The sequence below is a fragment of the Crossiella sp. NPDC003009 genome, from assembly GCF_053591555.1.
The window spans coordinates 1-111,142 of the sequence record NZ_JBSFUA010000019.1; the positions used below are offsets into that span (position 1 = coordinate 1).

Sequence of the window (111,142 nt, forward strand, 5' to 3'; positions counted from 1 at the left end):
TGGAGTTGACGGGTACTAATAGGCCGAGGGCTTGCTCACAAAGTTGCTACGCGTCCACTGTGTGGTTCTGAGGGAACCAATCTGGCGTCCACTGTTTGATGGTTGGATGTTGATGGTTTTTTCATAGTGTTTCGGTGGTTATGGCGGAGGGGAAACGCCCGGTCCCATTCCGAACCCGGAAGCTAAGTCCTCCAGCGCCGATGGTACTGCATGCGTGAGTGTGTGGGAGAGTAGGACGCCGCCGAACTAAATGTGCGTGTAGCCCGGAGATTCGTTTCCGGGCTACACGCTTTTTTGCGTTCGAAGAGGCCGTGGGTGTGCGGGTGGGGGTTTGTTCGGCCGGTGTGTGGTGGGGCAGCTGTTGCCAGGCGCGGGGAATCGTGACTGGTGGGGCGGTTGGCTGGGGGACGCTGGGGGTTCGGTGTGTCGATTTTGTTTGGGGCAGGGCGGCCATACGCTGGAAGGCGATCGGGCAGGCCTGCCCGTTCCAGCCCAAATGGCCGCCCCAGGGGCCCCCAAACCACATCGCCCACATCGCCCACGGAGGGTGGGGTTGCCGCTGGTGATGTTGATACGCACAGACCAGCATTGCCACGGGCGATGTTGTTCACGACATCGCCGATCCGAAGCCGGTGCGGGTGGGTACGGACCTGCGGGGTGAGCCGCGCTCATCAGTCTCCGTCTTACCTGCCTTCCGCGCTTCCCCGCCGTCGCCCCAAGAGCGGCGATGGCTCACTCATGCTTCGCCGGCGCGCCTCGTCCCGCTGCCTCACTCCGCCCGTCCTTTCACCCCGCATGCCCGCTGTGCTCTCCTGCAGCGCATTCCTGCGCCGTTCTTCCACCATTCACTCTTGCCCGACCCCCGACCCCCGACCCCCGACCCCGACCCCGACCCCCGACCTTCGGCTCCGGCCCGGCCCGGCCCTCGGCCTCGACCCCCGGCTCCGGCTCTCAGCCCTCAGCCCTCGGTCTTCGGTCCCCGACCTTCCGCCTCAGTCTTCGGCCCCCAGCCCCCAGCCCCAGCCCCAGGCCCGCCCCTGCTGCCCGGCTCGGCCCCCAACCGCCGCGTGCCGTATCCGTTCTCGCACCTAGCCCCGCGCCTCGTTCTTTGTCGTCGCGCTGCGTCGCTGCGGTCCTCGAGCCATGCCCTCGCCCACCCGGCCTGCGGGGCCGTTCCCACCCGGGGCACCAGCCCATGCGCCGCCTCGCCCCGCGGTGTCCTGCTCATCCCTCGCCTCCCCCTCTCCTTTCCCGCCTCCCCTCCCCTCCCCTCCCTGCCCTCCCCTCCCCGCCTCCCCTTCCTCCTCCTTTCCTGTCTCCGCCCCCTCCCCTTCCCGCCTTCCCTCCCCCTCTCTCGGGGCCGTCGGTGCGTTTCGTGTGCGAAGTTCTCTCTGCCGTTGTGACCTGGGCCGGATTCCGTTGTGCCGCAGCCTTCCCGCCCTCTCCGTAACCTCGCCGCTCCACCTTCCGCACCGTCCCGCTTGCCCAATTCCCCTCCACCGCTTCCGCTGCTTGCTCGTTCTCTCTCTCCCCCCCCGGCCGCTCCCCGGTTGGCTGCGCATGTGGCAGCGCGCCGCGGCCCCGGTCGGGGTGCGGCGCGCTGGGGTCAGGCCGGGACGGTGGGTCTTCTTCTTGGGGGTGTGCCGGAGTCGCGGCGGGCCATGCGGCGGAGGATGAGCGGTGCCAGGAGCAGGCCCAGGGCGGCCCAGGTGCTGAGGGCGAGGGTGGTTTCCAGGGGGCGCCAGGATTCGGTTAGTTCTGCTGTGGCTAGGGATTCGGGGAGTAGGGCGGAGCGGAGGGCCAGGCCCAGCCAGTACAGGGGGAAGAGTTGGGCTAGGGCTTGGAGCCAGTCGGGGAGGGCGGTGATGGGGTAGAAGATTCCGGAGATGGCCAGGAGAAGCATCATCGGGAGGGTTACCAGGCTCAGGGACTGGGGGTTGGTGATCAGGGAGCCGGTGATGACGCCGAGGGGGAGGACTGCCAGGAGGGCGAGGGTCAGGTAGGCGATCAGGGCCAGCCAGGTGGTGGGGGTGGTGAGGGTCAGGCCGGGGAACAGGAAGGGCGCGGGGAGCAAGGGGAGCAGGGCGCCCAGGGTGGTCATGCCGGCTCGGCTGAGGATGCGGCCGGTGAGGTAGCCGAGCATTCCGTGCGGGGTGGCCTTGGCGCGGAGCAGGGTGTTGTCGGCTCGGTCGGTGGTCAGGGTCATGGCCAGGCCGGTGAAGCCGGTGAGCATCACGTTCATGGCGAGGATGCCGGGCAGGGACTGGGTGCCGAGGGAGAACGTGGTGCCGGGGACCGTGGTGTCGCGCAGGATGAACATCACCAGCAGTGCGATCACCGGGAAGAACAGCACGCCCCAGATTTCCTGGGCGCTGGTGGCCTGGTGGCGGAACTCGATGCGGGCGCGTTCCAGGCCGGTGCGCAGGGCGTTGAGGGTCGGGGTCATGCGGGCACCTCCTGCGGGGCCAGGTTGGTCAGCTGGCCGGACTCGTGTTCGCGGACCAGGGACAGGTAGACCTCTTCCAGGGAGACCCGGCGGACTTCCAGGTCGGTGATGTCCTCGTTGCCGGGCTTGGTCAGCAGGTCGCGGACGAAGCTGGTGGCGTCGGGGACCGAATGGGACTCCCTGGTGCCTGCTCGGGTGAAGCGGACCTCGGGCCGGCCTGCCATGCGGTGGGCCAGCTGCTGGGCGGTGCCGTTGGCGACCACCTTGCCGCCGGCCAGGATCAGGATTCGGGTGGCCAGCTTCTCGGCCTCGGCCAGGTCGTGGGTGGTGAGCAGGATGGTGGTGTCGCCGCGGGCGGCCAGGCTGCTGATCAGGTCGTGGAAGTCCTGGCGGGCCTGGGGGTCGAAGCCGACCGTCGGTTCGTCCAGGAACAGCAGCTCCGGGTTGCCGACCAGGCCGATCGCCACGTCCAGGCGGCGGCGCTGGCCGCCGGAGAGGGTGTCGGCCCTGGCGTTGGCGTGGGTGGTCAGGCCGACCAGGGTGAGGAGCTCGTCGGTGTCGAAGGGGCGGCGGCGGGCCGGGGTGCTGAACGGGGTGTAGTAGCGGCCGAGGTGGCGGAGCAGTTCGCGGACCTGCCAGCGGCCGTGGTCGCGCCAGGACTGCAGCACGATGCCGAGGCGGGCGCGCCAGGACTCGTCGCCGGTGATCGGGTCCACGCCCAGCACTCGCACTTCGCCGCTGGAACGCTTTCGGAAACCCTCCAGGATTTCGATCGTGGTCGTCTTTCCCGCGCCGTTGGGGCCGAGCAGGGCCAGCACCTCGCCGCGGCGGGCGTGCAGGGTGACGCCGTGCAGCACTTCGGTCGGGCCGTAGCTCATGCGCAGGTCACGGGCTTGGATCACCGGTTCAGTCGATGCCGGGGTTCGTGGTGTGGTCCGGAAATGCATACCTTCAAGTGTTTCATTGAAGTGCTTCTTGGGACTTTTCCCGGAATTGTGGAGGCGGATTTGTAGAATGGGTCTTTAACCCTCAAGTCCGGAGTTCAGAGTGGGTGTGGTGGGCGGGCGGTTGCGGTCGGTTGATCTGGCGCGGGTGGCAGGGGTGTCGACGCAGCAGATCCGCAACTACGAGGATGCCGGGGTGTTGCCGAGGGCGGAGCGCTCGCCCGCGGGCTACCGGTGGTTCACTGAGCGGCATCGCCGGGCGCTGGGCACCTTCTACGAGGTGCGGAAGGGGTTCGGCACCCCGGTGGCGCAGGCGATCATGCGGGCCGTGCACGAGGACGACCTGCCCGAGGCGTTGAACCTGGTCAGCGCCAGTCATGCGGCACTGCACGAGCAGCGGTTGAACCTGAAGTCGGTGGGGGAGGCGCTGGAGCTCATCGCGCGGCAGGACCGGGCCGCGCCCGCGCTGCCCAGGACCGAGCTGCGGATCGGCGAGGTGGCGGCGCACCTGGGCGTGCGGCCCTCGGCGTTGCGGGTGTGGGAGTCGGCGGGGCTGCTCACGCCGCAGCGGGTGCCGGGCAGCAAGTACCGGACCTACCGGCCTGCCGATGTCCGGGACGCGCGGATGATCAGCATGCTGCGGCAGGCGCGGTACCCGCTGCCGCACATCCGGCCGATCCTGGACGGGCTGCGGGAGAGCGGCAGCAGTGACGCGTTGCGGGCGGCGGTCGCCGACCGGCTGGCCGCGTTGACCCGGCGCGCTACCGCGATGCTGGCCGGGGCCAGCCACCTGCACCGGTACGTGACGGGGGAGGGTGCGGGGCCGGTCACCGGCGACTGATGTCCAGCAGCACCTCGGCGAACTTCGCCGGCTGGGACAGGAACGGGTGGTGGTCGCTGTCGAGCTCGACCACCTCGGTCGCGAGTTCCGCTTGTGCGCGCTGGACTTCCGGCAGGGTGCCGCGGTCCCGCGCGCAGACGACGTAGGTCGAGGGCTTGGTCTGCCAGGCGGCGTGGCGGGGTGGCTGGGTCAGGGCGAGCTGGGACTGGCGGGTCAGGCGGGCGAGGGCGCCCTGGTACGCCTGCTCGTCGCAGTCCTGGGCGAAGCGGTGGCGGAGGTCCTCGCGGCGCAGGCTGACCGTGCCGTCGGGGTGGAACTGCACGTGCGGCGCGGGTTCCGGGCCGAAGCTCGCCAGCGGCTGGGTGGTCTCGGCCAGGAACGAGGTGACGTAGACCAGGTGGCGGACGTTGGGCGCGCCGCCCGCGTCGGTGACGACCATGCCGCCATAGGAGTGGCCGACCAGGATCACCTGGTCAGAAGTGTTGGCCAGCAAGGCTTTCAGCGCGTCGGCGTCGGTGTGCAAGCCGCCCTGTCCGGCGCAGCTCGGGAGTTCGAGGGCGGTGCTGGCGAGGCCGTGCGCGGCCAGCAGCGGAGCCGTCCGGCTCCACCACCACGCGCCGTCGCGGACCAGGGCGCCGTGCACGAAGACCACCTGCATGCCGGTCACGCTGGCACGCCTGGGGGCCGTGCCGCGCCGGATTTCGCTGGTGGCGCAAGACTTGAGGGTATGAGCGGACGACTGGCGCGCATCCACGACCGGGCGAAGACCGCCGAGGTGACCTACGCCGAAGTCGGCGTGACCAGGGCGGCGGCCTGTCCGCCCGGGTACCGGCGGGTCAGCCGGAGCCTGGCGCTGGGGCGCGGGGAGGCGGAGTTCGCGCGGGCGAAGCGGGCGTTGCGGGAGTGGGCGACGCACCGCGGGTTCGGGCGCGGGATCTACCCGGAGCGGGCCGGGCAGGAGGTCGGGGACACCGTGGTCGCGGTGCTCGGGTTCGGGCCGGTCGCGGTGACCGGGCCGTGCCGGGTGGTGTGGCGGGTGGACGAGCAGCGGCGCAGCGGGTTCGGCTACGGGACGCTGCCGGGCCACCCGGTCACCGGTGAGGAGAGCTTCGTGCTGGTCATGGACCCGGACGGGCTGGTCGAGTTCACCATCACCGCGGTCTCCCGGCCCGGCGGCGCGCTGGCGCGGGTGGCCGGGCCGATCGGCCGGCTGGCCCAGCGGGTGGCCATGGCGGCCTACCTGGGGGCGCTGCGCTAGCCGTTCACACCCTTGACACCGCCTACATGGTCTAGTCCAATTCCAGGACACCTGGTGGGCCTGTTCAGGTCTTTTCGCCGCCCGGACCCGCTCCGGCCTGCCAGCCGACGCTCCACGCCGGAACTGGTGGGAGGAAACGATGTCACGCAAGGTCTTAGCTCGGGTGGCGGCAGTGCTCACGGTGGTGTTCGGCATCGCCCTGGCCGGGTTCGTGCCCGCGCACGCGGCCTCGGTCACCGCCACATTCGTCAAACAGCAGTCCTGGGACAGCGGCTACACCGGCCAGATCACGGTCAAGAATGACACCGGCGCCCAGGTCACCGGGTGGAAGGTGGAGTTCGACCTGCCGGCAGGCACCTCGGTCGGCGCCTACTGGGACGCCCTGCAAGCCAACGCGGGCGGCCACTACGTCTTCACCAACCGCGAGTACAACGGCACCCTGGCCCCGGGCGCGAGCGCGGCCTTCGGCTTCAACGTCAGCGGCACCGCGGCCCCGGCCAACTGCAAGATCAACGGCAGCCCCTGTGACGGCGGGTCCACCAACCCGACCACCACCACGACCACGAGCAAGACAACCACGTCGACCTCGACCACTGCGCCGACCACCACCAGCGGCCCGCCGCCCGCCGGGAACAAGCTGCTGGTCGGCTACCTGCACTCGAGCTTCGCCAACGGCTCCGGCTACATCCGGATGGCCGACGTGCCCGACGAGTGGGACATCATCCAGCTCGCCTTCGCCGAGCCGACCTCGGTGACCTCCGGCGACCTGCGTTTCCGGCTCTGCCCGGCGGCCGAGTGCCCGAACGTGGAGTCCGAGGCCGAGTTCATCGCCGCGATCAAGGCCAAGCAGGCCAAGGGCAAGAAGGTGCTGATCTCCATCGGCGGCCAGAACGGCCAGGTCCAGCTGACCACCACCGCGGCGCGGGATGCCTTCGTCAGCTCGGTCAGCGCGATCATCGACCGGTACGGCCTCAACGGCCTGGATATCGACTTCGAGGGCCACTCGCTCTACCTGGACTCCGGTGACACCGACTTCAAGGCGCCGAAGACCTCGGTGGTGGTCAACCTGATCTCCGCGCTGAAGACGCTGAAAGCCAAGTACGGCAGCGGTTTCCAGCTGACCATGGCGCCGGAGACCTTCTTCGTGCAGCTCGGCTACCAGTTCTACGGCGGCAGCGGCGGCGCGGACAACCGGGCGGGCTCCTACCTGCCGGTGATCTACGCGATGCGGAACGACCTCACCCTGCTGCACGTCCAGCAGTACAACTCCGGGCCGATCATGGGCCTGGACAACCAGTGGAAGCAGATGCCCAGCGTGGACTTCCACGTGGCCATGGGCGACATGGTGCTCGGCGGCTTCCCGGTCAAGGGCGATCCGAACAACTACTTCCCCGCCCTGCGCCAGGACCAGGTCGCGCTCGGCCTGCCGGCCAGCCCCAACGCGGGCAACGGGCACACCTCGGTGGCCGCGGTGCACAAGGTGCTGGACTGCCTGATGAAGGGCGCCGGCTGCGAGTCCTACAAACCCAGGGCGAAGTACCCCAGCTTGCGCGGCCTGATGACCTGGTCGATCAACTGGGACCGGTTCAACAACGCCGAGTTCAGCAAGAACCACCGGGCCTATCTGGACCGCTAGCCCGCGTCGAAGGCGGCCAGCAGGCGCTTGGGCGCGGTCGTCCGCCAGGCCTCGGTGAGCAGTTCGCGCAGCTCATCGGGCTCGACGGTGGCCAACTGGATCACCACCATGCTCCAGTTCCGGTAGTGCGGCGGCACGCTGAAGGTGTCCGGATCCCCGGCCACCAAGGCGTGCCGCTCGTCCTCGGCCACCTTGACCGCCACTTCCACCCCATCGGGCGACATGGAGGCGAAGATCTTGTCCTTCACCCGGAAACAGGCGCGCCCCCAGGCCGGTCGCTCGTGCGCCTCGGGCAGCGCCAGTGCCAGGGCGTGCAGCTCCTCCGGTGTGACCATGCGCCGAACCTAACCCGCCGCACCGACAGTGTCCGGAGTCACCGCCCTGCACGCCATCCGGCGGTGGCCGAGGATGGGCCTGATCTGGTTGAAATGAGTATCGCCCCGTCACCGCGCACAGCCGACTGGAGTGATGACGCATGGCGACGTTCGTGCTGGTCCCGGACACCGGATCCAAGCCGGGCGACTGGTCCGAGCTGGTGGCGGCCCTGGAGGGCCGGGGCGATGTCTGCCTGCTGGTCGACCTGGCCGCCGACCGCGACCAGCCCCAGCTCTGCGCGGACCGGATCGCCTGGGCCGCCCAGCGCTCCCGCACCACACCGGTCCTGGTCGTCCACGGCGACGCCGCGGCCCACGTGCCTGCCGCGCTGACCAGGTTCCGCTTCGCCCACGTGGTGCACCTGAGCGAAGACCCGAAGCCGGACCTGGCCGCACACCTAGCCCGCCAAGCCCGAAAAGCACACGCGACAAGACACGCGGCAAGGCACGCGGAGCCTGTGGGGGTTCGGGGGCCAGCCCCCGAGTGGGGCCTGGGGGCTCCGCCCCCAGTGTGATGGCGAAGCAAAAGGCGAGTGCTCCACGAGCACTCGCCTTCGATTGCTGAGCGGATGACGAGACTCGAACTCGCGACCCTCACCTTGGCAAGGTGATGCGCTACCAACTGCGCTACATCCGCACGCTCTCCGGACCATGGTCCCGATCGCTGGGAAGAACATTACATGGACGGCCAAGCGGGTTTCGCAGGGGGGTCGGTCTGGTGAACAGGCTGGTCACTGGCTGCGCTGGGTCTCACCCGGGTGGACCACAACGATCATGACCCGGCAGAATCTCCAGGGTGACAGCCAGGGGTCGGGTGCGACCGAGCGGTAGCTTCCAGACATTGATTTTCACCCTCGAGGCCCATCGTCGAACCGGTACCGTGGACCCACGCTCAGTGAGCGGTCGTGGCGTCCGTGTGACCGACGCCCGCGGCTGAGGAGGAACGGATGACGCGGTTGGTACGGGGTGCGGACGGCCGGAAGTGGACCGTGCGCACCAACGTCGAGTGGTCCAGCCCGGCGGGCATGGACGAGTTCGAGCACGACGTGAGCGGTGGCCACGGCGCCGCGGTGCTGATGGCCACGCTGATGGTGGTGCTCACCGCGGTATTGATCATCTGGACCCCGGCCGCGGTGATCATTCCGCCCTGGCTGATCCTGGCCCTCGCGCTGGTCTTCCTGTTCTTCCCGCTGCGCTGGGTGGTGCGCCGGCCGTGGACGGTGGTCGCGGAGACCCCCGGTGAGCTGGACGACGCCGGGCCGGAGCGCTGGGTCGGCAACGTGCGCGGCTACCTGAGCATGCGCCAGGAGGCGATCAAGGTGGCCAGGGACATCGAGGTCTACTCCTCGCCTGCCTTCGACGGCCCGCTGCAGCCGGTGGACTGACGTAGTCTGGCCGGGTGCCCGAACTGCCCGAGGTGGAGGCGCTGGCCCACCACCTGCGTGAGCACGCCGTCGGACGCACGGTGACCAGGATCGACCTGGCCTCGATGACCGTGCTGAAGACGGTCGCGCCGCAGCCGACCGACCTCTACGGCCGGGCGGTGACCGGCGCGTCCCGCTTCGGCAAGTTTCTCTCCCTCGACTGCGGTGACCTGCACCTGGTCACCCACCTGTCCAGGGCGGGCTGGCTGCGCTGGTCCGATGAGCTCAGCGCCATCCCGCCCAGGCCGGGCAAGGGGCCGCTCGCGCTGCGGGTGCACCTGGGGCCGCCGGGCAAGTCCCCCGGTTTCGACCTCACCGAGGCGGGCACGCAGAAGCGGCTCGCCGTCTACGTGGTGGCCGATCCCGCGCAGGTGCCCGGCATCGCCAGGCTCGGGCCGGACGCGCTCGCGCTGAGCCGTCCCGAACTGGCCGAGCTGCTGGCCGGGCGGGGCGAGCGGATCAAGACCACGCTGACCGACCAGACCGTGCTCGCCGGAATCGGCAACGCCTACTCCGACGAGGTGCTGCACGCGGCCAGGCTCTCCCCGTACGCCACCACCGGGCGGCTCGATGAGGAGGCGGTGGACCGGCTGTTCGCCGCGATGCGGGAGATCCTCACCGAGGCGGTGCAGCGCTCGGTCGGCCAGGCCGCGGCCCGGCTCAAGGGCGAGAAGCGGGCCGGGCTGCGGGTGCACGCGCGCACCGGACTGCCCTGCCCGGTGTGCGGGGACACCGTGCGCGAGGTGTCCTTCGCGGACAAGTCCATGCAGTACTGCCCGACCTGCCAGACCGGCGGCAAGCCGCTGGCCGACCGGCGGATGTCCCGGCTGCTGAAGTAGCTCAGCCCGAGACGATCAGGACCTCCAGGGTGCGCGGGCCGTGCACGCCCTCCACCCGGTCCAGCTCGATGTCGCTGGTCGCGGACGGGCCGCTGATGAAGGTCAGCGGGCGCACCGGGTCCAGCCTGGCCAGCGCCTCCGGCACGGTGGCCGCGACCTGGTCGGCCCGCACCACGCACAGGTGGTAGTCCGGCAGCAGGGTCAGCGCCCGCCTGCCCTGGGCCACGCCGGCGTCCAGCACGATGGTGCCGGTCTCCGCGATGGCCACCGCGCAGCCGGTGAGCACGCCGTCGCAGCCGTCCAGGGTCTCGATGGACAGCGGCGGGTGGTCCACCAGCCAGGTCAGGTCCTCGTTGAGCCAGTCCGCGGGCACGTCGGCGGGCACCGCGATCCGCTGCGCGCCGCGGGCGTCCAGCAGCGCGTCGATCCACACGCCCAGCCGGTCCTCGGTCACCCGGTGCACCACGGCCCGGTAGTCCGCGACCCGCTCGGCCAGCACCTCCACCACGTCACCGAGGTCCCTGGCGCGGTCGTAGTCGCGCGGCACCGGCGCCGGGCTGGGCCTGCCACTGAGCGCGGTGCGGATGCGGGTCAGCATCACCGCGCGGGCCTCACTGCTCACCGCGGTTCCTCCTCCACCAGCTGCGGAACGACTCGGCAGGCGGCACCGGCACGTCGCGGACCTCGGTCCACTTCGAGCCCGGCCAGGGCAGCCGGGTGATCCGGCCGTCGCGGCCGAGGAACCGGGCCAGCGTGCCCGCCCGCTGCGCCCGCTCGAAGCGTTTGGCGTCGGCCATCACCCAGGCCAGCGCGCGCATGGCCAGCGCCTCGGGGGCCAGCTTGCCCTTGTCCTCGACCACCCGGGCCCGCAGGTGGGTGAGCACCTCCGGGATGTTGATCGACACCGGGCAGACCTCGTAGCAGGCCCCGCACAGCGAGGAGGCGAACGGCAGCGAGGCGGCCTGCTTGTCCGCCGGGTTGTTGACCAGCTGCGGGGTCAGGATCGCGCCGATCGGGCCGGGGTAGACCGAGCCGTAGGCCTCGCCGCCGGTGCGCTCGTACACCGGGCACACGTTCAGGCAGGCCGAGCAGCGGATGCAGCGCAGCGACTGGCGGCCCACCTCGTCGGCCAGGGTCGCGGTGCGGCCGTTGTCCAGCAGGATCAGGTGGAACGCCTGCGGCCCGTCGCCGGGGGTCACGCCGGTCCACACCGAGGTGTAGGGGTTCATCCGCTCCGCGGTAGAGGAGCGCGGCAGCAGCTGGAGGAAGACCTCCAGGTCCGGCCAGCTGGGCACCAGCTTCTCGATGCCCATCACGGTGATCAGGGTCTCCGGCAGGGTCAGGCACATCCGGCCGTTGCCCTCGGACTCCACCACCACGATCGACCCGGTCTCGGCCACGCCGAAGTTGGCGCCGGAGATCGCCACCTTGGCGGAGAGGAACTTCCGCCGCAGGTGCCGCCGGGCCGCCTCGGCCAGCGCGCGCGGCTCACTGGTCAGGTCGGCTGGCACGTCCGGCATCGCGCGCTGGAAGATCTCCTTGATCTCCGCGCGGTTGCGGTGGATCGCGGGCACCAGGATGTGCGAGGGCCGGTCCTCGCCGAGCTGCACGATGAGCTCGGCCAGGTCGGTCTCGATCGCGGTGACCCCGCCCTCGGCCAGCGCCTCGTTCAGGCCGATCTCCGCGGTGGCCATGGACTTCACCTTGACCACCTCGGTCTCACCGGTGGCGCGGATCAGCCGCAGCGCGATCGCGTTGGCCTCGGCGGCGTCCCTGGCCCAGTGCACGGTGCCGCCGCGGGCGGTGACCGCCGCCTCCAGCTGGACCAGGTAGGTGTCCAGGTTGGCCAGCACCTCGTCCTTGATCGCGGCGCCCGCGGCGCGCAGCTGCTCCCAGTCCGGCAGCTCGGCCACCGCGGCGGCCCGCTTGCCGCGGATGGTGCTGGTGGCGTTGCGCAGGTTGCGGCGCAGCTGGGTGTTGCCGAGCGCCGCTTTGGCCGCCTTGGGGAAGGCCGGGGTGCCCAGCCAGGTCACCGGGTTGCGGACGACCATGGTTCCTCCTCCGTGCTCGCCAGGATCTCCGCAAGGTGCATCGGGCGCACCCCGCTGCGCAGCCGGGACAACCCGCCGCCGATGTGCATCAGGCAGGAGTTGTCGCCCGCGCACAGCACCTCGGCCGAGGTGCCGATGACGTGGTGCATCTTGTCCGCCAGCATCGCGGTGGAGGTCTCGGCGTTCTTCACCGCGAAGGTGCCGCCGAACCCGCAGCAGGAGCTGGCCTCCGGCAGCTCGACCAGGTCCAGCCCGCGCACCGCGCGCAGCAGCCGCAGCGGTTTCTCGCCGACGCCGAGCATCCGCAGCGAGTGGCAGGTCGGGTGGTAGGTGACCCGGTGCGGGAAGTACGCGCCCACCTCGGTCACGCCGAGCACGTCGACCAGGAACTCGGAGAGCTCGTAGGTGCGCGCGGAGACCGGGGACTCGGTCAGGCCGGGATGGATGTCGCGGACCATGCCGGTGCAGGAGCCGGAGGGAGCGACCACCGCGTCGTAGTCGCCGAAGACCTCGGCGTAGCCGACCGCCATCGGCCGGGCCTGCTTGGCGTAGCCGGTGTTGAAGTGCATCTGGCCGCAGCAGGTCTGCGCCAGCGGGAACTCCACCCGGCAGCCCAGTCTCTCCAGCAGCCGCACGGTCGCCTTGGCGGTCTCCGGGAAGAACGTGTCGGTCAGGCAGGTCGCGAACAACCCGACCCGCATGGCCTCTCCACCTGCTGTGCGCACAGCGGACACCCTGCCCCGGAAAACCTCCGATGTCTACGGTTCATCCTTTTGGTGCCATCTCCGAGAGACAGGATGGTTGCAGATTCAGCGTGTGGGTCCCAGCATGGACGCCGTGGGTGAACTGCTCACTGAGCGATCGGCCATGGCGGTCCTGGCGGGTATCGCCGTTCTCGCCGCCTTTGTCCTGCTGTGCCGGGCACGGCGGGTCAGCACCTCGATGGAGGACGCGACGCTGACCGCCCTGCACCGGGTGACCGATGCTGCCCCGACGCTGCGCGAAGGCCTGTCGGTGCGGTCGGCTGATGAGCTGACCCCGCACCTGAAGGAGATGCTCGGCTGTGTGGCGGTCGCGCTCACCGACGGGGACGGCGAGGTGCTGTCCTGGGCCGGTGAGGCGAACTACCACTACGAGGACCTCCGCCCCACCGTGGAGAAGGCGATCATCCATCGCACCACCGAGACCACCAGTCACGGGATGATGGACTGCGACGTCAACAAGTGCGCGCTGCGGCACGCGATCGTGGCCCCGCTGGAAGTCGACGGGATCATGGTCGGCTCGCTGCTGGTGGCCTCCGCGGTCGGCGGCCGCAGGCTGTCGCGGGCGGCCGAGGTGGGTTCGCGCTACATCACCACGCACCTGGAGCTGGCCGAGCTGGAGGAGTCCCGCTCCCGGCTGGCCATCGCCGAGGTCCGCGCCCTGCGTGCGCAGATCTCCCCGCACTTCCTGTACAACGCGCTGACCACGATCTCCTCGCTGGTCCGCACCGACCAGGAACAGGCGCGGGACCTGCTGCTCGACTTCGCCGACTTCACCCGCTACTCCTTCCGCACGGCCGGGGAGTTCACCACCCTCGGCGAGGAGCTGCACAACGTCGAGCGCTACCTGACCCTGGAGCGGGCCCGCTACGGCGACGCGCTCAACGCGCAGGTGCGCATCGCGCCCGAGGTGCTCTCCGTCGCGGTGCCGTTCCTGACCCTGCAACCGCTGGTGGAGAACGCGGTCCGGCACGGCCTGGCGAACAAGCCGGGCGGCGGCACGGTCACCGTGGTGGCCGCGGACAACGGGGCCGAGGCCACCATCAGCGTGGAGGACGACGGGGTCGGCATGGACCCCGAGCGGCTGTCCCAGGACCTGAACTCGCACTTCACCGGCGCGCACGTGGGCATCAACAACATCGACCACCGGCTGCGCTCCTTCTTCGGCAACGACTACGGCCTGGTGGTGGAGACCAACCTGGGCGCGGGCACGAAGATCAGCATGCGGGTCCCGAAGTTCACCGCTGGCGTGCACGCGCCGCCGCCGACCTGGCCGGATGCGGTGGGGCGCAAGCAGGAGGAAGCGCACCAGCCCACCGGCTGAGCGGGCAGCGGCGCGGAATTTCCGTACCCTCGCAGGCATGAACGTCGCCGAGCGGTTGGCCAAGAAACTGCCCATGATCGGCGAGCGTGTCGACCGCTCGCCCGTCGTCGCCGTGGTCCGGCTGCACGGCGTGATCAGCCCGACGCCGTCGCCACTGGCCAGGAACACGATCAACATCAACACCATGGAGTCCGCGCTCAGCCGCGCCTTCGGCCACGACCGGCTAGTCGCGGTGGCGCTGGCGATCAACTCACCCGGCGGCGCGCCCACCCAGTCCGCGCTGGTGGCCGACCGGATCCGGGAGCTGGCCGCGACCAAGAAGGTGCCGGTGCTGGCCTTCTGCGAGGACGTGGCGGCCTCCGGCGGCTACTGGCTGGTCTGCGCGGGCGATGAGATCTACGCGCACAGCACCTCGCTGGTCGGCTCGATCGGCGTGGTCAGCTCCAGCTTCGGCCTCAACGGGCTGCTGGAGCGCATCGGCGTGGAGCGCCGGGTGCACACCGCGGGTGAGAACAAGGTCCGCCTTGACCCGTTCCGCCCGGAGAAGCCGGAGGACGTGGTCTGGCTCAAGGGTTTGCAGTCCCGGCTGCACGAGCGCTTCGGCGAGTGGGTCACCCAGCGGCGCGGGGCGAAGCTGACCGGCGGCCCGGAGGAGCTGTTCACCGGCGAGATCTGGCTCGGCGACCAGGCCGCCGAGCTCGGCCTGGTGGACGGCATCGGCACCCTGCGCGGGGTGGTCAAGAAGCGCTGGCCGGATGCGGAGATCGTGGTCTCCGAACCGCGCCGCCCGCTGCTGGCCAGGCTGGGCCTCGGCGGCGCGGCCATCGAGGCGCTGGAACACCGGGCGATGTGGTCGCGCTTCGGACTGTGAGCCGCGTTGTGCAGTCCTGCCGATTCAACGCACACAATGCCGCACAACATCATTCCCGCTGATTTTCCGTAGCCTGCGAAAAGCAGGACAACTGGGGAGAGCGGGGACGATGAATACTGCGCTGAAGAGGAAACTGTCCAGGTCACGGGTTCACCTGACCGATAGGGAGTTCTATTTCCCGACCGTCTACGCGGGTGCGGCCGGCGAGACGGTGATGCGGAACGGGGCAATGGCCGCGCCGGCCCGCTGCCACAACTTCACCTCGTCGAACTACCTCGGCCTCGGCCAGCGCCCCGAGGTCGCGGCGGCGGTGACCGAGGCGGTGGGCCGGTACGGGCTGGGGGCGAACAGCTCGCCCGCGCTGGCCGGGCACTTCGACGTGCACGAGGAGCTGAGCCAGGAGCTGGCCGAGCTGCACGGCACCGAGGCCGCGATGCTCTACAACAGCGGGTTCGCCGCCAACCTCGGCGCGCTGGCCGCGCTGGCGGGCAAGGGCGACCTGATCGTGCTGGACGCGGCCGCGCACGGCAGCCTGGTCTTCGGCGCCAAGTCCTCCGGCGCCGAGCTGCGCTACTACCCGCACCGGGACCACGCGGCGCTGGCCGCGCTGCTGGCCGAGCACGCCAAGCCCGGCCGGACCACGCTGGTGGGCATCGTCGGGGTCTACAGCATGGCCGGTGAGGTGGAGGACGTCGCCGCGGTGGCCAGGATCGCCCGCGAGCACGGCGCGGTCACCCTGCTCGACGACGCGCACGGCCTCGGCGTGATCGGCGCGCGCGGCACCGGCAGCATGGAGCACCACGGCCTGCCGCACGACGCGGTGGACATCCACATGGGCACGCTGAGCAAGTCGCTGGCCGCCGCGGGCGGCTACCTGGCCGGCTCGCACGAGCTGATCGACTACCTGCGCTTCCACGCGATGTCGCACCTGCTGACCGCGAGCATCCCGCCCGCGGTGGCGGCGGGCTGCCTGGCCGCGTTGCGCATCCTGCGCGCCGAGGGGCACGTGCTGAGCCCCCGGCTGCGGGACCGGGCGCGGTTCTTCCGCGAGCGGCTGCGGGAGCACGGGCTGGACGCGCGCGGCGCGACCGCGGTGGTGCCGGTGCACCTGCGCACCGAGAACCTGGTGATCCCGGTCAACGAGCTGGTGCTCTCCCGGGGAGTTTTCCTGAGTCCGGTGATGTTCCCGGGGGTGCCGATCGGCCAAGGCAGGTTGCGGTTCACCATTTCCGCGGTGCACGAGGAAGAAACTCTGGCGCGGGTGGCGAAAATCCTCACCGAGTCCGTGCGGGAGATCGAGGCGACCGCGCGACAGGCGGGCTGAGGTCAATGGGGACCGCCCGGACCGCGGCCACTCCGGTCCGGGCGGCGACGGTCCGGCCTGCGGCGTTGAAGTCGGAGTTTGATCACTGTGGGTGATAGTGTCGGCCCGAACAGATGACCTGAGTGGGTCGATCTTTCCCACGAGGCGTCACCACGCATTGACTCGGTCGTTCAAGCCAAGTAATAGCTGAGCGATCAACAGCGTCACCCCGTTGGCGGGTGGCTCGCTCGTGGACAGTCGGCACCACGTATCGGCAGGATTGACCTCATCGTGAGTACGAACGGCAGCCCCCCCGGGCTCATCGTCATGGCGGTCGACGATGAGCCCAAGAACCTGGACGAGTTGTGTTACCTGCTGCGGCAGAACCCCAGGGTGCGGCGCGTCCTGGAGGCCTCGGACGCGCTGGAAGCGCTGCGGATCATCCGCGGCCAGGATCCGGAGCTCCAGCAGCGGATCGCCGCCGGGCTGCCCGCGGTGGACGCGGTCTTCGCCGACATCCAGATGCCCGGCCTGTCCGGGGTGGAGATGGCCACCGTGATCACCGGGCTGAAGGACGCGCCCGCGCTGGTCTTCGTCACCGGCCACGGTGACCACGCGCTGGCCGCCTACAACCTCGGCGCGCTGGACTACATCAGCAAACCGCCCAACCCGGAGCGGCTGGAGCGGGTGCTGCGGCTGATCGAGCGCACCTCGATGGCCACCGTGGCCGCGCCCGCGGAGGAGCCGGTCGACGAGGAGGTCATCCCGGTCGAGCTGGCGGGCACCACCAAGCTGATCCCGCGCGCCGCGGTGCGCTACGTGGAGGCCCAGGGCGACTATGCCCGCCTGCACACCGCGGAGGGCAGCCACCTGGTGCGGATTCCGCTGGCACAGCTGGAGGAACGCTGGGGTGACGCAGGCTTCGTCCGCATCCACCGCTCCTACCTGGTGGCGATGGGGCTGATCACCGAGCTGAAGATGGCCACCTCCGGCTACACCGTGCGGGTGGGCAGCGGCGAGGACGCGGTCGAGCTGCCGGTCAGCCGCAGGCACACCAGGGAGCTCAAGGACCGGCTGGTGCGCTCGCCGAAGAACAACTGGGGCCACCGGTGAGCCAGCCCGGCCCGCCGGAGGACTCGGCCGCCGAACAGGAGGCCGAGCGCAGGCGGCGCCGGGTCAAGGTGGTGCTGGCCGAGCGGCGGGGCGCGCGCAAGGTGGTGCGCACCATGGTGCACATCGAGCAGCAGACCCAGATCGGCGAGCAGGTGGTGCGGGTGCTGATCCGCAAGCAGCTGGTCGTCGCGGTCACCCTCGCGGTGATCACCGCGGTGGTGCTGGGTAGCCTGCCGGTGCTCTTCGCGCTGTTCCCGGAGGTGGCCGCGGCCACCCTGTTCGGCGTCCGGCTGCCCTGGCTGCTGCTCGGCGCGGCCGCCTATCCGCTGCTGATCGGTGTGGGCGCGCTGTACAACCGCGTGGTCGAGCGCAACGAGAAGGACTTCATCGACATGGTCGAGAACTAGGAGCCCCGGGAGTTGGGGCTCAACGAGTGGTCGCTCGTCGGCGTGGTGCTGGCCGTGCTGGCCACCCTCGCCCTGGGCTTCGTCGCCTCCTGGCGCTCCAAGACCACCTCGGACTTCCTCGTCGCCTCCCGGGGGGTCAAGGCCAGCAACAACGCGGCCGCGATCTCCGGTGAGTACCTCTCCGCCGCCTCCTTCCTCGGCGTGGCCAGCCTGGTGTTCCGGGACGGTCCGGACGCGCTCTGGTACCCGGTGGGCTTCACCGCCGGTTATCTCTCCCTGCTGCTGTTCGTAGCCGCCCCGCTGCGCCGTTCGGGCGCCTACACCGTGCCCGACTTCGCCGAGGCCCGGCTGGGCTCGACGCACCTGCGCAGGCTGTCCACCTGGGTGGTGATGCTGATCGGCTGGCTCTACCTGGTGCCGCAGTTCCAGGGCGCCGGGCTGACCTTCTCCACGGTGACCCACCTGCCTGCCTGGATCGGCGTGGCCGGGGTGGCCGTGGTGGTGGTGGTCAACGTGGTCGGCGGCGGCATGCGCGCGATCACCATGGTGCAGGCATTCCAGTACTACCTGAAGCTGGTCGCCATCTCGCTGCCGGCGTTCCTGCTGGTCATCGTGTTCATCAACGACCAGCGGCCGCAGCGGGCGCTGAACGAGCCGCTGCCGCCGGCCTTTCCCAGCGACACCACGGTCACCGTGGAGACGCCGGTGCGGATCCAGGTGGGCGAGACGATCAAGTTGAACGCCTTCGGCCGGGTCGACGGCCAGCCCGTCAACGGCGAGGCGCTGTGGGCGGCGGGCACCAGCTACGACATCGGCGCGAAGACCAGGCTGGAGTTTCGGGCGGGCACCGCGGTGCCGGTGGTCAAGGGCTCGCCGGTGCGCAACGAGGACTGGCTGCGGCCGCAGCAGGCCGACGGCAACGGGATGAGCCTGTTCAAGATCTACTCGCTGATCTTCGCGACCTTCCTCGGCACCATGGGCCTGCCGCACATCCTGGTCCGCTTCTACACCAACCCCGATGGCAGGGCGGCCCGCCGGACCACGCTGTACGTGCTGATCCTGCTCGGCCTGTTCTACCTGTTCCCGACCATCCTGGGCGCGCTGTCCCGGCTGTACGTGCCGCAGCTGCTGGTCACCGGCAAGACCGACGCGGCGATCCTGTTGCTGCCCACCGCGATGCTGGACAACTGGCTGGGCAAGGTGCTGGCCGCGCTGGTCGCGGCAGGCGCCTTCGCCGCGTTCCTGTCCACCGCCTCCGGGCTGGTGGTCAGCGTGGCCGGGGTGCTGTTCACCGACGTGATGACCGGGCGGTTCAAGGACTTCCGGCTGGCCGCGCTGCTGGCCGGGGCGCTGCCGCTGGGCATGGCGCTGATGGCCGCCTCGCTGGATGTCTCGCAGGCGGTGAGCCTGGCGCTGGCCACCGCCGCGTCCACCTTCTGCCCGCTGCTGGTGCTCGGCATCTGGTGGCGCGGGCTGACCTCGGTCGGCGCGGCCGCCGGCATGATCGCCGGGGGCGGGCTGACCCTGCTGACCACGATCCTGAACTTCGTCAGCGCCAGCACCGGCGGCTGGGCCGCGGTGCCGCTGCTGCAACAGCCTGCCGCGGTGACCGTGCCGGTGGCGTTCGTGACCATGGTGGTGGTCAGCAAGCTGTCCAGGCGGCGGATACCGCCGGACGTCTCGCAGATCATGCTGCGGCTGCACGCGCCCGACCGGCTGGGCTTCACCAAGGACCGGGAAGTCCAGAAGTACGGGACGCCGGAGGAGAAGGCCCGCGAGTCGACTGGTCGTCACCGAGGTTGAAACCCCCGCCACGGAGGAGTGACAGCCTGTCACCTGTTCGGATGACATCCCACCGTCGAGCCACTTAACGTGCAATCACTACCGCTTATCGCCTAACCCGACTGTTGGTCGCAGTTCCTCGTTCGAGCCTTGGTCGAGTGACCTGGGTCTCTACTAACGTCCCGAGCCAACACCCTCAGCGAGGAGGCCGGATCGTGAGCATCACCGAGCGGCCGCAGACGGGCGGAGCGCCAGACCCGGAAGTCTGGAGCGCTGTCCAGTCCGGCCCTGAATTCACCGAACTGCGCAGGCGGCTACGCAGGTTCGTGTTCCCGATGACCGTGCTGTTCCTCAGCTGGTACCTGGTGTACGTGCTGCTGGCCGACTACGCGCACGGGTTCATGAGCACCAAGCTGGCCGGCAACATCACCGTCGGCCTCGTGCTGGGCCTGCTCCAGTTCGTGTCCACCTTCCTGATCACCACCCTCTACGTCCGGCACGCCAACAAGCACCTGGACCCGGCGGCCGAGCGGATCAGGGAACAGATCGAAGGGGGCGACAAGTGAGCGCGCCGACAGCGGTACTGGCCCAGAGCCTGGCCACGGGCTCGCCCGTGCTCAACATCAGCATCTTCGCCGGGTTCGTGGTGATCACGCTGATCGTGGTGTTCCGGGCGAGCAAGAACACCAAGTCCGCCGCGGACTACTACGCCGCGGGGCGGGCCTTCACCGGGCCGCAGAACGGCATCGCGATCGCCGGTGACTACCTCTCCGCCGCCTCCTTCCTCGGCATCGCGGGCGCCATCGCGATCTACGGCTACGACGGCTTCCTGTACTCCATCGGCTTCCTGGTGGCCTGGCTGGTGGCGCTGCTGCTGGTCGCCGAGCTGCTGCGCAACACCGGCAAGTACACGATGGCCGACGTGCTCAGCTTCCGGATGAAGCAGAAACCGGTGCGCACCGCGGCCGCGCTGTCCACGCTGGCGGTGTCCTTCTTCTACCTGCTGGCGCAGATGGCCGGCGCGGGCGGACTGGTCGCGCTGCTGCTGGGCATCAGCGACAGCTGGGGCCAGGCCATCGTGATCGCCATCGTGGGCGCGCTGATGATCCTGTACGTGCTGATCGGCGGCATGAAGGGCACCACCTGGGTGCAGATCATCAAGGCGGTGCTGCTGATCGTCGGCGCCGGCGTGATGACCCTGTGGGTGCTGGGCATGTACGGCTTCAACCTCTCCGCGCTGCTCGGCGCGGCGGTGGAGAACAGCCCCAAGGTCGGCGAGAAGCTGCTCGGCCCCGGCCTGCAGTACGGCAAGAGCGGGCTGACCCAGCTCGACTTCGTCTCCCTCGGCCTGGCCCTGGTGCTGGGCACTGCGGGCCTGCCGCACATCCTGATGCGCTTCTACACCGTGCCCACGGCCAAGGAGGCCCGCCGCTCGGTGGTCTGGTCGATCTGGCTGATCGGCATCTTCTACCTGTTCACCCTGGTGCTGGGCTACGGCGCGGCCGCGCTGGTCGGACCGGACCGGATTCTGGCGGCGCCGGGCAAGGCGAACTCGGCGGCCCCGCTGCTGGCCTTCGAGATCGGCGGCACGCTGCTGCTCGGCTTCATCGCCGCGGTCGCCTTCGCCACCATCCTGGCGGTGGTGGCCGGGCTGACCATCACGGCCTCGGCCTCCTTCGCGCACGACATCTACGCGAACGTGATCAAGAACGGCCAGGTGGACGACAAGAACGCCGAGGTCAAGGTGGCCAGGCGGACCGCGGTGGTGATCGGCATCGTGTCGATCCTCGGCGGCATCCTGGCCAACGGGCAGAACATCGCCTTCCTGGTCGCGCTGGCCTTCGCGGTGGCGGCCTCGGCGAACCTGCCGACCATCCTGTACTCGCTGTTCTGGAAGCGGTTCAACACCACCGGCGCGCTGTGGAGCATCTACGGCGGCCTCGGCAGCACGGTGTTGCTGATCGCGTTCTCGCCGGTGGTCTCCGGCCGGTCCAACTCGATGATCACCGGGGTGGACTTCCACCTGTTCCCGTTGGACAACCCCGGCATCGTCTCCATCCCGCTGGCGTTCCTGCTCGGCTACCTGGGCACGGTCCTCAGCAAGGACCCCGGCAACGACGCCAAGTACGCCGAGATGGAGGTCCGCGCGCTCACCGGCGCGGGCGCCGAGAAGGCCACCCAGCACTGAGAAGTCGATCTACAAGAAAGCGGTCTCCCCAGGTGGGAGGCCGCTTTTCTTGTGTCACAGACTTTGTGACATTTCGTGACAGGAACTGCACAGACTTCCAGCGGGTCGCGGTGCAACCCTTGGTTCCTCCCCGGCGTATTAGGCAGCAGACCGGGTAGTTCACGAGGAGGCAGGAGCTTGGCGCGACGCGATGACGGCTTCGCCGAGTTCTTCGCCGCTCGGTTCGACGCGGCGCGGCGGATCGGGTACGCGCTGTGCGCGAACTGGTCGGAGGCCGAGGAACTGGCGCAGACCGCGTTCGTGCGGGTCTACGCCCGCTGGCCCAAGGTGCACCGGGAAACCGCGGACGCCTACCTGCGCACCGTGCTCACCAGGGCCTTCCTGGACACCAAGCGGCGGGGCAGGGCGCGCGAGCACGCGGTGGCCGAGGTGCCGGACCAGCCGGTGGAGGCCGACCACGGCGCGGCCGAGGAGCGCGCGGCGCTCACCGCCGCCCTGCAACAGGTGCCGCCCCGCCAGCGCGCGGTGCTGGTGCTCCGGTTCATCCAGGACCTCTCGGTCGAGCAGGTGGCCGAGGCGCTGGGCTGCACCACCGGCACCGTGAAGAGCCAGACCGCACGTGGACTGCAGACGCTGCGGGCCGCCTACCATGCCGCCAACGGCACGGACGGGGCGCCCGGATCAGGCCAGACCCCGCCGCCATTGTTGTCGGCAGGGCGCTGAATGGGAGGTACGGAGGCGGTGAACGAGATGTGGCACGACGAGCAGGACGTGCGCAACGCACTCCAGCGGGTCGTGGACACACCCGCGCCCGCGGTACGCACGGACTTGGCCGAGGTCGTCCGCCGCGGCCGGCGCCGCGTGCTGGTCACCCGGATCAGCGCGGTGGCCGCCTCGGTGGCCGCCGTCGGCGTCATCGGCCTCGGCGCCACCGCGATCTCCGGCAACCTGTTCACCGGCGACCCCACCGCGCTGCCGCCCGCGGCCACCAGCGCCCCGGTCACCACCAGCAAGCAGTCCGAGCTCGACCTGCCGGGCTGGACCCAGCTGGAGGCCCCGGTCCGGACCAGCCTGCCGGAGGCGAGCAGCACCACCGCGCTCAAGCCGCCGGTGCAGTTCTGCCCGTCACCGCAGCTGCCGGACCCGGTCGGGCGGGCGATCCTGCCGGAGCAGCGCTACCTGCCTGCCTTCGTCGACGCGGTCAGCGGGGCCAGCGGCGAGCGGGCCGCGGTCGCGTTCAAGAACTACGTCAACGCCAACCGGGGCCACCTGGTGGTCAACGTGGGCGGCAAGAAGGTCCCCGGCACCGTGCGGCTGGAGGCGGGGCGCTTCGGCGGCTCGGCCGAGCTGGCCGCGGAGTCCTACCGGTACAGCAGCGGGCTCGGCTGCCAGGAGCCGCTGCGGCGGGTCCGGCCGGACGGCGCGATCCTGCAGCTGTACCCGGACACGGACTACGGCGGCAAGCACCCCACCCGCCGGATCGGTGTGTACACCCCGAGCGGCCGCTTCTACAACGTCACCGCCACCACCGGCACCACCACCGACGACGGCAGCCCGATCCCGCCGGCCGGGCCCGCCGGTTTCGAGGAGCTGCCGCTGAGCCAGGAGCAGCTGGCCAAGGTCGCCGAGGCCATGGCCGACCTCGGCTGAGTTCACGCTGCCGCCACACCGGGACATGGGAGTATCGCGGGGTGAACCCGTCTCAGGTGCCGGCCGTGGCAGCGCACGAGGTCCCGCAGGACGCCTACCTGCTCGACGTCCGCGAGGACGACGAGTGGAGCGCAGGGCACGCCGAGGGCGCCAAGCACATCCCCATGGGTCAGCTGGTGGAACGACTCGACGAGCTGCCCAATGACGGGCTGGTGCACGTGGTCTGCCGCAGCGGCGGCCGCTCCGCCAGGGTTACCGCCTACCTCAACCAGAACGGCTGGGACGCGGTCAACGTCGACGGCGGCATGCAGCACTGGCAGGCCGCCGGCCGTCCGCTGGTCGGCGAGTCCGGCGCCGAGCCGACGGTGATCTGAGGCCATGCAGCCGATGCAGCCGATGCGGGTGGACTGGGTCGCCAGTCCACCGGTTCCGCTGCGCCCGTACCGCCCGCGCAGGCCGGAGCCGCACTACTCCGGCCCGCCCGCCTACCCGGCCCCGCCACGCTGGGGCTTCCCCGCGCTGACCTGGCGCTGGCCGACCGCGGTGCCCGGCGCGGACAAGCCGGTGGCCCAGCCGGTGGACCGGATGCGCGCGCTGGCCGGCAGCGCGTTGCCGCTGCTCTGGATCACCGGCGCGGCCGCCGCGCTCACCGCCTTGGCCGAGCTGCTGCGCTACATCCTGCTGCTGGTAAGCCGGAACGCGGTGCTGCCAGCCGGCCTGCTGCACACCTCGGACGCGCTGGTGGTCACCGGCGGCGTGATCACCCCGGTCAGCGCCGCGCTGGCCGCACTGGTCGGCATCCTGTGGCTGTTGCGCGCCCGCCAGGTAGCCGGCGAGCTCACCGGCACCCGCCCGGACCGGCCGAACTGGCAGGTCGTGGCCGGCCTGCTGATCCCGGGCGTCAACCTGCTGCTGCCCGGCGCCACCCTGGCCGAGCTCGAGCACACCATCCTGGACAAGCCGCCCGCCGAGCGGCCCAAGCCCTCCCGCGAGCTGTCCCAGTGGTGGCTCATCTGGGCGGCCAGCCTGCTGGTCTCCGGCACCACCCTGCTCTGGTCGCTGCGCACCGGCGTGCAGGCCCAGGCCGACGGCGTGCTCTGGCACCTGGCGGCCGACGCCCTGCTCGCGCTGGTGGCCATCCGCTCGGCCCGGCTGCTCAAGCGCTACAACGCGCTGCTGGCTCCGGTGAACCCGGCGACGGTGCAGCGCTTCGAGCTGATCAGCGTGCGTGGCGCTGAACTCCCGCAGCTGCCCCGCAAAGAACGCCCCAAGGACGCGGCCCGCTAGGCCGTCACCGGCAGGGTGCGCAGGCCGCGGATCACGAACTCCGCGCGGCGTTCCGGTTCGGCTGCCAGCTTCAAGTTGGGCAGTCGTCTGCGCAGCGCGTCCAAGATCGCGGTGACCTCCACCCTGGCCAGTGGCGCGCCCAGGCAGTAGTGGATGCCTGCGCCGAAGCCCAGGTGCGGGTTGGGGGAGCGGCCCAGGTCGAGGCGGTCCGGGTCGGTGAAGACCTCGGGGTCGCGGGCGGCGGCGCCGAGCAGGGCGGCGATCTTGTCGCCGGGCTGGAGGCGGTAGCCGGCGATCTCCACCTCGGCGGTGGCGGTGCGCTCGAACAGCTGCAGCGGGGAGTCGTAGCGGATGAGCTCCTCGGCCGCGCTGGGCAGCAGCTCGGGTTCGGCGACCAGGCGGTCCCACTGGTCCCGGTGGCGCATCAGGGCCAGCACGCCGTTGCCGACCACGTTCACGGTGGCCTCGTGCCCGGCCATCAGCAGCAGCACCGCGGTGGCCACCAGCTCGTCGGAGGTCAGCCGCTCGCCGTCGGTGTCGGCCACCGAGACCAGGTCGCTGACCAGGTCCTCGCCCGGGTTGGCCCGGCGGTGCCCGATCAGCTCGCGCAGGTAGCCGACGAACTCCGCCGACGCCTGCTCCGCGGCCTGACGGCGATCCTCGGCCAGGCCGTACTCGTACATCTTCACGATCGTGTGCGACCAGGGCAGCAGCAGGTGCCGGTCCGGCGCGGGCACGCCGAGCAGCTCGGCGATCACCTCCACCGGCAGCGGCTCGGCCACCGTCTTGAGCAGGTCGGCCTGCTCGTCCACCGCGATCCGCGAAGCCAGGGTGTCCACCAGCTGGTCGGCCAGCGTGTTCACCCACGGGCGCAGTCGCTCGGTGTGACCGCGGGCGAAGGCGGTGGCCACCAGCCTGCGCAGCCTGGTGTGCTTGGGCGGTTCGTTCTCCAGCAGCGAGTTGCGGTGCAGCAGGTTGAACGCGGCGAAGCTGTCCACCGGGCAGGCGTCCTGCCACACCCGGCCCAGCGCGCGGTGCCGCAGCAGCGCGGAGCAGGCCGAGTGCGAGACCGCGACCGCCAGACCCAGCTCAGGGTGCCAGTGCACCTCTCCCTCCGCCCGCAGCTGCGCGAACCGCGGGTACGGGTCGGCGATGAACGCCGGATCGTTCGGAGCAAAGGGAGACACGATCACCGACGGTAAGTCCTGGGCGTGTCACTCGTCCATCCGAGTGGCGAGTCCTGGGTAGAAATACGTGCTCGCGCCCCTGCTACGGTCCGGCAGATCACCAGTTTCCCTAGGAGGACCGGATGGCCAAGCGCACCGCGGCCAAACGCAAGAACCAAGCCGCCGAGGGTGGCATCGGGCCGCGTCAGCCCTGTCCGTGCGGCTCCGGCAAGCGGTACAAGGCCTGCCACGGCGGTTCGGCCGCCGATGTGATGGTCATCCGGCCGTTCGAGGGCCTGGCCGCCGAGCCGGACCTGATCGCGCTGCGCGAGTTCGTGCCATCGGCCACCGCGGCGCTGCCGCTGGCCGAGGCCGGCGCCCGCCCGGTCACCGTGGCCACTGTGCTGCCGATGGCCGCCGCCGCGCTGGTCCGCACTGACGGCGCCGCCTTCATCGGCCTCCAGGTGCAGACCCGCACCGGCGACATCAGCGGCGACCTGGCCCGCGCGCTGCGCTGGGCGCAGACCGCCGAACCGGGCAACGCGCTGTCGGTGGCCCCGGCCGCGGCCGAGGGCGAGACCCTGCGCCTGCAGGACCTGCTGGTGCCGGACGCGCGCCTCGAGGTCGAGCTGCACGCCGACTTCTCCTGGTGGATCCCGGCCGACGCCGAGCAGACCGGCGACGTGGCGCTGTCCCTGGAGCGGGCCAACGCGGCGATCATGCCCACCGAGCCGGTGGTGGCCGAGGGCGTGCACGCGGCCTACTGGGTGGACGCCGGGGACAAGGCGCACGTGCGCTGGGTCCGGCCGGAGCAGGAGGAGCGGCTGCTGGCCGCGCTGGCCCGGCTGGCCGTGCGCGGCGAGCACGACCTGGGCGAGGGCTCCCGCTACGCCGGCTCCTTCCGCGCGCACGGCCTGCTGGTGCCGGTGTGGGACGTGGACCGCGAGCAGCACTCCAAGGAGTGGGCGCAGCCGGCTTCCGCCCTCGGCGAGCGGCTGACCAGCGCACTCGCCTCCCTGGACAGTGAGCCGCTGTCCGAGGCCGAGCGCCGTTCCCGCGACGGCCTGCGCGGTCGTCAGGTAACGCTCCGGTAACGGTCCGATTGGTATGGGCGCCAGGGCAACCCTGGCGCACCACCAGACGTGAACCTCATGTCGGCGGCCCGCGGTCGGGTCGCATGGAGGGGAGCGTCAGCGGTGGCGGCACCGGGCTGGGTCTTCGGTACGGGAGTGGGGCTGGCGCCCGCCGTGCCGGGTGTGGGGGAGATCGAGAACAGCGCGGCTGGGGGAGCCACGGTGCGGGAAGACTTCGGTGAGTTCGTCCGCATGTCCCTGCCGGGGCTGCTGCGCTACGGGCACGCGCTCACCGGCAACCCGCACGACGCGGCCGACCTGGTGCAGTCGGTGCTGGAGAAGATCGGCTCGCGGTGGCACACCGTGCTGCGGCAGTCGGACAACCCGGCCGCCTACGTGCGGCGGGCGATGGCGAACACGCACATCAGCTTCTGGCGCAGGGTGCGCAAGGAGAGCCTGGTCGCCGACCTGCCGGACGTGCGGTCCTACGTGCAGGCCGACCGGCTGGAGAACGAACCGCTGTGGCAGGCCCTGCGGGACCTGCCGCCGCGGCAGCGCGCGGTGATCGTGCTGCGGTACTACGAAGGGCTTTCCGAAGCCGAGATCGCGGAGGCGCTCGGAGTGAGCAAGGGCACGGTCAAGAGTCAGACGAGCAAGGCCATGGTGACGCTTCGCGGCAAACTGGGCTCACTGGTCGGAGGAGGGGATCAACGATGAACGTCGACGACGAGCTGCGCAGGCTCTTCTCCGACGATCGGCTGGAGCTACGTCCCCTGCCGGATGCCGAGCACGCGGTGCTCACCGGGGTCAAGCGCAGGCAGCGGCGCCGCAGGGCGGCCGTGGCCGCGACCGGTGCGCTGAGCGCGCTGGCCGTGGTGGCCGGCACGCTGGCCGTGCTGCAGCCGGAGCAGACCAACACGGTGCAGCCGGCGGACACCACGTCGCTGACCTTCACCACCACGCCCGCGCCGACCTCGGCGCCCAGCAGCTCGGCCGGGGACCAGTCCAGCGCCACGACCACCACGCCCAGTCGTGGCGGCAGCGGTGTCGGCTCCGGCCAGGGCACTGCGCCCAGCTCCTCCAGCAAGACGCCCACCTCGACCATCCCGCCCAAGACCTTCGGCACCGAGCTGATGGGGCCGGTGTCCTACCGGGGCCTGCGGCTGGGCATGCCCCAGGAGCAGGCGGTGGCCACCGGGCTGATCAAGCCCAACGCCAAGCCCGAGTCCAACACCGGCTGCTTCGGCTACGACTACGCGGGCAGCCCCAGGGCCGCGGGCTTCTACAGCGTGGTGATCTCCAAGGCCAAGGGCGTGGTGCGGATCAACGGCCGCGGCGATGAGCGCACCTCGGAGGGCATCGGCGTGGGCGCGCCGGTCGCCGACTTCGACCGGGTCTACCCGAAGTACGGCACCGATCACGGCGCGGTCGGCGAGCGCGTGGTCGCGGTTCCCGGCAATGCGGCGGCCAACTACTGGTTCATCATGCAGAACAACTCGGTCAAAGAGATTCGACTCGAGTTGAAAGAGCAGGACTGTTACCCATGACCCCTGGGCCCACCTCCTATCCTTAGGCGGGGATGGGTGACATGGGGGCTTGGTGGACGAGGATTTTGGCGAGTTCGTGCGGATGTCGCTGCCCGCGCTACTGCGGTACGGGCACGCGCTGACCGGTAATCCGCACGATGCCGCCGACCTGGTGCAGTCGGTGCTGGAGAAGGTCGGCACCCGCTGGCGCAAACTGCTTCGCCAGGAGGTCAACCCGCAGGCCTACGTGCGGCGGGCGATGGCCAACACGCACGTCAGCCGCTGGCGCCGGGTGCGCAAGGAGAGCCTGGTCGCCGACCTGCCGGAGGACAGCCAGAGCTACGAGCAAGCCGACCGGCTGGAGAACGAGCCGCTCTGGCAGGCCCTGCGCGAGCTGCCGCCGCGCCAGCGCGCGGTGATCGTGCTCCGCTACTACGACAACCTGACCGAGGCCGAGATCGCCGAGTCCCTCGGCGTCACCAAGGGCACGGTGAAGAGCCAGGCCAGCAAGGCGATGGCGGCCCTGCGGCTCAAGCTCGGCGAGGACACCGGCGAGGACTGACCCGGCGGCGCCCGTGGACCGGGTCGCGGTCCACGGGCGCCGGCCTGTGGTGGGAGCGGTGCTGGCTCAGAGGCTGCCGCCGGCCACCCGCGGCGCGGTCGGGTCTTCGCTGCCCTCGTCGCCGACGTGCTCGCGGGTCAGGAAGTCCTCGATGTTGAACAGGTTGTCGCCTGCCCGGTCCACGATGGTGAGCAGGGTCGACATGGCGGCGACCTCCTCGACCTGCTCCTTGAGGAACCACTGCATGAACTGCTCACCGAGGTAGTCGCCCTCGTCCCGCGCGGACTTGGCCAGCGCGGTGATCTCGTCGGTGACGTGCCGCTCCTGGTTGAGGGCCAGTTCGACCGGCTCGCGCACGGAGCTGAAGTCGTTGCGCACCTCGTCCACGCCGGGGATGGACACCGGGAGACCGTTGTCCAGCAGGTACTGGACGATCATCATGGCGTGGTTGCGCTCCTCCAGCGCCTGGCGGTAGAAGTGCGCGGCCAGGCGGGGGAGGTCCTTGGCGTCGAACCAGACCGCGACGGCGAGGTACTGCTGCGACGCGGTGAGCTCATTCCGGACCTGGGTCTGCAACAGCTGCTGGAACTTGGTGGTCGTGGTCATGCCCAAAAGAATACAACCGAATTCGCGTTTCTGCAGCTTAAGCCAGGTTTGCCTAACTTAGCCAAGCCTTTGCGAAACTCTCGTTAGGCTGGCTTGACCAATTCCATTCCGTAATTGCTCGAGTCGTTTCCGCTGAATTCACCCGAGCGTGTCTCGCGCAATCGGGCAGGACATGCACCGAGGGCCACCACGGCCGGAGCCCAGTTCGCTGCCCGCGATCCGCAGCACCTCCACCCCGGCGTCCTCCAGCCGGGAGTTGGTCTCCACGTTGCGCTCGTAGGCCACCACCACGCCCGGCGCCACGGCCAGCGTGTTGTTGCCGTCGTCCCACTGCTCGCGCTCGGCGGTCACCGCGTCCAGGCCGGTGTCGATCACTCGCAGCCGGTCGATGCCCATCGCCTCGGCGGCCGCGCCCAGAAACGGCAGCGGGCCGTCCACCAGCACGCCGCCGGAGCCGTCCGGGCGCAGCGGGTAGGCGGAGAGGGTCTCGCGCACCGCCGGGTACATCACCACCGCGTCCCGGTCGACCATGGTGCACACGGTGTCCAGGTGCATGGTGGCCCGCTCCTGCTCGATCGGCACCGCGAGCACGGTGTGCGCGAGGCCGTCGGCGAAGGCGGAGCGGGCGAAGGACTCCGCGCCCGCCGGGGTGGTGCGCTCGCCGACGCCGATGGCCAGCACGCCGGGGGACAGCAGCAGCACGTCGCCACCCTCCAGTGGCGCGGAGTGCGCCCCGTAGGCGCGGCCGGTGCGGCTGAACCTGGGGTGGTAGGCGTAGATCAGGTCGGTCAGCGCGGTCTCCCGGCTGCGCGCGGGCAGCGCGAGCGAGGTGATGGCCACCCTGTCCGCCACCCACACCGAGGAGTCCCTGGTGAACAGCAGGTTGGGCAGCGGGTTGACCGCGAAGTCGGTGGGCAGGTGCATCTGGCGCACCAGGGAGGCGCCCTCGGCGGCGGGCAGCTCCTCGAAGGTCATGCCCGCCATCAGCACTCCGGCCAGGTCCTTGGCCTTCATCCCGGTCAGGTGCGAGCGCAGCGCGTCGGCCAGGTCCAGGCCCAGCTGACGCTCGTCCACCGCGGAGTGCACCGCGCCGAAGCGGGCCCGCGGGTCGGCCAGCGCCTCCACCAGCACCTCGCCCAGCAGCAGCACCTCCACCCCGCGCGAGCGCAACGTCTCGGCGAACGCGTCGTGCTCCAGCTGGGCCCGGCCGAGCCAGGGCACCCCGTCGAACAACAGCTGGTCGTTGTTACGCGGGGTGAGTCGTTTCAGCTCCGCGCCGGGCCGGTGCAGCAGCACGGTGCGCAGCGGGCCGACCTCGCTGTCCACCCGGTGGATCGGCTCGGCGGCAGGGGTCTCGCTTGCGATCTGGTGGGCGCTCACGCAGCGGAGCGTAATGCTCTTGAAAGCTCCTGGCAGCGCGCTGATCAGAGGATTTCGGCTTGGATGTAAGGAGTCGAACCTCAGGAGGCGGATTGTGAACCAGGACACGGCCCCGAAGCGCGGTTTGTTGCGTCGTCCGGTCGTTTTGGTTGCGATTGTGATTGTCGCAACGGTTCTGGGCGTCGGTTTGTACCTGTTCCAGCCCTGGAAGCTGTTCACCAGCAGCACGGTGGACGAGGCCCTGCCCACCGGCGCGGCGGCGGAGGCCCCGCTCAGCCCGTCCGCCGGGACCCCGGCCACCAGCGCGCCGGGCACGGAAGCGCCGGGCACGGGGGCACCGGGCACGGAAGCGCCGGGCGCGGGAACGCCGGGCACGGGAACGCCGGGCGCGGGCGGCCCTGGCACCGGAGCGCCGGGCGCCACCGCGCCACCGGCCCAGCCCGGCACCCTGGCTGCCGGCGACTTCGTCTCCCAGGAGCACCCGACCAAGGGCAAGGCCGCCGTGCTGCGCCTGGCTGACGGCTCCCGGGTGCTCCGCCTCACCGGCCTGGCCAGCAGCGACGGTCCCGACCTGCACGTGTGGCTGACCGATCAGTCAGCAGGCGGCGAATGGGGCAAGTACGACGACGGGCGCTTTGTGAAGCTGGGCAAGCTCAAGGCCACCCACGGCAACCAGAACTACGCCATTCCGGCCGAGGCGAAGCTGGACGGCCTGCGCAGTGTGGTCATCTGGTGCGACCGGTTCAACGTCGCATTCGGTTCCGCCCCGCTCACGCTGTGACGCTCACCCGTTCGGGTAGCCTCCCCCGGAGTCGACCGGGTCCGGAGGGAACGACGGAATGCGTCAGGTTCGTGCGCTGTGGCACGTGTGCACCGCGGTTGTCGCGGTGGGAGCTCTCACGAGCTGTGGCATCTTCGGTTCCCCGGCTGAGCCGGTGGACGCCCCGCCGCCGGGTGGCCCCAAGCTCACCGTCGGCATCAAGTTCGACCAGCCGGGGCTCGGCCAGAAGACCGGGGACAACAGCTTCGCCGGGTTCGACGTGGACGTGGCCCGCTACGTGGCCAAGGAGCTCGGCGTGCACCCGGGCAACATCACCTTCGTCGAGGCCAAGAGCGCCGAGCGGGAGACCCTGCTGGAGCAGGGCAAGGTCGACCTGGTCGCGGCCACCTACTCGATCAGCGACACGCGCAAGAAGAAGGTCGACTTCGCCGGGCCGTACTTCGTGGCCGGGCAGGCCCTGCTGGTCCGCAAGACCACCTCGGACATCACCGGGCCGGAGTCGCTGAACCAGAGCGACTGGAAGCTGTGCTCGGTGCAGGGCTCCACCCCGGCGGAGAAGGTCAAGCAGGCCTACGCCAAGAACGTGACCCTGCGGGTGTTCCCGTCCTACCCCGAGTGCCTGGTGGCGCTGGAGGACCCGGAGGACCCGGTGGACGCGGTCACCACCGACGACGTGATCCTGGCCGGGTACGCCGCCGCGCAGCCGGAGAAGTTCAAGCTGGTCGGCAAGCCGTTCTCCCAGGAGCGCTACGGCATCGGGCTGCGCAAGGGCGACGAGCGCACGGCCAAGGTGACCGCCGCGCTGCGCAAGATGGTTTCCGACGGCAGCTGGAAACGAGCCGTCGAAGCGAACATCGGAAAATCTGGCTATAAGATTCCTGAACCACCCGACGTTCTCGACTCGCCATGACCTATAAGGGCCGGCAAAGCCCGACTGGTCCGCTGGAGTGATCCAGACCAACGATAGTCGGATGCAGTATCCGACCTTGGTTTGATCGGTACTCCCTCCCTGGGTTGAACTAATGTCCGAGGGCTTGGAATTGGCTCTTTTACCCCTATCGTGTCGGCCATGGACTTAATCCCGGTCTGACACCGCCCGGTCAGACCGTGCGAAGCCGTAGGGGATAGCTGCCCGCCCCCTCCGGCACCCGGACGGGCGGGGCCTGCTCCGTGCCCCCCACCCTGGAGATGCCCCGCCCGTCCGTCAGTTCCCCGCCTCACGGCAGCCAGGACACCGAACCCCGCAGCAGCGCGTAGCCGACGAAGGCGACGATGTCGATCACCGCGTGTCCCACCACCAGCGCGGTGAGCCGGTTGGTGCGCTGCCAGACCCGGCCGTAGACCAGCCCCATCACGATGTTGCCCGCGAACCCGCCGAAGCCCTGGTACAGGTGGTACGAGCCGCGCAGCACCGCGGAGACCGCCAGCGACCGGTTCTCCGACCAGCCGAGCATGCGCAGCCTGGTGATCAGGTAGCCGACCACCAGCACCTCCTCGGCCCAGGAGTTGCCGATCGCGGACAGGATCAGCGCCGGGGTGCGCCACCAGGTGTCATCCAGTGCCGAGGGCACCACGGTCAGGTTCAGCCCCATCGCCCTGGTGATGAGGTAGAAGGCGATGCCGGGCAGGCCGATCAGCGCGGCGAGGCCCAGTCCGCGCAGCGTGTCAGAGCCCAGCCGCCGCCGGTCCAGACCGACCTCGGCGAGCTTCTTGCCCGCCTTCCACAGCAGGTAGGCCCCGAGCGCGCCCCAGGCGAGCAGTTGCAGCACGCCGAGCAGCTGGTGCGCGAGGTCGAGCAGGCTGAGCGTGGAGCGGGAGACGTTGAGCGCCACCGACTGCTGGCTCAGCGGCTTGGGCTGCAACAGCGAACCGATGAGGGAGAGCAGGCTGCGCAGGCCGGAGAGGCCCAGCGTCGCGGCGAACACGATCGCCAGCTCGATCCACACCGCCCGCCGCTGCACCGGGTCGGTGATCACCTCGATCTCCGGCCGCGCCGGGTTCAGCCACCTGCCGATCACGCTCGCCATGCTGGCAGCGTGTCAGTCGGTCCCGTGTGAGCGGCGCGCGACCCAGGCGGCGAGCTGGGTGCGGCGCTCCATGCCGAGCTTGGCCAGCACCGAGGTCACGTAGTTCTTCACCGTCTTCTCGGCCAGGAACAGCCGCTCGGCGATCTGCCGGTTGGTCAGGCCCTCGCCGATCAGGCCGAGCACCTTGCGCTCCTGGTCGGTGAGCGCGGCCAGCTCGTCCGGCGGCTCCGGATCGCCGCGGCGCAACCGGTCCAGCACCCTGGCCGTGGTGACCGGGTCGAGCAGCGAGCGCCCGGCCGCCACCTCGCGCACCGCGGTCACCAGGTCCTGGCCGCGCACCTGCTTGAGCAGGTAGCCGGAGGCCCCGGCCATGATCGCGCCGACCAGCGCGGCCTCGTCGTCGAAGGCGGTCAGCACCAGGCAGCGCGGCGCGTCCGGGCCCTGGGCGCGCAGGGTGCGGCACAGCGCCACCCCGTCGCCGTCGGGCAGCCGCATGTCCACCACCGCGACCTGGGGGCGGTGCGCGAGCGCGACCACTTCGGCCTCGGCCACGCTGCCCGCCTCGGCCACCACCTGGATGTCGTCCTCGGTGTCCAGCAGGTCGCGCAGGCCGCGGCGGACCACCTCGTGGTCGTCGACGAGCAGGACCCGGATCGGCACCAGATCAGGTTACGGGGGCGGGAACATCTCCGGGCGGCCGGTCGTTAGCACTCATGACCGGCGAGTGCTAAAGCCGCCGGTGAGGAACCTGGAAAGGGTGAAATGAACATGGCTCTTGCAGTCCGTTCCACGTGGGACCCGTTCACCGCGCTGGTCCGTCAGTTCGACCGTGACGTCTTCGAGGGTCTGACCCGTTCAGCGCCCTCCGCCCAGGGCTTTGTTCCCGCCGCCGACGTCCGCAAGGACGGCGCCGACGTCGTGCTCACGCTGGAGCTGCCCGGCGTCGACGTGGCCAAGGACGTCGAGGTCGAGGTGGCCGAGCGCCGCCTGACCATCAGCGGCCGCAGGCACGACGAGCACTCCGAGGAGCAGGGCGGCCTGATCCGCAAGGAGATCCGGCACGGCGAGTTCCGGCGCGAGTTCTCCCTGCCGGCCGGTGTCACCGCCGAGCAGATCGAGGCCGACTACGACCGCGGCCTGCTCAAGGTCCGCATCCGCGAGGTGGTGAAGGTGCCGGCCGCTCCGGCGAAGATCGCCATCCGCGGCGGCGAGACCACCGAGCGCCCGGCCGTCGAGGCAGGCTGACCAGCAGCGAACAAAAGGGGCATTCCCGTGCTTGCACCACGGGAATGCCCCTTTCGCGTTCAGCGTACGCGCAGATCAGGGGTCTTCGACCGCGGAAACCCGGTAGCGGGCCACCGAGGCGTCCCTGATCTGCGCGGTCTGCGCCGAGTCCGGGCCGTCGCCGCGGAAGCGGGCCAGGTCCTCGTCGCACTCCCAGCGCTCGAACACGGTGATCCGGCCGGGCAGCAGCGGGTCGGGGGCGAGGACGAAGGCGTGGCAGCCGTGCGCGGCCCTGGCCAGCTCGATCGCGGGCAGGCAGTCCCGCAGGTAGGCGTCCCTGGTCTCCGGATCGACGTCCAGCCAGCCCGCGATGATGATCATGGGTCCAGACTGTCAGTTCCGGGAGCCGAAGACCTCATCCCACGCCGCGGTGACCTGGCGGCCGCAGGTCGAGGGATCCACTCCGCCGACCCCGGTGCCCAGTCCCGGCAGCGCGATCGAGCGGACCGCCTGGCGCACCGGGGTGCCGTCCTCCAGCCTGCCCTCCCGCCAGAGCCGGAACACCGCGCGGGCGGCCAGGTACGGGTGCACGGTGTCCTTGGGCAGCAGCTCGCCGGGCACCCGCATGGTGGGCGCGCTGATCAGCCACTGCGGGGCCGCTTCGCCGGTGGGCACGATCAGCGCCTCGCCGACCGGCAGCTCACCGCCGTGCAGGGCCAGCACCGCGCTGCGCACGTACTGCTCGACCTGGGGGAAGGCGGTGGCGTAGACCGCGTCGATACCGCCGCGCATCCAGCCGTAGGAGTTGGCCGGGCTGACCACCGCGTCCACGTCGAGGTCCAGCACCGAACCCTGGTGCACCTCGACCCCGGCGCGGCCGGCCGCCGCGCGTTCCCACTCCCAGCCGAGCGGCCCGGCCACGGCGCACAGCACCAGGCGGGGCACTGCCGCCTGTGGTTGCACTTTCCCGGTCACGCCCCAAGCATCGCCGGTCACGGGGAAAGCATTGCAGCAAACCAACACGGCCGGTCACCGGGTCTTCCACCAGTCGGGTGGGTGTTCTCACGGTTGAGAGCAAGGACACAGCGGCCTCCCGCTACCGGGTTAGGGTGAGGTATGCCGCGCATCGCCTACTTGGGGCCGGAACGAACCTTCACCGAACAGGCGACCCGGCGCCTGTTCGACCCGGCTGCCCACGAGCTGGTCCCGGCCACCACGGTCGCCGCGGCACTGGAGAGCGTCCGGCTGGACAAGGTCGAGGCCGCGGTGGTGCCGGTGGAGAACTCGGTGGAGGGCTCGGTGCCGCCCACCCTGGACGGCCTGGCCCTGGGCAGCCCGCTGGTCGCGGTGGCCGAGACGGTGCTGCCGGTGCGCTTCAGCGTGCTGGTCCGGCCCGGCACCACGGCCGCCGACATCCGCACCGTGACCAGCCACCCGCACGCACTGGCCCAGGTCAGGGAGTGGCTGGCGGCCAACCTGCCGGGCGCGGCCGAGCTGGCCACCACCTCCACCGCGGCCGCCGCGGTCGCGGTCGCGCAGGGCAGCGCGGACGCGGCGATCACCGCGCCGATCGCGGCCGAGGGCTCCGCGCTGACCGCGCTGGCCACCGACATCGGCGACGTGGCCGACGCGGTGACCCGGTTCCTGCTGGTCCGCAAGCCCGGCCCGCTGCCGGAGCCGACCGGCAACGACCGCACCTCGATCGTGGTGGTCACCGAGAACCGGCCGGGCTCGCTGTCGGCGGTGCTGGTCGAGCTGGCCCTGCGCGGGATCGACCTGTGCCGGATCGAGTCCCGGCCGACCAGGGAGAAGCTGGGCGTCTACCGGTTCTTCCTCGACTTCGCCGGGCACATCGCCGAGCCCCGGGTCGGCGACGCGCTGGCCGCCCTGCACCGGACCTGCTCCGACGTGCGCTTCCTCGGCTCCTTCCCGCGCGCCGACGGCCAGTCGCCGCCCCCGGCGCCGGGCACCGGCGCGGCCGAGTTCACCGAGGCCGGCCAGTGGCTGGCCCAGGTGCGCGCGGGCGAGCAGGCATGAGCTCGTTACGACTGATGCTGGTTCGGCACGGCCAGACCCCGGCCAACGTCCGGCACGCACTGGACTCCAAGCCGCCCGGCCCGCCGCTGACCGCCGAGGGCCGCCGCCAGGCCGACAAGCTGGCCGAGGAGCTGGCCACCGAGCCGGTGACCGCGGTCTACGCCAGCGTCGCGGTGCGCGCCCAGATGACCGCGGCCCCGGTCGCACTCCGGCACGGGGTGCCGGTGCGGGTGATCGAGGGCGTGCACGAGACCCAGGTCGGCCCCGAGCTGGAGGGCCGCAACGACGACGCGGCGATCAGGGAGTTCAGCCGGGTGGTGGACCGCTGGCTGGACGGCGACCTGGCCGGCTCCGCGCCCGGCGGCGAGACCGGGTTCCAGGTGGTCGAGCGGTTCAGCGCGGCGGTGCGCCAGATCGCCGCCGAGCACAGCGACGGAGTGGTGGTGCTGGTCAGCCACGGCGCGGCGATCCGGCTGATGGCGGTGCACCTGCTCGACGGCAGCACCGACGTGCTCGCGGGGCACCCGTACCTGCCCAACACCGGCCGGGTGGTGCTGGAGGCCGACCCGGACAGCTCAGGTGGCTGGCGGTTCGTGGAGTGGCTGGGGATCGAGCGGTTCTAGCCCCAGCCCAGTTCGTGCAGCTTGGCGTCGTCGATGCCGAAGTGGTGCGCGATCTCGTGCACCACGGTGATCGCCACCTCCTCGACCACGTCGTCCTCGGTCTCGCAGATGTCCAGGATGGCGTCCCGGTAGATGGTGATCCGGTCCGGCAGCACGCCGCCGTAGTCGGTGTTGCGCTCGGTCAGCGCGATGCCCTCGTACAGCCCCAGCAGCCCGGGCTCCTCCGGGTGCCGGGGCTCGACGAAGACGGCCACGTTGTCCATCGCCCTGGCCAGCTCGGGCGGCACCTCGTCCAGCGCCTCGCCGACCAGCTCGTCGAACCGGCCAGGGGTCATGTCCACCGGCACGGCTAGCCGCCGGTGGAGGTGGGGGTGGCCGGCGCTTCGCCGCCGGGTGTGCCGCCGGGGTGCTCGGAGTTGGCGTTGGTGGGCACCACGGTGTCCTCCGCCTTCACCTCGGTGCCAGGGCTGCCCGCAGGGGCCGGGGCGCCCGGCGGCAGCTTGGACAGCAGCACCGGCGCCTGCTCCTTGCCGACCAGCACATCGCCCTTGACGCTGCCGTGCACCGGGGCCAGCCCGCTCTTGTCCGGCAGCCGCGCGCCGACCTTGCACTCCACCCTGCGCGCGCCGGCCAGCCAGCTCTCCTGCTTGAGGGTGTCCCAGAACACGATCAGGCCCTTGCGGCTGACCACGTCCTGGCCGCCAGCGAACTCCGCCGCGGTCCTCGGGCACTCCGCGGCCAGCAGCTCGTCCTGCTTGGCCTCGGCCGGGAACTCCTGCGGGAACCGGGCGCCCAGGTTGACCACGCCGACCACCTCGTAGGCGTGCGGCCGGTCGCACTGCACCGGGTCGTAGACCTGCTTGCCGCTGATGCCAAGGCACATGCCCTGCGGGTGCACGTTGGACGGGTCGGCGGTCTTCGCGCTGCCCGCCGTCGGGTACAGCAGCCCGGACGGGCCTGCGTCCTGCATGCCGCACCAGACCTTGCGCTCCCCGGAGTTCCAGCTCTTCTCACCGGAGCGCAGCAGGTTCACCCCGAGCTTGCCGTTGGGGTCGAACCGGCCGTCCAGGTACTGCACGGACATCTCGGTGCAGCGGTCGGCGGCGATGCCCTCCCAGCGGATCGCGTCCGGGAACGGCGACCCCGGCGGGAAGTCCGCGGAAAGGTCGACCGAGCCGGTGATCTCGAACAGGTGCGGCTTGTCGCATTCCACCCGGCGCGCGTCGCCCGCGTCCTGGCGGGTCCAGGTCAGGCAGGTGCCGGGCGGCGCGTCCCGGACCGCGCTGGCCGGCCCGTCGGTCTCCCCTGCGACCTCGGGACCGACGTGCCACCCTAGGACGGTGCTCAGCACCAGGACCATCAGCGCACCGGCGAACGCCCCTGCCATGACGCGGCGGGTGCTTGCCGTGTTGTTCATGAGGCGAATCCGATCAGCGGTCGACGTCTGGGGCCCTGGCATCCTCTCCATCATGCCGTGAGGCCCCCATTCATACGGCCATCCGGGTGACGTGTATTGCTATTCAGCCTTCTTGCTCCGTCACAGGGACGACGTAGGTACGGTGCCGCCGGGAGTGGTCGATGACTGAGAACGTGAATCCGGGTAACCAGCAGCCTCCTGTGCCTCCCAGGCGAGGACAGGTTAGCCACCAGGACCCGAGTACGACGAGGGCCCGTCCGCCGACCCTGGCCGAGCAACGTGCTCGCCAGGAGGCCGAACAGGCGGAGCTGGCACACCGGCAGGCGGCGATCGCCGAGGCCGAGCGCAAGGCCAAGCTGCGCAAACGGCTGCTCATCGGCGGCGGGGTGACCGTGGGCGTGGTCGCGCTGGTGGCCATCTGGTACGCCGCGCAGCAGCCCGACGACGTCACCGCGCGCTGCGTCGACCAGAACGGGGTGGTGGTCGACGACGACTACTGCGACGACGACTACGCGCGCTCGCACGGCGCCTCCGGCCACAGCGGCGGGGTGTTCATCTACAGCGGCGGCCGCCAGTACAGCTACAACTACGGCGGCACCGGCAGCTACGGGCAGAAGATCACCGGCGGCAGCTCGGTGCGCCCCAAGGACGCCAACATCAGCACCGCCAGCGGCAAGTCCATCCAGCGCGGCGGCTTCGGCATCCGCGGCGGCGGCTCCAGCGGAGGCAGCTGACCGTGCGTCGCGAGACCTCAGCGCCGCGCCCCGACTGGGAGTCGCGGATCGCCGGGCAGGGCCTGGTCTACGGCTCCCCGGCCACCTACGCCGACGGCAGCCGCCGACCGTACTGGGACGAGTCGGTGCACTACGTCTTCGAGCTCGACGAGGTGCTGGCCATGGAGGCCGACGTCGAGCTGCTGCACTCGATGTGCCTGGACGCGGTGGACAACGTGGTGACCACCGAGCGGTTCAAGGACTTCGGCATCCCGGAGTGGGTGTGGCCGGCCATCGCCGAGTCCTGGCGGCGGCACGACCCGCACCTCTACGGCCGCTTCGACCTGCGCTACGACGGCTCCGGCCCGGCCAAGCTGCTGGAGTACAACGCGGACACCCCGACCTCCCTGCTGGAGGCCGCGGTGGTGCAGTGGAACTGGCTGCAGGAGACGCACGAGGGCCACGACCAGTGGAACTCCATCCACGAGAAGCTGGTGGAGCGCTGGGGCGAGCTGGCCGACAAGCTGCCCTCGCCGCTGGTGCACTTCACCTTCTCCGGCGCGGACGCCAGCGGCGAGGACCACATCACCGCGGCCTACCTGCAGGAGACCGCGGCCGAGGCCGGGCTGGACACCGTGGGCCTGGCCATCGAGGAGATCGGCTGGGACCCGGTGCTGCACCGGTTCGTCGACCTCCGCGAGGACCCGATGGGCACGGTGGCCAAGCTCTACCCGTGGGAGTGGCTGGTCGACGACCCGTTCGGCAGGCACGCGGTGGAGACGCTGCCGGGCACGCTGTGGATCGAGCCGCTGTGGAAGATGCTGCTGTCCAACAAGGCGCTGCTCGCGGTGCTGTGGGAGATGTACCCGGGGCACCCGAACCTGCTGCCCGCCTACCTCAACGAACCCGGCTTCCTCACCGAGTACGTGAAGAAGCCGCTGCTCGGCCGGGAAGGCGCCAACATCGACATCGTGGCGCCCGGCATGGAGCAGCGCACCGGCGGCGTGTACGGCGCCGAGGGGTTCGTCTACCAGTTGTTCTCGCCGCTGCCGGAGTTCGACGGGATGCGGCCGGTGCTCGGCGCCTGGGTGGTCGGCGACCACGCCGCGGGGCTGGGCATCAGGGAGACGGTCGGTCTGGTGACCGACGACGGCGCGGCGTTCGTGCCGCACCGGATTCCGCAGTCGTCGTAGTCCACACTGGACCGTCCAACGCAGACGGTCGGGTAACTAGGAGGAACCCCAAGTGTCCAACCTGATGACCGTGTCCAGCCTCGCGCTGGAGCCCGGCTTCGGCGCCAACGTCGTCCGCGGCATCGGGGCCATCGCGCTGTACGCGGTGGTTGGCCTGCTGCTCATGCTGGTCGGCTTCTACGCCATCGACCTGACCACCCCCGGCAAGCTCAACCAGATGGTGCGGGCCGGCTCGCCGAACGCGGTGGTGATCACCGCCTCCGGGCTGCTCAGCATGGCCTTCATCGTGGTGGTGGCCATCTACAACGCGGCGGGCAAGCTCACCGAGGGCCTGCTGCTGGCGCTGATCTTCGGCCTGGTCGGCATCATCGTGCAGGTGCTCGCGGTGCGGCTGCTGGAGTGGGCCACCCGGATCGACATCGGCGCCATCCTGCGCGCGGACCAGTTCACCCCGGCCAGCCTGGTCGTCGCCTCGGCGCACCTGGGCCTCGGCCTGGTGGTCGCGGTCGCCATCAGCTGATCTCCACCGGCGCGGTGGGCGGGGTCCGGCTGGACCCGCCCGCCGCGTTGATCACCCTGGTCAGGCGCTAGGCTGACCGACTGTGATCGACCTCAAGACCCTCCGCGAGAACCCGGACCTGGTGCGCGCCTCGCAGCGTGCCAGGGGAGAAGACCCGGCGCTGGTGGACGCGCTGCTGAGTGCGGACGAGCGGCGGCGGTCCGTGGTCTCCAGGGCCGACACCCTGCGCGGTGAGCAGAAGGCCTTCGGCAAGCAGGTCGGCAGGGCCCAGGGCGAGGAGCGCGCGGCGCTGCTGGCCAAGGGCAAGGAGCTGGCCGCCGAGGTGAAGGCGGCCGAGGCCGAGCAGCACGAGGCGGAGGCCGAGTTCGTCGCCGCCCAGCGCCGGATCTCCAACATCATCGTGGACGGCATCCCGCACGGCGGCGAGGACGACTACGTCGTGCTCAAGCACGTGGGCCAGCCGCGCGAGTTCGACTTCACGCCCAAGGACCACCTGGAGCTGGCCGAGGGCCTCGGCGCGATCGACATGGAGCGCGGGGCCAAGGTCTCCGGCTCGCGGTTCTACTTCCTCACCGGGGTCGGCGCGCAGCTCCAGCTGGCGCTGCTCAACCTGGGTGCGCAGCAGGCCGTCGCGGCCGGTTTCAGCCTGATGATCCCGCCGGTGCTGGTGCGCCCGGAGATCATGGAGGGCACCGGTTTCCTGGGCGCGCACGCCAGCGAGGTCTACCGGCTGCGCGATGACGACCTGTACCTGGTGGGCACCTCCGAGGTGCCGATGGCCGGGTACCACTCGGACGAGATCATCGACCTCACCCACGGGCCCAAGCGGTACGCGGGCTGGTCGTCCTGCTTCCGCCGCGAGGCAGGCTCCTACGGCAAGGACACCCGCGGCATCATCCGGGTGCACCAGTTCGACAAGATCGAGATGTTCTCCTACTGCCAGCCGCAGGACGCCGAGGCCGAGCACCAGCGCCTGCTGGCCTGGGAAGAGGAGATGCTGGCCAAGGTCGAGCTGCCGTACCGGGTGATCGACACCGCCGCGGGCGACCTGGGCGCCAGCGCGGCCCGCAAGTTCGACTGCGAGGCCTGGCTGCCCACCCAGCAGACCTACCGGGAGGTCACCTCGACCTCCAACTGCACCACCTTCCAGGCCCGCCGCCTCGGCGCCCGCTACCGGGACGCCGACGGCAAGCCGCAGGTCGCGGCCACGCTCAACGGCACGCTGGCCACCACCAGGTGGATCGTGTCCATCCTGGAGAACCACCAGCAGGAGGACGGTTCGGTGCGCCTGCCCGAGGCACTGCGGCCGTTCTTCGGCGGAGCGGACGCGCTGAAGCCGGTCAGTCGCTAACAGTTTCGGGTTAGTCTCGGAATGAGACAGTGCTGTCTCACCGGTGGTAGCGTCGTCTCATGGTGGCAGACCGAGAACGGGTCCTGCGCGCGGCTGCCGCGCTGCTGGTGCGGCGGCCCAACGCGGCGATGGCCGAGGTCGCGCAGGCGGCGGGGATAAGCAGGGCGACACTGCACCGGCTGGTGCCCAGCCGGGACGCGCTGGTGGTCGAACTGGCCAAGCTGGCGCTGACCGAGGGCGAGGCCGCGCTGGAGGCGGCCAAGCCGGAGGACGGTGACGCGGCCGAGGCGGTGCGCCGGGTGGTGCGCGAGCTGATGCCCATCGCCGACCTGTACGCCTTCCTCACCGGCGAGCACCTGCTGATCACCCGCCCCGAGCTGGACGCCGGGTACGACCTGCTCGACCGCAGGCTCACCGCGCTGATCCGGCGCGGCCAGGAGTCCGGCCAGTTCCGGGTGGACCTGAGCGCGGAGTGGCTGGTCGAGGCGCTGGTCGCGCTGCTCACCGGCGCCGGGTTCGCGGTGCTGGACGGCAAGCTGGCGCCTAGGGACGCGCCGCGCGCGGTGGCCGAGCTGCTCATCGGCGGCATGCTCAGGGGTGGGGTGCAGTGAGCGAGACCGCCGCAAGCCAGAGCACCGAGGTGCCCTCGAGGGCCCGCTGGATCGCGTTATCCGCGCTGGTGCTGGCGGTGCTGCTGATCGCGGTGGACGGCACCGTGCTGCACCTGGCACTGCCCATGATCACCGAGGAGCTCAAGCCCACCAGCCAGGAGCTGCTGTGGATCGGTGACATCTACTCCTTCGTGCTGGCCGGCCTGCTGGTCACCATGGGCACCCTCGGCGACCGGATCGGCCGGAAGAAGCTGCTGCTCATCGGCGCGGTGGCGTTCGGCCTGATCTCGGTGCTGGCCGCGTTTGCCACCACCTCTGCCATGCTCATCGCCGCCCGCGCGCTGCTCGGCCTGGCCGGCGCGACGATCATGCCCTCCACCCTGTCGATCATCCGGAACCTGTTCACCGACCCCAAAGAGCGGGTCATGGCGATCGGTATCTGGGGTGCCATGACCTCGGCTGGCGCGGCGGTCGGCCCGGTGGTCGGCGGCGTGCTGCTGCAGAACTTCCACTGGGGCTCGGTCTTCCTGATCAACGTGCCGGTGATGATCGTGCTGCTGATCGTCGGCTGGAAGGTGCTGCCGGAGTCCAAGGACCCCAAGCCGGGCGCCTGGGACCTGCCCAGTGCGGTCGCCTCACTGGTCGGCATGATCGCGCTGGTCTACGGCATCAAGGAGATCGCCGCGGTCGGCTTCGGCCTGCCCGCCGCGATCGGCCTCGGCGTCGGCGTGGTGGTGCTGGCCTGGTTCGCCCGCCGTCAGCTGAAGCTGCCGGTGCCGCTGGTCGACGTCCGGCTGTTCCGCACCGGCAAGTTCAGCGGCGCGGTCTTCGCCGACCTGCTCGCGGTGCTCGCGCTCTCCGGCGTGGTGTTCTTCGGTGCCCAGTTCCTCCAGCTGGTGCAGGGCTACCAGCCCTTCGACGCCGGTATCCGGGAGCTGCCGGTCACCGTCGGCGCGGTCATCTCCGGCCTGCTGGCAGGCGCCTTCGCCGCCCGGTACTCGGCAAGGGCGGTCTGCGCCAGCGGCCTCGGCCTGACCGCGTTCGCGCTGGGCGCGATCGTGTTCATCGAGGGCGACACCCCGTACCTGTACTTCGGCCTGATCCTGCTGTTGGTCGGCTTCGGCTGCGGCGCCTCGTTCACCATCTCGGCGAACGTGGTGCTCTCCGCGGTGCCCAAGGAGAAGGCAGGCGCCGCGGCGGCGGTCGCGGAGACCGCCTACGAGCTCGGCACCGCACTGGGCATCGCGCTGATCGGCTCGATCATGACCGCGGTCTACCGCGCCAACGTGATCCCGCCGCCCGGCCTGCCCGCCGAGGCGGTGGCCGTGGCCAAGGACTCCCTCGGCGGCGCCACCGACGTCGCCAGGAGCCTCGGCGAGCTCGGCCAGCAGCTGGTCACCGTGGCCCAGCATGCCTTCGTCGACGGCATGCACTGGGCCAGCGTCGCCTCCGCGGTGGTGATCGGCGCCGCCGCGGTGTCCGCCTGGTTCATGCTCAAGGGCGTCTCCGCCGACTCCACCGTCCAGCACTAAAGGTCAGCCAGCTCGGCCCGGACCAGGGCGGCCGCGAGCCGCGCCTGGTCCGGGCCACTGACCAGCTCACCCAGCTTCGCCGGATCCCCCGGCAGCCCGGCTTTTTCCGCGCCCTGCAACGCTTTCCGGTCGAAGTACGGCCGCAGCTCCGGCCACACCGCCTGCGCCTCGCGGCAGAAGATGTCCGCGCCCACCGGCCCGATCCGGGGGAACTCGGTGAGCAGCCCGGTCAGCTTCCCGGTGTCCCCGTCCGCCTCGGCGCGCAGCTCGCGCAGGTCGCCGTGCCAGCGCGCCAGCAGCAGCTGGGCGCCCTCGCCGAGCGCGGTCGCGGTGCTCTCGTCGTAGCGGACGTAGTGCGCGCGGCCCAGCGCGTCCACCCGCTCCTGCCAGCTCGCGGCCAGCATCTTCTCCGGGGTGCCGAAGACCTTCAGCTCACGGGCGGCGTCCACGGCGATGTCCGCGCGGATCCGGGTGGAGAGCAGGGTGGCCAGCACCAGCAGCCGGTACAGCGGGGCGGGCTTGTCCGCCAGCGTGATCCCCGCCTGCTCGGCATAGGTCCGGCCGCCCCGCTTGAGCAGGTCGCGCACGGTGTCCTGGGCACTCATGCGCTTCGGGTGCCCGGCGTCACCGGGTTCAAGCCCGCGGCGTGAGGAACTTCCCGGCGACCTCGAACAGCGTCTCCTCCCGGCCCGCGTACCAGTCATCCGGCCGCGGCCAGTGCGTCACCAGATCGGTGAAGCCCAGCTCAGCGGCCCGCCCCACCGCGTCCGCGAAGGCTTCGGGACTGGAGAGGGAGAACACCGGCCCCGCGTCCAGCTGGAGGTAGCGGTCGATCGAGGCGGGATCCCGGTCGCTGGCGGCCAGCGTCTCGTTGAACTTCTCGGTCACCACCCGCAGGTTCCGCCACCACTCGTCCAAGGTCTCCCCGCCGGTGCCCGTGGTCGACCAGCCCGCCCCGTGCTCGATCGCCAGCCCCATCGCCTTCGGCCCGTTGCCCGCCACCAGGAACGGCAGTCGCGCGGACCCCAGGCAGCCCGGCAACGTCCGCGCGTCCACCGCGGTGAAGAACTCGCCCCGGTAGGTCACGTGGTCCTCGGTCAGCAGCAGGTCGAGCAGCTCCACGAACTCCTTGAACCGCCGGAACCGCGCCATCGGCGGCAACACCGCACCCCCGAGCACGGTCGCGTCGAACCCGATCCCGCCCGCCCCCAGCCCCAGCGTGAACCGCCCACCGGAGATGTCGTCGAGGGACAGCAGCTCCCGGACGAAGCTGGCCGGGTGCCGGAAGTTCGGCGAGGCCACGAAGGTGCCCAGCCGGGCCTCGGTGGTCACGGTCGCGGCCGCGGTCAGCGTGGGCACGGTGCCGAACCACGGCCCGTCCGCCAGCGACCGCCAGGCCAGGTGGTCATAGGTCCACAGGTGGTCGAAGCCGAGCTCCTCCGCCGTCCGCCACCGCCGGGCCGCTTCGGACCAGCGGAGTTCGGGCAGGATCACAATGCCGAAGCGCATATCCGCCGAGCCTAGTCAGCTGGCACCTCTGTTGTCGGTAGTCATCGCTACTGTCGCGGGGATCGCTGGATCGGATGTGGGGAGTGGCCACTGTGGGCGGGTTTTTGCGCGTCGGCGAGGTGTACCGCTACGCGAGCAGCAGGGACCAGAACTCTCCCATGTTGGACGGCTGCCCCAACTACCACTACGTGACGCACTCGCCAGGGGAGAAGTTGGCTCTCCTGGAGGCGGGCATCAACGGGATGGCCAAGGTCGGTGAACGGCGCCCGGCGATTCTCATCCGTTCGAGTCCACGGAAGGCAGGCACGGAAGACACGCCGTGGCACGACGTTTTCGACTTGGACCACGGCCACGTCCGCTATTTCGGTGACCACAAGGTGACCTCGACCAAGCCGGTGGGTCGAACGACCGGAAATGCCGCGCTCCTGGAAGCGTTCGTCGGCCATCAGGGACGGACTCCGGAAGCGCGGGTCGCGGCTGTCCCCTTGCTGCTGTTTCGTTCGGTGTCGCACAACGGCAAACACAAGGGGTATCTGGAGTTCTGCGGACTGGGCATCATCGAGCGGGCCGAGCGGCTGGTGCAGCGGAGCGGAGGCGAACACACGTCTTTCGTCAACTACGTCTACGACATCGCGCTGATCGACCTGTGTGAGGAAGAGGACCAGGTCTCCTGGGACTGGGTGGCCGCGCGCAGGGACGAGAACGTCACCGACCAGGAGGCGCTCGCTCGTGCGCCACGGGCCTGGCAGGAGTGGGTGCGGCGCGGCAACTCCGCGTTGCCGAGGCTCCGGCGCCAGGTGGCGCGCGCCAAGGTCGTCAAGGTCCGCGACCAGCGCCCGAAGACCAGCATCGACAAGGCTGAGCTGGACTGGGTCTACCAGCGCTTCGACGGCCACAAGCACGCGTTTGAGGCATTGGCCTCCGCTGTGGCGGCCCGGGTGTTGGGAGCCGGTGGGCAGAATTACCGCGAAGGCTGGTTGACGAGCAGATCCGGCGACGGCGGAACCGACTTCGTCGGCAGGCTCGATATCGGCAGCGGTCTGGCCGGCACCAGTCTGGTCGTGCTCGGACAGGCCAAGTGCGTCAAACCCACCTCGTTGATCAGCGCGGAGCAAATCGCTCGGGTGGTGGCTCGGTTGCGTCGTGGCTGGATCGGTGTCTACGTGACCACCGCGGCCTACTCGGAGAAGGCACAGCAGGAAATCGTGGAGGACCAGTATCCGATCGTGCTGATCAGCGGGATGGAGCTGCTGCGCGAACTCCGGCGGATGGCGCGGGACGATTTTGGCGACGACCTGCCCGCCTGCGTCGAGCACCAGTTGTCCGAGCGGGAAATGGCGGTCACCCATCGCCGCCCGGAAGAGATCTTGCTCCAGTGACGGCGGGACAACTTCGGCGCAGGATCACAGCGCCGAACCGGCTGCGACCGTGCCCTGGTCAGGCAGGATGAACGGCGTGCGCAAACCGTTGCTGGTGGCATCTGACGTGGACGGAACCCTGATCGACCCGCTGGACCGCATCAGTGATCGCACCCGGCGGGCGGTGGCCGCGGTGCGCGCGGACGGGGTGCCGTTCGTGCTGGCCACCGGCAGGCCGCCGCGGTGGGTGCACCTGATCAGCGATGAGCTGGAGCTGGACGGGTACGCGGTGACCGCCAACGGCGCCCTGGTCTACGACGTGGGGGAGCGGCGGGTGGTGCGGAGCTGGTTGCTCGAGCCGCCGCTGCTCGGGGATGTGGCTTCGGCGTTGCTCAAGGCGATCCCGGGTTGTGCGTTCGCGGTGGAGCGGGCGCCGGATGGGGCGGCGCCGACCTTTGTGCCCGACCAGCCCTACGGGGCCTTCCTGGCCGAGAACGGGTACACGCACGCGTGGCCGGAGTCGCGGTCGGTGGAGGTCAGCCGGGCCGAGGTGCTCGGGCACCCGGCGATCAAGCTGCTGGTCCGGCACGAGGGGATGACCAGCGAGGAGATGAGCGCGGCGGCCGAGGCGGTGCTGGCCGGGGCGGTGGGGATCACCTTCTCCACCTCGGCCGGGCTGATCGAGCTGGCCTCGCCCGGCATCACCAAGGCGACCGGGCTGGCCTGGGTGGCCGAGCAGCTCGGGGTGGCGCAGGCCGATGTGCTCGCCTTCGGCGACATGGCCAACGACCTGGAGATGATCAAGTGGGCCGGTTGCGGGGTGGCCATGGGCAACGGGTTGCCCGAGCTGGTGGCGCTGGCCGACGAGGTGACCGCGAGCAACTCCGAGGACGGGGTGGCCGCGGTGCTGGAACGCTGGTTCTGACCGAGCCGGGCTTACCACTAGCATCTGCCCGGTGATGGCGCTCGACGTTCTCATTCCGTACTACGGCGATCCGGACTACCTGATGAGGGCGGTGCACAGCGTCCGCGCGCTGGTGGACACCGACTGGCGGCTGGTCATCGTCGAGGACTGCTACCCCGACGGGCCCGCGGTGGAGAAGCGGATCGCCGAGCTCGGCGACGACCGCATCGTCTACCACCGCAACGAGACCAACCTGGGCACCGCGGGCAACCACTTCCGCTGTGTGCAGCTGGCCGAGCGCGAGCGGTTCGTGGTGATGGGCGCGGACGACCTGCTGCTGCCCAACTACGGCACCCAGCTCGCCGAGCTGCTGCAGCGGTATCCGGACGCCGCGCTGGTGCAGCCGGGCGTGCAAGTGATCGACGAGGCCGACCAGCCGTTCCTGCCGCTGCCGGACCGGGTCAAGGCGCTGGCCGGTCCGGGCAAGAAGGAGACCGAGCTGCTCGGCGAGGCGGCCGCGGTCAGCCTGCTGCGCGGTAACTGGCTCTACACCCCGGCCATCGCCTACCACCGCGACCTCACCGCGCACCTGCCGTTCCGGGAGGGCACCGACGCGGTGCACGACCTGGGACTGGTCATCGACGTGCTGCTGCAGGGCGGTTCCCTGGTCGTCGGCGAGGAGCCCGCGTTCCAGTACCGGCGGCACCGGGCCGGGCACTCCAGTTCCGCGGCCAAGACCGGGCAGCGGTTCGAGCAGGAGCGGGACTACTTCGCCCAGATCGAGGCCGAGCTGCGCGAGCGCGGCTGGCACCAGGCGGCCAAGGCCGCGAAGCGCCGGTTGTTCTCCCGGCTGAACGCGCTCACCCAGCTGCCCGGCGCGGTGGCTTCGGGGCAGGGGGCGGCAGTCCGGACCCTCCTCGGGCACGCCCTGCGCTGACCCTAGGGTTGGGGCGTGGCTAACTCCTCCGCGCGCACCGCGGTGCTCATGGGACTCGGGCTCGCGGTGCTCGGCGCGTCCGGGTTCGGTTTCCTCGCCGTGGTCGGCGCGACCCTGACCCCGAGCGACCAGGCCGGGGTGCTCGGCCTCTACCTGATCATCAACATCATCGGGCCGGGCCTGTTCGTGGCGCTGGAGCAGGAGACCAACCGGGTGCTCAGCAGCGGGACTGCCGCCGGCGTGGACCCGAGGCCGGGGATCCGGCGGGCCGCGCTGCTCGGCGCCGGGCTGGCCGGGGTGACGGTGCTGGTGGTGCTGGCCATCTCGCCGATCCTGGTGGAGCGCAACCTCGGCGGGCACTCCTCGCTGCTGCTGTGGATCGTGCTGGGCACGCTGGCCTCGGCCGCCATCTTCTTCGCCCGCGGGCTGCTGGCCGCCGGTCAGCAGTTCACCGGCTACGCGGCCAGCCTGGCCACCGAGGGGCTCACCCGGTTGCTGCCCTGTCTGGCGCTGGCCCTGCTCGGTTACGCCACGGTCGACGGCTACGGGCTGATCTTCGCCCTCGGTGGCGCCTTCGCGCTGCTGGTCGCGCTGCCCTGGCTGCGCCGGGCGCTGGCCGCGACCAAGATCACCGCCGAACCCGCCGAACCCGCCGACCCGGCCAACGCGGCCGCCGTGCTCGCCGGGCACAGCACCCGGACCATCGCGCACGGGCTGGCGCTGCTCGGCCTGGCCACCCTGCTCGCCCAGCTGGTGGCCAACCTGGCCCCGCTGGTGGTCACCGGCCGGATGCCGGAGGCGCCCGCGGTGGCCGTCGCCTTCGGCTACGCCTTCGTGCTCACCCGGGTGCCGTTGCTGCTGTTCGGGCCGGTGCAGGCGATGATGCTGCCCGGGCTGACCGCGGCCGCGGTGCGCGGCGACCTGGCCGAGGTGCGCCGCCGGGTCGGGCTCATCCTGCTCGCCGTGGCCGGGGTCGGGCTGCCCGGCGCGCTGCTGTCCGCGCTGGTCGGGCCTTGGCTGGTGGTCGCCTTCTTCCAGGCGAAAGTGCCGCCGTCCGCGCTGGTCATGGGCCTGCTCGGGCTCTCGACCGTACTGCTGATGATCGCCCAGGTGCTCCAGCCGGCACTGGTGGCCGTCGGCAGGCACCGGGTGGTCACGATCGGCTGGGTGATCGGCACCGCGGTGCTGGTCGCGATCATGCTGCTGCCGGGCGAGCCGATCGGCACCGCGGTGGTCGCCCAGCTGGCCGGGCCGCTGCTGGTGGCGCTGGTGACCGCGGGCGGGCTGTGGCGCGCGGTCCGGGACCGCGCGCCGGTCGGGGTCAGCTGAGTCCGGCCCGTTCCCGCGCCCAGGCCACCACGTTGGCCACGCCGGTGGCCAGGTCGGTGGCCGGCTTCCAGCCCAGCTCGGCGTGCGCGGCCGAGGAGTCCAGCACCATCGCGGCCAGGTCGCCCGGCCGGGCCGGGGCGAACTCCGGCTCGCGGTCCACGCCGGCGGCCCTGGCCACCACGCGGTGCAGCTCCAGGTCGGAGGTCTCCACCCCGGTGCCCAGGTTGAACCGGCGGCCGCCGCCTGCCTCGCCACTGGCCTTGACCAGCGCGTCCACGATGTCGCCGACGTAGATGTAGTCGCGGGTGTTGTCGCCCTTGCCGAAGACCTTGGTGGGCCCGCCGCTGGTCAGCGCGCCCGCGAAGATCGCCACCACGCCCGCCTCGCCGTGCGGGTCCTGGCGCGGGCCGTAGACGTTGCCGAAGGCCAGCGCGGTGTAGTCCAGGCCGTGCAGCTGCCGGTACTGGCGCAGGTAGGTCTCGCCGGTGAGCTTGCTGCTGGCGTAGGGCGAGAGCGGGTTGGTCGGCGCGGTCTCGGCCACCGGCAGGTCGGTGGTCGGCCCGTAGATGGCCACCGAGGAGGCGAAGAGCACCTTGCGGGTGCCTGCCGCGCGGGCGGCCTCCAGCACGGCGACCGTGCCCAGCACGTTGACCTTGGCGTCGTGCAGCGGGTCGGCCACGCTGGCCCGCACGTCCACCTGGGCGGCCAGGTGGAAGATCACCTCGGGCGCCGCCTCGGCGACGGCCGCGGCCAGATCGGGGCCGGTCACGTCCAGCTCGACGAACCGGAACCGCTCGTTGCCCATGGCCCCGTCCAGGTTGGCCAGGCGGCCGTTGGACAGGTCGTCGAACACGGTCACCTGGTGACCCTCGGTCAGCAGCCGATCGCTCAGATTGGAGCCGATGAAACCGGCGCCCCCCGTGACCAGAACTCGCATAGAACGCCCCTTGTGAACCGTGTCAAGCTGGTTGAACTACCATAGCCCGGTCGTGTCGTCCGCCTGATTTGGAGCCTTACGGCAATGTCTGACCACGACGACGTCTGGGTGGTCGTACCCGTCTACAACGAAGACAAGGTCATCGCCGAGGTAGTCGAGAACACCAGGAAGACCTTTCCCAACATCGTCTGCGTGGACGACGGGAGCGCCGACCGGTCCGCCGAGGAGATCGCCCGCACGGGTGCGCACCTCGTCCGGCACCCGGTGAACCTCGGGCAGGGCGCTGCCCTGCAGACCGGGCTGTCGTACGCGCTGGGCAGGCCGGGGGCGAAGTACTTCATCACCTTCGACGCCGACGGTCAGCACCGCGTGGAAGACGCGCTGGCCATGATCGCCGAGGTCAAGTCGGGCAGCTGCGATGTCGCGCTCGGTTCCCGCTTCCTCAACAAGGCGGTCACCGTCCCGTGGATCAAGCGGGTGGTGCTGCGCACGGTGGTCGCGCTGAGCCCGAAGGCACGCAAGCTGCAGCTCACCGACGCGCACAACGGCCTGCGGGTGTTCAGCCGCCCGGTGGTCGAGCGCCTGCGCATCTCCATGAACGGCATGGCGCACGCCTCGGAGATCGTCTCGTTCCTCTCCGTGGCCAACGTCCGGGTCAAGGAGGTGCCGGTGACGATCCTCTACACCGAGTACTCCATGTCCAAGGGACAGTCCCTGGTCAATGGGGTCAACATCCTGTTCGACCTCTCGGTCAAGCAGCGGGGGAACTAGGCAATGCTCATCATCCAGCTCGTCCTCCTCTTCTCCGTGGTCATCCTGCTGTTCTTCTTCACCCGGCGCAGGCACAGCGTGCGGATGCAGGCGGGCAAGCGGATCGCGTTCTTCGGCTTCATCGCCTTCTGCGTGTACGCGGTGGCCCGGCCGGACGACCTCACCGTGGCCGCCAAGCTGGTCGGGGTCGGCCGGGGCGCCGACCTGCTGCTGTACCTGCTGGCGGTGGCGTTCATCTTCCTGGCGTTCAACACCTACCTGCGTTTCCGCGGGATCGACCAGCGCTTCACCGACCTGGCCCGCGCCATCGCCATCCGCGAGGCCGAGCTGGTCAACCGGGAGCGCGGGCTGAACGTGTTCACCGCCGCGGTCGCCCCGCAGCCGGCGCACGAGCCGGAGGACACCGACCCGACGGTCGCCGAGGCCGAGGCCGCCGAGGCCACCGCCGTGGAGAAGCCCGCCGCGTCCACGACGGCCAAGTCCGAAGCCAAGATCAGCTCGGTCACCGCTTAACTCACGGGAGCACGGCCGCCACCTCGTCCGCGACGTGGCGGCCGATCTCCAGCGCGCTGGTCGCGGCCGGGGACGGCGCGTTCAGCACGTGCACCTGCCGGGGCGCGCGGTCGATCAGGAAGTCCTCGACCAGCCCGCCGTCCGGGCGCAGCGCCTGCGCGCGCACCCCGGCCTCGGCTGGCACCAGGTCGGCGGCGGTCACCCCGGGCACCAGCCGAGCCAGGCTGGCCGCGAACAGGCGCTTGGAGAACGAGCGCAGCATCTCCTGCGCGCCGGTGCGGGTGTGCTTGCGGGCCAGCCGCCAGAAGCCGGGAAATCGCAGCGTGTCGGCCAGGTCCCTGGGTGAGAGGTCCCGCCACCGGTAACCCTCCCGGCGCAGCGCGAGCACCGCGTTGGGGCCCGCGTGCACGCCGCCGTCGAGCATCCGGGTCAGGTGCACGCCCAGGAACGGGAACCGGGGGTCGGGCACCGGGTAGATCAGGCCGCGCACCAGGTGCCGGGCCTGCGGCCGCAGCTCGTGGTACTCGCCGCGGAAGGGCACGATCCGGGCCGACGGACGCCGTCCGGCCAGCCGGGCGATCCGGTCGCTGTGCAGGCCGGCGCAGTTGACCACCGCGTCCGCCCGTACCTCGCCGCCGCCGGTCACCAGCAGCACGCCCGCCGGCCTCGGGTACACCGCGCGCACCTCGGCCCCGGTGCGCAGGTCGGCCCCGCGCTCGCCGAGCAGCCGGACCAGCGCCGCGCACACCCCCGGGTAGTCGATGATCCCGGTGGACTCCACCCGCAGCGCGGCCACGCAGCGCGCCGCCGGCTCGTACTCCGCGGCCTCGGCCGGACTCAGCAGCCGGGCGGGCACCCCGTTCGCGGCCGCCCGCTCGTGCAGCACGCGCAACCGGGGCAGCTCCGCCTGCTCGGTGGCCAGCACCAGCTTGCCGCACACCTGCACGGCCACCCCGTGCTCCTTGGCGAAGGCGACCATAGATGTGTTGCCCGCCACGCACATCCGGGCCTTGAAGCTGCCAGGGGCGTAGTACAGCCCGGCGTGGATCACTCCGCTGTTGTGCCCGGTCTGGTGCCGGGCGAAGCCGTTCTCCTTCTCCAGCAAGGTGATCCGCTGCCCTCGGCCGGCCAGCTCGTGCGCCACGGCCAGCCCCACGATGCCACCGCCGACCACCGCGATGTGTGCCATACCGGACACCGTACGGCCCCGGTCCGGCCTGGTGCGCGGGCCGAACAGGCGGATCCGTAGGCTCAGGGGTGACTGTGGCCAGGGGGACGAGACCGGGGACCAAAGGTGCTTTCACTGACAGGCGCGGACATCGCGCTGGTGCTTGGCTACGCGCTGTTGCTGTTCGGGCCCGGCCTGGCCATCGCGGCGGCCGGTGGGCTGCGCGGCTGGCGGCTGGTGGCGGTGGCGCCGCTGCTGACCTACGGCATCGGCGGCGCGGTCGGCCCGATCGCCAAGCAGTTCGGGTTGTCCTGGGGGCCGATGACCCTGCTCGGCGCCGCGCTCGTGGTGTTCGTGCTGGTGCTGGTGATCCAGCTGGTGACGGCCTGGCTGCGCGGCCGCCGCCCGCAGCGGCCGGAGACGGACCCGCTGCCGGTCTGGTCCCGGCGCGCGCAGTGGGGCGTGATCGGCGCGACCGCGTTCGCGGTGCTGCTCGGCGGGGCCGTGATCCTGCTCGGCCTGCGGAACCTGCAGGCCATCCACCAGGACTGGGACGCGGTCTTCCACGGCGCGGCGGTCCGGTTCATCGCCGACTCCGGCGACGGCACCCCGGCCGCGCTCAAGGCGATCAACAACTACAACCTGGACAGCTTCTTCTACCCCAACGGCTACCACCTGATCGCCGCGGCGGTCTACCAGCTCACCGGCGCGACCGTGCCCGCGGTGCTCAACGCCCAGCTGTTCCTGGTGCCGCTGTTCCTGACCACCGGCCTGGTCGCGCTGCTGCGCTCGATGCGCGCGCCCGCGCTGCTCACCGCGGTGACCGCGGCGCTGAGCGCGGCGTTCTCCGCGGTGCCGTGGGACATCCTGTGGCGCGGTCCGCTGCTGCCCTACGCCACCGGCCTGGTGCTGGTGCCCGCCTTCCTGGTGCTGCTCGGCCAGGTGCTGGCCACCCGGCGGATCTGCCTGCTGCTGCTCACCGCGATCGCCGCGGTCGGCCTGGTGGCCCTGCACCCCAGCGCGGCCTTCATCGCGATCGGCTTCGCCGTCTTCCAGGTCGCCCAGTTCTGGTACCGGCACCGCAGGGAGGTCGTGCCCGGCCTGGTCGCGCTGGCCGGGGTCGGCGTGCTGGCCGCGGTGATCGGCCTGCCGCACCTGCTCGGCGCGCTCGGCGCGGCCGGCGCGGACGAGCCGGTGAACTGGGCTTCGGTCGGCTCGCCGCCCGCCGCGATCGCCGAGCTGATCACGCTCAACCACGGATCGCCGTTCCCGCAGTGGTTCCTGGTGCCGTTCGTGCTGATCGGCCTGGCCGGGATCAAGCGGCTGCGCCGGTTCACCTGGTTCCTGCTGGGCTGTGCGTTCTTCGGCTTCCTGACCATGCTGGCCTACTCCTACGACCACCCGATCGTCTCCGCGCTGACCAGGCCCTGGTGGGACGACCGGTTCCGGCTGGCCGCGATCGCCACCATCGGCCTGATCCTCATCGCCGCGAACGGCGTGCTGATCAGCCGGGACTGGCTGCTGCACCAGCTGCGCACCAGGGACCGGCTGACCAGGCTGCGGGTGCTGGCCAAGCCGGTGGTGCTGCTGCTGGTGATCCTGAGCGTGGTGGGCGTGGCCAGCCGCGGTTTCTACCTCACCCGCAACGCCACCCGGATGAGCTGGGGCTGGTACAACGGCAAGACGGTGACCCCGGGCGAGGTGGTCGCGCTGCAACGGATCAAGCCGATCGTCGGCCCTGGGCACGTGGTGATGAACGACCCGTTCGACGGCTCGGCCTGGATGCGCGCGCTGGCCGGCCTGACCCCGGTGTTCGGGCACGTGGTGGCGCCGGAGAGCTACGAGGCGCTGGACCAGCCGCGCAAGCTGCTGCTGGAGAAGTTCAACGAGTTCGACACCAACGCCGAGGTCCGCAAGGCGGCCAAGCAGCTGAAGGTCGAGTACGTCTACGTCAGCGCCGGCTTCATCCGGGCGGGCAACCGGCGGGCCAACGGCCTGCGCGGCCTGGACATGGTGAAGTCGCTGGAGATGGTCGACGACAGCCCGGACGACCGGCTCTACCGGATCAAGCCGGGCGCCTACGACCGCTGAGGCCCGGCTCACAGCAAGGCAACGATCCTTCCTTTTCCAACGTGACTCATCGGGGATGGGTTCTTTGGGGGGAGACAAATGTCTGCTGTGTTGTTGGCGCTGTCCGCGGCGCTGTTGTTGTTGCCCGGCCTGGTGATCGGGCTGGCGGCCGGCTTGCGCGGCTGGCTGCTGGCGGCCGGCGCGCCGGTGCTGACCTACGGGTTGGCCGGGGTGCTCGGGCCGCTGGCGCCCGCGCTGGGGCTGCGCTGGTCGCCGTGGGTGCTGCTGGGCGGCGCCGCACTGTTCGCGCTGGGGCTGGCCGTGATCCGCGGTCGCCTGGTCGAGCCGGAGCGGGTGTGGACCCGGTCCAAGCACCTGGTGGTGGCCGGCTCGGTGACGCTGGCCGCCGGGGTCGGCGTGGGGCTGTTGTTCTTCGCCAGCAAGGGGTTCAGCGCGATCCCGCAGTTCTGGGACGCGATCTTCCACGGCAACGCGGTCCGGTTCATCGCCGACTCGGGCAACAGCGCGCCCAGTGGGCTCAACGTGATCGCCCAGCCCGCGGCGCAGAACTACTTCTACCCCAACGGTTATCACCTGGTGGTGGCCACCGTGCACCAGTTCGGCGCCAGTACCGTGGTGCAGGCGCTCAACGCGATGAACGCGCTGCTGATCGGGGTGTTCGCGCTGTCCATGACCGCCCTGCTGCGCACGCTGCGGGTGCGCGCGGCGATCGTGGCGGTGACCGCGTTGCTGTGCTGCGCCTTCACCGGTTTCCCCTACGACCTGCTGACCTGGGGCCCGCTCTACCCGTACGCCACCGGGGTGGCGCTGCTGCCCACCGCGCTCGCGCTGGTGGTCCGCGCGCTGGACGCGCCGCGGCCCGCGCTGGTCGCGGTGACCGCGCTGGCCCTGGTCGGCCTGACCGCGATCCACCCGAGCGTGTCCATCGCGGCCGCGGTGTTCGGCCTCGGCCTGCTGGCCCAGCGCTGGCTGACCGCCCGCCGGGTCCCGCTCGGTGAGCTGCTGACCCTGGCCGTGCTGGTCGCCGGCGCGCTGGCACTGGGCATCGCGCACGTGCTGGGCACGCTGAGCGCGGCAGGCGGCCCCGCCTACGACTGGGCGGTGCAGCGCGGTGTGCCGGAGGCCCTTGGGCGCCTGGTGTTCTTCACCCGGTCCTTCGACGAGCCGCAGTGGTGGCTGATCCTGCCGTTCGTGATCGGCGTGCTGGCCTTCCGCCGCCTGCTGCCGCTGCTGTGGCTGCTGGTCGTCTCGCTGGGCTTCGGGCTGCTGTCAGTGGGCGCCGCGGCCTACGAGGGCCCGTGGGTGGCCCTGCTGACCGCGCCCTGGTGGAACGACGAGTGGCGGCTGGCCGCGCTGTACCTGCTCGCGGTGCTGCCGGTGACCGCGCTGGGCCTGGTCACCGTGCTGGACCTGGTGCGCCGGCCGCTGCCGCGCCGGATCGGGCTGGTGGCCGCCGCGCTGAGCGTGCTGCTGTTCGGCTACCTGAGCAACGGGCTCTACCACCAGCGCAACGGCAACCGGCTGGCGATCACCTTCGGCGGCGGCCCCACGGTCACCGACCTGGAGCACCAGGCGATGAACCACCTGGCCGGGCTGGTCCGGCCGGGCGAGATCGTGTTCAACGACGCCCAGGACGGCTCGCCCTGGATGTGGGCGCTCACCGGTGTCCGCCCGGCCTTCGGGCATGCGCTGGCCGGCACCGAAGGCGACGGTCTCGGCAAGGAGCGCCCGCTGCTGCGCGAACGCTTCCACGCCTACGACACCGATCCCGAGGTGCGCGCCGCGGCCAAGGCGCTGGGCGTGCGGTTCGTCTTCATCGGCCAGGGTTTTGTCACCGGCAGCCAGCAGCGCGCGCCCGGCCTGGTCGAGCTGGACAAGGTGCGCTCGCTGCGGGTGGTCTACGAGAACCCGGACGCCAAGATCTACCAGCTGACCGAGCCGGACGGTCAGCGCCCTGCCGACCAGCCGGGGAAGACGCCGCCGGGCGGGCCGGTCGTGGTCAGCAGCTCGCCGGTCAAGCCGAAGCCGAGCAGCTCCACCCCGTCCTGACCGGTGATCGCGGCCGCCTGGTCGGCCAGCTCGCCGCGCAGCTCCGACCAGGCCAGGCCGGCCGGCTTGCCGGTGCCGACCACCAGCGAGCCGTCCACCCGCCTGCCGTGCAGCACCACCGAGTCGCCGGTCACCGCCAGGCCCAGTCCGGACAGGCCCTCGGTGCCCGGCCGCACCATCGCCTCGCCGCCGGTGGCGATGGCCAGCGCGCCGCTGCCCTCGACCGGGTAGGCCAGCAGCCCGCCGCCGACCACCGGGGGCCCGGCCGGTCGCGGTCCGCGCACCGGCGGCTCGGCGGTGAAGCCCTCGCCCTGCTGCCGCCAGCGCAGCACGCCGGTGCGGGTGCTCGCCGCCACGGTCAGCCCAGGGCCGACCGCGAGGCCGTCCTGCACGTCCGTGCCGCCCAGGTCCAGCCAGCCGGTCGGCCAAGTGTCCGACGTGGACTGCCGGAGCGCGCTCACCCCGCCGCCGCCGTTCTTCACCAGCACCACCAGCGCGCCACTGGCATCCCGGGCGGCCACCGGCACGCCGACCGAGCCGCGCCTGCCGGGCAGGACGCGCTCGTTCGGGCTGCCCAGCCTGGTCCAGGCCCAGGAGCCCGGCGTGGTCACCACCACCTCGTCGGAGTCGCGGTCGCGGGCGAAGACGTGCAGGCGGCCGTGCCGGTCCGCGGCCACGCTCACCCCGGGGTTCAGCGTGGCCCCGCCCACCGGCGCAGGGCCGGACCAGGTACTGCCGGTGCGGCGCCAGAAGGTCAGCTCGCCTGCGCGCACCGCGAAGGCGTACCGCGAGCCGTCCGCGTCGGCACCCGCCCAGGTCGAGCCGGTGGGCCAGCGCGGGTACTGGCGGCGCAGCCAGCCGTCGTAGGGCTCGCCGAGGCTGACGTCGGAGTCGTGCGGGACGTACGCGCCGAAGGTGTCCAGCTTGTCCCGCTGCTCGGCCCCGGACAGGTTCACCGGGGCCTCGGCGACGTTGTAGTTGCGGTAGTTCAGCTCCACCGCCGAGCCGCCGGCCTTCCGGTACTCCCGCACCGCCGCCGCGGCCAGCCGGGCCGCGATCACGTGGTCGGGGTGGTCGTTGAACCGGACCCAGTTCTTGGCGTACCTGGGGTCGGGGCTGGGATCCTGCGCGCGCAGCACGGTGGGCCGGAACCGGGCCAGCAGGTCGACCAGCAGCTGGATCACCTGGCCCCTGGTGTACTCGTACGGCCTGGGCAGCTGGCCGCCTGCCGGGGTGAGCGTGCGCAGTTTCAGCGCCTCCGCCTGGTCCAGCCAGAGCCGGGTCAGCGCGTGCTTGCCGCCGTTGGCCCTCGGATCGTTGTCCTCCGGCAGGTTCACGAACACCAGCTGGACCTCGGGCCTGGCCGCCAGCGTGTACAGCTCCACACCGTGATCAGGATCACTGTCCAGCCGCTCGGCCCGCCACTCGTCTGCCACCCCGGCCATCCGCGCGTATGCGGACCGGGTGCCAGCTTGCCGTTGCGCTGCGTAACCATTCGCGTCAGGCTTGTCCGTTTCGCCCGCGGTGAGATAGACGCCCACGGTCGGCTTCTTTGCCCTGATTCCGGCCGCCAAGTCCGGGTTCATGAAGATGATGTCGTCATCGGCGTGTGCGATGATCTGCATGAACCTTGCTTCCGGCGTGCCGGGTGGCAGAGTGGGCTGCGCAGGCGGGCTCGTGCAGGAAATCAGCGCGACGGCCAACGCGCCAGCGAGCAGCAGAGTTCCCCAATGGCGGAACGGGACGCGGTGCATGACACCGAACGTAGTCATTTATCGGACTCGTTCCCCATAACGGTGCAACCTGAAGACGACCTGAAGCGTCCCCGGAGCGTGACCCGAACCAGAAGTCGGCGCCTGTCCGTCGTGGTGCCCTGCTTCAACGAGGAGCAGGGCCTGGCCCAGCTGCACGCCACCCTCCTTGAGGTGCTGCCCACGGTGGCCGACGACTTCGAGGTGCTGCTCGTCGACGACGGCAGCAGCGACGGCACGCTGGCCGAGATGCGCCGGATCAGCGCGCTCAGCCCGCAGTTCCGCTACCTCGCGCTGAGCCGCAACTTCGGCAAGGAAGCCGCCATGCTGGCCGGGCTCAGCGAGGCCTCCGGGCACGCGGTGGCGATCATGGACGCCGACCTCCAGCACCCGCCGCAGCTGCTCGGCGCGATGCTGACCAAGCTGGACGAGGGTCACGACCAGGTGGTGGCCCGGCGCACCAGGGACGGCGACGGGCGGGCCCGCACCTTGGTCTCCCGGCTGTACTACCGGCTGATCAACCGGATGGTCGAGGTCGACCTCAAGGACGGGGTCGGCGACTTCCGGGTGCTCAGCCACCGCGCGGTGCGCGCCCTGCTCTCCCTCGGCGAGTACAACCGGTTCTCCAAGGGCCTGTTCTCTTGGATCGGCTTCGACACCGCGATCGTGGACTACGACAACGTGGCGCGGCAGCACGGCAGCTCCAAGTGGAGCTTCGGCTCGCTGCTCAACTACGGCATCGACGGGGTCGTCTCGTTCAACAACCGGCCGCTGCGGATCGCCATCTACCTCGGTGTGCTGGTCACCGTGCTGGCCTTCCTCTACGCCGGGTACGTGGCCGTGGACGTGATCTTCACCGGGGTGGACGCGCCGGGCTACGCCACGCTGATGGTGGGCATCGCCGGGCTCGGCGGCATCCAGTTGCTCTTCCTCGGCGTGATCGGGGAGTACCTGGGCCGCATCTACTACGAGACCAAGCGCCGCCCGCACTTCCTGGTCAAGGAGGCCAGCGAGCCGCAGCCGCCCGCGCTCACCGTGCTGGGCCCCAAGGCGGTCGAGCACTCCGAGGAGCTGCACCAGCGGGCCACCGCGCCGTGGGCGGTCCGGCGGTGATCCCGGGGCGGGTGCTGCGCTTCGCACTGGTCGGCGCGGTCAACACCGGCGTCTACTACGGCCTCTACCTGGCCCTGCACCTGGTGCTGCCGTACCTGGCCGCGCACGTGCTGGCCTTCCTGCTGGCCATGGTCGGCTCCTACTTCCTCAACTGCCACTTCACCTTCCGCACCAAGCCGACGCTGCGGAAGTTCCTGCTCTTCCCGCTGTCCAACGCGGCCAACTTCGCGATCACCTCGCTCGGGCTCTACCTGCTGGTGGACCTGGGCGGCATGAACTCCACCGTCGCGCCGCTGCTGGTGGCCGTGCTGGCCATCCCGGTGACCTTCGTGGTCTCGCAGATGGTGTTGGTGGGCAAGGAAAAGGCAGCCGCTCGGTGAAATCCTGGCTCAACCGCGCCGCCGTGCCGCTCGGGCTGGCCGCCTTCGTCGCGCTGCTCGCCCAGGTGCCCTTGCTGCGCAACCCGAACTTCTACTTCACCGACGACAGCGCGGCCCAGTTCCTGCCGATGTGGCACCGGCTGGGTGAACAGCTGCTGGCCGGGAACTGGCCGCCGCTGCTGGACAACGACTCCTGGATGGGCGGCAACCTGGCCGCCGAGGCGCTCTTCGGCGTGTGGAACCCGGTCAACCTGGCCAACTACCTGCTGGTGGCCGGGCTCGACGACCTGGCGCTGTCGGCCGCCGTGGTCAAGACCGAGTTCCTGGTGCTGCTCGCGCTCGGGGTCTACCTGCTCTGCCGGGAGTACGGCGCGGCCCGCTGGGCCAGTGCCGCGCTCGCCGCCGCGCTGCCCTTCGGCGGCTTCACCCTCTACTTCCAGGCGAGCACCTGGGTGGCCGGGCTGATGGCCTTCGCCTGGGTGCCCCACGTCTGGTGGTCGGCCCGGCGCAGCGCGCGCGGTGAGCTGTACCCGTTGTGGCCCTTCGTCTTCGGTGCGCTGTGCGTGACCAACGGCAACCCCTACGGCGTGCTCGGCGTGTGCGCGGTCCTGTTCGGACTGCTGGTGGAGTTCTGGCTGCGCAAGGACAAACCCGCGCTGCGCCGGGTGCTGCTGGTCGGTGTCTGCGTGGCCGCGGTGGTGCCGCTGGTGTTCCTGCCGCTGCTGGGCGCCTCCGCGGTGGGCCTGCGCACCGGCAAGGAGCTGTTCAACATCGGCCAGCTGGTGCCCTCCCTCACCGACCTGCTCAACCTGAGCCTGCCCAGCCACCTGCCCGGCATCCGCGCTTTCGACCCCAGCGCCTACCGGATGACCGTGCCCGCCACCTACTTCGCTTGGTTCGTGCTGCCGCTGCTGGCCTGGCTGGACTTCGGCGTGCTCAAGCGCCGCTGGCGGGAGCTGGCCGCGGTGTTCACCGTGGCGGCCGGCTACCTGCTGCTCAGCCTCGGTCCGTCCAACCTGTGGATGTTCCGCTGGCCGCTGCGGCACGTGGAGTCGCTGTTCCTGGCCCTGGCCGTGCTCACCGCGGTGCTGTTGACCCCGGGCCTGCGCACCGACCGGCTGCGCGCCAGGGTGCTGGCCACCGGCGGCATCCTGCTGCTCAGCGGCTACCTGGCCTTCTCGGCCTGGCCCAAGATCTCCGCGCGGCACCTGCTGTCGCTGGCCCTGCTCGCCGGGCTGACCGCGCTGGTGGTGGTGGTCGCCCGCCGCGGCGGCCGGTGGACCGGGCGGCTGAGCGCGGCCGTGCTGTGCGGCGGCACCGCGCTGGTGCTGGTGCTGCAGACCGGCTGGCAGCCGGCCAACGCCGACGTGGCCGCCTACAAGTTCCCCGCCTCCACCGCGCAGCTGCACGAGCAGTTCGCCAAGCGCTACCGCGGCACCACGGTGCAGCTCGCCGACCGCGGCCTGCCAGGGCCCAACGGGGAGAACCGGGACGTGCTCTTCGGCAACATGTACGCCGCAGCCGGGGTGGGCACGCCCACCGCCTACACCGGCATGGGCTTCAAGCCGCTGCACAAGGCGCTGTGCCTGACCTTCTACGGCGGCACCTGCCGCAAGGCCTACCCGGCGCTGTTCCAGCCCACCGAGTCGGGAGCGTCACTCGCAGACCTGCTGCGGGTCGAGACCGTGGTGGTGCAGCGCAGCTTGTTCACCACGCCGGAGCACAAACCGGCCCTGGTGCCCGGCGCGAAGGTCGAGCCGGACCCGCTGGCCGGGCTGCCCGACCCCGCCTACCCGCCGGTCGTGTACCCCGGCTGGCGCGTGGAGGAAAGTAACGATGCGGTCACAGTGCTCCGGCGGGTGCGCCCGCTGGACTGGCCGGAGGGGCGGCTCAGCCAGGTCTCCGGCGGGGTGCGGGTGATCAGCGACCAGCAGCGCGGGCAGCGCACTGAGCTGGTGCGTTTCACCAGATCAGAGCAGTCCGGCGGCAAGGCGGAGCTGACTTTCGCGCGGCTGAACTGGCCGGGTTACACCGCGACGGTGAACGACCAACCGGTTGCGGTGCGTAACGGGCCGGGAGGCACGGTGGTGGTGGAGCTGCCGGCGGGAACGCGCTCCGGTGAGCTGCGCCTGCACTGGGACCCACCCGGCTACAAGATCGGGATTGGTTCGGCGCTGGCCGGTCTGCTCGCCGCGCTCGCGCTGTGCGTGGTCCGGTTCCGTAGTCGCCGGCGTACGGCGGGCGACGGCCGATTCGGAGCTTTCAGATGACGTCGGTACCCTGGCTTGCCGTGAGCTTCGCGGGTTACGACCTGATTGTCGTCGGTTCCGGATTCTATGGCCTTACTGTCGCTGAACAGACAGCCAGCAAGCTGAACAAGCGCGTGCTGGTGATCGATCGGCGCGACCACATCGGCGGCAACGCCTACTCGGAGGCCGAGCCCGAAACGGGTATCGAGGTGCACAAGTACGGGGCGCACCTCTTCCACACCTCCAACAAGCGCGTGTGGGACTACGTGAGCCAGTTCACTGAGTTCACCGACTACCAGCACCGCGTCTTCGCCATGCACGGCGGGCAGGCCTACCAGTTCCCGATGGGTCTTGGCCTGATCTCCCAGTTCGTCGGCAAGTACATGTCGCCGGAGGACGCGAAGGCCTGGGTGGCCGAGCACGCCGCCGAGTTCGACACCAAGGAAGCGCAGAACCTCGAGGAGAAGGCGATCTCCCTGATCGGGCGCCCGCTCTACGAGGCGTTCGTCAAGGACTACACCGCGAAGCAGTGGCAGACCGACCCCAAGGAACTGCCCGCCGCGGTCATCAGCCGCCTGCCGGTCCGGTACAACTTCAACAACCGGTACTTCAACGACACCTACGAGGGCCTGCCGGTCAACGGCTACACCGCGTGGCTGGAGAAGATGGCCGAGCACCCGAACATCGAGGTGCGGCTGTCCACGGACTACTTCGACATCAAGGACCAGATCCCGGCGGAGACCCCGATCGTCTACACCGGACCGCTGGACCGGTACTTCGACTACGCTGAGGGCTGGCTCGGCTGGCGCACTGTCGACCTGGTGCCCGAGGTCCTGCCGATCGGCGACTTCCAGGGCACCGCGGTGATGAACTACAACGACGCGGACGCCCCGTACACCCGGATCCACGAGTTCCGCCACTTCCACCCGGAGCGGGACTACCCGACTGACAAGACGGTCATCGTCCGCGAGTACTCCCGTGCGGCGGAGAAGGACGACGAGCCGTACTACCCGATCAACACCGCTGAGGACCGGCAGAAGCTCGAGCGCTACCGCGAGCTGGCCAGGGCCGAGGCCAAGGAGCGCAAGGTGATCTTCGGCGGTCGCCTCGGCACCTACAAGTACCTCGACATGCACATGGCCATCGGCTCGGCGCTGTCGGCGTTCGACAACAAGATCGCCCCATACTTCACCGAGGGTCGTCCATTCGACGGCTCCCTGGAGGACTGAGAACGTGACGGAGCAGCAGGTTGGCGGCACCCCAGCCGCCGCAGAACACGCCCAGGACACCAAGCTCAGCGACGTGACCTCGTCGCGCGTGGCGCCCAAGGCCAACGAGGTGCCCGCGAGCCAGATCCTGTGGCGGATCATCCTTCCCCGCGAAGATGACCCGCTGGATGTGCGGCCGCTGTACCTGGACGAGCCGGAGACGGCCGCCAACCGCTGCCACGTCACCTCGCGCCGGTCGGTCCACGTCCCGGCCTCGGCCAAGGTGTCCTTCTCCACCTACTTCAACGCGCTGCCCGCCTCCTACTGGAAGCGCTGGACCACGATCACCGAGACCGTGCTGCGCATGACGGTCAAGGGCGTCGGGCGCCTGGACGTCTACCGCTCCAAGCCCAACGGCGACATCGTGCACCTGCAGGGCCGCCCGGTGCGCAGCACCAAGGCGTGGACCCAGCTGGAGTTCCGGATCTCCCTGCAGCCGTTCGAGGACGGCGGCTGGCTCTGGTTCGACGTCTTCACCGACGAGGGCGCGCTGGAGATCAAGGACGCGGCCTGGACCACCGACCAGGAGCTGCCGACGCAGCGCACCGCGGTCGGCATCACCACCATCCGCCCGGCCGACGCGGTGATCGCGCTGCAGGCCCTTGGCGAGGACCCGGCCGTGCTGGACGTGGTCGGCAAGGTCATCGTGGTGGACCAGGGCCCGAACCAGAAGGTCAAGGACACCCCCGGCTACGACAAGGCCGTCAAGCTGCTCGGCGACAAGCTCGAGGTCATCGAGCAGGCCAACCTGGGCGGCTCCGGCGGTTTCGCCCGCGTGTTCTACGAGTTCCTGGAGAACACCGGCTGCGAGCAGGTCATGCTGCTCGACGACGACGTGCGCCTGGAACCGGACAGCGTGCTGCGCGCCAACGCGTTCACCCGCTCGCTGGTCAACCCGGTGGTCGTCGGCTCGCACATGATGAACCTGCAGGCCCGTACCCGCCTGCACACCACGGGCGAGGTGGTCGACCTCAAGGAGTGCTTCTGGCGGCCGGCGCCCGGCGCGCTCACCGACCACGACTTCGCCACCGACTCGCTGCGCGAGACCAAGGAACTGCACCCGCGCATCCACGGCACCTACAACGGCTGGTGGATGTGCACCTTCCCGCGGCAGATCGTGGAGGAGATCGGCCTGCCGCTCCCGCTGTTCATCAAGTGGGACGACGCCGAGTACTCGCTGCGCGCGCTGGAGCACGGCTACCCGACGGTCAGCCTGCCCGGCTCGGCGATCTGGCACATGCCGTGGACGGACAAGGACGACGCCACCGACTGGACGGCGTACTTCCACGTGCGCAACCGGCTGATCATGGCCGCGCTGCACTCGCCGTACGACGTGCGCGGCACGCTGCTCAAGCAGGGCCTGAAGTCCTCGCTGCGGCACCTGTTCTCCATGGAGTACTCCACGGTCGTGCTGCACCAGAAGGCGATCGAGGACTTCCTGGCCGGACCGGACCGGCTGTTCGCGAACCTGCCCACCTCGCTGGCCGAGGTGCGGGAGCTGCGCAAGGGCTACACCGACGCGCAGATCCTGCCGTCGGCCGGTGAGTTCCCGGCCCCGACCTTCGACCCGGTGAGGGCCGAGCGGCTGCTCAAGCCGCCGGTGAACCCGGTGGTGATCGCGGCCCGCGCGGCGCTTTCGCTGGCCCACCACCTGCAGGAGCCCAGCCAGGACGCGCTGGACCGCCCGCAGATCAACGTGCCCGCCCAGGGCGCGCGGTGGTTCCTGCTCGGTTCGCTGGACAGCGCCACCGTGTCCAACGCCGACGGCAGCGGCGTCGCCTTCCGGCGGCGTGACCCGAAGGTCTTCCGCCAGCTGATGGCCCGCGCGGCGGCCAACCACCGCCGCCTGGTGCAGGAGTGGCCGCGGCTCAAGCGCGCCTACCGCAAGGCGCTGCCCGAGCTGACCAGCAAGGAAGCCTGGAAGCAGACCTTCCACGGCTGATAACCACCCGATGGGCTGATCTTCAGGCCTTGAGGTTCGTCCGAAGTGGACCGATGCCCAAGAGGGGGCGGCGAATGCGCCGTCCCCTCTTGGGTTTTTCTGTGTCGCGCGAGGATCTGCCCGCGCCCCCGCTCCCAGACGAGGTCCCCCCACGATGTCCAGCTCGACCACGGAGCAGTCCGTGAGCCTGCCCCAGCAGCCGACCGCGCCCCAGGCAACGTTGCTGCAGCGGATCATCCTGCCCCGGCCCGGCGACCCGCTGGACGTGCGCGCGCTCTACGTCGACGAGGACCGGACCAACCAGCGGCGGGCGAAACCGTTGTCCCGCACCGCGTTGCGCATCCCCGAGCAGTCCGAGGTCTCCTTCGCCACCTACTTCAACGCCTTCCCGGCCAGCTACTGGCGGCGGTGGACCACGCTGGAGCAGGTCGAGCTGCGGCTGAGCGTGGACGGCGACTGCCGGGTGGACCTGTACCGCTCCAAGGCCGACGGCACCCAGATCCACGTGGGCGGCGAGGTCCGTGAAGGAGGCAAGCGCTCGGACCTGTGCTTCACGCTTGACCTGGCCCCGTTCGAGGACGGCGGCTGGTACTGGTTCGACATCACCACCGAGGAGGAGCACGAGGTCACCCTGCTCGCGGCCGGCTGGCACGCGGCCGCCGCGCCGCTGCGGCCCGGCTCGGTGGCCATCGGCATCTGCACCTTCAACCGGCCGGACGACTGCGTCGGCGCGCTGGCCGCGATCGGCGCCGATCCGCTGGTGCTGGCGGCGGTGCAGGCGGTCATCGTGGCCGACCAGGGCAACCGGAAAGTCAGTGACGCCAACGGTTTTGAGGTCGCGGCGGCCCGGCTGGGCGAGCGACTGCGGGTGCACGACCAGCCGAACCTCGGCGGCTCCGGCGGGTTCGCCAGGGTGATGCACGAGGCGGTGCGCGGCACCGACTGCGAGCAGATCCTGCTGATGGACGACGACATCGTGATCGAGCCGGACTCGATCCTGCGCGCACTGGCCTTCGCCCGCTACGCCGAGCACCCGACCCTGGTCGGCGGGCAGATGCTCAACCTGCAGGCCCGCTCGCACCTGCACTCCATGGGCGAGGTGGTGGACCGGCGCAAGTTCATGTGGCGGGCCGCGCCGAACGTGACCTACGACCACGACTTCGCCAAGGAGTCGCTGCGCGAGGCGCCCATCCTGCACCGGCGCATCGACGTGGACTACAACGGCTGGTGGATGTGCCTGATCCCGCGGCAGGTGGTGCAGAAGATCGGGCTGCCGCTGCCGCTGTTCATCAAGTGGGACGACGCGGAGTTCGGCCTGCGCGCCGGGCGGGCCGGCTATCCGACCGCGACCCTGCCCGGGGTGGCGATCTGGCACATGCCGTGGTCGGACAAGGACGACTCCACCGACTGGCAGGCCTACTTCCACCTGCGCAACCGGCTGGTCGCGGCCGCGCTGTACAGCCCGCACCCGCGCGGCGGCGAGCTGGTCCGGCACAGCCTGCGCAGCACGCTCAAGCACCTGCTGTCCCTGGAGTACTCCACGGTCGCCTTGCAGGACATGGCGATCAGGGACTTCCTGGACGGCCCGAAGTCGCTGTTCCGCAAGCTGCCCACGGCACTCGGCGAGATCCGCGAGCAGCGCGCCGAGTACGACGACGGCCGGGTGCTGCCCTCGGCCAGGCGGCTGCCGCTGCCCTCGATGGACGCGGTGAAGGCCGAGCGGTTCCTGCGCCCGCCGGGCAACCCGCTCACCATCGCGCGCACCCTGCTCTCCGCGCTCGTGCACAACGTGTTGCCCACCAACACCAAACACCTGCTCCGCCCGCAGCTGAACATCCCGGCCCAGGACGCCCGCTGGTTCCTGCTGGCCAGGCTGGACGGCGCGACCGTGGCCACCGCCGACGGCAGGGGAGTGGCCTTCCGCAAGCGTGATCCCAGGGTCTTCTGGAAGCTGCTCAGCCGCGCGCTGGGCAACCACCTGCGGCTGCTGCGCGAGTTCCCGCGCAGCCGCAAGGACTTCCGCCGCGCGCTGCCGGACCTGACCGCGCACGAGGCGTGGCAGCAGGCCTTCGGTGGCGAGCGATGAGGCTGGAACTCCTTGCCCTGCAGAGCATCCAGCGCACCCTGGCGGACCGGCGGGCGATCGGCTCGGCCAAGGCGCTCTCGCTCTTCGGCGAGCACGCCGCGGGCTGGCTGGCGCTGGGCGCGGCAGGCGCGGCCCTGGACCGCGGCCGCCGGCGGCAGTGGCTGGCCGCCACCGCCGGGGTGGCGCTGGCGCACGCGGCCTCCATCGCGGTCAAGCGCGCGGTCCGCCGCCCGCGCCCGGACCACCCGGACATCGAGGTCCGCGCCGCCACGCCCAGCACGCTGAGCTTCCCGTCCGCGCACGCCACCAGCTCCACCGCCGCCGCGGTCCTGCTCGGCGGCCTCGCGGGCAGGCACGCCACCCCGGTGCTGCTGTCCGCGGTGGTGCCGCCGATGGCGCTGAGCAGGCTGGTGCTCGGCGTGCACTACCCGAGCGACGTGCTGGCCGGTGCCGCTCTCGGCGCCGCGGTCGGCGCCGGCGTGCGCTCGGCCATGGGGCTGCTCCGGTGACCGCCTCGGCGATCGCCCAGGCGCCCAGCCTCGGCGTCGGCGTCCAGCTGCGCGGCCTGGTCCGCGCGGTGCGCCCGCGCCAGTGGGTGAAGAACGTGCTGGTGCTGGCCGCCCCGTTCGCCAGCGGCACGGTCGGCGACCCCAGGGTGCTGGCCGCCGCGGGTATCGCCTTCGCCGCGTTCTGCCTGGCCGGGTCGACGATCTACCTGGTCAACGACGTCCGGGACGTGGAAGCCGACCGCGCTCACCCGGTGAAGTGCCACCGCCCGATCGCCGCCGGCCTCGTGCCGCCCCGGCTGGCCCTCGCCCTGGCCGCGGTGCTGCTCACCGGCGCGCTGGCCACCGCCACCGTGGCCAGCCTGGACCTGGCCGCCGTGGTCGCGGTCTACCTGGCCGTGCAGTTCGGCTACTGCCTCGCGCTCAAGCACCAGCCGGTGATCGACCTGTGCATCGTCGCCTCCGGCTTCCTGCTGCGCGCCATCGCGGGCGGCGCCGCCGCAGGGATCGTGCTGTCCCAGTGGTTCCTGCTGGCCGCGGCCTTCGGCTCGCTGTTCATGGTCGCCGGCAAGCGCTACGCCGAGCTCCGCTACACCGAACGCACCGGCGCCCGCATCCGCCGCAGCCTGGACCGCTACTCCACGTCCTACCTGCGCTTCGTCTGGGGCAGCTCGGCCACCGTCCTGATCATGACCTACGGCCTGTGGGCCTTCGAGATCCGCGAACGCTCACACTCGGTCTGGGCCGTGCTCTCCATGATCCCGTTCGTGATGGCCGTGCTCCGCTACGCCGTCGACGTGGACAGCGCCAACGCCGGAGCCCCAGAACACCTGATCCTCTCCGACCGCCCCCTGCAAGCCCTCGGCCTGTGCTGGCTGGCCACCCTCTCGATCGCGGTCTACCTGAGCTAACCCTGCATGAGAACAGCACCCAACCATGCATGAAACCAGTACTGCCAAATGCATAGAATCGGTACCAGCAACTGCATAGAACTGGTATTGTGGTGCCATGCCAGCCTACCTGGCTCGTCTCTGCGATCCGCTGATCGCTGACCTGGTCGCCGAGTTCCCCGCCCTGCTGGTGCTCGGTCCCCGCGGTGTCGGCAAGACGACCAGCGCCGCCGAGCACGCGAAGACGATCATCCGCCTGGACCAGCCCGCCGAGGCCTCGGCGATGGCCGCCGATCCCGATGTCGTGTTGCGCGGGCTGCCGGAGCCGGTGCTGCTCGACGAGTGGCAGTTGGTGCCGTCCGTGCTGGGTGCGGTCAAACGAGCGGTCGACACCGAACGCAGGCCCGGCCGGTTCATCGTCACCGGCTCGGTGCACGCCGACCTGGAACAGCAGACCTGGCCGGGCACCGGCCGCCTGCTGCGGGTCGACATGTCCGGCCTGACCATCCGGGAACTGCTCGGCGCGGACCTGACCAGGCCCCCGTTCATCGACCGCGTCGCCGCCGGAGGCGCGGCCGGGCTGAGCACCCCGGCCACCCGGGTCGACCTGCGTGCCTACCTGCGGGTGGCGTTGCAGGGCGGGTTCCCGGAGGCCGCCCTGCACCTGAGCGAACGAGGCCGCAGACGGTGGGCACGCAGCTATCTCGACCAGCTGTTCACCAGGGACCTGGCCCAGGTCGACGTGCTGCGCGATCCGGCCCGGCTCAGCCGGTACTTCGAGGCGTACGCGCTGAACACCGCCGGTCTGGTCACCGAGCAGACGCTGCTGGACACCGCGGGCCTGAACCGGAAGACCGGCGAGGCGTACGAGCGTTTACTGACCAACCTGTTCGTGGTCGCGGCCCTGCCGGCCTGGCACTCCAACCGCCTGAAGCGGCTGGTCCGCGGCCCCAAACGGTACGTGCTCGACCCCGGCCTGCTCGCCGCGGCGCTGGGCCTGGACGAGGAGGGCCTGCTCCGGGACGGCGACCTGCTCGGCCGGTTCCTGGACACCTTCGTCTTCGCGCAGCTCCGCGCCGAGCTACCGCTCAGCGAGCATGATCCGAAGCTCTACCACCTGCGGGACCAGGGCGGCCGGCACGAGGTGGACCTGCTCGTGGAGCTGGACGCGCACCGGGTGATCGGCATCGAGATCAAGGCCACCGCGGCGCCGAAGACCACCGACGCCCAGCACCTGATGTGGTTGCGCGACCAGCTCGGCGAGAAGTTCGTGCACGGTGTCGTCCTGCACACCGGCCCGCACATCTTCCCGATGGGCGACCGCATCACCGCCGCCCCCATCAGCACCATCTGGGCCTAGGGCGTGTCCGCATAATCCTCACGCTGCTTCTCCACCGACGGCACGATCGGCTGCCGCCACCCCCACTCCCACCCGACCATCGACCGTTCCCGCAGCTCCAGCCGGTACCCATGCCCGCCGAATGGATACTCGTACCGGATCAGCGCCCCCCAGTCATCGCCCATCCGCCTGCTCCGCTCCGGCAGTCCGGCGAACCGGGTGGGCAGCTCGGGGCGGGCCGCGGCGGCCTGGTGGGCCGGCAGGAACGAGCCGCCCTGGGGTTCCTCGCGGGCGATGCCGGGGACGCCGAAGGGCAGGCAGGCGGCGCCGTAGCGCTTGCAGCGGTCGCGGATTCGGGGGACCAGCACGTACTCCGGGGCTTCGGTGAGGCCGTGGCTGATCTTGGCCGCGCGCAGGCAGGGGAAGGCAAGGGACAGCTGCCAGTCGATCATCACCGGGCGGTCCTGGCCGAGCAGGGCCAGCAGCGGGTGTGCGCTGCGCAGGCGGGGGGCGGTGCCGGCCAGCCAGCCGCCCGCGCCGACCGTGCCGTCCCGCAGCCGGACCCGGACCTGGGTGGCGCCCTGCGGCGGGTTCAGGCCGGACTCGCGCCAGTCCGGGCTGTCCAGCGCGTCGGTGAGGGTCTGTTCGGCGAGCACCTGGCCCTGGTGTCCGAAGTGGACGGACGCGTTGTTGCCGCCGGTGAGTTTGCCGGCCAGCTGCACCGAGATGTCCTGGCCCGGACCGAGCGCGGGCAGGGTGAACCAGGGGGTGATGACCTCGCCGGTGAACCACTCGTGGCCCGGACCGCCCAGCCTGCCGAAGGTGCCCCACACCGGCTGGTCCTCCGGCGGCGGGTTCGGCGCGCCGCCGGGGGAGGGAGCCGTGCCCTGCGGGACCAGCCGCTGGTAGGCTAGGGTGCTGACCTCATCGGCCATCCCACAGCTGCGGCCGGTCACGTGCCGGACGTTCTCCCCGGCCATGGACCAGGAGTCGCGCAGCCGCCAGGTGGACAGCGCCACGGTGCCGATGGTGAGCAGCAGGCTGGTGGCCAGGCCCAGCACCAGGACCATCCTCGGCGCGGGCAGCAGGTCGCGCCAGAGCCAGGCCAGGCCGAGGCCGATCGCCAGCCACAGCAACGGGTTGGCCAGGATCGAGGGCAGCTTGGGGTCCACCCCGAACTGCGAGTAGCCGTACCAGGTGTTCGGCCCGGCCAGCGCCAGCGCGACCAGCACCGCGCTGGCCGCGGTCAGCGCCAGCCCGCCGCGCCAGGTGTGCCCGGCCAGCCGTAGCGCGGCGGGCAGCTCGGCCAGCACCAGCGCGGTGACCAGGGTGGCCAGCGCGGTCAGCGAGCCGAAGTGGTGCGTCCACTTCGACGGCGCCAGCCACAGCAGGCCGATCCCGGCGGCCAGCGCGATCGCCGGGCCGGCCGCGGCGGTCAGTGGCGGCAGCCCCTCGCCCCGGTTGCGGATGCGCAGCCGCAGCACCGGCAGCAGCAGGAGCAGCCCGAGCGCCAGCAGCACCGGCAGCCGCCGGGCGAAGGACCCCATGCTGCCCTCGTCCAGCAGGAAGAAGTACCGGACGATCTCCTCGTACCAGTGCAGCGCGGGGCCGATCTCGCTGTGCACCCTGGTCGCCTCCAGCACCGCGCCCAGGCTGGTGTCGGCGAACACCGCGGTCAGCCCGGTGCTCGCGCAGGCCAGCACCAGCACCGCGCCCTGCTTGGCGCGCAGCAACCGGCTCAGCGGCCGGGCCAGCCCCAGGAACGGGGTGAACGCGATCAGCCCGCTCGGCGTGATCGCCGCGCACAGCCCGGCCAGCGCGGCGGCCACACCCAGCGGGAACACCCGGCCGTGCGCCAGCGCGCGCAGCACCAGCGCGAGCACCGAGGCCGAACCCAGCGCCACCCACGGCTCCGGCCGCACGCCGATGCCGAAGGGCAGCAGCCAGCACAGCAGCACCGCCGCGGTCAGGATCCGCGGCTGCTGGCCGGTCAGCCTGGGCAGCACACCGCGGCTGAGCACCAGCCAGGTGCCGAAGCAGGCCAGCAGCGAGGGCAGCCGCAGCCACAGCGGCGCCTGGCTGATCAGCACCCACGGCGTGAGCAGCTGTTGCAGCAGGCTGAACGGGGCCTCGGTGACGTTGAACCAGTGGTAGTAGTTGCCCACGTATCCGGTGTCCGCCGCGGCCCGCGCCATCGCCGCGTAGAACCCGTCGTCGTCGGTCATCGGCCCGGCCACCGCCCAGCCGCCGAGCACCGCGAAGACCACCCCGTCCAGCCAGCCCAGCCGACGCGGCAGCCAGCGCCTGCGCCGTCGGGAGTCGTTGCGCCACAACAGGAACAGGCAGCCGCCGAGCAACAGCACCTGGGTGCCCAGCAGCAGCGTCTTCAACAGCGCCGGGCTGCTCTCGAACCGGGCGTCGGTGTGCGCCACCGCGGTCATCCCGCGTGCCGCGGCCGGGGTCAGCGTGGTGGCGAACGCGCTGAGCTGCGGCGGGTCCCGGTGCGCGGCGGCCAGCCGGTCGCCGTCGAGCTCCACCACGGTCTCGCCGGTACTGGCCCTGATCCGCAGCACGCAGTCCCCGGCGGGGGCCGCGCCCTGGTGCAGCGCCAGCCCGTCCGAGCTGATCCGCACCGACCCGGCCCCGGCCAGCACGGTCAGCCCGCGCGCCGCCCCGTGCGCGTCATCGGGCCGGTGGCTGGCGAAGACCACGGTGTCCGGCTTGGGCTGGCGCAGTGTCGCGCAGGGCAGCCGGACGTCCAGGCTCAGCGGCCGGTACGGCACCAGCAGGGCGAGGCTGGACTCCGGCCGGTCCGGCTCCTTGGGCCAGCTGAGCACCGGATCGTTCACCACCACCGGCGCGAACGGCAGCGCCAGTCCACAAAGGACAGTGCTGAGGGCAAGGGCGAGCACGGCGCGGATGTTCATCTCGGGGCCCTGTTCGGGTCGGTGCGGCCGGAGTAGTCCTCGTTCGCGATGCCCGGCCCGCGCCACCAGCCGGGCCGGGTCCGGTGCTCGACGCGCACCGCGTGCCCGTCCAGCCGGTAGTCGTAGGCCAGGTCGACGAACCGCCCCCACGGCCGCCCCGGCAGGTGGGTGGACACCCCTCGGTACCCGGCGACGGAGAGCAGGTTCGCATACGCCCCGCCCCACCGCGGGTCCCTGGTGATCGCGGCCATGTCCGCGTAGTCCTTGTCCGCCAGCAGGACCCTGGCCGGCGGCTCGGCAAGGCCGTTGGCCAGCACCGGCGGCCGGGCGCAGGGCAGGGCGAAGGAGATCGGCCAGTCCACCAGCGTCGGCCCGTCGTCGGCGCCGGTGTCGGCGGCCAGCGGGTGGGTGTGCTCCCGGCCGGGCGCGGACACCGCGAGCCAGCCGCCCCGGCCCACGCTGCCGTCCACCGCCAGCACCCGCACCCTGGCCGTGCCGGCGCTGGTCGCGGTGCCCAGCACGAAGTCCCGCCACTCCGGGCGGTCCAGCTCGTCGTCCAGCCGCACCGAGACCGGCGCCGCACCGGGCAGCTCGACCTCGGCACGCAGCTCGTTGCCCCGCCCGGTCAGCCCGGCCGCGGACACCACCAGCACGTCACCCGGCCCGACCTCGGCGGTGTGCCAGCCGGTGCTCAGCCGCCCGGTGCCGCGGTCCAGGTCGGCGAAGCTGCCCCACACCGGCCCGGTCCTGGGCGGCGGCGGTGACTCGCCGGGGAATCCGGAGCCGGGCAGAAACCCTTGCACCGTCGGCTTTTCCTCCGCGCGCATCGGTTCCCGGTCGGTGCGCACCCTGATCGCGTCCCCGATACCGCAGGCCGAGCGCAGCGACCACGGCTCGCGCACCGCGGTGAAGGTGAACAGCCCGATCGCCAGCAGCACCGCGAACACCATCGACACCTGGGCCAGCCCGGCGGCCGCCCAGCCGAGCGTGGCCCGCCACCGCCGGGCCATCAGCAGCCCGGCCAGCAGCCCGACCGCCAGCAGCAGCACCGGATTGCCCAGCATCCCGCCGAAGAGCTCCACGTGCCGGAACGGCATGCCGCGGTCGGAGTAGGACCACCACCAGTTCGGCCCGTGCCAGGCCACCCCGAGCAGCAGCACCACCAGTGCCAGCGAGCCCAGCCGCAGCAGCCAGCCCGCACGCGCCTCGGCGAGCAGCCTCGGCAGGCTGCCGAACGCGCAGGCCAGCGCGAGCGGGCCGAAGACCGCGAGCGCGCCGAAGTGCTGGGTCCACTTCGAGGGCGAGAGCGCCAGCACGCCAAAACCCAGTGCCAGCCAGACGTAGGGCCAGGTGGCCGCCCCGGCCAGCGCGCTGCCGCGGTACCGGCTGCGCAGCACCGCGACCAGCGCCAGCGCGGCGATGCCGAGCAGCACCGGCACCCGCCGCAGCACGCCGCCCTGCTCGCCGAGCCCGCCGAGCAGCGCCTGGTACCGCTGGATCTCCAGGTACCAGGGCGAATGCGCGCCGTACCAGCCGTGCACCGCGGTCGCCTCCAGCAACCCGCCCAGGCTGATGTCGGTGAACACCAGCGGCAGCGCGATCGACCCCGCGCCCACCAGCAGCGCGCACAGCGTGACCCGCTCGGCGGTCCCGGACAGCCCGCGCAGCACCGAGGGCAGCGCCAGCAGCGGCGGCACCAGCGCCAGCAGCCCACTCGGCGTGATGGTCACCGCGACCCCGCCGACCAGCGCCGCACCGGCCAGCCAGGCAGGCGCCTGGTCCAGCCGGGCGCGCACCGCGGCGTAGCCGGTGAGCGCGGTGGCCAGCGCGATCTGCGGCTCCGGCCGCACACCCAGGTCCAGCGGCAGCCACCAGCACAGGAACGCCGCGGCCAGCAGCCAGCCGGGCGCGTGCACCGCGGGCGCGGCGACCCTGATCCGGCGCAGGATCCCGCGCAGCAGCCAGAAGCTCAGCACCCCGGCCAGCACCGAGGGCGCGCGCAGCCACAGCGGGTGCGGCGAGATCGCGCTCCACTCCACGAAGAACCGTTGCAGCGTGCCAAAAGGCGCTTCCGGCACGTTGAACCAGTGGTAGTAGTTGCCGACGTAGCCCAGGTTGGCGGTGTTGCGCGCCATCCACACGTAGAAGCCGTCGTCGGTGGTCATCGGCCCGATCAGCGCCCAGCCCGCGAGCACCCCCGGCACCACGAGGTCGGGCAGGCCCGGCTTCGGCCAGGACCTCGGCCGCCGTTGCCGGAACCGCAGCGCCAGCAGCGCCGCGCAGCCCAGCGCGAGCAGCGCGGACAGTCCGAGCAGCAGGTACTTCACCAGCGTCGGACTGGCCTGGAACCGGGCGTCGGCGTGCGCGATGACCTCGATCCGCCCGGTGGCCAGCGCGGGCGGCAGCTCGGTGGCGAACGCGGCCACCTGCGGCACCGGCCCGTCTGCCGTGGCCAGCTCCAGGCCGTCCCGGCGCACCGCGATCCGCCCGTCCGCCGCGCTCACCCGGTACTGGCACCCGGACCCGCCGACCGGCCCGCCGAAGACCTCGCGCCCACTGGCCGACACCTGCACCCGACCGTCCACAGTGGACACGTACAGGCCGGTCAGTCTGGCATCCGCGTCCTGGGGCCGGAAGGTGGCGAACACGGTGGTCCGCTGCGGCTGGTTCAGCACCGCGCAGGACACGGTCAGCTCCACCCGCAGCGGCCGGTACGGCAGGAACAGCGCCACCGTGGACTCCGCCGGTGCCCCCGGCTTAGGCCAGCTCACCACCGGGTCGGCCACCCGCACCGGCAGCAGCGGCAGCACCAGCCCGGTCAGCACCGCGAGCAGGGCCAGCAGCAGCGGCCAGCGCCGGGCCATCACCGCATGATCTTCTTGAGCAGGGTCAGCGCGCCCTGCTTGGCCGGGGACCGGTGGTGTGAGGCCCCGGCGCCGGCCAGCGCGCCCCGGTTGGCCAGGAACCAGTCGTAGGAGTCGGCGAACATCGCGTCCGTGGAGTACTCGGCCCGCCAGCCCAGGTCCCGCTCGGCCGCCGAGGTGTCGAACCACAGCGACTTCGAGTACATGATCCAGTGGTACGGCCCGAACGGGGTCAGCCCCAGCTTGGCCGAGGCCCGCATGCCCAGCGCCGCCGGACCCACCGGCAGCGAGCGGACCTTCGAGCCGGTGCCCGCGTGCGCGCACAGGTTCTCCAGCGCCGCCCGCATGGTGCCGAACTCGCGTGCGCCGATGTTGTAGGTGGCCGGCCCGGCCCGCTTCCCGGCCAGCGCGCAGGCCTCGGCCAGGTCGTTGGCGTGCACGAACTGGTAGATGTTGTCGCCGCTGCCGAAGACGAAGACGTCCGCGCCGTCGGCGATCCAGTCGAACAGGATGCCGAAGATGCCCAGCCGCCCGTGCCCGAGGATGGTCCGCGGCCGCACGATCGAGACGTCCAAGCCCCTGCTCACCGCGGCCCGGCACAGCAGCTCACCGGCGTGCTTGGCCCGCCCGTACTCCTCCGCCGGTCGCGGCTGGGTGTCCGGGAACACCGGATTCTCTTGCGGCACACCAAAAACCGCCGAGGAGGAGGTGTAGACGACCTTGCGCACCCCGGCGTCCGCGCAGCCGCGCAGCAGGGTCTCGGTGCCACCCACGTTCACCGACTCGAACAGCCCGGCGTCGCGGGCCAGCGGCACCTGGGCCACGTTGTGGTAGACCACGTCCACGTCCTCGCAGGCGTGCTCCACCGCGTTGGCGTCGCGGATGTCCCCGCGCACGAAGTCCACCTCGGACGGCCGGTCGTCCGCGTCGTTGAGGTCGAGCACCCGCACGTCATCGCCGCGCTCGCGCAGCCTGCGCACCAGCAGCGAGCCGAAGTACCCCGACCCGCCGGTCACCAGGGCGGTCTGTGCCACGGAAGTTCTCCTAGAGGTCGATGCCGCGGGCGCGGCACCAGCGGATGCTGCGCCGCATGCCCTCGGCCAGCGCGACCGAGGGCCGGTAGCCCAGGTCGGCGGTGGTGGTGGCGATGTCGCGGGCGATGGTCTTGTCCAGCTCGCCGAGCACGTGCAGCTCCTGGCTGTACCGGCCACTGCCCTGCAGCAGCCGGTCCGCGCGCTCGGCCAGCGCGCCGAGCACGAGCGGGAAGCGCAGCTGCCGCTTGGAGATCGCGTAGCCCTCCTCGCGCAGCACCCGCCGCACGGTGTCCACCACCTCGCGCATGGCGTAGGGCCGCTCATCGGCCACCCAGTAGCCGTTGCCCGGTGCCTTCACGTGCCGGGACGCCAGCTCGACGCCCTGGATCAGGTTGCCCACGTAGGTCATCGAGCGGCGCATCGACCCGTCGCCGAGCACCGGGAACCGGCCGTGCCTGCACAGGCTGAAGAAGGTGGTCTGCCGCGCGGGCTGCCACTCGCCGTAGAACCACGGCGGCCGCACCACGGTGGTCTCCAGGCCGTCGCCGTTGGCGCTGAGCACCGCGATCTCGGCGTGCATCTTGGACTCGCCGTAGCCCAGGTAGGGCCGGTACGGCTCGGTGTGCCGGAACACCTCGTCGGTGCGCGGGTTCACCCCGAACGGCGAGTTCGAGGAGATGTGCGTCAGCCTGCGCACCCCGGCGCCGCGCGCCGCGGCCAGCAGCGCCTGGGTGCCGAACACGTTGACCCTGGTGAACTCGCTGGTGCGGCGCGGGTGGATCACCCCGGCCGCGTGCACCACGTCGGCGCCCTCGGCCCCGGCGAGCAGGCGGCGGGTCACCTCCGCGTCGGCGATGTCCCCGACGTGCACCGCGGCCCCGGGGTGCACGTCGAGCACGCCTGGCACGTCGGCTGCGGCGGGAACCAGCACCCGCACCCGGCGGTCGGTGGTGTCCTTGAGGTGGGCCAGGTAGGCGCGGCCGAACCAGCCGCTGGCCCCGGTCAGCACGGTCAGCTCAGCTGGTGGAACGAGGTCGGACATAGAGGCCTTCTGGAGTCGAGGCGGCCGGCGAGGAAGTGCTGCACGTTCCGCGCGGCGACCGCCATGATGGTGCCCTGAGGGTTGACGCCGGGCGCTGACGGCAGCAGCGAGGCGTCGTTGACGTGCACGTTCACCGTGCCGTGCACCCGGCCGAAGGAGTCGGCGCCGCAGCGGGCGAGATCCTCGCCCATCGGCACCGTCCCGCACAGGTGCACGGTCATCAGGCTGGCGCGGGCCGGGGTCATGGCCGCGGTCGCGGCGGCGATGCCGGCGGGGTTGGCCACCACCGGCGCGCCGCGGAAGGACGGATAGAGCACGCTGGCGCCCGCGGCCAGCAGCAGGTGCATCAGCCGGGCCAGCCCAGTGCGCAGCAGCTCGTGGTCGCCGCGGGTGAGCCGGTAGGCGACCAGCGGGTCGGTGAAGCCGGGCACGGCCAGCACCCGCCCGCGCCCGATGCTCTGGATCGCCGCGTAGTAGACGAAGAGCTGCTCCCAGCGGGCCAGCGCGGGACCGAAGGCGGGCCAGTTCTCGCTCAGCGCCAGCGCCAGCAGCGAGGGCCGGGAGGCCGAGCCGCCGAAGGACAGCGCCGAGCCGAACTCCTTGACCTGGTAGACCGGCACGTCACCGTCGTTGACCGGCTCGTCGAACTCGGCGGTCACCTTCACCGTGGGGTGCACGGACAGGTTCCCGCCGATGTTGCGCCGCAGCCCCGAACGCTGCAGCAGCGCGGGCGTCTGGATCGCGCCCGCGCACACGAACACGTGCTCGAAGACCACCCGCTCGGTGCGCCCGCTGGCCAGATCCTGCACCACCGCGGCCACCGCACGCGGCCCGGCCAGCTCCAGCCGCAGCACCCTGCTCCGCTGCCGCAGCTCGGCCCCGGCCGCGATGGCCCTGGGCCAGTAGGTGACCGACATGGTCTGCCTGCGCACCTGCCGCTGCCCGTCGCGCTGTTCGCAGACCGCCCACCTGGGCACCTCGAACCCGCGCCAGCCCAGCGCGTCGGCCCCTCTGGCGAGCACCTGGGAGGAGGCGGGCAGCGCCCACGGCAGGGTCGAGACGGAGAGCTCCTTCTCCACCAGGTCGCTGTGCGGGGACAGCTCGGGCACGTCCAGCCCGTCGATCCGCCAGTCCCGCGACCAGCCGTCCAGCAGGTCAGCCGACGGCCGGTGGTACAGCCCCGAGTTCACCTCGGATCCGCCGCCGACCCCGCGCCCCTCGGTGTAGGCCACCGACGGCCGCCCCAGCGCCGCGGTCAGCCCGCCACCCCGGTACTGCCGCCGCATCTGCTCCAGCGAGAACGGCGGCACCGAGCCCGGCTCGGTCCACTCACCCTCCTCGACCGCGAGCACCCGCAGCCCGGCCTCGGCCAGCGCCCGCGCGGTGACCGCCCCACCCGGCCCGGTCCCGATGACCAGGGCATCCCACACCCGGCTCACCGGCGCTCCCGCTCAACCGCCCCGGCCAGCCCCAGCCCCCTGGTCAGCCGCACGAACTCGGCCACCACCGGCAGGTTCAGCCGGTCCACCCGAGGCCCCAGCACCCGCCGCGCCACCAGGTAGCCCAGCGCCGCCACGGCCACCCCGCACCGCAACAGGTCCGGCATGCCCAGCACCGCCCCGCGCACGTGCGCCACGGCGGCCGCCCGCTGCTCCACACTGGCCTCCGGCAGGTCCACCCGGAGCAACGCCTCGGTGACCTTCGGCGCAAGCGACACCGCCACCCGGTCCAACAGGCCGGGCAACTGGCGGTGCGGAGATCGGCGAACGGACATCGGGGCGGAGATTACACTCCGCGCCGAAGCGGTTACGCACAGACCCGATCAGGGTGTCAGCGCGGTCTCCTTGGCCCCGGCCGCCGGCGCCTTTCCGTACAACCCACCCGGCGCGTTCACCGGTCCGATATGCGCCGTCGCCACGTGCGCGAAGTTGATGACGAACTCCCCGCCGTCCTCGGTCGCCACCACCTGGGTGCTCGCGGTCTCCAGATGCCGCCGCAACCGCGGCCCGAGGTCGTCGGCCACCTCGTCGGTCAGCGCGACCCTGACCGGCTCGCCAACGCCGGCGATGTGCAGGATGAGTGCTCGTTTCTGTGCCATGGCCCCAAGGTCATCAGCAAAACCCTTGCGCCACAACACAAGTTCGCCCGTAGCGGATCCGCTACGGGCGAACGAGAGCTGCCAGAATCGCGGTATGGCAGCCACCGCGCCCAACCGGATCCTGCTGCTCTGGGACATCGACCACACCTTGATCGAGACCCGCGGCGTGGGGCGCCGCGTTTTGAACGAGCTTTCCACTCCGCCACCGGAAGACCCATTACGCGCATGGCCGCGGTGTCAGGCCACACCGAGCTGGAGATCATGCGCGAAAGCCTGCGGCTCAACGGAATTGACCCGACCGCAACTGCGGTCGCGAAACTTGGCCAGGCACTGGTCACGGGTTATCACCAGGCCCGCGACGAACTCCGGTCCGTCGGCCGCGCCCTGCCCGGAGCCCGGCAGGCCCTCGTGACCTTCGCCGCTGAGCCGGCCGTCCAGCAGAGCGTGCTCACCGGCAATCTTCGCGAGGTCGCCCGGATCAAGCTCGCGGTCTTCGGTCTGGACACCCTGGTCGACCTGGCCTCCGGCGCCTACGGCGACGACCACCACGACCGAGCTGAACTGGTGCGCATCGCTCGGCGCGGGCGGGTGCGCGAGTGGTCGCGGTGGCGACCGGCGGCAGCAGCGTGCGCGAACTCCGCGCCGCTGGGGCAGAAGTGGTGCTGAGCAGCCTCGCTGCGACCGAGGATGTGCGGCGAGCGGTGCTGACCGTCGGGAAATGAGCCGGGGCACCGCCGAGCGACTCAGCGATGCCCCGGAACCGTCACTTGCGGAAGAACTTCTCCCTGCGCCCCTGCAGCACGAGCTTCACCCACTCCACGAACGCCTTCGGGTCCTTCTTCTGCCCCAGGAAGTACAGCCCGAAGCGGACCACCTCCAGCAGCCCCAGCTTGCGCATGCCCGGCTGGGACAACAGGTAGCCGCGGTTGCGGTAGGTGTAGTAGCGCTTGATCGGGTCGCCGGGGTCCTGGGCGTGGAAGCGGCCGCCCAGCATCGGCTTGAACTCCGCTGAGCCGTCCGGGTGCGCGTAGGCCACCTTCAGCGTGGTGCCGAAGCGCAGGCCGCTGCGCACCACCCTGCGGTGGATCTCCACCTCGTCGCCGCGGAAGAACAGCCGGTAGTCCGGCACGCCCACCACGTCCAGGGTGGAGGCGCGGAACAGCGCGCCGTTGAAGAAGGATGCGATGCCCGGCAGGAAGTCCGGGCTGTCCGGGCTGCTCAGCTCCTCGCGGCGGCGCTTCCAGGTCAGGCCGCGGCGCAGCGGGAAGGCCAGGGTGTCCGGGCGCTCGATGTTGACCACGACCGGGCTGACCGCGGCCAGCTTGCGGCGCTTGGCCTCATCCAGCAGCACCTCCAGCACGGTGTCGTCGGCCGGCCGCCCGTCGTCGTCGCCCAGCCACACCCAGTCCGCGCCCATGGCCAGCGCGTGCAGCATGCCCAGCGCGAAGCCGCCCGCGCCGCCGAGGTTGCGCTCGGAGAGCAGGTAGGTGGTGGGCAGCGGGCAGGCCTCGACCACGTCCCGCGCCGGCTGGTCCAGCCCGTTGTCCACGACCACCAGGTGGTCCGGCTGCCGGGTCTGGGCCGCGATCACCTTCAGCGAGTCCGCGAGCAGTTCGCGCCGGCGGCAGGTGACCACCACCGCGATGACCTTGCCCTCTGGTGCTTTCGACCCAGCCCGATCAGTCATGGCGTGCCACCAGCTCCCACCGAAGCGTGCTCGTCGTCATTGGCGAACGGGTCCCTGCCCTTGTACTGCGTGAGCACCTCGCGTAGCGCGCCGTGCGCCTTGACCTGCCCGTGGTCCACCCAGATCGCGGTGCTGCACAGGCTCTTGAGGAACTCGTCGGAGTGCGAGGCGAACACCAGCATGCCGGAACGCTTGACCAGGTCGTTGAGCCGGTCCCGCGCCTTGTCCAGGAAGGCCGCGTCGACCGCGCCGATGCCCTCGTCCAGCAGCAGGATCTCCGGGTCGATCGAGGTCACCACGCCGAGCGCGAGGCGCACCCGCATACCGGTGGAATAGGTCCGCAGCGGCATCGACAGGTAGTTGCCCAGCTCGCTGAACTCGGCGATGTCGTCGATGCGGGCTTCCATCTGCTTGCGGGTCATGCCCAGGAACAGCCCGCGGATGATGATGTTGTCGTAGCCGGAGATCTCCGGGTCCATGCCGACGCCGAGGTCGAACACGGGCGCGACCTTGCCGATGATCCTGGAGGTGCCCCTGGTCGGCTCGTAGATGCCGGAGAGCAGCCGCAGCAGGGTGGACTTGCCCGCGCCGTTGTGTCCGACCAGCGCGACCCGGTCACCGTGCTGGAGCGAGATGGAGACATCCCGCAGCGCCTCGATCACCGGCACCTTGCTCTCGGTGCCGATCTTGCCGCCGGCCTTGCCGAGCACGGCCTTCTTCAGCGAGCGCGTCTTGGCGTCGAAGATGGGGAACTCGACCCAGGCGTTCTGTACCTCGATGCTGACCATGGGAATTCAGCCCCCTTACACCCAGTAGGACACGCGGGCACGGTAGTTGCGCAGCATCACCAGCGCTGCGCCCCAGCCGACCACGGTGATGATGCCGACGATCAGCCAGTGGTGGAAGAGCTGGTCCTGGCCCAGCAGCGGCCGCCGGATGATCTCGATGAAGTGCAGGAACGGGTTGAACTCGGCCAGGTAGGCGCGCTCCCTGACCAGCTGGTTCGTGTGGTTGGCCAGGATGTTGAAGTCCCACACGATCGGGGTCATGTAGAACAGCAGCAGCACGACACTGCCGATGATCGGCGGGATGTCCCGGAACCGGGTGCTGATGATGCCGGTTAGCAGTGCGACCCAGCCGCCGTTGAGCACGATCAGCGCGAAGGCCGGGATCGCGTACAACACGGTCCACTTCAGGTCCTGCGGGAAGATCGCCAGCATGATGAAGTAGATCAGGAAGTTGTGCGCGAACAGCAGCACCTGGCGCCACACCAGCCGGAACACGTGTGTGGTCAGCGGCGAGGGCAGCTGCTTGATCAGGCCCTCGTTGGCGATGAAGACGTTCGCGCCCTCGTTCACACAGTTCGCGATGAACGTCCAGCAGACCAGGCCGACGGTGACGTACGGCAGGAAGAACTGGATCGGCGCGTTCTGGATGGCCGAGAACAGGATGCCCATCGCCAGCGCCATCACGCCGGTGCTGATGGTGATCCACAGTGGACCGAGCACCGAGCGCCGGTAGCCCTGCTTGATGTCCTGCCAGCCGAGATGGCCCCAGAGTGAACGCTGGTTCCATCCGGCGCGCAGGTCTGCGAAGGCCCGGCCCCAGCTCCGGTACGCGCGGGCAGTGGTCACCGCTGGATTTTCGACAGTGCTGCTGGACACGAAAGTGAGGGTACCGGCGCGACATTCCGTGCTTGGCCTCCGGTGGGTCATAGCGCGGTCGCGGTGCGCGATTTCACCATGCGTGGCGTTAGGCGATCGTGACGGTCCCCACGGCTTCCAGGTGACCTGCCCGAGGCAAGATGAAAACCGTTATCGTCTTCTTCGGTCCCATCCCCACCCGGAGGTGTCCTGTGCGTCCGTCGCGCACCAAGATCGGCCTGCTCAGCCTGGTCACGGCGTCGGCAGCCGTAGTTTCCGCGTGCACCGCGGCGCCACCCGCAACCGCTCCCACGACCCCTGCGGCAGCCACCGGAGCGGCCGTCGAGGTCAACGCGGCGCCGCTGGCGCCCTCGCTCAGCGTGACCGATCCGGGCGGACAGAACGTGACCCTGCCCAAGGTCCCGGAGCGGATCGTCTGCCTCACCGGATTGTGTGACGACGCGCTCACCGAACTCGGACTGAAACCGGCAGGCACCTCCAACGCGGTGCTGCTGACCCTGCCCCAGCTGGCCGGTGAGGCGGGCAAGCAGGTGCCGGTGGTGCCCGGCAGCTTCGGCCAGGAGGACGCGGAGGCGATCGGCGCGCTCAAGCCGGACCTGGTGATCGGACTTTCCGGTGTGCACGACGGACTCCGGCCCGCGGTGCAGAAGTTCAACGCTCCACTGTGGACAGTCAACCCGAGCAGCTGGGAGCAGTCCGTCGGCTACCTGCGCAACCTGGGCGCGCTCACCGGCCGCACCGAGCAGGCCCTGGCCGCGGAGAAGAAGTTCCGCACCAAGCTGGCGCAGGCGATCGAGACCAGCAGGCAGAAGGGCCTGAACAAGCAGACCGTGCTGCTGATGTTCGGCAGCGCCGACTCCATCGGCGTGGACACCGCCGACTCGATCAACGGCAAGCTGCTCGGCCAGCTCTTCGGCTACCCGTTCCCGGCCAAGGGCGGCAACGTGGAGACCGCGAACATCTACAGCGTGGAGGAGATCCTGGCGAAGCAGCCGACCGTGGTCTTCGTCTACTCCTTGATCTTCGCCGCCACCGACAAGAAGCTGTCCGAACAGCTCGCCGCGAACCCGGTGTGGAAGCAGGTGAAGGCCGTGCAGTCCGGTCAGGTGCACGAGGTCGTGCCCAAGCTCTGGGGCTCCGGCCGGGGCACCCGCAGCCTCGGCGCGATCATCGACGAGGCGATCGCCAAGGTGTCCGCGGCGCCCGCGGCGTGAGCAGGCAGCTCGCGCCCCTGCTCGCGGTGCTGGCCTTGCTGGTGGCGGCCACGGCCACGCTGTGCCTGGGCACCCCGCTGGTCGGGGTCAACCGGCTGCCCGCGGCCTTCGCCGCCGAGACCGAACTGGAACACGCGGTGGTCGTGCTGCTGCGCGCGCCCAGGCTGCTGCTCGCGCTGTGCGCGGGCGCGGCGCTGGGCGCGGCCGGGCTGCTGCTGCAGGAGTCGCTGCGCAACCCGCTGGCCGTGCCGGAGCTGCTGGGCGTCTCCAGCGGGGCCTCCGCCGCGGTGGCCATCACGGTGGTCTGGGCGGTGCCGGTGCCGGGCGCGCCGCTGGTCCCCGCGCTGCTCGGCGCGGTGACCGGCGGCCTGCTCACCCTGCTCGCCGCGCGCAGGGCGGTCGGCCCGGCCGCGGTGCTGCTGATCGGGGCCGCGGTGAGCGCGGCGCTGCAGGCGGTCCTGTTCACCGGGCTGTCCCTGTCGGACTCCCGCGAGCAGGGCGTGCTGTTCCGCTACCTGCTGGGCTCGCTGACCGGCACCACCTGGGACACGGTGGCCTTCGCCGCACCCGGCCTGCTCGCCGCGCTGCCGCTGGCGCTGCTCGCGGTGCCCGCGCTCGGCCTGCTCCGGCTGGGCGATGACACCGCCTCCGCACTCGGCCTGCGCGCGGGCCGGGCCCGGCTGGCGGTGCTGGTGCTGGCCTGCGCGCTGGTCGCGGTGGCGGTCGGCCCGGCAGGCCCGATCGCCTGGGTCGGCTTCCTCGGCCCGCAGCTGGCCAGGCGGCTGCGGCCGACCGCGGGCGCCAGGGTGTGGCTGGCCTGGTCGGCGGTCTTCGGCGCGCTGCTGGTGGTGCTGGCCGACCTGCTGGCGCGCACCGTGCTCTACCCGGTCGAGCTGCCGGTGGGCGGCCTGACCGCGGTGGTCGCGGTGGTGCTGGGCACGCTGCTGCTGTTCCGCCGCCGCGCGGAGGTGCTCGGATGACCCGGCGACTGGCCGTCCCGCTGCTGCTGCTCGCGCTCGCGGTGGCCGCGGTGGCCCAGCTCTCCGTCGGCACCTCGGTCGGCCCGCTGGACGCGCTGTTCGCCCTCTTCGGCGCGGGCAGCGAGCTGAACCTGACCATCGTCGGCGAGCTCCGCCTGCCCCGGATGCTGGTCGCCCTGGGCACCGGCGCCTGCTTGGGCCTCGGCGGCGTGGTGCTGCAGGCCGTGCTGCGCAACCCGATGGCCTCGCCCGAGGTCACCGGGGTCGGCTCCGGCGCGGTGCTCGGTGCGGTGGCGGCCACCGTGTTCGGCCTGGCGGGCACCGCGGCCGGGCTCACCGCAGCGGCGATCATGGGCGGTGTGCTCGGCGGCGCCGCGCTGTGGCTGATCGCCTCGCGGGCCGGGGCCGACCCGCTGCGGCTGGTGGTGCTCGGCGTGCTGGTCTCCGCGGTGCTGGCCGGGCTGTCCCTGGTGCTGCTCACCGCCCGGCCGCAGCTGGCCGGTGCGGCCGCGCGCTGGCTGGTCGGTTCGCTCAACGGGCGGACCTGGGAGCACTGGCACGCGCTGTGGCCGTGGCTGCTGCTGGTGACGCTGGTGCTCGCGCTGGTGGCGCCCGCGCTGGACCTGCTCGCGGTGGATGACGACCACGCCAAGGCAGTCGGCCTCGCGGTGCCGCCGTGGCGGATGCTCGCACTGCTCGGCGCGGTGCTGGCCACCGCGGCCTCGGTCGCCGCGGTGGGCGCGGTGGCCTTCGTCGGACTGCTCGCCCCGCACGCCGCGCGGCTGCTCACCGGGGCCGAGCACCGGCTGCTGCTGCCCTCGGCCGGGATCGCCGGCGCGGCTTGCGTGTGCGGGGCGGACTTCCTGGCCCAGGCGGTGACCCTGCTGGTCCCGGCTTCGGGCAGCCAGCGGATCGGGGTGCCGGTTGGCGCGGTGACCGCGCTGGCAGGCGCGGTGGTGTTGATCGTGGTCGCGCGCCGGTTCTCCAGCGCGCTGGCGGGGAGGGACTGAAATGATCACTGGCACCGGCATCACCGTCCGGTTCGGGCCGCGCACGGTTCTGTCCACTGTGGACATACAGGTGGCGGAGGGGGAGTGGCTCGCGCTGGTGGGCCGCAACGGCTGCGGCAAGAGCACCCTGCTGCGCGTGCTGGCCGGGCTGCACAACCCGGACGCGGGCACGGTGCGCCTCGGCGCGGACGGGCTGGACTCGTTGTCCCGCAGGGAGATCGCCCGCCGGATCGCGGTGCTGCCGCAGGCCATGCCCTCGGTACCGGGGCTGACCGTGCGCCAGCTGGTCCGGCAGGGCCGCTACGCCGTGCGCGGCCCGCTGGGCATGCTGCGCACCGGCGACGACGAGCAGGTGCGCAGGGCGCTGGCCGAGACCGGGGTGACCGAGTACGCCGACGCCGCGGTGGACCGGCTCTCCGGCGGCGAGCGCCAGCGGGTCCGGCTGGCCCTGGCACTGGCCCAGGACGCCCCGGTGCTGCTGCTGGACGAGCCGACCACCTACCTGGACGTCCGGCACCAGCTGGAGGTGCTGGAGCTGGTGGCCAGGCTGCGCGCCGAACGCGGGCTGACCGTGGTCACCGTGCTGCACGACCTGGCCCAGGCGGCCCGCTTCGCCGACCGGGTGGTCGCGCTGCGGGACGGGGCGGTGCACGCCGACGGCCCGGCCGCCGAGGTGGTCGACGCCGGGCTGCTGGCCGAGGTCTTCGGCGTGCGCGGGCGGGTCTGGCGGGACGAGCGGACCGGCCGCCCGGCCTGCGCCTACGACACGGTGCTGTAGACCCGCTCCGGCCTGGTCTCCGCGCGCAGCGGCGAGCACCAGGCCAGCACCACGCCCACCGCGAGCACGCCAACCGCGGCGGCGAGTCCGGCACTCGGGCTCGCCGCCACCGCGACCACCCCGGCCAGCGTCGCGCCCAGCGGCTGGCCGAGGCCGTAGGAGAGCATCCGCGCTGTGGTGTTCACCCGGCCCTGCAGCTCGTCCGGGGTGACCTGCTGCCGGAAGGTGATCGCGTTGATCACCACCGTGGTGTAGGCGGTGCCCCAGGCGACCGCGGCCACCGCGCCGAGCAGCCAGTGCGAGCTGAACACCACCAGTAGCCCGCACAGCAGCGAGGCGGGCAGCGCGCGCAGGGCCAGCCGCGCCGGGCCGAGCCTGCGGCTGAGCACCGGCACCAGCTTGGCCGCGAGCAGCGCGCCCACGCCCCAGCAGCTGGTCAGCACGGCCAGCCGGGGGTCGCCGCTGGGTGGCACGCCGAGCGAGCGGTCCGCCCACGGCAGCAGCATCGCCACCCAGGCCCCGCCTGCGGCCGAATGGGTGGCGCCGACCAGGGTCAGCGTGCGCACGGTCGGGTGACGCCACAGGAAGGTCAGTCCGCCGCGCACGTCGGTCCGGATGTCGGCCAGCGAGCGCGGCCGCCCGGCCCGGTCCGGCGCGGACAGCGGGCGCACGATGGCGCGCAGCAGCAGGGCCGAGATGGCGTAGCTGAGCACGTCCACGGTCAGCATGGGGGCGGGGGAGAGCAGCGTGACGGCCAGCGTGGCCAGCGGCGGCACCACCATCTCCACCACCGTGGTCATCCCGGACACGGTGGCGTAGGCCGAGGTGGTCCGGTCCTTGCCGACCAGGGTGGGCAGCGCGCCGAAGTTGGCCGCGTCGAAGACCACGAACAGCGTCTGGGACAGGAACCCGGCCACCACGACGTGCTCCACGGTGAGGCCGCCGAGTGCCCAGGTAACCGGGATGCTGACCAGCAGGGCCGCGTTGAGCAGGTCCGCGGCCACCATCAGCCCGCGCCGGTCCAGCCGGTCCGCCAGCACGCCCGCGAACAGGCCGAACAGCAGGTAGGGCAGCGTCTCCGCGGCCGCCATGGCCGCGCTCCAGGCCGCGGAGCCGGTGAGTTGGTACACCAGGATCGGCAGCGCGACCAGGGTCACCCGCGAACCGGCCACGGAAATCACCCGAGCGGCGAGGTACCGGCGGAAGTCCGGGTCCCGCCGGAGGGCTACAACGTTCGTCACCCGAGCACACTAACACTATTGGTAATGACTTTCATTTGTGATAGGCATGAGGAGGTTGAAGGTCAACCGTCATCTGAGGAGGTACGAGATGGACAAGGTGTTCGTGCGCGTCGAGACCGAGCGCGAGCTGCCGCACAACTCGGCTAGCCACAGCAACGCCCTGGTCGAGAACCCGTTCGCCGACCAGGACTGATTTCGGTCTGACCTGACAAGGTGGCCCGCCGTGCCCCGGGGCGCGGCGGGCCACCGCCTGTCCCGGAGGTGCGCATGAGTCAGCTGACACCGGGCGCCGTGCTGTTCGGCCTGCCCGAGGACCGGACCGCGCTGCGCTCGCCAGAGGGCGAGGTGCTCGACATCGCGCTGCCGCCGGAGATCCTCACCGCCGTCCGCGCCACCCTGACCACCGGCGCGCAGGCCCCGCCAGAGCTGTCCGCCTTCGCTGAGGCCGGGTTCCTCGGCCGCCGCCGCGCCTGGCCAGCCGAACGCGCCGCCGTCGGCGTGCTGGCCACCGAGGAGCTGGCCCAGCCCTACCTCGACCTGCTCCGCGCGCACGGCGCCGACCCGCGCCTGGTCACCGCGGACGCGTTGGACGGCCTGGCCGCGGTCTGCGCCCTGCACGACGGCCCGGCCCCGCAGTGGTGGACCGAGCTGGACGAACTGCCGGCCCGCGGCATCGCCTGGCAGCGGATCAGCCGCGAGGGCAGGCACGCGATCCTGGAACCGGTGGCCGCCGGCCCGGCCGACGTTCGCCACCGCGACGTCCGGCTGCGCCGCCTGGCCGCCGCCGGCTCCGGCCACCAGCACCTGGCCGCCTACTGGGCGCAGCGGGAAACGATCACCGGCGCGGAACACTTCGACGCAGCCGACCTGAACCTGGTGCTGGCCGCCGCCGCCCTCGACCTCCGCAGCTGGGCCTGCGCGCAACCCACTCGCCCGGCCGGCTCCCTGGTGACGACCGAACTGCCCGCCAACCGGCGGCTGCGCGTGCTCGACCTGGACACCGCCGCGATCACCGACCACCCGGTGCTCCGCGTCCCGGACTGTGCTCCATGAGCGCAGAAGTAGAGGGGCACCTCGTCCCCGCCGCGGACGAGGTGCCGCTCGCTGCCACCGTCTTCCGCTCTCCCGAGCGTGAGCGAACGCCGGTGGTACTTCTTCGTTCCCCCTACGACCAGCGGCTAAACCACGCCGAGGCAAAAAGTTGGGCGAAACGAGGTTTCGCCTGCGTAACCGTGGATACCCGGGGCAGATTCGCCTCCGGCGGCCAGTTCCGCCCCTACGTGCACGAGGCGTCAGACGGTGCCGCAGTCCTCGACTGGGTGCACGCCCAGGACTTCTGCGACGGCCGGGTCATCCTCACCGGCGCGTCCTACGGCGCCTACTGCGCACTGGCCACCGCCGCGGCCGGCACCGCCCCGGTGGCCGCGGTGATCGCCGCCGTCCCCGCCATGGGCCCCGGCGAAACCGCCCGCGACCCAGGCGGCGCGGCCCGCCTGGCCTGCCGCGCCGGCTGGTGGTCCGAACACGGCGGCACGGCACAACCCCGCCCCCCAGTCCAGCTCGACCTCACCCACCTCCCCATCCGCGACCTGGTCGACCAACCAGGCTGGCCCGACCTCTGGTCCGCCCCCCGCCGCGGCGCGCTCTGGCCAGCCCTTCGCGAATGTCAGGTCCCCCTGCTCGCTGTCGGCGGCGTGCACGACCCCTTCGCCGCCGACACCGCCGAGTTGGCCGCCACCTGGGGCGGCCCGTCCCGCCTGGTCCTGGGCCCCTGGGGCCACCTGCTGGACGCCCATGCTCCCGGCGCGGCCCTGGCCGGCAAACGCATCGGCGCGCTGTACCTGGCCTTCGCCCAAGCCGCCCTCGCCGCCCGCCCCGCCCTCACCGGTGCCGTGGCCTGGATCGCCACCGGCGACCACTGGTCCCGCTGGCCCGCCGACACCGGCCCCGCCTGCCCTCTCTCCGTGGTCCGCGGCGTCTTCACCGCCGACCCGGCCCACCCGTTCCCCTCCCGCGAGCCCACCGCCGACCTCGCCCCCGACGCCAACCGCCCCGACCGCGCCCTGCTGCACTCCGCCCCACTGCCCGGCGGCGTGCTGCGCGGCCGGATCGGCGTCCGCCTGCGGCTGCGCGCGGACACCCCCGATAACGACTGGCTACTCCGTCTGTCCACAGTGGACGATCAACGCCAGCTGGCGCACACGATCTTCCGCGACACCGCCCCACCCGGCCATCCGGTCGAGCGCACCGCCGAACTGGGCCCGCTCGGCGTCGAACTGCCGCCAGGAACCCGGCTGCGCCTGGAGATCGCCGGGCACCACTGGCCCCGGCACGCCCGCAACCCGCACACCGGGGTGGACCCGGTCGACGCGGTCGAGCTGCACCCCAGCCGCCGCGAGGTGCTGCACGCCGAACTCACCCTGCCCTGGGCCGCGGCCGCCGACGCGGTGCCCGCGGCGAACCTGATCGAGGAGGTGGTCCGGTGAGCCTGTCGCCGGAGACCATGGTCGACCCACTGACCGGCATCGTCCGCCGGTTCGTCGACGTGACCCCGGTGCCCGGCCTGCCGCACCGGTACCGCGGCGTCACCGCCGAGGTGTCCGACGCCCGCAGGCTCGGCGCCTGGCCCGCCGACCGGGTCAGCCTGGGCACCACCTTCGGCGACGTCGAGGGAGCCAGGGTCGCGGCCCTCGGCGAGGCGGTCGAGCGCTACTGCGGCAACCGCCTGCCCCCGCTCGACGACCCCCGCCTCCGCCGCACCACCGCGGCTGTCCTGGCGGCTGAGGGCCACCGCCACTTCGGCCCAGCCGACCTGCCCTTCTTCGCACCGTGGCAGCACCGCGAACCCGGCTTCCCGTACCAGGAGTTCACCGCCGACACGGAGCTGCTGTGGACCAGGGGCGAAGAGGACGGCGAACCCTGCTGGCTGCCCGCCTCCTGGGTCTACCTGAACTACTTCACCGGCGAGCGCAAGCGCGAACCCCGCCTGCACCACCTCAACTACGCGGGCATCGCCACCGGCGCGGACGCCCCCGACGCCTTCCGCCGAGGCCTGCTGGAACTGCTGGAACGCGACGCCCTGGAACTCTGGTGGCACCTGGGCGCCCCCAGCCGCGGCATCGCGCTGGACTCGGTCCCCGGCCTGCGCGCCGACCTCACCGGCACCCGCCTGAAGATCCACCTGGTCGAACTGCCCACTGAACACCCGGTCGCCTGCGTAGCCGCGGTCGCCATCGACGAGGAGACCGGCATCGTGGCCGGCGGCGGCGCGGCCCGCCTCGACCCAGCCGAGGCCTGCGCCAAGGCCGCCATGGAAGCCATCCACACCTGGGTCTTCACCCTGGGCCTGCTGGAGTCCGACGGCTGGGTCTTCGACACCATCAAAGCGGGCATCCTGGCCAAGGGCCTCTACCTGGACCACCGCCCCGACCGCACCTACCGCGACGCCGCAGGCCCCCACTTCGCCCGAGTCCGCGACCTGGGCGCCCAGCCCCAGATCTGGCTAGACCCCAGAACCCAGGAATCCCTCCTCCCGCGCTTCACCAACCCCACCACCGAGATCGCCGCCGCAGACCTCCCCACCGGCACCCTCCCCGATCTCCAGCAAAGCCTGCGCGCCCAAGGCTGCCGAGTGGCCGCCGTCGACCTCACCACCCCCGACGTAGCGGAAACCCCCTGGCGCGTCCTGCGCGTAGCGGCAACCGGCCTGGTCCCCAACGCCCCAGCCGCCTTCCGCTACCTGGGCCTGCCCCGCTGGCGCGAGGCCCAGCAATCCCGCGGCTGGGCCCCGGCCGCGAACCCCCTGACCGGTCCGGAGGGCCTGGTCCTGGAACCACCCCCATTCCTGTGACCGCCATCGAAGCCGCCCTGACCGCCGCCTGGACCGGCGCCGACCCAGGCCCCACCATCCTCGAAAACTGGCCCCCCACCCGCCGCCGCTACCCACCCGCCCCCACCCACCCCCTGCCCCGGTACGCCCCCACCGCCGAACCGCCTCCCCACCCCGAGACGACCGGTCATATTCGGGACGCGAAGGCCCGTGACCGCGAGGCGGCTGATCCTTTTCCCGGCTCACAGGCCCTCGACGCTGAGATGACCGGTCACTTTGGGCACGATCAGGCCGCCAAGCTTGAGATGACCGGTCATTTTGCGGATGAGCAGTCGGCCGAACTCGAGAAGACCGGTCACTTTGAGGATGAGCGGGCCGCTGAGCTTGAGGCGACTGGTCGTTTTCCCGGGGAGCAGTCGCCTCAACTTGAGATGACCGGTCACTTTGCGGGAGAGCAGGTACGCCAGCCTGAGATGACTGGTCACTTTCAGGCTGGTCAGGCAGGAGCGTTCGAGACGACCGGTCATCTTCGCAACGAGCGAGTCAGCGAGTCTGAGACGACCGGTCACCTTCGCGGGACCCAGGTCCACCGATCCAAGACGACCGGTCACATTCGCGATCGGCATCTTCGCCCCCACCAGCAAGCCGACCCGCCCGCCCAGCCAGACAGCGCTGCCCTCGCTGCCCTCGGCGCCCTGCTCGACCTCTCCCTAGCGGGCGACCCGGCCCGCAAGGTCGGTGGCGTCCGGCTCCGCCGAGTCCCCTCCGCGGGCGGCCGCTACCCGGTCAACGCCCACCTCGGCTCCGCCTACTACGACCCCATCGCCCACGAGCTCCACGGCCCCCCAGCCGCCACGATCACCCTTGCCCTGCAACCACAACGCACCACCTGGCGCTACGGCCCCCGCTCCCTCCCAGTCCTCCTGCTCGACCTCGGCCACGCCCTGGCCGCGATCCTCACCGCCGCGCGCACGCTCGCCATTCCCGCCACCGCCGCCTTCACCCCGCAACCCCCGCGGCACGGCGAATATCCTCTCGCAACCGTCCACTTAGGACTATCCACAAGGGAACAAGTCGGCCAATCCGCAGAGCCATTCCCGGATCCGCCGGGCCTGCCGCTGATCGAAGCCGCTCTCACCGAGCTGAGCACGCACCCGCCGGCCCCGCTGCCCTGGGACCCACCGCGGGTCACCGCGGAAACCCTGCTCGCCCGGCACACCGCCGCCTGGCCTTCTCGCGGCCCGATCTCCTTGCCAGATCACGGTCTTACCGAAGTCCGCCCGACCCCAGACCTGGCCGCCGGCGCCTGCGGGCAACCCGAGCTCGCCCAGGCCGAGCGACTGCTCCTGGCCACCGGTGACCCCGAGCCGCTGAACTTCGTCCGGGCCGGCATGGCCGTGCACCGGGCCTGGCTGCTGGCCACCGCCGCTGGGCTGTCCGTGCGGCCGGTTGGCTGCTGGATCCGCGCGCGCCACAACGGCCAGCGCGTGTTGCACGCGCTGGCCGTCGGTCCTTAGCGCCCCACCAGGTCCGCGTGCCGGACCCCGGGCTCCCACACCGCGATCGAACCGCCGCCGCTCAGCGCGGTCGGCAGCTTCAGCGCGCCGCACAGCCGCTTGGTCGCGGTGTCCACCACGTCCACCCGGCCCTGGCCGCCCGCAGTCACGAACGCGGTGCCGCCGTTGTCGGTCAACGCGACCCGCCGTCCCTGCGCGGCGAACGGGTCCGTTCCGCCCTGCGGGCCGCCGGGCAGCGTGCCCAGGTCAAGACGACCGGTCACCTTCGCGGTGCGCAGGTCCACCAGCACCAGCTCGTCACTGCGCCCGCCCTGCACCAGGTACCCGGCCAGGGTGTCCGACAGGCCGAAGCGGTACAGGTAGCCAGTGCCCAGCGGCACCCGGTGCGCGGCGCCGGTGGCCGCGTTCACCAGGTAGGCGTCCTCGGTCCACTGGGTCCAGTCGGCGGCCCGGTCGTCGCGGACGTAGCTGGCCACGGTGCCGCCGTCATCGCCGAGCCGCACGTAGAACGCGCGGCCGCCGGTGCGCCCGGAGATGTCCCACGGGACCGTGCGGGCGGTGCCGAAGGATCCGTCGGCGCGCACCGGCAGCAGGTCGAAACCGCGTTCGGTGGCGACGGTGACCACCCGGTGCCGGGCGGAGAACGCCTCGCCGTGGCCGTGCGCGCCGATCTCCGCCGTCCTGGCCGGCGCCAGCGGCTCGGTGCCGGTGTGCGCCAGCAGTGCCCGGCGCGGGAAGGCCTGCACGGCCGCGGGCTCGTCGTTGCGCAGCAGCACCGAGTCGGTCGCGGCGTCGATGAGCACCCCCGGCTCACCGGCGGCCACCGGAACCTCCTTGGTCTGCCAGGTCTTGAGGTCCACCACGATGAGGTGCGCGCCCTCCTCGTGCGGCGCCGCTGGCTCCTCGTGCTCGTGGTGCTCGGCGGTGGTGATCACCGCGTAGCTGCCGGTCGGGTCCACGGTCAGGTGCGCGACCTCACCGTCCACCGGTGCACTGCCGATCACCTTGGGCGTCCCGGAGAGCTGCAGTGCGACCAGCGAGTGGCTGCGGTCGTCGACGAAGATCGCCCGCCCGTCCGGCAGCGTGACCACGCCTGCGTGGTCGTTGAGCACCCGGTCGGCCACCGATCCGGTCACCCGCCCGGTGACCGGATCGAGCACGTGCACGGTGGCCGCGTGCTGGTCGGCCACCAGCACGCGGGTTCCTGATGTGGTCGCATTCGCCGCTGGCGCCAACGCGACCAGGGATAACACCGTGGTCGCTGCCGCGGTGAGGGATCGAAGCATGTTGTCCTACCTCCTGAAGTGACACTCAGGAGGAGACGATAACCATTTTCAATTAGGCTGCCAACGGGTCAGCGGTCACGATTCAGAGGTACTGCCCACCGCCGCCCAGGTGCCCGCCATCGGCCTCGCCGCCCTTGCCCGGCGGCAACGCGCCCCTGCGCATCTGCTCCAGCTGCACCCGCGCGGCCATCTGCTGGGCGAACAGCGCGGTCTGGATGCCGTGGAACAGGCCCTCCAGCCAGCCGACCAGCTGGGCCTGGGCGATCCGCAGCTCCGCGTCGGAGGGGGTCACCTCGTCGTTGAACGGCAGCGACAGCCGCTCCAGCTCGTCCCGCAGCTCGGGCGCGAGGCCCTGTTCCAGCTCGGTGATCGAGGACTTGTGGATCTCGCGCAGGCGGTTGCGGCTGGCCTCGTCCAGCGGCGCGGCGCGCACCTCCTCCAGCAGCTGCTTGATCATGGTGCCGATCCGCATCACCTTGGCCGGCTGCTCGACCATGTCGCTGACATCGTTCCCGGAGTTCTCTCCGTCACCTTCCGTGACCGGGTTGCCGAATGGGAGGGCGGTGCCGATGGGCGTGCCGTCCGGTCCGATGACCACGACCTGCTGCTCGCTGTCGCTGGGCTGGTTCATGGGTCCATCCTCGCTCGCCTTGGTGGCCGAATGCGACTCGGATACCCCAAACCCCTGCCTACCCGCGGTCACCAGGCAACCCCGGGGTTCAGGCGATTTGGCGTCCTCCGTACGGTGTCTTTCATGGCGTACGACGTCGCTCGGGTACGGGGCTTGTTCCCCGCGCTGGGCGACGGGTGGGTCCACCTCGATTCACCAGCGGGTATGCAGGTACCCGAACAGGTGGCGTCCGCGGTCTCGACCGCGTTGCGCGCCCCGGTGTCCGGGCCGGGCGGAATATTTCCGGCCTCACAGCGGGCAGAGGCGATCGTGGACGCGGCCCGTCGCTCCGTAGCCGACCTGGTCGGCTGCGACCCGGCCGGCGTGGTCCTCGGACCCAGTTCCGCCGCCCTGCTGCAACGCCTCGCCGACGCCCTCGGCGAGGCCTGGATGCTGGGTGACGAAGTGGTCGTCTCCCGGCTCGACCACCCCGGCAACGTCTCACCCTGGGTACGCGCCGCGCAGCGCGCCGGGGGCAGCGTGCGCTGGGGCGAGATCGACATCGAGACCTGCGAGCTGCCCGCCTGGCAGTACGACGGGCTGATCACCGGCAGCACCAAGGCGGTGGCCATCACCGCGGCCTCCGGCGCGGTCGGCACCCGCCCGGACGTCCGGCACGTCTCCGACGTCGCCCGCAAGCACGGCGCCCTGGTCGTGGTGGACGCTTCCTCGGCCGCCCCGTTCGTGCCGCTGGACGTGCTGTCCATGGGCGCGGACGTGGTCGCGGTCTCCGCATCGGCCTGGGGCGGCCCGCCGGTCGGCGCGCTCGCCTTCCGGGACGCCAGCCTGCTCGACCGGCTGCCCTCGGCCGCACTCGAACACGGCGCCCGCGGCCCGGAGCGGCTGGAGCTCGGCCCGCACGCCTACCCGCTGCTGGCCGGACTGGTCGCCTCGGTGGACTACCTGGCCGGACTGGACGACGCGGCCATCGGCCCGCGCCGGGAGCGGCTGCTCACCTCGCTCGGCTCGGTCAAGGCCTACCAGGCCGGACTGCTGGCCAACCTGATCAACGAGCTGCGCGCGATGCGGCACGTGATGGTCATCGGCGACGCCATGCGCAGGGTGCCCTCGCTGGCCTTCACCATCACCGGCGCGAAGGCCTGGGAAGCGGTGGAACATCTGGCCGAACGCGGGGTGTGCGCCTTCCACGACTCCGGGCACAATGGCGTCTTCGCCGCCCTCGGGGTCGGCGAGGTCGGTGGCGCGATCCGGGTCGGTCTGGCCCACTACACCAACGCGGCCGAGGTCGACCAGCTCGTGCGCGCGGTGGCCGAGCTGCGCTGAGTCAGCAGCAGTGGAGGGTGGTTGAACGACTCGCTCGCCAGGGCGATGGCCGATCTGGCCGCCTGGCACAAGCTCGCGCCGCTGCTCACCGAGTACCTGCCCTTCGGCGATGCCTCCCTGCGCCCGTCCGGGCTGACCACCGTGCTGGACGAGGCCATGGTCGGCAACCGCACCGTGCTGCTGGAGTGCGGCAGCGGCTCCTCCTCGGTGGTGGTGGCCAGGATGCTGGCCCGCCGGGGCTTCGGCCACCTGCTCTCCCTTGAGCACGACGAGCGCTGGGCCGCCTTTGTCAACACCCAGCTGCGCCGGGAGGGCCTGCACCAGATCGCCAGGGCGGTGCACTGCCCGCTCAGCGGCCACCCGGCCGCGGTCGGCACGCTGGACTGGTACTCCCCGCAGCTGGTGCACGACGAGGTGATGGCCTACGTGGACCGCTTCGGCCTGGTCGACCTGCTGCTGGTGGACGGCCCGCCCGCGTTCGAGCCGGGCAAGGACCTCGCCCGCTACCCGGCGCTGCCGGTGCTGCGCTGGGCGCTCGCGCCGGGCGCGACCATCCTGCTCGACGACGTGGACCGGCCGGGCGAGCTGACCGTGCTCACCCGCTGGCAGGAGCAGTTCGGCCTGCGCTTCCGGGCCGACCCGACCGGCTCCCGCCTGGCTGTCGGCGTGCTCGATCCCGGCTAGTCCGCGAAGTCGGTGGACCGGCTGACCTCAGCCCACTGCGCCGCCTCGGCCGCCCGCCGGTCACTGGCCTGTTCGGCCAGCCGCAGCGCGTCCGAGCCCAGCAGCAGCCGCCGCGGTGGCTCGGGCGTCTCCACCAGGTCCGCGATCGCCTTGGCCGCGCGGACCGGGTCGCCCGCCTCGCGGCCCGCGTGCTCCCTGCGGTAGTCGATCATCGCGCCGAGCACCTCGCGGTAGTCCGGCCCCGGCTCGTCGATCCGCATGGACGAACCGGCCCAGTCGGTGCGGAAGGCGCCCGGCTCGACCACGGTCACCTTGATCCCAAGCGGCGCCACCTCGTTGGCCAGCACCTCGGAGAACCCGGCCACGCCGAACTTCGCGGTCTGGTACGCGGCCAGCCCCGGCGTGCCGCCGACCCGGCCGCCGATCGAGGAGATCTGCACCAGGTGCCCGGAGCGTTGCCCGCGCAACACCGGCAGTGCCGCCCTGGTCACGTTGACCACGCCGAACAGGTTGGTCTCCACCTGAGCGCGGAAGTCCTCGGCCGGGGTCTCCTCGAAGGCCGAGGTGTTGGCGTAGCCGGCGTTGTTGACCACCACGTCCAGCCCGCCGAACTCGCACACCGCCACGGCCACCGCGGCCTCGGCGGCCGCCTGGTCGGTCACGTCCAGCGCGATCGTGCGCACGTGGTCGCCGTAGGTCTCGGTGAGCTCGGCCAGTTCCGCCGGGCGGCGCGCGGTGGCGACCACCCGGTGGCCACGGGCCAGCGCGGCCCTGGTGATCTCCCGCCCGAGACCGCGGGAGCTGCCGGTGACAAGCCAGATCTTGTTCATGCCACCAGCGAACACCCGCGAGCCCCGGTTGTATACCAACTAGTTAGTTACATCGCACGAACGGGCCGGATTCAGCTCACCCGCGCACCAGCAGGATCTTGCCGACCACGCCGCCCGCTTCCAGCAGCCGGTGTGCCTCGGCCGCCTCCTGCATCGGCACCCTGGCGTGCTCGACCACGCTGACCTTGCCCTGCTCGACCAGCGGCCACAGCCGTTCGCGCACGTCCGCGACCACCTCGGCCTTGCTGCCCGCACCCTCCACCGGCCGCCCGCGCAGCCCGGTCGCGGCCACGCTGGCCCGCTTGGCCAGCAGCTTGCTCAGGTCCAGCTCGGCCTTGCGGCCGCCCTGCATGCCGATCACCACGAGCCGGCCGCCCGCCGCCAGCACGTCGATGTTGCGCGCCAGGTAGGAGGCGCCCATGTTGTCCAGCACCACGTCCGCGCCCTTGCCGCCGGTGGCCTCCTTGACCACCTCGACGAAGTCCTGCTCGCGGTAGTTCACCGTGATGTCCGCGCCGAGGCGGGTGCACTCGGCAAGGCCCTCCGGCGTGCCCGCGGTCACCGCGACCGTCGCGCCGAGCGCCTTGCCGATCTGGATCGCGCAGGTCCCGATGCCACCGGCGCCGCCGTGCGCGAGGAAGGTGTCGCCTGCGGTCAGCCCGGCCAGCATCACCACGTTCGACCAGACCGTGCAGGTCACCTCGGGCAGCCCGGCCGCGGTCACCAGGTCGACGCCCTTGGGCACCGGCAGCACCTGCACCGCGGGCACGGTTACGCGTTCGGCGTAACCGCCACCGGCCAGCAGCGCGCACACCTCGTCGCCGACCTGCCACTGCGTCACGCCCTTGCCGACCTTGGCGATCCGGCCGGAGCACTCCAGCCCCGGCACGGTGGTCACCCCGGGCGGCGGCGGGTAGAAACCCTGGCGCTGCAACAGGTCGGCCCGGTTCACCGCGGCCGCGACAATGTCGATCACGACCTCGCCCTTGCCCGGCACCGGATCGGGCCTCGGCGTCCAGCGCAGCACCTCTGGACCACCGGGCTCGCGGATACTGATCGCGTACATGCCCTGAAGCTAGACCCAATTCGGTGGCGGGGCAGCCCGCCATCCCGGACGATCGACCGGCATGGACCCCTGGCCGCTGCGGCACCTGGTACTGCGCACCCCACGCCTGGAGCTCCGCCCGGACGACGACGCGGGCCTGCTGGAGATGGTCGAGGTGGCGCTGTCCGGGGTGCACCCGCCGGAGCAGATGCCCTTCTCCATGCCGTGGACCGAGATGTCGCCGGCCGAGCTCGGCCGGGGGTCGGTGCGGAACCGGTGGCGCAAGCGGGCCGAGCACAGCCCGGAGAACTGGGACGTCGGCTTCCTGGTCCGGCACCAGGGCCGGGTGATCGGCACCCAGGGGCTGATGGCGGAGAACTTCGCTGTGCTGCGCGAGGTGACCTGCGGTTCCTGGTTCGGCATGGCGCACCAGGGGCAGGGCTTCGGCACCGAGGCGTGGGCCGCGGTGCTGCTGCTGGCCTTCGACCACCTCGGCGCGGAACTGGGGCACGCGCTGGCCTTCGCGGACAACACCGCCTCCCGCGCGGTCAGCCGCAAGCTGGGCTACCAGGACACCGGGACCAGGCGCGTCGTCCGCCGTGGCGAGCCCGCCGTCCAGGCGGAGCAGCGGGTGACCCCGGGCGGGTTCAAACGCCCGGACTGGACCCTGGAAGTCGACGGCCTGGACGCCTGCCGAGAGATGTTGGGAGCCTGACATGGACCCCTGGCCGCTGCGCCACCTGGTGTTGCGCACCCCGCGCCTGGAGCTGCGCCCCGACGACGACGCGGGCCTGCTGGAGCTGGCCGGACTTGCCGGGCAGGGCATCCACCCACCAGCGGAGATGCCGTTCATCGTGCCGTTCACCGACAGGGCTCCCGGCGAGCTGGAACGCGGTGTGGCCCAGTACAACTGGCGGCAGCGCGCCGAGCTCAGCCCGGCAAAGTGGACCGTCGGCTTCCTGGTCCGGCACCAGGACCGGGTGATCGGCAACCAGTCCCTCTCCGCCGAAGAGTTCGCGATCACCCGCGAGGTGCGCAGCGGCTCCTGGCTCGGCATGGCGCACCAGGGCAAGGGCTTCGGCACCGAGATGCGCGCGGCGGTGCTGGCCTTCGCCTTCGACCACCTGGGCGCGGTGCAGGCCCGCTCGGAGGCCTTCGCGGACAACCACGCTTCGCTCGGGGTCAGCCGCAGGCTCGGCTACCGGGACAACGGCAGCAAGCTGGTGGCCCGGCGCGGCCAGGTGGCGACCGAGATCGGACTGCGGCTGCCCGCGGCCGAGTTCGTCCGGCCGGACTGGACCCTGGGCGTCGAGGGCCTGGACGCCTGCCGGGAGCTGCTCGGCGCCTAACCCAGGTCCACGTTCCGGTCGAAGGTGTTGCAGGAGGCCGGGTTACCGGTCTTCAGGCCGGTGCTGAACCACTTCTGCCGCTGCTTGGAGCTGCCGTGGCTGAACTGGCTCGGGTCCGGCTTGCGCCCGTTGAGCTGGGACTGGATGAAGTCGTCGCCGATCCGCCCCGCCGCGTCCAGCGCCCGCTTGATGTCGTCGTCGGTGATCTCGGCGATCAGCGGTTTGCCGGACGGGGTGGGCACCGTGGTGGCGTGCTTGGCCCAGGCCCCGGCGTAGCAGTCGGCCTGGAGCTCCAGCCGCACCGAGCCCGACTCCGGACCGGTGGCGTTGCCCCGCACCTGGTCGGAGGTGCCGAGCAGGTTCTGCACGTGGTGGCCGTACTCGTGCGCGAGCACGTAGGCCTCCACGAAGGTGCCGCCGGCCGCGCCGAAGCGGTCCTGCAGCTCCTTGAAGAAGCTCAGGTCGATGTAGACCTCGTTGTCGGCAGGGCAGTAGAACGGGCCGACCGCGGAGTCCGCGTTGCCGCAGCCGGTGCGCACCGCGCCGTTGAAGAAGTTGGTGGTCGCCTTGCGGTAGGTGCGGCCGGAGCGGGCGAACACGTCGGTCCAGTAGCCCTGGATGGAGTTGATCGAGGCGATCGCCGCGCAGTCCTGGCTGCGGTTGGCGTCCGCGCCCGTCCTGCACTTCTCCGCGAGCTTGCCGCTGTTGACCATCTCGCCGCGCGGCACCGAGTCCCGGTCCGCGGCCCCGCCCGGCACACTGGGCAGCGCACCCCCGCCGAACTGCGACAACAGGAACCAGATCAGCAACCCGACCACGCCGAGCCCGCCACCGCCGATGGCCACCCGGCTGCCCACGCCACCACCACCGGACCCGCCGAGGTCCTCGACCTGGGAAACGTCAAGCTCGGCGTCCTCGTTGAAACGCACCACAACTCCCGCTCGTCGCCGAAGATAGGCCAGCTGCTGTTCATCCTGCGCTCAACCACCGGTCGCGCGCGACTGGAAGGGTGCCGCGTGAAAGGGAGGTGTCCGTGATCCGGATGCGTCAACTGCTGGGGCTGGCCGCCGCGCTGGCCGTGGCGACCGGGGTGCTCGCGCCAACCGCGCAGGCCACCGAGGACCGTGCCCAGACCCATGGCGCGGTCCGCTTCGCCACGTTCAACGCCTCGCTCAACCGCAACGCCGACGGCGAGCTGCTCGCGCACCTGTCCACCCCGGACAACGCGCAGGCCCGCAAGGTCGCCGAGGTCGTCCAGCGGGCCCGGCCGGACGTGCTGCTGCTCAACGAGTTCGACTACGTCAGCGGCAACCGCGCGGTCGACCTGTTCCGCCGGAACTACCTGGCGGTCGGCCAGCAGGGCGCGCGGGCGATCGACTACCCGTACGCCTACACCGCGCCGGTCAACACCGGTGTGCCCTCCGGGTTCGACCTGAACAACGACGGCAAGGTCGGCGGCGGGGACGACGCGTTCGGCTTCGGCCTGTTCCCCGGCCAGTACGGCATGGTGGTGCTGTCCAAGTTCCCGATCGACACCGCCGCGGTGCGCACCTTCCAGAACTTCCGCTGGCAGGACATGCCCGGCGCGGTGCTGCCCGAGGGCTGGTACTCGGCGGCGGAACTGGCTGCCTTCCGGCTCTCCTCCAAGTCGCACTGGGACCTGCCGATCCGGATCGGCCGCAAGACCACGCACTTCCTGGTCTCGCACCCGACCCCGCCCACCTTCGACGGCCCCGAGGACCGCAACGGCCGCCGCAACCACGACGAGATCCGGCTGTGGGCCGACTACGTCACCCCTGGCAAGGGCGGCTACCTCTACGACGACGCGGGCAAGCGCGGCGGGCTGAAGCCGGGGGAGCGGTTCGTGCTCGCGGGCGACCAGAACGCCGACCCGGTGGACGGCGACAGCTACGCCAACGCGATCAACCAGATCCTCAAGGCGCCCAAGGTGATCGACCCGAAGCCGGGCAGCCTGGGCGCGATCGAGGCGGCCCGTGACCAGGGCGGCGCGAACGTCGGCCAGCGCGGGAGTTCCTGGCTGGACACCGGGGACTTCAACGACAAGGCCCCCGGCAACCTGCGCATCGACTACGTGCTGCCGTCCCGGCCGCTGTTCCCGCTGGCCGCGGGCGTCTTCTGGCCGACCGCGCGCTCGCCGCTGGCCCGCCTGAACGACACCTCCGACCACCACCTGGTCTGGGTCGACCTCCTCACCTGACCCAGCACGACTGACCCCAGGACCAGCGCCCCGCCGAGCAGCTGCCAGCCGGTGAGGCGCTGGTCCAGCACGGCCCAGCCGAGCAGGGTCGCGGTGAGCGGGGTCAGCAGGCTGATCAGCGCCACCGCGCCGGCCGGGATCCGGCGCAGCCCGGCGAAGTAGAGCGTGTGCGCCAGCGCGGTGGCCGCCAGCGACAGCCAGAGCAGCCCGCCGAGCGCCCCGCTGTCCAGCGCGGGCGGCGCGCCCTCCACCAGGACGGCCACCGGGAGCAGGACCAGCGCGCCGCCGAGCAGCTGCCAGGCGGTCAGCGTCAGCCCGGACACCCCCGGCGGCAGGCCCCAGCGGCGGCTGAGCACGATCCCGGCGGACACGCTCACCGCGCCGCCCAGCCCGGCCAGCACGCCCACGGTGTCCAGCGCCGCCTCGCCGTTGAGCACCAGCAGCGCCACCCCGCCGATCCCGATCATCGCGGCCAGCAGCTGCGCCGCCCGGACCGGTTCGGCCAGCACCAGCGCGGCCAGGCCGATGACCAGCACGGTCTGCACCGAGTTCAGCGTCCCGGCCACCCCGCCGGGCAGCCGCTGCGCCGCGATGAACAGCAGCGTGAAGAACACCCCGATGTGCAGCGCGCCCAGCACCAGCGCCCGCCACCACCAGTCCCCGCGCGGGCGGCCGGGGCGCAGCGCGAGCAGCACCAGCCCCGCGGGCAGCGCGCGGAACAGCGCGTTCCACAGCGGGCTGACCGGCAGCAGCTCCGAGGTCACCAGGAAGGTGGTGCCCCACAGCACCGGGGCGATCGCGGTCCTGGCCAGCAGTGCGGACAAGTGCGCCCCAGGTATCTCGACGTCAAGTATCTCGACATCGAGATTTGTACGGCAGCAGGTGTCTCGACGTCAAGATAGAGTTCCGCGGATGCGGGACGCGGTGGACGTGATCATCGAGCAGTGGGCGCGGGAGAAGCCGGGCTTCGACGTCAGCCCGGTCGGTGTCATCGGCCGGACCGCGCGGCTACATGCCTTGCTGGACAAGGGGATCGGCCGCAACTTCGCCCGGTTCGGGCTGGCCCACTGGGAGTACGACGTGCTCGCCTCGCTGCGCAGGGCGGGCGCGCCCTACCGGCTCACCGTCGGGCAGCTGCTGACCTCGATGATGATCAGCTCAGGCGCGATGACCAACCGGATCGACCGGATGGCCGCGCGCGGGCTGCTGGTGCGCGAGGCCGATCCGGCCGACCGGCGGGGCGTGCTGGTGCGGCTCACCGAGGCCGGGGTGGCGCTGGCCGAAGAGGTGCTGGTGCCGCACATCGAGACCGAGCGGGAGCTGCTGTCCGGGCTCTCGGCCACCGAACAGCAGCAGCTGGCCGCGCTGCTGCGCAAGGCCCTCCTGTCGCTGGAGGGCCCTGCGCCGGAGCAGTGATCAGGGCTTGGCGGTGATCCGGTCGGTGGCCGGGGGCGCCAGGTTCGGGTGCGCGGCCAGGTAGCCGGTGAAGGCGTCCAGGTCGATCACGCCGCCGACCAGCTCGGTGCCCTTGGTCAGCTCAGTGAAGCCGTCGCCACCGCCGCCGAGGAAGTTGTTCACCGTCACCCGGTACTTGGCCGCCGGGTCCACCGGCTGCCCGGCCACCGTGACGCCGCTGACCCGGTTGCCCAGCGGGGCCGAGGCCGACCAGGAGTACCTCAGCGTGCTGGAGGGCTGGAGCACCCTGGTCACGATCCCGGCCGGGCCCTGCTGCCACTGCTGCTCCAGCACCGCCTTGAGCTGGGCGCCGGTCAGCGAGATGGTCTGCAGGATGTTGCCGAAGGGCTGCACCGCGTACGCCTCGCCGTAGGTGACCACGCCGTTGCCCTCACCGGCCGGCGAGGAGGCGAAGGTCAGGTCGGTGCGCACGCCGCCGGGGTTCATCAGCGCCAGCTGCGCGCCTGCCACCTGGGAGGCGGCCAGCTGCGAGTCCGCGATCAGGTTGCCCAGCTGGGACTCGCCGGAGGCCACCGCGGTCCGGCCGACGTCAGCGGTGACCGAGCCGACCGGCCGGTTCGCGATCGGCGCGGCCTTGGTCTTGGCCTCCTCCACCAGCGCCTTGGTCTTGGCGTCCTCGGCCACGTCGCGGGTCACCACGGTGTTGAACGCCTTCACCGAGGACCGCACGACGTCCCTGGTGCGCCAGTCGATCCGGGCGTCCACGGAGGACAGGATCCGGCCGAAGGAGGCGCCCTGCAGCACCGGGCGCGGGCTGCCCGCAGGGTCGTTGATCGAGCAGACGTACTGCTGGTGGCTGTGCCCGGTGAAGATCATGTCCACCTTGGCCGAGGCCTTCTGCGCGATCTCCCGCGCCGGGCCCGGCGTGGTGCGGCAGTCGTTGGGGCCGCCGCCCTCGGTGTTGTCGCCCTGGTGCAGCAGCACCGCGATCGCCTTGACCCCGAAGCGGTCCAGTGTGTCCGCGGTCCGGTTGATCGCCTCGACCTCGTCGCCGAACTTCAGGCCCTTGATCGCCTCGGCGGAGACCACGCTGGGCAGGTCCTCCAGCGGCACCCCGATCACCCCGACCGGCAAACCACCGGCCCAGGTGATGGTGAACGGCAGCGCGGCGGGCCGGTTGTCCTTCTCGAAGGTCATGTTCGCGGCCAGGATCGGGAACCGGGCGCCGCGGAAGTGGTCGCGGAACTGGCAGCCGTCCTTGGGGTGGCAGCCGCCGCGCTGCATGCGCAGCAGCTCGGCGTAGCCCTCGTCCAGCTCGTGGTTGCCCACCGCGCTGGCGGCCACCCCGATGTTGTTCAGGAACTCGATGGTCGGCTCGTCGTGGAAGAGCGCCGAGGTGGTGGGTGAGGCGCCCACGTTGTCGCCCGCGGAGAGCACGATCGAGTTGCGGGCCTGCGCGCGCAGGGTCTTCAGGTGGGTGGCGAAGTAGGCCGCGCCACCGGCTTCCACCTGCTTGCCGTCGGAGAGGGTGATCCGCCCTGACGACCCGGCAGGCGGTTCCAGGTTGCCGTGGAAGTCGTTGAAGGCGATCAACCGGACGTCCGTGCCGCCCCAACCGGCAGGCGCAGCCGCCGCGGTGCCCGCGGTGAGCCCGGCCACGGCCAGTACGGCCACCGCGAGGCTGCCCGCCCGGCGTAGCAGCCGTGTGGGATTGGTCATGTGTCGCTGTCCCTCCTCCGGGCCTGCCGCGGGGTGCGGAGCCCGGCCGAGCAGTCTGCCTCGTGTCAATGGCGGTACACCAGTGGTGTGGTCGCGTCGTGATGAACAGCGGCGGAGGAAGAAACCAATAGCCTGGACCGGTGACACCCGAGCCGCGACCCGAACCCAGGTGGCTGACCGAGCCGGAGATGCGGGCCTGGCGCACCTACATCGTGGGCAGCCAGCTACTGGCCTACCAGCTCAACCGGGAACTGCAGGACGAGCACAACCTCACCCTGGCCGACTACGAGATCCTGGTCCGCCTCTCCGAGCAGCCGGAGCAGCGGATGCGGATGAGCCAGCTGGCCGGCGAGGTGGCCAGCTCCAAGAGCCGCCTGTCCCACCAGATCACCAGGATGGAACGCGCGGGCCTGGTGACCAGGGTGGACTGCCCCAGCGACGGCCGGGGCGTGTTCGCCCAGCTCACCGAGACCGGCAGCACCCGCCTGAAGACCGCGGCGCCGATCCACCTGGACGGCGTGCGCAGCCACCTGATCGACCTGCTCACCCCGGCCGAGCACACCGCGCTGGTCACGATCTTCGCCAAGGTCCAGGACCACCTGGCCGGTCGCTAGCACGCGATCAGCGGCGACCGACTAATCTTTCCTCTCGGAAGCGTGGCAGAGCGGCCGAATGCACCCGCCTTGAAAGCGGGAGACCTTAACGGGTCCGGGGGTTCAAATCCCTCCGCTTCCGCCATCCTCCCTGGGCGGGAACCCTCAGCCCGCCAGGAAGCCGACGTAGACCAGGTAGCCGAAGGCCGTTACCGGCGCCGCTAGCAGCGCCAGGCAGCAGGCCGCGCACAGCAGGCCGGCCAGCAACTGGCCGATGGCGGGCTGGCCCTTGGCGACCTTCGGGTTCCGCGGGTCGTAGGTGATGTCCGCCGGGCCGAGCGGCCTGCGCTGGAACACGAACGGCGTCGACTCGACCTTCATGGACCTGCCGGTGGCGGTGACGAACCGCAGCACCGGGTACTTGGTCTGGTCCGACCTGCTTTCCCGGTAGTCGACGATCTCGCCCTGCACCGTGACACCACGGCGGCGCAGCGTCCACAGGTCGCGCAGCAGCAAGCGCCAGACGCCGAGCAGCAACTTGACCGCCAGCACGGCCAGGCCGATGAGCACGGCCAGCCCGGCCGCGATGACCAGCCCGTTCGCCAGGCCTGCCCACCAGATCAGCAGCAGCGTGGCCGTGGCCGCGCCCAGCGCCACCTTGGCCGCCAGCGGCATCGGCCTGCGCTGCCGGGTCGCGGCGGTGGTGGTCGCCGCCGGGTCGTGCTCGACCTTGCGCATGGCCCGGTCCAGCGCGGTGGTGAAGGCCGCCACCGCGGCGTCGTTGCCGCCCACCACCTCGTAGGACTCCGCCGCGGTGGTCAGCACCACGCTCCGCCCCGAGGTGTGGTGACCGGTCAGGGCTGCCAGCGGCACCCGTCTGCTCAGCCCTCCGCGAAAGACCTCGACCTCCGACTTCTCCAGCCGGAAAACCCCGCCGCGACCCTTCAGGACCACGACCGCATCGTTCGCCATGGCACAGACCGTAGGGCAGCGTGATCGGCCGGTTCAGCGAAATCGGGGAATCGGTTGCTCAGGCGGTGATGCCGGGGTCGGTGAGCACCGCCGAGCAGCGGGCCAGCAGCGCGCGCAGGGTGTCTCGCTCCTTGGCGGTGAACTCCGCGGACAGGCGGCGTTCCACCGCGCTGGCGCGTTTGTCCGCCTGCTCGAAGGTGGTTCGGCCTGCCTCGGTCAGCCTGGTCTCCAGGACGTTGCGGTGCAGCTCGTGCGGGGCGCGCTCGATCAGGCCCGCGGACTCCAGGTTGCGCAGGATGGTGGTCATCGTCTGCGGGGTGACCCGGCAGCGGCGGGCCAGCTCGGCGGCGGAGATGCCCGGCTGTTCGGCGAGCACCAGCAGCGCCGCGTACTGCGCGACGGTCAGGCCGACCGGCCGCAGGACCGCCTGCTTGACGCCCATCAGCTGGTGCTCGACGCGCTTGACGTCCCCGCCGAGGCGCTCATCCAACGGCATGCCCATGCGCTGATCGTACGAGCATCAGATATCTGTTCGTCTGTTGACGATCATCAGGGTACTGATTACATTCCGAACCCTGATGAAGAACAGTGATCGGAGAAACATGAGCAAGCTGATGACTGGGCGACGTGCGCTGCTCGCCATGGCGGTAGCCGCCGCGTCCGTCGTGGCCGTGACGCCCGCGGCCGGAGCCGCGCCCGGCCGCTTACCCGAGGTGATCTCGGCGAGTGCCCCGCAGCTGCATCCTGAGGGCGTCGCCTGGGACCCGCTGCGCCGGTCCTTCCTGGTCAGCTCGATGCGCTACGGCACCGTGTCGGTGGTCCGCCCGGACGGCGCGGTCCGCACCCTGGCCGCCGACCCCCGGATGGTCTCCACCTTCGGCGTGCACACCGACGCCGCCCGCGGCCGGGTGCTGACCACCTTCGGCGACTTCGGCGTCGGCGTGCGCTCCTCGCCGGAGACCGTCCGCAAGTCCTCCGGCCTCGGCATCTTCGACCTGCGCACCGGCCGCCTGCGGCACCTGGTCGACCTGGCCATCGGCGCGGGCGACCACGCCGCCAACGACCTGGCCATCGACGGCGCGGGCAACGCCTACGTCACCGACCCGTTCAGCGACGCCATCTACCGGGTCGACGTGCACGGCCGCGCCTCGGTGCTGATCCGCGACCCGCGCCTGCTCAGCAACGGCATCGGCATGAACGGCATCGTCTGGCACCCCAGTGGCCACCTGCTCGCGGTCAACTACGCCACCGGCACGCTGT

At 71.4% G+C, this 111,142-nt stretch carries 108 protein-coding genes, 2 tRNA genes, 1 rRNA gene and 1 pseudogene (1 of these 112 cut by a window edge); 70 read left to right on the plus strand and 42 right to left on the minus strand.

The window, feature by feature from the left end; genetic code table 11:
- Positions 1-130 precede the first annotated feature (130 nt).
- Positions 131-247 (plus strand): 5S ribosomal RNA (rrf, locus tag ACWDY5_RS20785).
- Positions 248-1,606: 1,359 nt separating this feature from the next.
- Here the strand turns inward: rrf and ACWDY5_RS20790 are convergent.
- Entirely contained in the window at positions 1,607-2,446 is an 840-nt protein-coding gene (locus tag ACWDY5_RS20790) for an ABC transporter permease (protein WP_449723832.1), read from the minus strand.
- Entirely contained in the window at positions 2,443-3,393 is a 951-nt protein-coding gene (locus ACWDY5_RS20795; RefSeq protein WP_449723833.1) for an ABC transporter ATP-binding protein, read from the minus strand. Before ACWDY5_RS20795 ends, ACWDY5_RS20790 begins: the two co-directional genes overlap by 4 nt.
- Before the next feature lie 154 nt (positions 3,394-3,547).
- Between ACWDY5_RS20795 and ACWDY5_RS20800 the strand changes: the two genes are divergently transcribed.
- Positions 3,548-4,231, plus strand: coding sequence for a MerR family transcriptional regulator (locus ACWDY5_RS20800; RefSeq protein WP_449723834.1), 684 nt, complete (start codon positions 3,548-3,550; stop codon positions 4,229-4,231).
- Here the strand turns inward: ACWDY5_RS20800 and ACWDY5_RS20805 are convergent.
- The gene (locus tag ACWDY5_RS20805; protein ID WP_449723936.1) at positions 4,218-4,889 is read right to left on the minus strand and encodes an alpha/beta hydrolase; all 672 of its coding nucleotides are present in this window, start codon (positions 4,887-4,889) and stop codon (positions 4,218-4,220) included. The two genes, ACWDY5_RS20800 and ACWDY5_RS20805, sit on opposite strands and share 14 nt — an antisense overlap.
- Positions 4,890-4,958: 69 nt before the next feature.
- Between ACWDY5_RS20805 and ACWDY5_RS20810 the strand changes: the two genes are divergently transcribed.
- Both ACWDY5_RS20810 and ACWDY5_RS20815 read left to right on the plus strand, forming a co-directional pair.
- Positions 4,959-5,489: a DUF1990 family protein gene (locus ACWDY5_RS20810; RefSeq protein WP_449723835.1), complete on the plus strand. Its 531-nt coding sequence runs from the start codon at positions 4,959-4,961 to the stop codon at positions 5,487-5,489.
- A 139-nt stretch (positions 5,490-5,628) separates the two neighbouring features.
- Entirely contained in the window at positions 5,629-7,125 is a 1,497-nt protein-coding gene (locus tag ACWDY5_RS20815) for a chitinase (protein WP_449723836.1), read from the plus strand.
- Here the strand turns inward: ACWDY5_RS20815 and ACWDY5_RS20820 are convergent.
- The gene (locus ACWDY5_RS20820) at positions 7,122-7,460 is read right to left on the minus strand and encodes an MmcQ/YjbR family DNA-binding protein (RefSeq protein ID WP_449723837.1); all 339 of its coding nucleotides are present in this window, start codon (positions 7,458-7,460) and stop codon (positions 7,122-7,124) included. The two genes, ACWDY5_RS20815 and ACWDY5_RS20820, sit on opposite strands and share 4 nt — an antisense overlap.
- Positions 7,461-7,600: 140 nt before the next feature.
- Here ACWDY5_RS20820 and ACWDY5_RS20825 point away from each other — a divergent pair, with 140 nt between their 5' ends.
- Positions 7,601-8,014: a hypothetical protein gene (locus ACWDY5_RS20825; RefSeq protein WP_449723838.1), complete on the plus strand. Its 414-nt coding sequence runs from the start codon at positions 7,601-7,603 to the stop codon at positions 8,012-8,014.
- 49 nt (positions 8,015-8,063) lie between these two features.
- Here ACWDY5_RS20825 and ACWDY5_RS20830 read toward each other — a convergent pair.
- Positions 8,064-8,136: transfer RNA gene (locus tag ACWDY5_RS20830), tRNA-Gly, on the minus strand.
- Positions 8,137-8,446: 310 nt separating this feature from the next.
- Between ACWDY5_RS20830 and ACWDY5_RS20835 the strand changes: the two genes are divergently transcribed.
- Both ACWDY5_RS20835 and ACWDY5_RS20840 read left to right on the plus strand, forming a co-directional pair.
- Positions 8,447-8,884 carry a DUF983 domain-containing protein gene (locus tag ACWDY5_RS20835; protein WP_252485670.1) on the plus strand — a complete coding sequence of 146 codons (438 nt, stop codon included), beginning with the start codon at positions 8,447-8,449 and terminating at the stop codon, positions 8,882-8,884.
- Between the two features lie 14 nt (positions 8,885-8,898).
- The gene (locus tag ACWDY5_RS20840) at positions 8,899-9,762 is read left to right on the plus strand and encodes an Fpg/Nei family DNA glycosylase (protein ID WP_449723839.1); all 864 of its coding nucleotides are present in this window, start codon (positions 8,899-8,901) and stop codon (positions 9,760-9,762) included.
- A 1-nt stretch (position 9,763) separates the two neighbouring features.
- On the opposite strand, the gene ACWDY5_RS20845 is transcribed toward ACWDY5_RS20840, so the two are convergent.
- Genes ACWDY5_RS20845 through ACWDY5_RS20855 form a run of 3 tightly spaced genes read right to left on the minus strand, consistent with a single transcriptional unit; the run spans position 9,764 to position 12,514 of the window.
- On the minus strand, positions 9,764-10,360 hold the full coding sequence (locus ACWDY5_RS20845; protein ID WP_449723937.1) for a LutC/YkgG family protein: 597 nt from the start codon (positions 10,358-10,360) through the stop codon (positions 9,764-9,766).
- Positions 10,361-10,373: 13 nt separating this feature from the next.
- Positions 10,374-11,813 carry a LutB/LldF family L-lactate oxidation iron-sulfur protein gene (locus ACWDY5_RS20850; RefSeq protein ID WP_449723840.1) on the minus strand — a complete coding sequence of 480 codons (1,440 nt, stop codon included), beginning with the start codon at positions 11,811-11,813 and terminating at the stop codon, positions 10,374-10,376.
- Positions 11,792-12,514 (minus strand): (Fe-S)-binding protein, encoded by a 723-nt coding sequence (locus ACWDY5_RS20855; RefSeq protein WP_449723841.1) that lies wholly within the window; start codon positions 12,512-12,514, stop codon positions 11,792-11,794. Before ACWDY5_RS20855 ends, ACWDY5_RS20850 begins: the two co-directional genes overlap by 22 nt.
- A 127-nt stretch (positions 12,515-12,641) precedes the next feature.
- Here ACWDY5_RS20855 and ACWDY5_RS20860 point away from each other — a divergent pair, with 127 nt between their 5' ends.
- From ACWDY5_RS20860 to ACWDY5_RS20915, 12 genes are all read left to right on the plus strand, one after another.
- Positions 12,642-13,898: a sensor histidine kinase gene (locus ACWDY5_RS20860; protein WP_252485667.1), complete on the plus strand. Its 1,257-nt coding sequence runs from the start codon at positions 12,642-12,644 to the stop codon at positions 13,896-13,898.
- 37 nt (positions 13,899-13,935) lie between these two features.
- Entirely contained in the window at positions 13,936-14,769 is an 834-nt protein-coding gene (locus ACWDY5_RS20865; RefSeq protein ID WP_449723842.1) for a S49 family peptidase, read from the plus strand.
- Between the two features lie 214 nt (positions 14,770-14,983).
- Positions 14,984-16,093, plus strand: a complete 1,110-nt coding sequence (locus tag ACWDY5_RS20870; protein WP_449723843.1) for an aminotransferase class I/II-fold pyridoxal phosphate-dependent enzyme — start codon at positions 14,984-14,986, stop codon at positions 16,091-16,093.
- Between the two features lie 306 nt (positions 16,094-16,399).
- Complete coding sequence (locus tag ACWDY5_RS20875; protein WP_252485664.1) at positions 16,400-17,185, plus strand: LytR/AlgR family response regulator transcription factor; 786 nt, start codon at positions 16,400-16,402, stop codon at positions 17,183-17,185.
- Positions 17,182-17,592: a hypothetical protein gene (locus ACWDY5_RS20880; RefSeq protein WP_449723844.1), complete on the plus strand. Its 411-nt coding sequence runs from the start codon at positions 17,182-17,184 to the stop codon at positions 17,590-17,592. Before ACWDY5_RS20875 ends, ACWDY5_RS20880 begins: the two co-directional genes overlap by 4 nt.
- A gap of 12 nt (positions 17,593-17,604) precedes the next feature.
- Positions 17,605-19,395, plus strand: coding sequence for a sodium/solute symporter (locus tag ACWDY5_RS20885; RefSeq protein ID WP_449723845.1), 1,791 nt, complete (start codon positions 17,605-17,607; stop codon positions 19,393-19,395).
- A gap of 194 nt (positions 19,396-19,589) precedes the next feature.
- Positions 19,590-19,940, plus strand: coding sequence for a DUF485 domain-containing protein (locus tag ACWDY5_RS20890; RefSeq protein ID WP_449723846.1), 351 nt, complete (start codon positions 19,590-19,592; stop codon positions 19,938-19,940).
- Entirely contained in the window at positions 19,937-21,562 is a 1,626-nt protein-coding gene (locus ACWDY5_RS20895; RefSeq protein ID WP_449723847.1) for a solute symporter family protein, read from the plus strand. Before ACWDY5_RS20890 ends, ACWDY5_RS20895 begins: the two co-directional genes overlap by 4 nt.
- A gap of 177 nt (positions 21,563-21,739) precedes the next feature.
- A complete protein-coding gene (locus tag ACWDY5_RS20900; protein WP_252485659.1) occupies positions 21,740-22,285 on the plus strand; it encodes a SigE family RNA polymerase sigma factor in 546 nt (181 codons plus the stop codon).
- 18 nt (positions 22,286-22,303) lie between these two features.
- Complete coding sequence (locus ACWDY5_RS20905; protein ID WP_449723848.1) at positions 22,304-23,212, plus strand: hypothetical protein; 909 nt, start codon at positions 22,304-22,306, stop codon at positions 23,210-23,212.
- Between the two features lie 65 nt (positions 23,213-23,277).
- On the plus strand, positions 23,278-23,586 hold the full coding sequence (locus ACWDY5_RS20910; RefSeq protein WP_449723849.1) for a rhodanese-like domain-containing protein: 309 nt from the start codon (positions 23,278-23,280) through the stop codon (positions 23,584-23,586).
- Between the two features lie 4 nt (positions 23,587-23,590).
- Positions 23,591-24,499, plus strand: coding sequence for a DUF4328 domain-containing protein (locus tag ACWDY5_RS20915; protein ID WP_449723850.1), 909 nt, complete (start codon positions 23,591-23,593; stop codon positions 24,497-24,499).
- On the opposite strand, the gene ACWDY5_RS20920 is transcribed toward ACWDY5_RS20915, so the two are convergent.
- The gene (locus tag ACWDY5_RS20920; RefSeq protein WP_449723938.1) at positions 24,496-25,689 is read right to left on the minus strand and encodes a cytochrome P450; all 1,194 of its coding nucleotides are present in this window, start codon (positions 25,687-25,689) and stop codon (positions 24,496-24,498) included. The two genes, ACWDY5_RS20915 and ACWDY5_RS20920, sit on opposite strands and share 4 nt — an antisense overlap.
- A gap of 119 nt (positions 25,690-25,808) precedes the next feature.
- Here ACWDY5_RS20920 and ACWDY5_RS20925 point away from each other — a divergent pair, with 119 nt between their 5' ends.
- The 4 genes from ACWDY5_RS20925 (at position 25,809) to ACWDY5_RS20940 (ending at position 28,826) form a co-directional block, all read left to right on the plus strand.
- A complete protein-coding gene (locus ACWDY5_RS20925) occupies positions 25,809-26,759 on the plus strand; it encodes a DUF5926 family protein (RefSeq protein WP_449723851.1) in 951 nt (316 codons plus the stop codon).
- Positions 26,760-26,960: 201 nt separating this feature from the next.
- A complete protein-coding gene (locus ACWDY5_RS20930) occupies positions 26,961-27,455 on the plus strand; it encodes a SigE family RNA polymerase sigma factor (RefSeq protein WP_283666043.1) in 495 nt (164 codons plus the stop codon).
- Positions 27,452-28,285 carry a hypothetical protein gene (locus tag ACWDY5_RS20935; RefSeq protein WP_449723852.1) on the plus strand — a complete coding sequence of 278 codons (834 nt, stop codon included), beginning with the start codon at positions 27,452-27,454 and terminating at the stop codon, positions 28,283-28,285. The genes ACWDY5_RS20930 and ACWDY5_RS20935 overlap by 4 nt, the downstream gene beginning before the upstream one ends.
- A 49-nt stretch (positions 28,286-28,334) precedes the next feature.
- A complete protein-coding gene (locus ACWDY5_RS20940) occupies positions 28,335-28,826 on the plus strand; it encodes a SigE family RNA polymerase sigma factor (RefSeq protein ID WP_256510388.1) in 492 nt (163 codons plus the stop codon).
- Positions 28,827-28,892: 66 nt separating this feature from the next.
- Here the strand turns inward: ACWDY5_RS20940 and ACWDY5_RS20945 are convergent, their stop codons facing one another.
- Together ACWDY5_RS20945 and ACWDY5_RS20950 are read right to left on the minus strand one after the other, a co-directional pair.
- A complete protein-coding gene (locus ACWDY5_RS20945; RefSeq protein ID WP_283662430.1) occupies positions 28,893-29,432 on the minus strand; it encodes a ferritin in 540 nt (179 codons plus the stop codon).
- A gap of 138 nt (positions 29,433-29,570) precedes the next feature.
- Complete coding sequence (locus ACWDY5_RS20950) at positions 29,571-30,812, minus strand: arginine deiminase (protein ID WP_252485653.1); 1,242 nt, start codon at positions 30,810-30,812, stop codon at positions 29,571-29,573.
- Between the two features lie 157 nt (positions 30,813-30,969).
- On the opposite strand from ACWDY5_RS20950, the gene ACWDY5_RS20955 reads away from it, so the two are divergent.
- Positions 30,970-31,593 (plus strand): DM13 domain-containing protein, encoded by a 624-nt coding sequence (locus ACWDY5_RS20955; RefSeq protein ID WP_449723853.1) that lies wholly within the window; start codon positions 30,970-30,972, stop codon positions 31,591-31,593.
- A 106-nt stretch (positions 31,594-31,699) separates the two neighbouring features.
- Positions 31,700-32,503, plus strand: coding sequence for a glutamate ABC transporter substrate-binding protein (locus tag ACWDY5_RS20960; protein WP_449723854.1), 804 nt, complete (start codon positions 31,700-31,702; stop codon positions 32,501-32,503).
- Between the two features lie 307 nt (positions 32,504-32,810).
- Here the strand turns inward: ACWDY5_RS20960 and ACWDY5_RS20965 are convergent, their stop codons facing one another.
- Both ACWDY5_RS20965 and ACWDY5_RS20970 read right to left on the minus strand, forming a co-directional pair.
- On the minus strand, positions 32,811-33,620 hold the full coding sequence (locus ACWDY5_RS20965; RefSeq protein WP_449723855.1) for a CPBP family intramembrane glutamic endopeptidase: 810 nt from the start codon (positions 33,618-33,620) through the stop codon (positions 32,811-32,813).
- Between the two features lie 12 nt (positions 33,621-33,632).
- Positions 33,633-34,280, minus strand: a complete 648-nt coding sequence (locus tag ACWDY5_RS20970) for a response regulator (RefSeq protein ID WP_252485649.1) — start codon at positions 34,278-34,280, stop codon at positions 33,633-33,635.
- A gap of 108 nt (positions 34,281-34,388) precedes the next feature.
- On the opposite strand from ACWDY5_RS20970, the gene ACWDY5_RS20975 reads away from it, so the two are divergent.
- Entirely contained in the window at positions 34,389-34,865 is a 477-nt protein-coding gene (locus tag ACWDY5_RS20975) for an Hsp20/alpha crystallin family protein (protein ID WP_449723856.1), read from the plus strand.
- Between the two features lie 75 nt (positions 34,866-34,940).
- Here the strand turns inward: ACWDY5_RS20975 and ACWDY5_RS20980 are convergent, their stop codons facing one another.
- Together ACWDY5_RS20980 and ACWDY5_RS20985 are read right to left on the minus strand one after the other, a co-directional pair.
- The gene (locus ACWDY5_RS20980) at positions 34,941-35,225 is read right to left on the minus strand and encodes a putative quinol monooxygenase (RefSeq protein WP_283662435.1); all 285 of its coding nucleotides are present in this window, start codon (positions 35,223-35,225) and stop codon (positions 34,941-34,943) included.
- Positions 35,226-35,237: 12 nt separating this feature from the next.
- On the minus strand, positions 35,238-35,819 hold the full coding sequence (locus ACWDY5_RS20985; RefSeq protein WP_252485646.1) for a macro domain-containing protein: 582 nt from the start codon (positions 35,817-35,819) through the stop codon (positions 35,238-35,240).
- Positions 35,820-35,960: 141 nt separating this feature from the next.
- Between ACWDY5_RS20985 and pheA the strand changes: the two genes are divergently transcribed.
- A complete protein-coding gene (gene pheA / locus ACWDY5_RS20990) occupies positions 35,961-36,881 on the plus strand; it encodes a prephenate dehydratase (protein WP_449723857.1) in 921 nt (306 codons plus the stop codon).
- Positions 36,878-37,504 carry a histidine phosphatase family protein gene (locus ACWDY5_RS20995; protein ID WP_449723858.1) on the plus strand — a complete coding sequence of 209 codons (627 nt, stop codon included), beginning with the start codon at positions 36,878-36,880 and terminating at the stop codon, positions 37,502-37,504. Before pheA ends, ACWDY5_RS20995 begins: the two co-directional genes overlap by 4 nt.
- Here the strand turns inward: ACWDY5_RS20995 and ACWDY5_RS21000 are convergent.
- A complete protein-coding gene (locus ACWDY5_RS21000) occupies positions 37,501-37,851 on the minus strand; it encodes a metallopeptidase family protein (RefSeq protein WP_449723859.1) in 351 nt (116 codons plus the stop codon). The genes ACWDY5_RS20995 and ACWDY5_RS21000 overlap by 4 nt on opposite strands.
- Before the next feature lie 2 nt (positions 37,852-37,853).
- Entirely contained in the window at positions 37,854-38,921 is a 1,068-nt protein-coding gene (locus ACWDY5_RS21005) for a septum formation family protein (protein ID WP_449723860.1), read from the minus strand.
- Between the two features lie 200 nt (positions 38,922-39,121).
- Here ACWDY5_RS21005 and ACWDY5_RS21010 point away from each other — a divergent pair, with 200 nt between their 5' ends.
- From ACWDY5_RS21010 to ACWDY5_RS21035, 6 genes are all read left to right on the plus strand, one after another.
- On the plus strand, positions 39,122-39,655 hold the full coding sequence (locus ACWDY5_RS21010; RefSeq protein ID WP_449723861.1) for a hypothetical protein: 534 nt from the start codon (positions 39,122-39,124) through the stop codon (positions 39,653-39,655).
- Between the two features lie 2 nt (positions 39,656-39,657).
- Entirely contained in the window at positions 39,658-40,827 is a 1,170-nt protein-coding gene (locus tag ACWDY5_RS21015; protein ID WP_252485640.1) for a glutathionylspermidine synthase family protein, read from the plus strand.
- A gap of 64 nt (positions 40,828-40,891) precedes the next feature.
- On the plus strand, positions 40,892-41,347 hold the full coding sequence (locus ACWDY5_RS21020; RefSeq protein ID WP_283666044.1) for a DUF350 domain-containing protein: 456 nt from the start codon (positions 40,892-40,894) through the stop codon (positions 41,345-41,347).
- An 82-nt stretch (positions 41,348-41,429) separates the two neighbouring features.
- Positions 41,430-42,698: a serine--tRNA ligase gene (serS, locus tag ACWDY5_RS21025; RefSeq protein ID WP_449723862.1), complete on the plus strand. Its 1,269-nt coding sequence runs from the start codon at positions 41,430-41,432 to the stop codon at positions 42,696-42,698.
- A gap of 59 nt (positions 42,699-42,757) precedes the next feature.
- Positions 42,758-43,309: a TetR/AcrR family transcriptional regulator gene (locus tag ACWDY5_RS21030; RefSeq protein WP_449723863.1), complete on the plus strand. Its 552-nt coding sequence runs from the start codon at positions 42,758-42,760 to the stop codon at positions 43,307-43,309.
- A complete protein-coding gene (locus ACWDY5_RS21035; RefSeq protein ID WP_449723864.1) occupies positions 43,306-44,841 on the plus strand; it encodes an MFS transporter in 1,536 nt (511 codons plus the stop codon). The genes ACWDY5_RS21030 and ACWDY5_RS21035 overlap by 4 nt, the downstream gene beginning before the upstream one ends.
- Here ACWDY5_RS21035 and ACWDY5_RS21040 read toward each other — a convergent pair.
- Positions 44,838-45,446 (minus strand): endonuclease, encoded by a 609-nt coding sequence (locus ACWDY5_RS21040; protein WP_449723865.1) that lies wholly within the window; start codon positions 45,444-45,446, stop codon positions 44,838-44,840. The two genes, ACWDY5_RS21035 and ACWDY5_RS21040, sit on opposite strands and share 4 nt — an antisense overlap.
- A gap of 28 nt (positions 45,447-45,474) precedes the next feature.
- The gene (locus tag ACWDY5_RS21045; RefSeq protein ID WP_449723866.1) at positions 45,475-46,350 is read right to left on the minus strand and encodes an LLM class flavin-dependent oxidoreductase; all 876 of its coding nucleotides are present in this window, start codon (positions 46,348-46,350) and stop codon (positions 45,475-45,477) included.
- 83 nt (positions 46,351-46,433) lie between these two features.
- On the opposite strand from ACWDY5_RS21045, the gene ACWDY5_RS21050 reads away from it, so the two are divergent.
- The 4 genes from ACWDY5_RS21050 to ACWDY5_RS21065 all read left to right on the plus strand — a co-directional run bounded on the left by ACWDY5_RS21050 (position 46,434) and on the right by ACWDY5_RS21065 (position 50,878).
- Positions 46,434-47,729: a restriction endonuclease gene (locus tag ACWDY5_RS21050; RefSeq protein ID WP_449723867.1), complete on the plus strand. Its 1,296-nt coding sequence runs from the start codon at positions 46,434-46,436 to the stop codon at positions 47,727-47,729.
- Between the two features lie 67 nt (positions 47,730-47,796).
- Positions 47,797-48,633 carry a Cof-type HAD-IIB family hydrolase gene (locus tag ACWDY5_RS21055; protein ID WP_449723868.1) on the plus strand — a complete coding sequence of 279 codons (837 nt, stop codon included), beginning with the start codon at positions 47,797-47,799 and terminating at the stop codon, positions 48,631-48,633.
- Between the two features lie 34 nt (positions 48,634-48,667).
- Complete coding sequence (locus tag ACWDY5_RS21060) at positions 48,668-49,549, plus strand: glycosyltransferase family 2 protein (RefSeq protein WP_449723869.1); 882 nt, start codon at positions 48,668-48,670, stop codon at positions 49,547-49,549.
- 15 nt (positions 49,550-49,564) lie between these two features.
- Positions 49,565-50,878 carry a lipopolysaccharide biosynthesis protein gene (locus tag ACWDY5_RS21065; RefSeq protein WP_449723870.1) on the plus strand — a complete coding sequence of 438 codons (1,314 nt, stop codon included), beginning with the start codon at positions 49,565-49,567 and terminating at the stop codon, positions 50,876-50,878.
- On the opposite strand, the gene ACWDY5_RS21070 is transcribed toward ACWDY5_RS21065, so the two are convergent.
- Complete coding sequence (locus ACWDY5_RS21070) at positions 50,871-51,815, minus strand: NAD-dependent epimerase/dehydratase family protein (protein WP_449723871.1); 945 nt, start codon at positions 51,813-51,815, stop codon at positions 50,871-50,873. The two genes, ACWDY5_RS21065 and ACWDY5_RS21070, sit on opposite strands and share 8 nt — an antisense overlap.
- 84 nt (positions 51,816-51,899) lie before the next feature.
- Between ACWDY5_RS21070 and ACWDY5_RS21075 the strand changes: the two genes are divergently transcribed.
- A complete protein-coding gene (locus ACWDY5_RS21075) occupies positions 51,900-52,586 on the plus strand; it encodes a glycosyltransferase family 2 protein (RefSeq protein WP_185001135.1) in 687 nt (228 codons plus the stop codon).
- A 3-nt stretch (positions 52,587-52,589) separates the two neighbouring features.
- A complete protein-coding gene (locus ACWDY5_RS21080) occupies positions 52,590-53,099 on the plus strand; it encodes a DUF2304 family protein (RefSeq protein WP_449723872.1) in 510 nt (169 codons plus the stop codon).
- 1 nt (position 53,100) lies between these two features.
- Here ACWDY5_RS21080 and lhgO read toward each other — a convergent pair whose 3' ends face one another.
- Complete coding sequence (gene lhgO, locus ACWDY5_RS21085; RefSeq protein ID WP_449723873.1) at positions 53,101-54,288, minus strand: L-2-hydroxyglutarate oxidase; 1,188 nt, start codon at positions 54,286-54,288, stop codon at positions 53,101-53,103.
- 105 nt (positions 54,289-54,393) lie between these two features.
- Here lhgO and ACWDY5_RS21090 point away from each other — a divergent pair, with 105 nt between their 5' ends.
- Both ACWDY5_RS21090 and ACWDY5_RS21095 read left to right on the plus strand, forming a co-directional pair.
- Complete coding sequence (locus ACWDY5_RS21090) at positions 54,394-56,358, plus strand: DUF6541 family protein (RefSeq protein WP_449723874.1); 1,965 nt, start codon at positions 54,394-54,396, stop codon at positions 56,356-56,358.
- 78 nt (positions 56,359-56,436) lie between these two features.
- The gene (locus ACWDY5_RS21095) at positions 56,437-58,407 is read left to right on the plus strand and encodes a DUF6541 family protein (protein ID WP_449723875.1); all 1,971 of its coding nucleotides are present in this window, start codon (positions 56,437-56,439) and stop codon (positions 58,405-58,407) included.
- Here ACWDY5_RS21095 and ACWDY5_RS21100 read toward each other — a convergent pair.
- Positions 58,305-60,032 (minus strand): PIG-L family deacetylase, encoded by a 1,728-nt coding sequence (locus ACWDY5_RS21100; RefSeq protein ID WP_449723876.1) that lies wholly within the window; start codon positions 60,030-60,032, stop codon positions 58,305-58,307. The two genes, ACWDY5_RS21095 and ACWDY5_RS21100, sit on opposite strands and share 103 nt — an antisense overlap.
- 207 nt (positions 60,033-60,239) lie before the next feature.
- On the opposite strand from ACWDY5_RS21100, the gene ACWDY5_RS21105 reads away from it, so the two are divergent.
- From ACWDY5_RS21105 to ACWDY5_RS21145, 9 genes are all read left to right on the plus strand, one after another.
- On the plus strand, positions 60,240-61,271 hold the full coding sequence (locus ACWDY5_RS21105) for a glycosyltransferase family 2 protein (protein ID WP_449723877.1): 1,032 nt from the start codon (positions 60,240-60,242) through the stop codon (positions 61,269-61,271).
- Positions 61,268-61,651: a GtrA family protein gene (locus tag ACWDY5_RS21110; RefSeq protein ID WP_449723878.1), complete on the plus strand. Its 384-nt coding sequence runs from the start codon at positions 61,268-61,270 to the stop codon at positions 61,649-61,651. The genes ACWDY5_RS21105 and ACWDY5_RS21110 overlap by 4 nt, the downstream gene beginning before the upstream one ends.
- Entirely contained in the window at positions 61,648-63,921 is a 2,274-nt protein-coding gene (locus tag ACWDY5_RS21115; protein WP_449723879.1) for a hypothetical protein, read from the plus strand. Before ACWDY5_RS21110 ends, ACWDY5_RS21115 begins: the two co-directional genes overlap by 4 nt.
- Positions 63,918-65,129: a UDP-galactopyranose mutase gene (gene glf / locus ACWDY5_RS21120; RefSeq protein WP_449723880.1), complete on the plus strand. Its 1,212-nt coding sequence runs from the start codon at positions 63,918-63,920 to the stop codon at positions 65,127-65,129. Before ACWDY5_RS21115 ends, glf begins: the two co-directional genes overlap by 4 nt.
- 4 nt (positions 65,130-65,133) lie before the next feature.
- Positions 65,134-67,110, plus strand: coding sequence for a glycosyltransferase (locus tag ACWDY5_RS21125; protein ID WP_449723881.1), 1,977 nt, complete (start codon positions 65,134-65,136; stop codon positions 67,108-67,110).
- Between the two features lie 181 nt (positions 67,111-67,291).
- The gene (locus tag ACWDY5_RS21130; protein WP_449723882.1) at positions 67,292-69,196 is read left to right on the plus strand and encodes a glycosyltransferase; all 1,905 of its coding nucleotides are present in this window, start codon (positions 67,292-67,294) and stop codon (positions 69,194-69,196) included.
- A complete protein-coding gene (locus tag ACWDY5_RS21135) occupies positions 69,193-69,705 on the plus strand; it encodes a phosphatase PAP2 family protein (protein WP_449723883.1) in 513 nt (170 codons plus the stop codon). Before ACWDY5_RS21130 ends, ACWDY5_RS21135 begins: the two co-directional genes overlap by 4 nt.
- Positions 69,702-70,613 carry a decaprenyl-phosphate phosphoribosyltransferase gene (locus ACWDY5_RS21140; protein WP_449723884.1) on the plus strand — a complete coding sequence of 304 codons (912 nt, stop codon included), beginning with the start codon at positions 69,702-69,704 and terminating at the stop codon, positions 70,611-70,613. The genes ACWDY5_RS21135 and ACWDY5_RS21140 overlap by 4 nt, the downstream gene beginning before the upstream one ends.
- Positions 70,614-70,710: 97 nt before the next feature.
- Positions 70,711-71,952 carry an ATP-binding protein gene (locus tag ACWDY5_RS21145; protein WP_449723885.1) on the plus strand — a complete coding sequence of 414 codons (1,242 nt, stop codon included), beginning with the start codon at positions 70,711-70,713 and terminating at the stop codon, positions 71,950-71,952.
- On the opposite strand, the gene ACWDY5_RS21150 is transcribed toward ACWDY5_RS21145, so the two are convergent.
- From ACWDY5_RS21150 to ACWDY5_RS21180, 7 genes are read right to left on the minus strand one after another with little or no spacing between them, the layout of a single operon-like run.
- Positions 71,949-74,858 (minus strand): arabinosyltransferase domain-containing protein, encoded by a 2,910-nt coding sequence (locus tag ACWDY5_RS21150; protein ID WP_449723886.1) that lies wholly within the window; start codon positions 74,856-74,858, stop codon positions 71,949-71,951. The genes ACWDY5_RS21145 and ACWDY5_RS21150 overlap by 4 nt on opposite strands.
- Positions 74,855-77,722 (minus strand): arabinosyltransferase domain-containing protein, encoded by a 2,868-nt coding sequence (locus tag ACWDY5_RS21155; protein WP_449723887.1) that lies wholly within the window; start codon positions 77,720-77,722, stop codon positions 74,855-74,857. Before ACWDY5_RS21155 ends, ACWDY5_RS21150 begins: the two co-directional genes overlap by 4 nt.
- Positions 77,722-78,756, minus strand: coding sequence for an NAD-dependent epimerase/dehydratase family protein (locus tag ACWDY5_RS21160; RefSeq protein WP_449723888.1), 1,035 nt, complete (start codon positions 78,754-78,756; stop codon positions 77,722-77,724). Before ACWDY5_RS21160 ends, ACWDY5_RS21155 begins: the two co-directional genes overlap by 1 nt.
- 10 nt (positions 78,757-78,766) lie before the next feature.
- Positions 78,767-79,798, minus strand: a complete 1,032-nt coding sequence (locus tag ACWDY5_RS21165) for an NAD-dependent epimerase/dehydratase family protein (protein ID WP_449723889.1) — start codon at positions 79,796-79,798, stop codon at positions 78,767-78,769.
- Positions 79,768-81,237, minus strand: coding sequence for a GMC family oxidoreductase N-terminal domain-containing protein (locus ACWDY5_RS21170; protein ID WP_449723890.1), 1,470 nt, complete (start codon positions 81,235-81,237; stop codon positions 79,768-79,770). The genes ACWDY5_RS21165 and ACWDY5_RS21170 overlap by 31 nt, the downstream gene beginning before the upstream one ends.
- Positions 81,234-81,572 (minus strand): hypothetical protein, encoded by a 339-nt coding sequence (locus ACWDY5_RS21175; protein ID WP_449723891.1) that lies wholly within the window; start codon positions 81,570-81,572, stop codon positions 81,234-81,236. The genes ACWDY5_RS21170 and ACWDY5_RS21175 overlap by 4 nt, the downstream gene beginning before the upstream one ends.
- A 48-nt stretch (positions 81,573-81,620) precedes the next feature.
- Positions 81,621-81,896 carry a hypothetical protein gene (locus ACWDY5_RS21180; RefSeq protein WP_449723892.1) on the minus strand — a complete coding sequence of 92 codons (276 nt, stop codon included), beginning with the start codon at positions 81,894-81,896 and terminating at the stop codon, positions 81,621-81,623.
- A gap of 225 nt (positions 81,897-82,121) precedes the next feature.
- On the opposite strand from ACWDY5_RS21180, the gene ACWDY5_RS21185 reads away from it, so the two are divergent.
- Positions 82,122-82,562: a hypothetical protein gene (locus ACWDY5_RS21185; protein WP_449723893.1), complete on the plus strand. Its 441-nt coding sequence runs from the start codon at positions 82,122-82,124 to the stop codon at positions 82,560-82,562.
- Positions 82,563-82,659: 97 nt separating this feature from the next.
- On the opposite strand, the gene glfT1 is transcribed toward ACWDY5_RS21185, so the two are convergent.
- The 3 genes from glfT1 to wzm are packed head-to-tail and all read right to left on the minus strand — an operon-like array spanning position 82,660 to position 85,217.
- Positions 82,660-83,583, minus strand: a complete 924-nt coding sequence (gene glfT1 / locus ACWDY5_RS21190; RefSeq protein WP_449723894.1) for a galactofuranosyltransferase GlfT1 — start codon at positions 83,581-83,583, stop codon at positions 82,660-82,662.
- Complete coding sequence (wzt, locus tag ACWDY5_RS21195; RefSeq protein ID WP_252485611.1) at positions 83,580-84,371, minus strand: galactan export ABC transporter ATP-binding subunit Wzt/RfbE; 792 nt, start codon at positions 84,369-84,371, stop codon at positions 83,580-83,582. The genes glfT1 and wzt overlap by 4 nt, the downstream gene beginning before the upstream one ends.
- Positions 84,372-84,386: 15 nt before the next feature.
- Positions 84,387-85,217, minus strand: a complete 831-nt coding sequence (wzm, locus tag ACWDY5_RS21200; RefSeq protein ID WP_449723895.1) for a galactan export ABC transporter permease subunit Wzm/RfbD — start codon at positions 85,215-85,217, stop codon at positions 84,387-84,389.
- A 389-nt stretch (positions 85,218-85,606) separates the two neighbouring features.
- Here wzm and ACWDY5_RS21205 point away from each other — a divergent pair, with 389 nt between their 5' ends.
- From ACWDY5_RS21205 to ACWDY5_RS21220, 4 genes are read left to right on the plus strand one after another with little or no spacing between them, the layout of a single operon-like run.
- Positions 85,607-86,461: an ABC transporter substrate-binding protein gene (locus ACWDY5_RS21205; RefSeq protein ID WP_449723896.1), complete on the plus strand. Its 855-nt coding sequence runs from the start codon at positions 85,607-85,609 to the stop codon at positions 86,459-86,461.
- The gene (locus ACWDY5_RS21210) at positions 86,458-87,441 is read left to right on the plus strand and encodes a FecCD family ABC transporter permease (protein WP_449723897.1); all 984 of its coding nucleotides are present in this window, start codon (positions 86,458-86,460) and stop codon (positions 87,439-87,441) included. Before ACWDY5_RS21205 ends, ACWDY5_RS21210 begins: the two co-directional genes overlap by 4 nt.
- Positions 87,438-88,451: a FecCD family ABC transporter permease gene (locus ACWDY5_RS21215; RefSeq protein ID WP_252485607.1), complete on the plus strand. Its 1,014-nt coding sequence runs from the start codon at positions 87,438-87,440 to the stop codon at positions 88,449-88,451. Before ACWDY5_RS21210 ends, ACWDY5_RS21215 begins: the two co-directional genes overlap by 4 nt.
- Before the next feature lies 1 nt (position 88,452).
- Entirely contained in the window at positions 88,453-89,229 is a 777-nt protein-coding gene (locus tag ACWDY5_RS21220) for an ABC transporter ATP-binding protein (RefSeq protein ID WP_449723898.1), read from the plus strand.
- Here ACWDY5_RS21220 and ACWDY5_RS21225 read toward each other — a convergent pair.
- Positions 89,211-90,470, minus strand: coding sequence for an MFS transporter (locus ACWDY5_RS21225; RefSeq protein ID WP_449723899.1), 1,260 nt, complete (start codon positions 90,468-90,470; stop codon positions 89,211-89,213). The two genes, ACWDY5_RS21220 and ACWDY5_RS21225, sit on opposite strands and share 19 nt — an antisense overlap.
- A gap of 88 nt (positions 90,471-90,558) precedes the next feature.
- Between ACWDY5_RS21225 and amiA the strand changes: the two genes are divergently transcribed.
- The 5 genes from amiA (at position 90,559) to ACWDY5_RS21250 (ending at position 95,816) form a co-directional block, all read left to right on the plus strand.
- The gene (gene amiA, locus ACWDY5_RS21230; RefSeq protein ID WP_252485604.1) at positions 90,559-90,663 is read left to right on the plus strand and encodes a streptamidine family RiPP; all 105 of its coding nucleotides are present in this window, start codon (positions 90,559-90,561) and stop codon (positions 90,661-90,663) included.
- Positions 90,664-90,737: 74 nt separating this feature from the next.
- On the plus strand, positions 90,738-91,523 hold the full coding sequence (locus ACWDY5_RS21235) for a hypothetical protein (protein ID WP_449723900.1): 786 nt from the start codon (positions 90,738-90,740) through the stop codon (positions 91,521-91,523).
- Positions 91,520-92,956: a CocE/NonD family hydrolase gene (locus ACWDY5_RS21240; protein ID WP_449723901.1), complete on the plus strand. Its 1,437-nt coding sequence runs from the start codon at positions 91,520-91,522 to the stop codon at positions 92,954-92,956. Before ACWDY5_RS21235 ends, ACWDY5_RS21240 begins: the two co-directional genes overlap by 4 nt.
- On the plus strand, positions 92,953-94,320 hold the full coding sequence (locus tag ACWDY5_RS21245) for a YcaO-like family protein (RefSeq protein ID WP_449723902.1): 1,368 nt from the start codon (positions 92,953-92,955) through the stop codon (positions 94,318-94,320). Before ACWDY5_RS21240 ends, ACWDY5_RS21245 begins: the two co-directional genes overlap by 4 nt.
- On the plus strand, positions 94,317-95,816 hold the full coding sequence (locus ACWDY5_RS21250) for a hypothetical protein (protein ID WP_449723903.1): 1,500 nt from the start codon (positions 94,317-94,319) through the stop codon (positions 95,814-95,816). Before ACWDY5_RS21245 ends, ACWDY5_RS21250 begins: the two co-directional genes overlap by 4 nt.
- Here the strand turns inward: ACWDY5_RS21250 and ACWDY5_RS21255 are convergent.
- Together ACWDY5_RS21255 and ACWDY5_RS21260 are read right to left on the minus strand one after the other, a co-directional pair.
- A complete protein-coding gene (locus tag ACWDY5_RS21255) occupies positions 95,813-97,012 on the minus strand; it encodes a hypothetical protein (RefSeq protein ID WP_449723904.1) in 1,200 nt (399 codons plus the stop codon). The two genes, ACWDY5_RS21250 and ACWDY5_RS21255, sit on opposite strands and share 4 nt — an antisense overlap.
- A gap of 172 nt (positions 97,013-97,184) precedes the next feature.
- A complete protein-coding gene (locus ACWDY5_RS21260; RefSeq protein ID WP_252486469.1) occupies positions 97,185-97,733 on the minus strand; it encodes a bacterial proteasome activator family protein in 549 nt (182 codons plus the stop codon).
- Between the two features lie 123 nt (positions 97,734-97,856).
- Here ACWDY5_RS21260 and ACWDY5_RS21265 point away from each other — a divergent pair, with 123 nt between their 5' ends.
- Together ACWDY5_RS21265 and ACWDY5_RS21270 are read left to right on the plus strand one after the other, a co-directional pair.
- The gene (locus ACWDY5_RS21265) at positions 97,857-99,056 is read left to right on the plus strand and encodes a cysteine desulfurase-like protein (RefSeq protein ID WP_283662487.1); all 1,200 of its coding nucleotides are present in this window, start codon (positions 97,857-97,859) and stop codon (positions 99,054-99,056) included.
- 21 nt (positions 99,057-99,077) lie between these two features.
- Complete coding sequence (locus ACWDY5_RS21270) at positions 99,078-99,740, plus strand: class I SAM-dependent methyltransferase (RefSeq protein ID WP_449723905.1); 663 nt, start codon at positions 99,078-99,080, stop codon at positions 99,738-99,740.
- Here the strand turns inward: ACWDY5_RS21270 and ACWDY5_RS21275 are convergent.
- A complete protein-coding gene (locus ACWDY5_RS21275) occupies positions 99,737-100,570 on the minus strand; it encodes an oxidoreductase (RefSeq protein WP_449723906.1) in 834 nt (277 codons plus the stop codon). The genes ACWDY5_RS21270 and ACWDY5_RS21275 overlap by 4 nt on opposite strands.
- A gap of 76 nt (positions 100,571-100,646) precedes the next feature.
- Positions 100,647-101,636 carry an NAD(P)H-quinone oxidoreductase gene (locus ACWDY5_RS21280; protein WP_449723907.1) on the minus strand — a complete coding sequence of 330 codons (990 nt, stop codon included), beginning with the start codon at positions 101,634-101,636 and terminating at the stop codon, positions 100,647-100,649.
- 61 nt (positions 101,637-101,697) lie between these two features.
- Here ACWDY5_RS21280 and ACWDY5_RS21285 point away from each other — a divergent pair, with 61 nt between their 5' ends.
- Together ACWDY5_RS21285 and ACWDY5_RS21290 are read left to right on the plus strand one after the other, a co-directional pair.
- Complete coding sequence (locus ACWDY5_RS21285; protein WP_449723908.1) at positions 101,698-102,330, plus strand: GNAT family N-acetyltransferase; 633 nt, start codon at positions 101,698-101,700, stop codon at positions 102,328-102,330.
- A gap of 1 nt (position 102,331) precedes the next feature.
- Positions 102,332-102,964, plus strand: a complete 633-nt coding sequence (locus tag ACWDY5_RS21290; RefSeq protein ID WP_449723909.1) for a GNAT family N-acetyltransferase — start codon at positions 102,332-102,334, stop codon at positions 102,962-102,964.
- On the opposite strand, the gene ypfJ is transcribed toward ACWDY5_RS21290, so the two are convergent.
- A complete protein-coding gene (gene ypfJ, locus ACWDY5_RS21295; protein WP_449723910.1) occupies positions 102,961-103,893 on the minus strand; it encodes a KPN_02809 family neutral zinc metallopeptidase in 933 nt (310 codons plus the stop codon). The two genes, ACWDY5_RS21290 and ypfJ, sit on opposite strands and share 4 nt — an antisense overlap.
- A 113-nt stretch (positions 103,894-104,006) precedes the next feature.
- Between ypfJ and ACWDY5_RS21300 the strand changes: the two genes are divergently transcribed.
- Positions 104,007-105,182, plus strand: a complete 1,176-nt coding sequence (locus ACWDY5_RS21300) for an endonuclease/exonuclease/phosphatase family protein (RefSeq protein WP_449723939.1) — start codon at positions 104,007-104,009, stop codon at positions 105,180-105,182.
- Positions 105,183-105,196: 14 nt separating this feature from the next.
- Here the strand turns inward: ACWDY5_RS21300 and ACWDY5_RS21305 are convergent.
- Positions 105,197-105,970: pseudogene (locus ACWDY5_RS21305) on the minus strand (EamA family transporter); the annotation flags it as partial.
- A gap of 124 nt (positions 105,971-106,094) precedes the next feature.
- Here ACWDY5_RS21305 and ACWDY5_RS21310 point away from each other — a divergent pair.
- Positions 106,095-106,598, plus strand: a complete 504-nt coding sequence (locus tag ACWDY5_RS21310) for a MarR family winged helix-turn-helix transcriptional regulator (protein WP_449723911.1) — start codon at positions 106,095-106,097, stop codon at positions 106,596-106,598.
- Here ACWDY5_RS21310 and ACWDY5_RS21315 read toward each other — a convergent pair whose 3' ends face one another.
- A complete protein-coding gene (locus ACWDY5_RS21315; protein ID WP_449723912.1) occupies positions 106,599-108,317 on the minus strand; it encodes a bifunctional metallophosphatase/5'-nucleotidase in 1,719 nt (572 codons plus the stop codon).
- A 188-nt stretch (positions 108,318-108,505) separates the two neighbouring features.
- On the opposite strand from ACWDY5_RS21315, the gene ACWDY5_RS21320 reads away from it, so the two are divergent.
- Both ACWDY5_RS21320 and ACWDY5_RS21325 read left to right on the plus strand, forming a co-directional pair.
- Positions 108,506-108,931 (plus strand): MarR family winged helix-turn-helix transcriptional regulator, encoded by a 426-nt coding sequence (locus ACWDY5_RS21320; RefSeq protein WP_449723940.1) that lies wholly within the window; start codon positions 108,506-108,508, stop codon positions 108,929-108,931.
- A 36-nt stretch (positions 108,932-108,967) separates the two neighbouring features.
- A tRNA-Ser gene (locus ACWDY5_RS21325) sits at positions 108,968-109,055 on the plus strand.
- 20 nt (positions 109,056-109,075) lie between these two features.
- Here ACWDY5_RS21325 and ACWDY5_RS21330 read toward each other — a convergent pair.
- Complete coding sequence (locus tag ACWDY5_RS21330; RefSeq protein WP_449723913.1) at positions 109,076-109,882, minus strand: hypothetical protein; 807 nt, start codon at positions 109,880-109,882, stop codon at positions 109,076-109,078.
- Positions 109,883-109,940: 58 nt separating this feature from the next.
- Positions 109,941-110,384, minus strand: a complete 444-nt coding sequence (locus ACWDY5_RS21335; protein ID WP_449723914.1) for a MarR family winged helix-turn-helix transcriptional regulator — start codon at positions 110,382-110,384, stop codon at positions 109,941-109,943.
- Between the two features lie 112 nt (positions 110,385-110,496).
- Here ACWDY5_RS21335 and ACWDY5_RS21340 point away from each other — a divergent pair, with 112 nt between their 5' ends.
- A protein-coding gene (locus tag ACWDY5_RS21340) for an SMP-30/gluconolactonase/LRE family protein (RefSeq protein ID WP_449723915.1) crosses the window boundary here: on the plus strand, positions 110,497-111,142 show its 5' portion. 329 nt of this gene lie beyond the right edge of the window; the window shows 646 of its 975 coding nt (coding positions 1-646); the start codon lies at positions 110,497-110,499; its stop codon lies beyond the right edge, outside the window.

Excerpts from the sequence above, each read along its gene's own strand:
- ACWDY5_RS20965 (WP_449723855.1), bottom strand. The coding sequence starts at position 33,620 with ATGGCGAGCGTGATCGGCAGGTGGCTGAACCCGGCGCGGCCGGAGATC.
- ACWDY5_RS20835 (WP_252485670.1), top strand. The coding sequence starts at position 8,447 with ATGACGCGGTTGGTACGGGGTGCGGACGGCCGGAAGTGGACCGTGCGC.
- ACWDY5_RS20870 (WP_449723843.1), top strand. The coding sequence starts at position 14,984 with ATGCGGAACGGGGCAATGGCCGCGCCGGCCCGCTGCCACAACTTCACC.
- ACWDY5_RS21135 (WP_449723883.1), top strand. The coding sequence starts at position 69,193 with ATGAGGCTGGAACTCCTTGCCCTGCAGAGCATCCAGCGCACCCTGGCG.
- ACWDY5_RS21070 (WP_449723871.1), bottom strand. The coding sequence starts at position 51,815 with ATGCGAGTTCTGGTCACGGGGGGCGCCGGTTTCATCGGCTCCAATCTG.
- ACWDY5_RS21045 (WP_449723866.1), bottom strand. The coding sequence starts at position 46,350 with ATGCGCTTCGGCATTGTGATCCTGCCCGAACTCCGCTGGTCCGAAGCG.
- glf (WP_449723880.1), top strand. The coding sequence starts at position 63,918 with ATGACGTCGGTACCCTGGCTTGCCGTGAGCTTCGCGGGTTACGACCTG.
- lhgO (WP_449723873.1), bottom strand. The coding sequence starts at position 54,288 with ATGGCACACATCGCGGTGGTCGGCGGTGGCATCGTGGGGCTGGCCGTG.
- wzt (WP_252485611.1), bottom strand. The coding sequence starts at position 84,371 with ATGGTCAGCATCGAGGTACAGAACGCCTGGGTCGAGTTCCCCATCTTC.
- ACWDY5_RS20995 (WP_449723858.1), top strand. The coding sequence starts at position 36,878 with ATGAGCTCGTTACGACTGATGCTGGTTCGGCACGGCCAGACCCCGGCC.
- ACWDY5_RS21315 (WP_449723912.1), bottom strand. The coding sequence starts at position 108,317 with ATGACCAATCCCACACGGCTGCTACGCCGGGCGGGCAGCCTCGCGGTG.
- ACWDY5_RS21275 (WP_449723906.1), bottom strand. The coding sequence starts at position 100,570 with ATGAACAAGATCTGGCTTGTCACCGGCAGCTCCCGCGGTCTCGGGCGG.
- ACWDY5_RS21095 (WP_449723875.1), top strand. The coding sequence starts at position 56,437 with ATGTCTGCTGTGTTGTTGGCGCTGTCCGCGGCGCTGTTGTTGTTGCCC.
- ACWDY5_RS20935 (WP_449723852.1), top strand. The coding sequence starts at position 27,452 with ATGAACGTCGACGACGAGCTGCGCAGGCTCTTCTCCGACGATCGGCTG.
- ACWDY5_RS21310 (WP_449723911.1), top strand. The coding sequence starts at position 106,095 with ATGCGGGACGCGGTGGACGTGATCATCGAGCAGTGGGCGCGGGAGAAG.
- ACWDY5_RS21240 (WP_449723901.1), top strand. The coding sequence starts at position 91,520 with ATGAGCGCAGAAGTAGAGGGGCACCTCGTCCCCGCCGCGGACGAGGTG.
- ACWDY5_RS21290 (WP_449723909.1), top strand. The coding sequence starts at position 102,332 with ATGGACCCCTGGCCGCTGCGCCACCTGGTGTTGCGCACCCCGCGCCTG.
- pheA (WP_449723857.1), top strand. The coding sequence starts at position 35,961 with ATGCCGCGCATCGCCTACTTGGGGCCGGAACGAACCTTCACCGAACAG.
- ACWDY5_RS21145 (WP_449723885.1), top strand. The coding sequence starts at position 70,711 with ATGCCAGCCTACCTGGCTCGTCTCTGCGATCCGCTGATCGCTGACCTG.
- ACWDY5_RS21080 (WP_449723872.1), top strand. The coding sequence starts at position 52,590 with ATGCTCATCATCCAGCTCGTCCTCCTCTTCTCCGTGGTCATCCTGCTG.
- ACWDY5_RS20790 (WP_449723832.1), bottom strand. The coding sequence starts at position 2,446 with ATGACCCCGACCCTCAACGCCCTGCGCACCGGCCTGGAACGCGCCCGC.
- ACWDY5_RS21185 (WP_449723893.1), top strand. The coding sequence starts at position 82,122 with ATGGCCGCGGTGTCAGGCCACACCGAGCTGGAGATCATGCGCGAAAGC.
- ACWDY5_RS21320 (WP_449723940.1), top strand. The coding sequence starts at position 108,506 with ATGCGGGCCTGGCGCACCTACATCGTGGGCAGCCAGCTACTGGCCTAC.
- ACWDY5_RS21060 (WP_449723869.1), top strand. The coding sequence starts at position 48,668 with ATGGCGCTCGACGTTCTCATTCCGTACTACGGCGATCCGGACTACCTG.
- ACWDY5_RS20815 (WP_449723836.1), top strand. The coding sequence starts at position 5,629 with ATGTCACGCAAGGTCTTAGCTCGGGTGGCGGCAGTGCTCACGGTGGTG.
- ACWDY5_RS21155 (WP_449723887.1), bottom strand. The coding sequence starts at position 77,722 with ATGGCCCGGCGCTGGCCGCTGCTGCTGGCCCTGCTCGCGGTGCTGACC.
- ACWDY5_RS20805 (WP_449723936.1), bottom strand. The coding sequence starts at position 4,889 with ATGCAGGTGGTCTTCGTGCACGGCGCCCTGGTCCGCGACGGCGCGTGG.
- ACWDY5_RS21020 (WP_283666044.1), top strand. The coding sequence starts at position 40,892 with ATGACCGTGTCCAGCCTCGCGCTGGAGCCCGGCTTCGGCGCCAACGTC.
- glfT1 (WP_449723894.1), bottom strand. The coding sequence starts at position 83,583 with ATGACTGATCGGGCTGGGTCGAAAGCACCAGAGGGCAAGGTCATCGCG.
- amiA (WP_252485604.1), top strand. The coding sequence starts at position 90,559 with ATGGACAAGGTGTTCGTGCGCGTCGAGACCGAGCGCGAGCTGCCGCAC.
- ACWDY5_RS20820 (WP_449723837.1), bottom strand. The coding sequence starts at position 7,460 with ATGGTCACACCGGAGGAGCTGCACGCCCTGGCACTGGCGCTGCCCGAG.
- ACWDY5_RS20810 (WP_449723835.1), top strand. The coding sequence starts at position 4,959 with ATGAGCGGACGACTGGCGCGCATCCACGACCGGGCGAAGACCGCCGAG.
- ACWDY5_RS21030 (WP_449723863.1), top strand. The coding sequence starts at position 42,758 with ATGGTGGCAGACCGAGAACGGGTCCTGCGCGCGGCTGCCGCGCTGCTG.
- ACWDY5_RS20825 (WP_449723838.1), top strand. The coding sequence starts at position 7,601 with ATGGCGACGTTCGTGCTGGTCCCGGACACCGGATCCAAGCCGGGCGAC.
- ACWDY5_RS21005 (WP_449723860.1), bottom strand. The coding sequence starts at position 38,921 with ATGAACAACACGGCAAGCACCCGCCGCGTCATGGCAGGGGCGTTCGCC.
- ACWDY5_RS20795 (WP_449723833.1), bottom strand. The coding sequence starts at position 3,393 with ATGCATTTCCGGACCACACCACGAACCCCGGCATCGACTGAACCGGTG.
- ACWDY5_RS21180 (WP_449723892.1), bottom strand. The coding sequence starts at position 81,896 with ATGGCACAGAAACGAGCACTCATCCTGCACATCGCCGGCGTTGGCGAG.
- ACWDY5_RS20945 (WP_283662430.1), bottom strand. The coding sequence starts at position 29,432 with ATGACCACGACCACCAAGTTCCAGCAGCTGTTGCAGACCCAGGTCCGG.
- ACWDY5_RS21220 (WP_449723898.1), top strand. The coding sequence starts at position 88,453 with ATGATCACTGGCACCGGCATCACCGTCCGGTTCGGGCCGCGCACGGTT.
- ACWDY5_RS21075 (WP_185001135.1), top strand. The coding sequence starts at position 51,900 with ATGTCTGACCACGACGACGTCTGGGTGGTCGTACCCGTCTACAACGAA.
- ACWDY5_RS21300 (WP_449723939.1), top strand. The coding sequence starts at position 104,007 with ATGCGTCAACTGCTGGGGCTGGCCGCCGCGCTGGCCGTGGCGACCGGG.
- ACWDY5_RS21235 (WP_449723900.1), top strand. The coding sequence starts at position 90,738 with ATGAGTCAGCTGACACCGGGCGCCGTGCTGTTCGGCCTGCCCGAGGAC.
- ACWDY5_RS21040 (WP_449723865.1), bottom strand. The coding sequence starts at position 45,446 with ATGAGTGCCCAGGACACCGTGCGCGACCTGCTCAAGCGGGGCGGCCGG.
- ACWDY5_RS20865 (WP_449723842.1), top strand. The coding sequence starts at position 13,936 with ATGAACGTCGCCGAGCGGTTGGCCAAGAAACTGCCCATGATCGGCGAG.
- ACWDY5_RS21150 (WP_449723886.1), bottom strand. The coding sequence starts at position 74,858 with ATGAACATCCGCGCCGTGCTCGCCCTTGCCCTCAGCACTGTCCTTTGT.
- ACWDY5_RS21055 (WP_449723868.1), top strand. The coding sequence starts at position 47,797 with ATGAACGGCGTGCGCAAACCGTTGCTGGTGGCATCTGACGTGGACGGA.
- ACWDY5_RS21280 (WP_449723907.1), bottom strand. The coding sequence starts at position 101,636 with ATGTACGCGATCAGTATCCGCGAGCCCGGTGGTCCAGAGGTGCTGCGC.
- ACWDY5_RS20980 (WP_283662435.1), bottom strand. The coding sequence starts at position 35,225 with ATGATCATCATCGCGGGCTGGCTGGACGTCGATCCGGAGACCAGGGAC.
- ACWDY5_RS20850 (WP_449723840.1), bottom strand. The coding sequence starts at position 11,813 with ATGGTCGTCCGCAACCCGGTGACCTGGCTGGGCACCCCGGCCTTCCCC.
- ACWDY5_RS20975 (WP_449723856.1), top strand. The coding sequence starts at position 34,389 with ATGGCTCTTGCAGTCCGTTCCACGTGGGACCCGTTCACCGCGCTGGTC.
- ACWDY5_RS21215 (WP_252485607.1), top strand. The coding sequence starts at position 87,438 with ATGACCCGGCGACTGGCCGTCCCGCTGCTGCTGCTCGCGCTCGCGGTG.
- ACWDY5_RS20915 (WP_449723850.1), top strand. The coding sequence starts at position 23,591 with ATGCAGCCGATGCAGCCGATGCGGGTGGACTGGGTCGCCAGTCCACCG.
- ACWDY5_RS21330 (WP_449723913.1), bottom strand. The coding sequence starts at position 109,882 with ATGGCGAACGATGCGGTCGTGGTCCTGAAGGGTCGCGGCGGGGTTTTC.
- ACWDY5_RS20845 (WP_449723937.1), bottom strand. The coding sequence starts at position 10,360 with ATGCTGACCCGCATCCGCACCGCGCTCAGTGGCAGGCCCAGCCCGGCG.
- ACWDY5_RS21285 (WP_449723908.1), top strand. The coding sequence starts at position 101,698 with ATGGACCCCTGGCCGCTGCGGCACCTGGTACTGCGCACCCCACGCCTG.
- ACWDY5_RS21100 (WP_449723876.1), bottom strand. The coding sequence starts at position 60,032 with ATGCAGATCATCGCACACGCCGATGACGACATCATCTTCATGAACCCG.
- ACWDY5_RS20875 (WP_252485664.1), top strand. The coding sequence starts at position 16,400 with ATGGCGGTCGACGATGAGCCCAAGAACCTGGACGAGTTGTGTTACCTG.
- ACWDY5_RS20860 (WP_252485667.1), top strand. The coding sequence starts at position 12,642 with ATGGACGCCGTGGGTGAACTGCTCACTGAGCGATCGGCCATGGCGGTC.
- ACWDY5_RS20855 (WP_449723841.1), bottom strand. The coding sequence starts at position 12,514 with ATGCGGGTCGGGTTGTTCGCGACCTGCCTGACCGACACGTTCTTCCCG.
- ACWDY5_RS21165 (WP_449723889.1), bottom strand. The coding sequence starts at position 79,798 with ATGTCCGACCTCGTTCCACCAGCTGAGCTGACCGTGCTGACCGGGGCC.
- ACWDY5_RS21335 (WP_449723914.1), bottom strand. The coding sequence starts at position 110,384 with ATGGGCATGCCGTTGGATGAGCGCCTCGGCGGGGACGTCAAGCGCGTC.
- ACWDY5_RS20925 (WP_449723851.1), top strand. The coding sequence starts at position 25,809 with ATGGCCAAGCGCACCGCGGCCAAACGCAAGAACCAAGCCGCCGAGGGT.
- ACWDY5_RS21265 (WP_283662487.1), top strand. The coding sequence starts at position 97,857 with ATGGCGTACGACGTCGCTCGGGTACGGGGCTTGTTCCCCGCGCTGGGC.
- ACWDY5_RS21175 (WP_449723891.1), bottom strand. The coding sequence starts at position 81,572 with ATGTCCGTTCGCCGATCTCCGCACCGCCAGTTGCCCGGCCTGTTGGAC.
- ACWDY5_RS21260 (WP_252486469.1), bottom strand. The coding sequence starts at position 97,733 with ATGAACCAGCCCAGCGACAGCGAGCAGCAGGTCGTGGTCATCGGACCG.